Annotated in this window: 108 protein-coding genes and 8 pseudogenes (1 of these 116 cut by a window edge); 70 read left to right on the forward strand and 46 right to left on the reverse strand. The window is 45.2% G+C overall.

The window, feature by feature from the left end; translation table 11 throughout:
• The 3 genes in view from dhaK to ptsP are tightly spaced (at most 3 nt apart) and all read left to right on the forward strand, a layout consistent with a single transcriptional unit that may run on beyond the window.
• On the forward strand, positions 1 to 913 hold the 3' portion of the coding sequence (dhaK, locus tag ACSF8X_RS17975; protein WP_500851878.1) for a dihydroxyacetone kinase subunit DhaK. It extends 152 nt beyond the left edge of the window; 913 of the gene's 1,065 nt are visible here — the last part of the coding sequence; its start codon lies beyond the left edge, outside the window; it ends in the stop codon at positions 911 to 913.
• Between the two features lie 2 nt (positions 914 to 915).
• Complete coding sequence (gene dhaL / locus ACSF8X_RS17980; RefSeq protein ID WP_240478336.1) at positions 916 to 1,557, forward strand: dihydroxyacetone kinase subunit DhaL; 642 nt, start codon at positions 916 to 918, stop codon at positions 1,555 to 1,557.
• 3 nt (positions 1,558 to 1,560) lie between these two features.
• Positions 1,561 to 3,966, forward strand: coding sequence for a phosphoenolpyruvate--protein phosphotransferase (gene ptsP, locus ACSF8X_RS17985; RefSeq protein ID WP_500851879.1), 2,406 nt, complete (start codon positions 1,561 to 1,563; stop codon positions 3,964 to 3,966).
• Between the two features lie 88 nt (positions 3,967 to 4,054).
• Here ptsP and dhaR read toward each other — a convergent pair whose 3' ends face one another.
• On the reverse strand, positions 4,055 to 5,986 hold the full coding sequence (gene dhaR, locus ACSF8X_RS17990) for a dihydroxyacetone kinase operon transcriptional regulator DhaR (protein ID WP_500851880.1): 1,932 nt from the start codon (positions 5,984 to 5,986) through the stop codon (positions 4,055 to 4,057).
• 82 nt (positions 5,987 to 6,068) lie between these two features.
• Positions 6,069 to 7,004: a cation efflux transmembrane domain-containing protein gene (locus ACSF8X_RS17995; RefSeq protein WP_240478337.1), complete on the reverse strand. Its 936-nt coding sequence runs from the start codon at positions 7,002 to 7,004 to the stop codon at positions 6,069 to 6,071.
• A gap of 205 nt (positions 7,005 to 7,209) precedes the next feature.
• Here ACSF8X_RS17995 and ACSF8X_RS18000 point away from each other — a divergent pair, with 205 nt between their 5' ends.
• The 4 genes from ACSF8X_RS18000 (at position 7,210) to ACSF8X_RS18015 (ending at position 10,276) form a co-directional block, all read left to right on the forward strand.
• A complete protein-coding gene (locus ACSF8X_RS18000) occupies positions 7,210 to 7,893 on the forward strand; it encodes a Crp/Fnr family transcriptional regulator (protein WP_047879995.1) in 684 nt (227 codons plus the stop codon).
• 147 nt (positions 7,894 to 8,040) lie between these two features.
• On the forward strand, positions 8,041 to 9,108 hold the full coding sequence (locus ACSF8X_RS18005) for a PTS sugar transporter subunit IIC (RefSeq protein WP_500851881.1): 1,068 nt from the start codon (positions 8,041 to 8,043) through the stop codon (positions 9,106 to 9,108).
• 117 nt (positions 9,109 to 9,225) lie between these two features.
• Complete coding sequence (locus tag ACSF8X_RS18010) at positions 9,226 to 9,891, forward strand: hypothetical protein (protein ID WP_047879997.1); 666 nt, start codon at positions 9,226 to 9,228, stop codon at positions 9,889 to 9,891.
• A gap of 70 nt (positions 9,892 to 9,961) precedes the next feature.
• Entirely contained in the window at positions 9,962 to 10,276 is a 315-nt protein-coding gene (locus tag ACSF8X_RS18015) for a cupin domain-containing protein (protein WP_047879998.1), read from the forward strand.
• An 80-nt stretch (positions 10,277 to 10,356) separates the two neighbouring features.
• On the opposite strand, the gene ACSF8X_RS18020 is transcribed toward ACSF8X_RS18015, so the two are convergent.
• The gene (locus ACSF8X_RS18020) at positions 10,357 to 11,853 is read right to left on the reverse strand and encodes an FAD-dependent oxidoreductase (RefSeq protein ID WP_500851882.1); all 1,497 of its coding nucleotides are present in this window, start codon (positions 11,851 to 11,853) and stop codon (positions 10,357 to 10,359) included.
• A 243-nt stretch (positions 11,854 to 12,096) separates the two neighbouring features.
• On the opposite strand from ACSF8X_RS18020, the gene ACSF8X_RS18025 reads away from it, so the two are divergent.
• The 3 genes from ACSF8X_RS18025 to ACSF8X_RS18035 all read left to right on the forward strand — a co-directional run bounded on the left by ACSF8X_RS18025 (position 12,097) and on the right by ACSF8X_RS18035 (position 14,853).
• Positions 12,097 to 13,104, forward strand: coding sequence for a response regulator (locus tag ACSF8X_RS18025; protein ID WP_047879999.1), 1,008 nt, complete (start codon positions 12,097 to 12,099; stop codon positions 13,102 to 13,104).
• Positions 13,105 to 13,107: 3 nt separating this feature from the next.
• Positions 13,108 to 13,548: a PAS domain-containing protein gene (locus ACSF8X_RS18030; RefSeq protein WP_047880000.1), complete on the forward strand. Its 441-nt coding sequence runs from the start codon at positions 13,108 to 13,110 to the stop codon at positions 13,546 to 13,548.
• Positions 13,549 to 13,872: 324 nt separating this feature from the next.
• Entirely contained in the window at positions 13,873 to 14,853 is a 981-nt protein-coding gene (locus tag ACSF8X_RS18035; protein ID WP_047880001.1) for an outer membrane beta-barrel protein, read from the forward strand.
• Between the two features lie 86 nt (positions 14,854 to 14,939).
• Here the strand turns inward: ACSF8X_RS18035 and sstT are convergent, their stop codons facing one another.
• From sstT to ACSF8X_RS18070, 7 genes are all read right to left on the reverse strand, one after another.
• Positions 14,940 to 16,184, reverse strand: coding sequence for a serine/threonine transporter SstT (sstT, locus tag ACSF8X_RS18040; RefSeq protein WP_047880002.1), 1,245 nt, complete (start codon positions 16,182 to 16,184; stop codon positions 14,940 to 14,942).
• Positions 16,185 to 16,562: 378 nt separating this feature from the next.
• Complete coding sequence (locus tag ACSF8X_RS18045; protein WP_500851883.1) at positions 16,563 to 18,293, reverse strand: BatD family protein; 1,731 nt, start codon at positions 18,291 to 18,293, stop codon at positions 16,563 to 16,565.
• A 7-nt stretch (positions 18,294 to 18,300) separates the two neighbouring features.
• On the reverse strand, positions 18,301 to 20,511 hold the full coding sequence (locus ACSF8X_RS18050; protein ID WP_500851884.1) for a VWA domain-containing protein: 2,211 nt from the start codon (positions 20,509 to 20,511) through the stop codon (positions 18,301 to 18,303).
• Entirely contained in the window at positions 20,504 to 21,472 is a 969-nt protein-coding gene (locus tag ACSF8X_RS18055; RefSeq protein WP_047879274.1) for a vWA domain-containing protein, read from the reverse strand. The genes ACSF8X_RS18050 and ACSF8X_RS18055 overlap by 8 nt, the downstream gene beginning before the upstream one ends.
• Positions 21,465 to 21,974 carry a DUF4381 domain-containing protein gene (locus ACSF8X_RS18060; protein ID WP_047879275.1) on the reverse strand — a complete coding sequence of 170 codons (510 nt, stop codon included), beginning with the start codon at positions 21,972 to 21,974 and terminating at the stop codon, positions 21,465 to 21,467. Before ACSF8X_RS18060 ends, ACSF8X_RS18055 begins: the two co-directional genes overlap by 8 nt.
• Positions 21,967 to 22,959: a DUF58 domain-containing protein gene (locus ACSF8X_RS18065; protein WP_047879276.1), complete on the reverse strand. Its 993-nt coding sequence runs from the start codon at positions 22,957 to 22,959 to the stop codon at positions 21,967 to 21,969. Before ACSF8X_RS18065 ends, ACSF8X_RS18060 begins: the two co-directional genes overlap by 8 nt.
• A complete protein-coding gene (locus ACSF8X_RS18070; RefSeq protein WP_500851885.1) occupies positions 22,956 to 23,912 on the reverse strand; it encodes an AAA family ATPase in 957 nt (318 codons plus the stop codon). Before ACSF8X_RS18070 ends, ACSF8X_RS18065 begins: the two co-directional genes overlap by 4 nt.
• 691 nt (positions 23,913 to 24,603) lie before the next feature.
• Here ACSF8X_RS18070 and ACSF8X_RS18075 point away from each other — a divergent pair.
• The 5 genes from ACSF8X_RS18075 to ACSF8X_RS18095 all read left to right on the forward strand — a co-directional run bounded on the left by ACSF8X_RS18075 (position 24,604) and on the right by ACSF8X_RS18095 (position 29,374).
• Complete coding sequence (locus tag ACSF8X_RS18075; RefSeq protein WP_047879278.1) at positions 24,604 to 25,344, forward strand: SDR family oxidoreductase; 741 nt, start codon at positions 24,604 to 24,606, stop codon at positions 25,342 to 25,344.
• A 38-nt stretch (positions 25,345 to 25,382) separates the two neighbouring features.
• Positions 25,383 to 26,591, forward strand: a complete 1,209-nt coding sequence (locus tag ACSF8X_RS18080) for an acetyl-CoA C-acetyltransferase (protein ID WP_047879279.1) — start codon at positions 25,383 to 25,385, stop codon at positions 26,589 to 26,591.
• Between the two features lie 77 nt (positions 26,592 to 26,668).
• A complete protein-coding gene (locus ACSF8X_RS18085; protein WP_047879280.1) occupies positions 26,669 to 27,016 on the forward strand; it encodes a phasin family protein in 348 nt (115 codons plus the stop codon).
• A gap of 68 nt (positions 27,017 to 27,084) precedes the next feature.
• Positions 27,085 to 28,902: a class I poly(R)-hydroxyalkanoic acid synthase gene (gene phaC, locus ACSF8X_RS18090; RefSeq protein ID WP_047879333.1), complete on the forward strand. Its 1,818-nt coding sequence runs from the start codon at positions 27,085 to 27,087 to the stop codon at positions 28,900 to 28,902.
• A gap of 97 nt (positions 28,903 to 28,999) precedes the next feature.
• Positions 29,000 to 29,374: a VanZ family protein gene (locus tag ACSF8X_RS18095; RefSeq protein WP_500851886.1), complete on the forward strand. Its 375-nt coding sequence runs from the start codon at positions 29,000 to 29,002 to the stop codon at positions 29,372 to 29,374.
• Positions 29,375 to 29,414: 40 nt separating this feature from the next.
• On the opposite strand, the gene pflB is transcribed toward ACSF8X_RS18095, so the two are convergent.
• The 3 genes from pflB to ACSF8X_RS18110 all read right to left on the reverse strand — a co-directional run bounded on the left by pflB (position 29,415) and on the right by ACSF8X_RS18110 (position 33,201).
• A complete protein-coding gene (pflB, locus tag ACSF8X_RS18100; protein WP_500851887.1) occupies positions 29,415 to 31,712 on the reverse strand; it encodes a formate C-acetyltransferase in 2,298 nt (765 codons plus the stop codon).
• A gap of 342 nt (positions 31,713 to 32,054) precedes the next feature.
• Positions 32,055 to 32,630 (reverse strand): outer membrane beta-barrel protein, encoded by a 576-nt coding sequence (locus ACSF8X_RS18105; RefSeq protein WP_047879282.1) that lies wholly within the window; start codon positions 32,628 to 32,630, stop codon positions 32,055 to 32,057.
• A gap of 337 nt (positions 32,631 to 32,967) precedes the next feature.
• Positions 32,968 to 33,201 (reverse strand): hypothetical protein, encoded by a 234-nt coding sequence (locus ACSF8X_RS18110; protein WP_047879283.1) that lies wholly within the window; start codon positions 33,199 to 33,201, stop codon positions 32,968 to 32,970.
• A 428-nt stretch (positions 33,202 to 33,629) separates the two neighbouring features.
• Between ACSF8X_RS18110 and ACSF8X_RS18115 the strand changes: the two genes are divergently transcribed.
• Positions 33,630 to 34,166 (forward strand): M23 family metallopeptidase, encoded by a 537-nt coding sequence (locus ACSF8X_RS18115; RefSeq protein WP_500851888.1) that lies wholly within the window; start codon positions 33,630 to 33,632, stop codon positions 34,164 to 34,166.
• 82 nt (positions 34,167 to 34,248) lie between these two features.
• A complete protein-coding gene (locus ACSF8X_RS18120) occupies positions 34,249 to 34,731 on the forward strand; it encodes a hypothetical protein (RefSeq protein WP_500851889.1) in 483 nt (160 codons plus the stop codon).
• Between the two features lie 119 nt (positions 34,732 to 34,850).
• Here the strand turns inward: ACSF8X_RS18120 and ACSF8X_RS18125 are convergent, their stop codons facing one another.
• Both ACSF8X_RS18125 and ACSF8X_RS18130 read right to left on the reverse strand, forming a co-directional pair.
• A complete protein-coding gene (locus tag ACSF8X_RS18125; protein ID WP_500851890.1) occupies positions 34,851 to 36,029 on the reverse strand; it encodes a C45 family autoproteolytic acyltransferase/hydrolase in 1,179 nt (392 codons plus the stop codon).
• Between the two features lie 93 nt (positions 36,030 to 36,122).
• Positions 36,123 to 36,815, reverse strand: a complete 693-nt coding sequence (locus ACSF8X_RS18130) for a hypothetical protein (RefSeq protein ID WP_500851891.1) — start codon at positions 36,813 to 36,815, stop codon at positions 36,123 to 36,125.
• Positions 36,816 to 37,217: 402 nt separating this feature from the next.
• Between ACSF8X_RS18130 and ACSF8X_RS18135 the strand changes: the two genes are divergently transcribed.
• From ACSF8X_RS18135 to ACSF8X_RS18175, 9 genes and pseudogenes are all read left to right on the forward strand, one after another.
• Positions 37,218 to 37,598 carry a barstar family protein gene (locus ACSF8X_RS18135; protein WP_500851892.1) on the forward strand — a complete coding sequence of 127 codons (381 nt, stop codon included), beginning with the start codon at positions 37,218 to 37,220 and terminating at the stop codon, positions 37,596 to 37,598.
• A 928-nt stretch (positions 37,599 to 38,526) separates the two neighbouring features.
• Positions 38,527 to 38,723 (forward strand): annotated as a pseudogene (locus ACSF8X_RS18140) (hypothetical protein).
• 274 nt (positions 38,724 to 38,997) lie between these two features.
• Positions 38,998 to 39,534 carry a hypothetical protein gene (locus ACSF8X_RS18145; RefSeq protein ID WP_500851893.1) on the forward strand — a complete coding sequence of 179 codons (537 nt, stop codon included), beginning with the start codon at positions 38,998 to 39,000 and terminating at the stop codon, positions 39,532 to 39,534.
• Position 39,535: 1 nt separating this feature from the next.
• Positions 39,536 to 40,420, forward strand: a complete 885-nt coding sequence (locus ACSF8X_RS18150; protein ID WP_500851894.1) for a serine hydrolase domain-containing protein — start codon at positions 39,536 to 39,538, stop codon at positions 40,418 to 40,420.
• A gap of 469 nt (positions 40,421 to 40,889) precedes the next feature.
• Entirely contained in the window at positions 40,890 to 41,234 is a 345-nt protein-coding gene (locus ACSF8X_RS18155) for a hypothetical protein (RefSeq protein ID WP_500851895.1), read from the forward strand.
• Positions 41,235 to 41,450: 216 nt separating this feature from the next.
• Positions 41,451 to 41,711: a hypothetical protein gene (locus tag ACSF8X_RS18160; protein ID WP_500851896.1), complete on the forward strand. Its 261-nt coding sequence runs from the start codon at positions 41,451 to 41,453 to the stop codon at positions 41,709 to 41,711.
• Position 41,712: 1 nt separating this feature from the next.
• Positions 41,713 to 41,910: a hypothetical protein gene (locus ACSF8X_RS18165; protein ID WP_500851897.1), complete on the forward strand. Its 198-nt coding sequence runs from the start codon at positions 41,713 to 41,715 to the stop codon at positions 41,908 to 41,910.
• Between the two features lie 270 nt (positions 41,911 to 42,180).
• Positions 42,181 to 43,038 (forward strand): DUF6236 family protein, encoded by an 858-nt coding sequence (locus ACSF8X_RS18170; RefSeq protein ID WP_500851898.1) that lies wholly within the window; start codon positions 42,181 to 42,183, stop codon positions 43,036 to 43,038.
• A 662-nt stretch (positions 43,039 to 43,700) separates the two neighbouring features.
• Entirely contained in the window at positions 43,701 to 43,925 is a 225-nt protein-coding gene (locus tag ACSF8X_RS18175; protein WP_500851899.1) for a hypothetical protein, read from the forward strand.
• Between the two features lie 224 nt (positions 43,926 to 44,149).
• On the opposite strand, the gene ACSF8X_RS18180 is transcribed toward ACSF8X_RS18175, so the two are convergent.
• Positions 44,150 to 45,193, reverse strand: a complete 1,044-nt coding sequence (locus ACSF8X_RS18180; RefSeq protein WP_500851900.1) for a GMP reductase — start codon at positions 45,191 to 45,193, stop codon at positions 44,150 to 44,152.
• Between the two features lie 590 nt (positions 45,194 to 45,783).
• Here ACSF8X_RS18180 and ACSF8X_RS18185 point away from each other — a divergent pair.
• From ACSF8X_RS18185 to ACSF8X_RS18205, 5 genes are all read left to right on the forward strand, one after another.
• On the forward strand, positions 45,784 to 46,698 hold the full coding sequence (locus ACSF8X_RS18185; RefSeq protein WP_500852115.1) for an HlyD family secretion protein: 915 nt from the start codon (positions 45,784 to 45,786) through the stop codon (positions 46,696 to 46,698).
• A gap of 3 nt (positions 46,699 to 46,701) precedes the next feature.
• Positions 46,702 to 47,628 (forward strand): ABC transporter ATP-binding protein, encoded by a 927-nt coding sequence (locus ACSF8X_RS18190; protein WP_500851901.1) that lies wholly within the window; start codon positions 46,702 to 46,704, stop codon positions 47,626 to 47,628.
• Positions 47,625 to 48,722, forward strand: a complete 1,098-nt coding sequence (locus tag ACSF8X_RS18195) for an ABC transporter permease (RefSeq protein WP_500851902.1) — start codon at positions 47,625 to 47,627, stop codon at positions 48,720 to 48,722. The genes ACSF8X_RS18190 and ACSF8X_RS18195 overlap by 4 nt, the downstream gene beginning before the upstream one ends.
• Positions 48,723 to 49,100: 378 nt before the next feature.
• Entirely contained in the window at positions 49,101 to 50,660 is a 1,560-nt protein-coding gene (locus ACSF8X_RS18200; RefSeq protein ID WP_500851903.1) for a methyl-accepting chemotaxis protein, read from the forward strand.
• 292 nt (positions 50,661 to 50,952) lie between these two features.
• On the forward strand, positions 50,953 to 51,288 hold the full coding sequence (locus tag ACSF8X_RS18205; RefSeq protein WP_047879300.1) for a hypothetical protein: 336 nt from the start codon (positions 50,953 to 50,955) through the stop codon (positions 51,286 to 51,288).
• Positions 51,289 to 51,382: 94 nt separating this feature from the next.
• Here ACSF8X_RS18205 and ACSF8X_RS18210 read toward each other — a convergent pair whose 3' ends face one another.
• Positions 51,383 to 51,712, reverse strand: a complete 330-nt coding sequence (locus ACSF8X_RS18210; RefSeq protein WP_047879301.1) for a DMT family transporter — start codon at positions 51,710 to 51,712, stop codon at positions 51,383 to 51,385.
• Between the two features lie 211 nt (positions 51,713 to 51,923).
• Here ACSF8X_RS18210 and ACSF8X_RS18215 point away from each other — a divergent pair, with 211 nt between their 5' ends.
• From ACSF8X_RS18215 to ACSF8X_RS18225, 3 genes are all read left to right on the forward strand, one after another.
• Positions 51,924 to 52,871, forward strand: a complete 948-nt coding sequence (locus tag ACSF8X_RS18215) for a LysR family transcriptional regulator (RefSeq protein ID WP_500851904.1) — start codon at positions 51,924 to 51,926, stop codon at positions 52,869 to 52,871.
• Between the two features lie 221 nt (positions 52,872 to 53,092).
• Positions 53,093 to 54,298, forward strand: a complete 1,206-nt coding sequence (locus ACSF8X_RS18220) for a NupC/NupG family nucleoside CNT transporter (RefSeq protein WP_500851905.1) — start codon at positions 53,093 to 53,095, stop codon at positions 54,296 to 54,298.
• Between the two features lie 237 nt (positions 54,299 to 54,535).
• Positions 54,536 to 54,979 carry a hypothetical protein gene (locus tag ACSF8X_RS18225; protein ID WP_500851906.1) on the forward strand — a complete coding sequence of 148 codons (444 nt, stop codon included), beginning with the start codon at positions 54,536 to 54,538 and terminating at the stop codon, positions 54,977 to 54,979.
• A 53-nt stretch (positions 54,980 to 55,032) separates the two neighbouring features.
• Here ACSF8X_RS18225 and ACSF8X_RS18230 read toward each other — a convergent pair whose 3' ends face one another.
• The gene (locus ACSF8X_RS18230; protein WP_500851907.1) at positions 55,033 to 55,392 is read right to left on the reverse strand and encodes an HMA2 domain-containing protein; all 360 of its coding nucleotides are present in this window, start codon (positions 55,390 to 55,392) and stop codon (positions 55,033 to 55,035) included.
• A 137-nt stretch (positions 55,393 to 55,529) separates the two neighbouring features.
• On the opposite strand from ACSF8X_RS18230, the gene ACSF8X_RS18235 reads away from it, so the two are divergent.
• The 6 genes from ACSF8X_RS18235 to ACSF8X_RS18260 all read left to right on the forward strand — a co-directional run bounded on the left by ACSF8X_RS18235 (position 55,530) and on the right by ACSF8X_RS18260 (position 60,058).
• Complete coding sequence (locus ACSF8X_RS18235; RefSeq protein WP_500851908.1) at positions 55,530 to 55,862, forward strand: HMA2 domain-containing protein; 333 nt, start codon at positions 55,530 to 55,532, stop codon at positions 55,860 to 55,862.
• Positions 55,862 to 56,731, forward strand: coding sequence for a YtxH domain-containing protein (locus ACSF8X_RS18240; protein ID WP_500851909.1), 870 nt, complete (start codon positions 55,862 to 55,864; stop codon positions 56,729 to 56,731). Before ACSF8X_RS18235 ends, ACSF8X_RS18240 begins: the two co-directional genes overlap by 1 nt.
• A 5-nt stretch (positions 56,732 to 56,736) precedes the next feature.
• On the forward strand, positions 56,737 to 57,042 hold the full coding sequence (locus ACSF8X_RS18245) for a magnetosome protein MamC family protein (RefSeq protein ID WP_047879306.1): 306 nt from the start codon (positions 56,737 to 56,739) through the stop codon (positions 57,040 to 57,042).
• Positions 57,035 to 57,346 (forward strand): YtxH domain-containing protein, encoded by a 312-nt coding sequence (locus tag ACSF8X_RS18250; protein ID WP_500851910.1) that lies wholly within the window; start codon positions 57,035 to 57,037, stop codon positions 57,344 to 57,346. Before ACSF8X_RS18245 ends, ACSF8X_RS18250 begins: the two co-directional genes overlap by 8 nt.
• On the forward strand, positions 57,343 to 59,403 hold the full coding sequence (locus ACSF8X_RS18255; RefSeq protein WP_500851911.1) for a heavy metal translocating P-type ATPase: 2,061 nt from the start codon (positions 57,343 to 57,345) through the stop codon (positions 59,401 to 59,403). Before ACSF8X_RS18250 ends, ACSF8X_RS18255 begins: the two co-directional genes overlap by 4 nt.
• A 127-nt stretch (positions 59,404 to 59,530) precedes the next feature.
• The gene (locus ACSF8X_RS18260) at positions 59,531 to 60,058 is read left to right on the forward strand and encodes an NADPH-dependent FMN reductase (RefSeq protein ID WP_500852116.1); all 528 of its coding nucleotides are present in this window, start codon (positions 59,531 to 59,533) and stop codon (positions 60,056 to 60,058) included.
• Between the two features lie 109 nt (positions 60,059 to 60,167).
• Here the strand turns inward: ACSF8X_RS18260 and ACSF8X_RS18265 are convergent, their stop codons facing one another.
• The gene (locus ACSF8X_RS18265; RefSeq protein WP_500851912.1) at positions 60,168 to 61,538 is read right to left on the reverse strand and encodes an MATE family efflux transporter; all 1,371 of its coding nucleotides are present in this window, start codon (positions 61,536 to 61,538) and stop codon (positions 60,168 to 60,170) included.
• A 143-nt stretch (positions 61,539 to 61,681) separates the two neighbouring features.
• On the opposite strand from ACSF8X_RS18265, the gene ACSF8X_RS18270 reads away from it, so the two are divergent.
• From ACSF8X_RS18270 to ACSF8X_RS18320, 11 genes are all read left to right on the forward strand, one after another.
• Positions 61,682 to 62,566 (forward strand): LysR family transcriptional regulator, encoded by an 885-nt coding sequence (locus tag ACSF8X_RS18270; protein ID WP_047879311.1) that lies wholly within the window; start codon positions 61,682 to 61,684, stop codon positions 62,564 to 62,566.
• Positions 62,567 to 62,624: 58 nt separating this feature from the next.
• Entirely contained in the window at positions 62,625 to 64,589 is a 1,965-nt protein-coding gene (locus ACSF8X_RS18275; protein ID WP_500851913.1) for an alkaline phosphatase D family protein, read from the forward strand.
• Positions 64,590 to 64,632: 43 nt separating this feature from the next.
• Positions 64,633 to 65,238 carry a YceI family protein gene (locus ACSF8X_RS18280; RefSeq protein WP_500851914.1) on the forward strand — a complete coding sequence of 202 codons (606 nt, stop codon included), beginning with the start codon at positions 64,633 to 64,635 and terminating at the stop codon, positions 65,236 to 65,238.
• Between the two features lie 87 nt (positions 65,239 to 65,325).
• A complete protein-coding gene (locus ACSF8X_RS18285) occupies positions 65,326 to 65,541 on the forward strand; it encodes a DUF3820 family protein (RefSeq protein ID WP_500851915.1) in 216 nt (71 codons plus the stop codon).
• 880 nt (positions 65,542 to 66,421) lie between these two features.
• Positions 66,422 to 68,011 carry an AAA family ATPase gene (locus ACSF8X_RS18290; RefSeq protein ID WP_500851916.1) on the forward strand — a complete coding sequence of 530 codons (1,590 nt, stop codon included), beginning with the start codon at positions 66,422 to 66,424 and terminating at the stop codon, positions 68,009 to 68,011.
• 14 nt (positions 68,012 to 68,025) lie between these two features.
• Positions 68,026 to 71,469 carry an AAA domain-containing protein gene (locus ACSF8X_RS18295; RefSeq protein ID WP_500851917.1) on the forward strand — a complete coding sequence of 1,148 codons (3,444 nt, stop codon included), beginning with the start codon at positions 68,026 to 68,028 and terminating at the stop codon, positions 71,467 to 71,469.
• Positions 71,466 to 73,157, forward strand: coding sequence for a hypothetical protein (locus ACSF8X_RS18300; protein WP_500851918.1), 1,692 nt, complete (start codon positions 71,466 to 71,468; stop codon positions 73,155 to 73,157). Before ACSF8X_RS18295 ends, ACSF8X_RS18300 begins: the two co-directional genes overlap by 4 nt.
• Complete coding sequence (locus tag ACSF8X_RS18305) at positions 73,157 to 75,421, forward strand: hypothetical protein (RefSeq protein WP_500851919.1); 2,265 nt, start codon at positions 73,157 to 73,159, stop codon at positions 75,419 to 75,421. Before ACSF8X_RS18300 ends, ACSF8X_RS18305 begins: the two co-directional genes overlap by 1 nt.
• Positions 75,422 to 75,435: 14 nt before the next feature.
• Positions 75,436 to 75,642: a DUF2997 domain-containing protein gene (locus tag ACSF8X_RS18310; RefSeq protein ID WP_500851920.1), complete on the forward strand. Its 207-nt coding sequence runs from the start codon at positions 75,436 to 75,438 to the stop codon at positions 75,640 to 75,642.
• Between the two features lie 2 nt (positions 75,643 to 75,644).
• Positions 75,645 to 76,151 carry a hypothetical protein gene (locus ACSF8X_RS18315; protein ID WP_500851921.1) on the forward strand — a complete coding sequence of 169 codons (507 nt, stop codon included), beginning with the start codon at positions 75,645 to 75,647 and terminating at the stop codon, positions 76,149 to 76,151.
• A gap of 4 nt (positions 76,152 to 76,155) precedes the next feature.
• Positions 76,156 to 76,743, forward strand: coding sequence for a 4Fe-4S single cluster domain-containing protein (locus ACSF8X_RS18320; RefSeq protein ID WP_500851922.1), 588 nt, complete (start codon positions 76,156 to 76,158; stop codon positions 76,741 to 76,743).
• A 387-nt stretch (positions 76,744 to 77,130) separates the two neighbouring features.
• Here ACSF8X_RS18320 and ACSF8X_RS18325 read toward each other — a convergent pair whose 3' ends face one another.
• Complete coding sequence (locus tag ACSF8X_RS18325) at positions 77,131 to 77,640, reverse strand: hypothetical protein (RefSeq protein ID WP_500851923.1); 510 nt, start codon at positions 77,638 to 77,640, stop codon at positions 77,131 to 77,133.
• A 185-nt stretch (positions 77,641 to 77,825) separates the two neighbouring features.
• On the opposite strand from ACSF8X_RS18325, the gene ACSF8X_RS18330 reads away from it, so the two are divergent.
• The 3 genes and pseudogenes from ACSF8X_RS18330 to ACSF8X_RS18340 all read left to right on the forward strand — a co-directional run.
• On the forward strand, positions 77,826 to 77,894 hold the full coding sequence (locus ACSF8X_RS18330) for a hypothetical protein (RefSeq protein WP_500852117.1): 69 nt from the start codon (positions 77,826 to 77,828) through the stop codon (positions 77,892 to 77,894).
• A gap of 101 nt (positions 77,895 to 77,995) precedes the next feature.
• Complete coding sequence (locus ACSF8X_RS18335; protein WP_500851925.1) at positions 77,996 to 78,154, forward strand: hypothetical protein; 159 nt, start codon at positions 77,996 to 77,998, stop codon at positions 78,152 to 78,154.
• A gap of 57 nt (positions 78,155 to 78,211) precedes the next feature.
• Positions 78,212 to 78,739, forward strand: a pseudogene (locus ACSF8X_RS18340) (histidine phosphatase family protein); the annotation flags it as partial.
• A gap of 86 nt (positions 78,740 to 78,825) precedes the next feature.
• On the opposite strand, the gene ACSF8X_RS18345 reads toward ACSF8X_RS18340, so the two are convergent.
• Both ACSF8X_RS18345 and ACSF8X_RS18350 read right to left on the reverse strand, forming a co-directional pair.
• Complete coding sequence (locus tag ACSF8X_RS18345; protein WP_047879317.1) at positions 78,826 to 79,248, reverse strand: DUF3010 family protein; 423 nt, start codon at positions 79,246 to 79,248, stop codon at positions 78,826 to 78,828.
• Between the two features lie 103 nt (positions 79,249 to 79,351).
• Positions 79,352 to 79,864: a YgjP-like metallopeptidase domain-containing protein gene (locus tag ACSF8X_RS18350; RefSeq protein ID WP_500851926.1), complete on the reverse strand. Its 513-nt coding sequence runs from the start codon at positions 79,862 to 79,864 to the stop codon at positions 79,352 to 79,354.
• Between the two features lie 173 nt (positions 79,865 to 80,037).
• Between ACSF8X_RS18350 and ACSF8X_RS18355 the strand changes: the two genes are divergently transcribed.
• The 4 genes from ACSF8X_RS18355 to ACSF8X_RS18370 all read left to right on the forward strand — a co-directional run bounded on the left by ACSF8X_RS18355 (position 80,038) and on the right by ACSF8X_RS18370 (position 82,919).
• Positions 80,038 to 80,490 (forward strand): methyltransferase family protein, encoded by a 453-nt coding sequence (locus tag ACSF8X_RS18355; protein WP_500851927.1) that lies wholly within the window; start codon positions 80,038 to 80,040, stop codon positions 80,488 to 80,490.
• Positions 80,491 to 80,638: 148 nt separating this feature from the next.
• Positions 80,639 to 81,043, forward strand: a complete 405-nt coding sequence (locus ACSF8X_RS18360) for a SpoIIAA family protein (protein WP_047879320.1) — start codon at positions 80,639 to 80,641, stop codon at positions 81,041 to 81,043.
• Positions 81,044 to 81,209: 166 nt separating this feature from the next.
• The gene (locus ACSF8X_RS18365) at positions 81,210 to 81,875 is read left to right on the forward strand and encodes a hypothetical protein (RefSeq protein WP_500851928.1); all 666 of its coding nucleotides are present in this window, start codon (positions 81,210 to 81,212) and stop codon (positions 81,873 to 81,875) included.
• 153 nt (positions 81,876 to 82,028) lie between these two features.
• Entirely contained in the window at positions 82,029 to 82,919 is an 891-nt protein-coding gene (locus ACSF8X_RS18370) for a 6-carboxytetrahydropterin synthase (RefSeq protein ID WP_500851929.1), read from the forward strand.
• A 94-nt stretch (positions 82,920 to 83,013) separates the two neighbouring features.
• Here ACSF8X_RS18370 and ACSF8X_RS18375 read toward each other — a convergent pair whose 3' ends face one another.
• Entirely contained in the window at positions 83,014 to 84,531 is a 1,518-nt protein-coding gene (locus tag ACSF8X_RS18375; protein WP_500852118.1) for a phospholipase D family protein, read from the reverse strand.
• A gap of 416 nt (positions 84,532 to 84,947) precedes the next feature.
• On the opposite strand from ACSF8X_RS18375, the gene ACSF8X_RS18380 reads away from it, so the two are divergent.
• The 3 genes from ACSF8X_RS18380 to rsgA all read left to right on the forward strand — a co-directional run bounded on the left by ACSF8X_RS18380 (position 84,948) and on the right by rsgA (position 89,216).
• Entirely contained in the window at positions 84,948 to 86,441 is a 1,494-nt protein-coding gene (locus ACSF8X_RS18380; RefSeq protein ID WP_500851930.1) for a DEAD/DEAH box helicase, read from the forward strand.
• Positions 86,442 to 86,774: 333 nt separating this feature from the next.
• Entirely contained in the window at positions 86,775 to 88,007 is a 1,233-nt protein-coding gene (locus tag ACSF8X_RS18385; RefSeq protein WP_500851931.1) for a glycoside hydrolase family 5 protein, read from the forward strand.
• Between the two features lie 171 nt (positions 88,008 to 88,178).
• Positions 88,179 to 89,216: a ribosome small subunit-dependent GTPase A gene (gene rsgA, locus ACSF8X_RS18390; RefSeq protein ID WP_500851932.1), complete on the forward strand. Its 1,038-nt coding sequence runs from the start codon at positions 88,179 to 88,181 to the stop codon at positions 89,214 to 89,216.
• A 661-nt stretch (positions 89,217 to 89,877) separates the two neighbouring features.
• Here the strand turns inward: rsgA and ACSF8X_RS18395 are convergent.
• Positions 89,878 to 90,471: a LysE family translocator gene (locus ACSF8X_RS18395; RefSeq protein ID WP_500851933.1), complete on the reverse strand. Its 594-nt coding sequence runs from the start codon at positions 90,469 to 90,471 to the stop codon at positions 89,878 to 89,880.
• Positions 90,472 to 90,588: 117 nt separating this feature from the next.
• On the opposite strand from ACSF8X_RS18395, the gene ACSF8X_RS18400 reads away from it, so the two are divergent.
• Positions 90,589 to 91,032, forward strand: coding sequence for an Lrp/AsnC family transcriptional regulator (locus tag ACSF8X_RS18400; protein ID WP_047879325.1), 444 nt, complete (start codon positions 90,589 to 90,591; stop codon positions 91,030 to 91,032).
• 98 nt (positions 91,033 to 91,130) lie between these two features.
• On the opposite strand, the gene ACSF8X_RS18405 is transcribed toward ACSF8X_RS18400, so the two are convergent.
• A complete protein-coding gene (locus ACSF8X_RS18405) occupies positions 91,131 to 91,637 on the reverse strand; it encodes a P-loop nucleotide/nucleoside kinase family protein (protein ID WP_500851934.1) in 507 nt (168 codons plus the stop codon).
• A 359-nt stretch (positions 91,638 to 91,996) separates the two neighbouring features.
• On the reverse strand, positions 91,997 to 92,455 hold the full coding sequence (locus tag ACSF8X_RS18410) for a DUF2778 domain-containing protein (RefSeq protein ID WP_500851935.1): 459 nt from the start codon (positions 92,453 to 92,455) through the stop codon (positions 91,997 to 91,999).
• 450 nt (positions 92,456 to 92,905) lie between these two features.
• Between ACSF8X_RS18410 and ACSF8X_RS18415 the strand changes: the two genes are divergently transcribed.
• Both ACSF8X_RS18415 and ACSF8X_RS18420 read left to right on the forward strand, forming a co-directional pair.
• Positions 92,906 to 94,017, forward strand: a protein-coding gene (locus ACSF8X_RS18415; RefSeq protein WP_500851936.1) for an IS3 family transposase whose coding sequence is annotated in 2 segments (ribosomal slippage) — positions 92,906 to 93,158 and positions 93,158 to 94,017 — 1,113 coding nt in all. Because the reading frame shifts where the segments join, the coding sequence is not laid out codon by codon here.
• A gap of 15 nt (positions 94,018 to 94,032) precedes the next feature.
• Positions 94,033 to 94,434: pseudogene (locus tag ACSF8X_RS18420) on the forward strand (transposase); the annotation flags it as partial.
• Between the two features lie 37 nt (positions 94,435 to 94,471).
• Here ACSF8X_RS18420 and ACSF8X_RS18425 read toward each other — a convergent pair.
• A complete protein-coding gene (locus ACSF8X_RS18425; protein WP_500851937.1) occupies positions 94,472 to 95,080 on the reverse strand; it encodes an SLATT domain-containing protein in 609 nt (202 codons plus the stop codon).
• Between the two features lie 154 nt (positions 95,081 to 95,234).
• The gene (locus ACSF8X_RS18430) at positions 95,235 to 96,041 is read right to left on the reverse strand and encodes a DUF4238 domain-containing protein (RefSeq protein WP_500851938.1); all 807 of its coding nucleotides are present in this window, start codon (positions 96,039 to 96,041) and stop codon (positions 95,235 to 95,237) included.
• A 542-nt stretch (positions 96,042 to 96,583) separates the two neighbouring features.
• On the opposite strand from ACSF8X_RS18430, the pseudogene ACSF8X_RS18435 reads away from it, so the two are divergent.
• Positions 96,584 to 96,769: pseudogene (locus tag ACSF8X_RS18435) on the forward strand (IS110 family transposase); the annotation flags it as partial.
• Positions 96,770 to 97,032: 263 nt separating this feature from the next.
• Here the strand turns inward: ACSF8X_RS18435 and ACSF8X_RS18440 are convergent.
• Complete coding sequence (locus ACSF8X_RS18440) at positions 97,033 to 97,623, reverse strand: hypothetical protein (RefSeq protein WP_500851939.1); 591 nt, start codon at positions 97,621 to 97,623, stop codon at positions 97,033 to 97,035.
• A gap of 210 nt (positions 97,624 to 97,833) precedes the next feature.
• Between ACSF8X_RS18440 and ACSF8X_RS18445 the strand changes: the two are divergent.
• Positions 97,834 to 98,084 (forward strand): annotated as a pseudogene (locus ACSF8X_RS18445) (transposase); the annotation flags it as partial.
• Positions 98,085 to 98,099: 15 nt separating this feature from the next.
• Here ACSF8X_RS18445 and ACSF8X_RS18450 read toward each other — a convergent pair.
• Positions 98,100 to 98,849: a metallophosphoesterase family protein gene (locus tag ACSF8X_RS18450; protein ID WP_500851940.1), complete on the reverse strand. Its 750-nt coding sequence runs from the start codon at positions 98,847 to 98,849 to the stop codon at positions 98,100 to 98,102.
• A 101-nt stretch (positions 98,850 to 98,950) separates the two neighbouring features.
• Entirely contained in the window at positions 98,951 to 99,343 is a 393-nt protein-coding gene (locus ACSF8X_RS18455) for a DUF7668 domain-containing protein (RefSeq protein WP_500851941.1), read from the reverse strand.
• A gap of 333 nt (positions 99,344 to 99,676) precedes the next feature.
• Here ACSF8X_RS18455 and ACSF8X_RS18460 point away from each other — a divergent pair.
• Positions 99,677 to 100,003, forward strand: a pseudogene (locus ACSF8X_RS18460) (transposase); the annotation flags it as partial.
• Positions 100,004 to 100,025: 22 nt separating this feature from the next.
• Here the strand turns inward: ACSF8X_RS18460 and ACSF8X_RS18465 are convergent.
• Positions 100,026 to 100,328: a hypothetical protein gene (locus ACSF8X_RS18465; protein WP_277432920.1), complete on the reverse strand. Its 303-nt coding sequence runs from the start codon at positions 100,326 to 100,328 to the stop codon at positions 100,026 to 100,028.
• A gap of 90 nt (positions 100,329 to 100,418) precedes the next feature.
• Here ACSF8X_RS18465 and ACSF8X_RS18470 point away from each other — a divergent pair.
• Positions 100,419 to 100,653: pseudogene (locus tag ACSF8X_RS18470) on the forward strand (IS4 family transposase); the annotation flags it as partial.
• A 178-nt stretch (positions 100,654 to 100,831) separates the two neighbouring features.
• Here the strand turns inward: ACSF8X_RS18470 and ACSF8X_RS18475 are convergent.
• The gene (locus ACSF8X_RS18475) at positions 100,832 to 101,227 is read right to left on the reverse strand and encodes a hypothetical protein (protein WP_500851942.1); all 396 of its coding nucleotides are present in this window, start codon (positions 101,225 to 101,227) and stop codon (positions 100,832 to 100,834) included.
• A gap of 5 nt (positions 101,228 to 101,232) precedes the next feature.
• Entirely contained in the window at positions 101,233 to 101,784 is a 552-nt protein-coding gene (locus tag ACSF8X_RS18480) for a Panacea domain-containing protein (RefSeq protein ID WP_500851943.1), read from the reverse strand.
• Between the two features lie 404 nt (positions 101,785 to 102,188).
• Here ACSF8X_RS18480 and ACSF8X_RS18485 point away from each other — a divergent pair.
• Positions 102,189 to 102,434 (forward strand): annotated as a pseudogene (locus tag ACSF8X_RS18485) (transposase); the annotation flags it as partial.
• A gap of 45 nt (positions 102,435 to 102,479) precedes the next feature.
• Here ACSF8X_RS18485 and ACSF8X_RS18490 read toward each other — a convergent pair.
• From ACSF8X_RS18490 to ACSF8X_RS18510, 5 genes are all read right to left on the reverse strand, one after another.
• A complete protein-coding gene (locus ACSF8X_RS18490) occupies positions 102,480 to 102,743 on the reverse strand; it encodes a DUF1883 domain-containing protein (RefSeq protein WP_500851944.1) in 264 nt (87 codons plus the stop codon).
• A gap of 3 nt (positions 102,744 to 102,746) precedes the next feature.
• Positions 102,747 to 103,154, reverse strand: a complete 408-nt coding sequence (locus ACSF8X_RS18495; protein ID WP_500851945.1) for a hypothetical protein — start codon at positions 103,152 to 103,154, stop codon at positions 102,747 to 102,749.
• Between the two features lie 474 nt (positions 103,155 to 103,628).
• Positions 103,629 to 104,372: a DUF2076 domain-containing protein gene (locus ACSF8X_RS18500; RefSeq protein WP_500851946.1), complete on the reverse strand. Its 744-nt coding sequence runs from the start codon at positions 104,370 to 104,372 to the stop codon at positions 103,629 to 103,631.
• 179 nt (positions 104,373 to 104,551) lie between these two features.
• A complete protein-coding gene (locus ACSF8X_RS18505) occupies positions 104,552 to 105,115 on the reverse strand; it encodes a YceI family protein (RefSeq protein ID WP_500851947.1) in 564 nt (187 codons plus the stop codon).
• A complete protein-coding gene (locus ACSF8X_RS18510) occupies positions 105,112 to 105,660 on the reverse strand; it encodes a cytochrome b (RefSeq protein ID WP_047879148.1) in 549 nt (182 codons plus the stop codon). The genes ACSF8X_RS18505 and ACSF8X_RS18510 overlap by 4 nt, the downstream gene beginning before the upstream one ends.
• A 224-nt stretch (positions 105,661 to 105,884) precedes the next feature.
• On the opposite strand from ACSF8X_RS18510, the gene ACSF8X_RS18515 reads away from it, so the two are divergent.
• Entirely contained in the window at positions 105,885 to 106,376 is a 492-nt protein-coding gene (locus ACSF8X_RS18515) for a DUF6985 domain-containing protein (RefSeq protein WP_500851948.1), read from the forward strand.
• 615 nt (positions 106,377 to 106,991) lie between these two features.
• Here the strand turns inward: ACSF8X_RS18515 and ACSF8X_RS18520 are convergent.
• The 7 genes from ACSF8X_RS18520 to ACSF8X_RS18550 form a co-directional block, all read right to left on the reverse strand.
• Positions 106,992 to 107,255 (reverse strand): Lpp/OprI family alanine-zipper lipoprotein, encoded by a 264-nt coding sequence (locus ACSF8X_RS18520; RefSeq protein WP_047879145.1) that lies wholly within the window; start codon positions 107,253 to 107,255, stop codon positions 106,992 to 106,994.
• Positions 107,256 to 107,542: 287 nt separating this feature from the next.
• Positions 107,543 to 108,886, reverse strand: coding sequence for a TldD/PmbA family protein (locus tag ACSF8X_RS18525; protein ID WP_047879144.1), 1,344 nt, complete (start codon positions 108,884 to 108,886; stop codon positions 107,543 to 107,545).
• Positions 108,886 to 110,271, reverse strand: coding sequence for a TldD/PmbA family protein (locus ACSF8X_RS18530; RefSeq protein ID WP_500851949.1), 1,386 nt, complete (start codon positions 110,269 to 110,271; stop codon positions 108,886 to 108,888). The genes ACSF8X_RS18525 and ACSF8X_RS18530 overlap by 1 nt, the downstream gene beginning before the upstream one ends.
• 144 nt (positions 110,272 to 110,415) lie before the next feature.
• Positions 110,416 to 111,411 carry a CobW family GTP-binding protein gene (locus ACSF8X_RS18535; RefSeq protein ID WP_500851950.1) on the reverse strand — a complete coding sequence of 332 codons (996 nt, stop codon included), beginning with the start codon at positions 111,409 to 111,411 and terminating at the stop codon, positions 110,416 to 110,418.
• A 60-nt stretch (positions 111,412 to 111,471) separates the two neighbouring features.
• A complete protein-coding gene (locus ACSF8X_RS18540; protein WP_500851951.1) occupies positions 111,472 to 113,526 on the reverse strand; it encodes an acetoacetate--CoA ligase in 2,055 nt (684 codons plus the stop codon).
• Positions 113,527 to 113,563: 37 nt separating this feature from the next.
• Entirely contained in the window at positions 113,564 to 114,253 is a 690-nt protein-coding gene (gene maiA / locus ACSF8X_RS18545; protein ID WP_500852119.1) for a maleylacetoacetate isomerase, read from the reverse strand.
• A gap of 61 nt (positions 114,254 to 114,314) precedes the next feature.
• Positions 114,315 to 115,343, reverse strand: coding sequence for a fumarylacetoacetate hydrolase family protein (locus ACSF8X_RS18550; protein WP_500851952.1), 1,029 nt, complete (start codon positions 115,341 to 115,343; stop codon positions 114,315 to 114,317).

Raw genomic sequence — 115,343 nt, forward strand, 5'->3', positions numbered from 1 at the left:
CAGTGGCCATGAGCCGCTTCATGCGGGCTTTATCGGTGAGGGTATGCTGACGGGAGCTTGCCCGGGGGAAGTTTTCACTTCACCAACACCAGATCAAATGTATGAGTGCGGCCAGAAGGTTAACAGTGGCGAAGGGGTGTTGTTTGTTATTAAGAACTATACCGGTGACGTACTGAACTTTGAAACAGCCGTTGAGCTGTTACATGCTGATGGTATTCCTGTAGGAGCCGTACTTACCGATGATGATGTTGCGGTAAAAGACAGCTTGTACACAGCTGGTCGTCGAGGTGTGGCTGGCACGGTATTGGTTGAGAAAATGGTCGGCGCAGCGGCTGCGAAAGGGTACAGCCTAGAGCAATGTGAAGTATTGGCTCGCCGTATCAACGATAACTGCCGTTCATTTGGCGTGGCATTGCGGGCTTGTGTGGTGCCGGCGGCGGGGCAGCTATCTTTTGTGCTGGAAGATAATGAAGTTGAATTCGGTGTTGGTATTCATGGTGAGCCGGGTATTGAGCGCCGAGCATACGAGAATGTCGATTCGTTGGTTGATCAGATGTTTGCCGAGATCATGGAAAACACAGGCTATAGCCGCACCTTGCGTATATGGAACCGTGGGAATGGCGATTGGGATGAGGTTGAAACCCCGATTGCGGATTTTGGCAAAGACAAAGATTACGTGGTTTTGGTCAATGGGCTGGGGGCTACCCCCGCGTCTGAATTGTACGGTGTATATCGCCGTCTGGCACAAAATTGCGAGAAAGCGGGTATCCGTATTGTGCGCAATCTTGTCGGTAATTACTGTACATCCATCAATATGGAAGGTATTTCCATCACTTTGCTTCAGGCTGATGAAGAAATGATTGAGCTATACGATGCGCCAGTAAATACAGCTGCAATGACGTGGGGTAAGTAATAATGTCTATGCAAATTGAAAAGCAGCATATCGTGACATGGCTGAATCTGTGTGCTGATACTTTTGCGCGCAATCAGGATTTTCTGACTGATTTGGACCGCGATATCGGTGATGCTGACCACGGTTTAAATATGAATCGCGGTTTTAGCAAAGTGCGAGAGAACTTGCCGAAAGTTCAAGAGCAAAATATTTCGGCCATTTTGAAAAATACCGGTATGACGTTGCTATCGAGTATTGGTGGAGCCAGCGGCCCACTGTATGGCACCTTGTTTATTCGTACTGCGGCCTCTGTGGGGGCGCGTGAAGTCTTGAGCTTTGCTGAGTTTATCGATGATTTAAAGAGCGGCGTAGATGGTGTGGTATCTCGCGGCAAGGCGGAGCAGGGCGATAAGACCATGTGCGATGTCTGGCTGCCGGTGCTGCAACACGTAAAGACAGCTCTTGAGAAAGGGACTGATGGTGAGTATTTGCTCGATGAAATGGTTGAGAGTGCCGAGAAATGTGCCATATCCACTATCGAAATGCGGGCGAAAAAAGGTCGTGCTAGTTACCTTGGTGAGCGCAGTATCGGCCATCAGGATCCGGGCGCGACATCATCAATGTTGATGATTAAAGCACTGAAACAAGCAATGACAGGGTGCTAAATCATGGTTGGCATTGTAATTGTTTCGCACAGTCTTTTACTTGCCCAAGGGGTGGCCGAATTGGCCACCCAAATGACCCAAGGGCAAGCGAATATCGCTATTGCTGCAGGTATTGATGATCCTGATAACCCAATTGGTACCGATGCCATCGCGGTCATGGGGGCTATCGAAGAGGTTTGTGATGATGACGGCGTTGTGGTGCTGATGGATCTGGGCAGTGCGCTGCTCAGTACCGAGATGGCGCTGGAGCTGATTGCTCCTGAGCTTGCTGAAAAAGTGTCGCTGCTTGATGCTCCTATTGTGGAAGGCACGATGGCGGCATCAGTAGCAGCTGCTGCGGGACTGTCTCGTGAGGCGGTGATTGTCGAGGCACAAACGGCTTTGGATGTGAAAAAAGAACATCTGGGTAGCGGTAACCCCACAGATAATGAGAATAACTCGCTGGATGCCGAAGAGTCGGATCAACCCGTTTTGAGTTTTATGTGGCAGGTACAAAACCCACATGGTATTCATGCTCGTCCTGCAGCCGCGATTGTCCGCGCAATGGCCCGTTTTGATGCCGATACCGTGTTACTCAAAGGGGATCAGCAAGCCAGCGCCAAAAGCCTTAATAGTATTGCCAAACTTGGGGTTCGTTGCGGTGATGATATCTGTGTGCGTTCCCGTGGGCCCAAGGCACAAGAGGCCATTGATGCCTTTGCTGCTATGGCTGCCGATCATTTTGGTGAGGCTGATTTGGTCGATGCTTTTTCTTTTTTCCAAGCCGATGACAATGTTTCAAACAGCGATACTGATACCCACCTTGTACAAAGCGAGGCTCCGGAAGGGGCATTGGCGGGTATTCGGGTCAGTGATGGCGTGGCCATTGCACCGGCCGCTATTTTTACGCTAACGATGCCCGAGGTGCCGCAGCGGGAATTTGTTGGTGAGTCGAATGAAATGGCTTCTTTGCAGCGCGCCATTGGTGATGTTGTTCAAGAATTGCAGGTGCTGTCCATTGGTGAGCACGGTGCCATTTTTGATGCGCATGCATTGATGCTAGCAGACCCGGATATTCCGATGGCATTGCAGAAAGTGGTCGCGAAAGGCGAGATTGCCGAACGCGCATGGCTGTCTGTGATGGATGATTTGGCAGCCCAGTATGCCGCAGCTGATAGCCAATACATGCGAGAGCGTGAGGCGGATGTGCGTGATATTGCCCGTCGTGTGATGGTGGCGCTAACGGGGGATAAAGGCCCGGCGATGAGCTTGGCTGAACCGGTTGTATTACTGGCACGCGATTTGATGCCATCGGATGTCGCTGGGCTGGATAAATCGAAAGTGTTGGCTATTTGCCTGAGTGAGGGGGGAAAAACGTCACATAGCGCGATTTTAGCCCGTGCGATGGGGATCCCCGCATTGGTTAAGGCTAAGGGATGTTTGGAGCAAGTGAAAGCGGGCGATACTGTTATTCTTGATGGTTTTGAGGGGCTGCTATGGTTTGCGCCGGGAAAAGATGTTGAACAAGGTTTAGTGGATAAAAGTCAGCGATGGCGTAACGACATTGAAACCTGCGCCACTAAAGCTCTCGCTCCCGCTATTACACACGCAGGCAAAACAGTCAGCGTATTGGCTAATATTGGTGGACCTGATGATGTCGCTCTGGCTCAAGCGTGCGGAGCAGAGGGCGTCGGGTTGTTCCGGACAGAGTTTTTGTTCCAGCAACGGGATGTGTTGCCAAGTGAGGACGAGCAGTTCCAAGTCTATTGCCAAATTGCATCAGCATTTGGTGATAAGCCGGTAACGATTCGTAGCTTGGACGTTGGCGGGGATAAACCGTTAGCGGCTTATCCAATGCCCGCAGAAGACAATCCGTTTTTGGGTCAACGGGGGGTTCGCCTGTGTCTTGCCCATCCAGATCTCTTTGCGACACAATTGCGAGCTATTTTGCGCGCGCATCAGCAGCAGCCGAATATTCAATTAATGATCCCGATGGTCGCAACGGTTGATGAAGTCCGGCAGGTGAAAGCCTTGTTAGAGCAACAGCGTCAACAGCTTGAGCTTTGTGATTCGAGTTTGCCAGTTGGTATTATGATCGAAGTGCCGGCAGCGGTGTTGAATGCCGATGCGTTGGCACAAGAGGTGGATTTCTTCTCTATTGGTACCAATGACCTTACCCAGTATGTGATGGCTGCCGATAGGGGGAACAGTGCGGTTGCTGAACTGGTAGATTATTTCCAGCCTGCAGTTATGAGTGCGATAGCACGAACATGTGCGGCAGCCCACAAGGCGGGTATCAGCGTGAGTATGTGTGGTGAAATGGCCGGAGATGTTACGGCAACTGAAACCCTACTATCGATTGGTTTAGGTAAGTTCAGTGCCAGTGCAGCTTTGTTGCCAGCATTAAAAGAAGCCATTCGGCGTTGTTAGCCAATTGTCTTGTCTATCTATTTACCGAAAAGCCCTCATATGAGGGCTTTTATATTTTTCAGCTACTGCAATTTTTTGGGGAACGGCATTAGCGCATTTTGTCAGCTAACCCATACTTGTCGATTTTTCGCCAGAGCGTGGTGCGGCCTATCGCGAGTGCTTTTGCAATGTCGCACATTTTGCCATCGTATACTTTCCATGCATTGATAATTGCTTTTTTCTCCAATTCTTCGAGTGTTTGCATGGGAACACTATGCAATGGGCCGCTCTCAGAATTTTGCATGATATGGTCCGGAATATCTTTTAGCTGAACGTGGTTTGAGCTGCGATTGAGAAGTATGCGTTCCATCCTGCTCTTGAGTTCAGGATCGTTGCCGGGCCATTCAAAAGCGAGCAGGGTATCCATAACAACAGGATCAATATGAATCGTGACATGGTGGCGTTTTTCGTAATCGGTAACGATACGCTCAATATGCAGGGCAATATCATCCTTGCGCTCGCGCAGTGGTGGGATGGTAAGTTCGTGGTTTGCAATGGCGTAATAAAGTTGGCGGCTGAAAGAACCTTGTGCCACATAAGCGCTTAAATCGGATGACGTACTAGTAATTAATTGGAAATTAACAGGAATGAGCCGCTGGCTATCACTCCGGCTCATTAATCCTGTTTTTAGTATTTTAAGCAGGGCTGATTGGAGTTCTTGGCTGAGATACTCGACTTTTTCCAGTAACAAGGTACCCCCGTGGGCAAGCTCGAATTTGGAGGGGAGGCCGTTATCGGCATCATAGCCCAAAAGTTCGCGGTTCATATTTTCATCGTTTATCGCTCGGCAGTTAACGGTAATAAAAGGGCCGGTTTGAAATTCACATTCATTATGAATTGCCATTGCCAGTGACGCTTTTCCCACCCCTTCTTCGCCACAGAGCAGTATGGGGGATTTGGATTTGACCGCGCGCTTGGCGACGGTTATCAAGTGTTTCATCGGCTTAGAGCGAGCCGCCAGCGTGGCAAAGGTATATTTTGCACTTCCCCCAATTTGCTGCTGTGCAAGTTGCCGAATTTTGTTGATGGGATGAATAAATAAAAGGGTTGAGCCATCTTGCAACTGGCTTACAGACAAAATAGCTTCGATAAATTCGCTATTAATCTCAACGGTTGTTAGCTTGTGGCAGATATTTTCATTTTGCTCGAAGCTCGCCAAAATATTGGGCGCAAAGCGGATCGTATCGAAAATATTTTTATCTATAACATTGATGGCATTGAGCTGGAAAAGTACTTCGGCTTGCTGGCTTACCATGATGATACGCTGGTTGGCATCCCATGCAATTAGACCATCGTCCACATTGGCCATGGTAGCATTATGCATGGCGATCATCCGGTTCATATTCTCTTGTTCGAAATGTAATTGCAGTTGAAGTGAGATCTCTCTGGCACAAGACACCGCAATGACACAGTGTTCGCGACGGTATTCGGTGGCCATTTTTATCAATGCCATGGTACCCCGTAACTTGCCCAATGAATCAAAAATGGGGGCAGCACACACTCCGAACGGATGCAAATGTTGATTGAAGTGTTGCGCTGCGAAGACTTCTGCTGGCTGGTGGCTGTCAATGCACAAGCTAACAGCGTTCGTCCCTATTTTTCCTTCAGAAAGAAATCCACCATCGGTAATACCTAGGCTATCGAGCTTTTCGATGAGTGTTGAATGGCCGGTGCGTTTGACGATACAGCCATTATCATCGGTAACCAGCAAGGCAATCGGGTCGTGATGAAGTAAGTCAAAAGTGTCTTCAACGACAGTGACCGCACAATCGATAAGCGTTTGGTTACGCTTGATGAGTGAGCTGAGAGTATGACCTGAGGCGATATGTGGGGGAGACCAGTGAATAGCGCTACATTGATTGGCACAGCGTTGCCATGAGGCATAGTATGGGGAGGTTTCAAACTCAGGGGAAACCCAACGGTGTTTTTGGAAGAAATCCCAACGATGTTGGCCAGAAGCGATACAGTAGGTAGATGACATAGATACAAACGGGTAGAAACAATAGGCTATTCTATCGTGAGGCTATGGGACTCGGTGTGACCGTGATCCCATATGCCCTGTACTAATCCGTTATTGTGAATTCGACATCCAGGAAAGGATAATGGTTGTAGAGTTCATCATGGATTGCATGTTTCAATGCAACCAGTGTACAAGTCTCGGTGGAACCGAGTTTGCTGGCGGATAGCGAGGCGATAGCCAGAAAGCTGCTGCCTGTCTTGGAAATGAAGATATCTTCGGCGCTAATGGCGTACTTTCTTAAATGTACTTCAATTGTTTGCTCGATTCGTGAGTAATCATCCCCTTGTGATAATCGTCCGCCAGCCATTTCAATAAAGGCTTGTTTCACAATGCCTAGCGGTTGTTTGATCATCAGGCAGGCGAGGAGGAGCACCATAATGGCATCACCAATGTAGAGCAAAAAGGAAAAAGGACCATCTGCTGATACATAACCAATAATGATCAATATACATCCGGTTCCTGCCGACATAACACCATCGACTAGCGATGCGCTCTTGTCTGTTTTTAGCATGGCGCTTATCCCGCCTGTTTTTTCGGCTTGTCGGTGGTAGAAGAAAGCAAGACCAAAGCAAATAGTTACCATCGCGATGGAATAGAGCAGAATAGGGCCGGTATTCAGTTGTGGTAAGTCATCGCCTGCAAGGTAGCTGCCTATTTTGGAAAGGTTGCTGGTAATGGCGGTAATAATCACCCCGGTGATCAGTAACCCTTTCGCCATTGAATACAAAGACTCGGCGGCAAATAGGCCAAACGGGAAAGTACTGGTGCGGGTGGCCTTGACGGCAGTGATGTTAATGGCGGCCAGTGATGATAGGAACAGGATAAATGAAAAATTCCCGTCGAGAAGGAGGGCTTCCGAACCCGAAAGGTGAAATGCGGCCCAGCCAGACAGAGCCATAAAAAGGTTTGCGGCAGCACCGACTTTCAGTGATTTTTTTTCAACGGTGAGCAATGTGTTGTTTGGCTGTATCATGGTCATATCACTCCTTGATGCATATCGTTTTATTTTGCATTCATCGGAGTACAAAGTATACCCATGTGATTTTAGTCTAGGGGCTTATTTTCCACCTCGCCACTTTATTATTCCGCCTGTGTTTGTTTCTCAGCACAATATTGTTGTGCTTCCATAAGGTTAGGTCTAGGATCGGTCGTTGATCGTATTTATGAGTTAGTTACAAGCCCGCATGCAAATTAAACCTTACTCGACAGGTCGATTTTTCGCCCACTTGGATGCGCAGTCGGAAGATTTCAGTCGCGCGATTTTTCAATGCCGCAAGTTTACCCGCCATCTTCGAGCCGGTGACGATATTCTTACCCAAGGTCAGGAACTTGATTACTTGCATATAGTCCCAACGGGGCGCGTTTCCATGAATATTTCAGCGGTTAACGGCCGACGTTTCCAATTGGGCGAGGTTGAATGCGATTATCAGGTATTTGGCGAGATGGAATATTTCACAGGGACAGACTGCCAGTGGAGTGTGGTGGCTGAACAGCCGTTGGCTGTTGAGGCAATTTGCCTACAATCTCTGACTGAGTTGCTGACTCGGACTCCGGCATTTAGCTTGTTTTTTGCCAGCGCGTTAGCGGTGGATTACCAAGATTCATTGGATATTTATACTAACCGTTTACTGCATCCTATCACTTATAATATTGCCTATGATTTGCTGCGGCGATCCAAGGAAAAGTCCATGTTGGGGGCATTTGATAAAGCGGGTATGGAAGCTGAACGTTTTGGAACAACGAGCCGAGTCTACCGTAGGGCGGTGAAAGATTTGATCGATCGGGGTCTGATCACCAAACAAGGTAATGAAATTACGGTTGTTGACAGGGTAGGGCTTAAAGCCTTTGTTGAGCATTGTGATAACTAACCGATCAAGCCGATAATAGAATTTCATAAGTAAGGTATAGATCACACCTTTCCGGATAAAACGCTTGAAAAATGGGAGCGGGCTTTGAATCGTAGCTGTGGGATAGCTAGAATCTATGGCCTTTTGTAAATGGATGTGTCCGCAATTATGTCCCGAACCCCCGATCTCCCAGAATTCCACCCCGAGCAGTCGATTCTAGAGCGTAAAAATATCTCATTATCGTCAAGGGTCTATTTTGTCCACGCGATGAGTTTCATGGCGTTGGGGCTATTTTCCTCGTTGCTTATCGGTTCTATCCTTAACACCATCGGGATAAAGTTCGGGATCACGTTGTTTACCGAAACATTGTGGCCGCTTGCCAAGCAGATGACAGGCCCGGCTATCGCCGTAGCGACGGCTTATGCGTTACAGGCCCCGCCGTTAGTATTGTTTTCTGTTACCACAGTCGGTGCTGCGGGGGCAGCGCTTGGGGGACCGGTTGGGGCATTTGTTGCAGCCTTGATAGCGACCGAGTGCGGCAAGCTGGTCGCTAATGAAACTAAGGTCGATATTTTGGTGACCCCCGCAGTGACTATTGGCGTGGGTGTTTGGATCGGCACTTTTATTGGTCCCTATATTGGCGAGATGATGTATTCGCTGGGTGATCTGATTATGTCGGCAACCCGTTTGCAACCTTTGTTGATGGGGGTGACGGTTTCCGTTTTGATGGGGATGGCGCTGACTCTGCCTATTAGTAGTGCTGCTATTGCAATTATGCTCAGTTTGAACGGTTTGGCTGCCGGTGCTGCTACTGTTGGTTGCTGTGTTCAAATGGTCGGGTTCGCGGTGATGAGTTTTCGCGAAAACCGGTGGGCTGGCTTGGTTGCCCAAGGACTTGGCACATCGATGCTACAAATGCCCAACATCGTCAGAAATTATCGGATTTGGATTCCGACGATTCTCACCTCTGCGATTCTAGGGCCGATTGCAATCATGGTGTTTGAGTTGAAAAACACGCCGTTGGGTGCCGGAATGGGGACATCGGGGTTAGTTGGGCAGATTCAGTCGATAGTAGCTTTGGAAGAAGCAGGTTGGCACAACAGCGAAATATACACGGTTATTTTGCTGATGCACTTTGTCCTGCCGGCTTTATTAACATTATGTTTTTCAGAGTTATTGCGTAAAATTGGCTGGATAAAACCAGGTGATTTGGCCCTGAATTTGCCGGATAGGTAACTTGGTAACAAAACAGATCCTAGATCATATTCAGACTAGGCTTAACCTGATATAAACCTGACAAAGTCATGTTAGAGTTAAGGTTGTTCCGGACTCTTATAAACCAAATGGATAGCTATGGTATTTTCTAAACACTCTTTCTTGGCTGGGATGGTATTGGGTGGTGTAGTGGCATCAGGTGTGTGGATTATGCTTCCTGGCCCAACACAGGCTGAGTACGATGCGCTTCAGCAAACATTGACAAACGTTCAGGCAGAGAACAATGCCCTAGCGACACAATACCGCCAGTATGAAACGGATGCAGCTCAGCGTCACGAACTGTTATTGGCACAATTGGCCTTGCAATCAGATGCGATAGCCGCTCAGAAGGAAGCGTTTGAAAAGCAGATAGCAGCCCTGCAAACCGAACAGAAGACATTGGTCGTCACCAAGAAAAAGTTGGATACTCAAGTTGAAAAACTAACAACGACGGCGGTGCAGCAGAAAAAAGTGCTGGATAACTCAAAAGAGTTGTATCAACAGCAATTGCTTTTGCAAAAGCAGCTCGCGCTTTCAGAAGCGGATGTCAAGAAGGCCCAGCGAACAGCTGAAGAGTTCAAGCAGGCGTGTGATGAGTTTAAATCTGGTACAAGCTGGAATTGGGTCTCGCAGGCAGATTGTGACAAATATGAAGCCAAGCTAAATAAAGTCAAAGAGGCGAAAAGCAAGCAGGTTGATTTGCAAACAGAGCTTGAAGCCCTTAATAAGAAAATCGATATTGAGCTACCTAGGCCAACTAGCTGATACACAGTAATCATAATCATCGTAACAGGCGGGAGATCATATCCCGCCTTTTTTGTGGAGAAGAAATGCCATGGGCAACATACTTGCCGATCTTCCTCAGTGTTTACCGAATGAATGTTTTGAAGATATTGTCACTGCTGGCCATGTTCGCATCGAACGGATCATTTCCAAGGGCCATACAACTGCGGAGGGTGATTGGTACGATCAAGAAGAGCATGAGTGGGTGATGGTGGTGAGAGGACGAGCGCGGATCCTTTTTGAAGAGGGACGAGAAGTAACTCTGGCTGAAGGGGATTATATTAATATACCTGCCCACCAACGGCATCGGGTCAGTTGGACTGATCCCGAGGCGGAAACAATTTGGCTGGCGGTCTTTTACCGTTAACAGCTCTATTCGTGTCGCTATTATGCGTTGCACAGCTTGGCGGTTATTCATCCCGCCAAGCTCAGTGTTATACCAATCGATTATGATTCTGTGGGGAATGAGTAAGTGGCAGCGAGTGCTGTCGGATAGCCACGCAGAACAGCCAGCGCCTTTGCCTTTTCTTCAATGGCAAGTTCATCGAAGGATAATGCCACAGGGAACTGTTGCTCTCGTTCATTGCTATCAGCGCTATCCTCAATCCAGCCTTGAGCAACAAAATGGCGGATCAGCCCGTCGGCGGCAGAGAGTGCCGAGGAGCCCTTCACGATTTCGGTACGTGCATAGCCGTTACCGTCAAACGAAATATCCGCTGCACGGAGCGTGACGTCAGAGCCTGGAATTTGCTGGGCGCCAAATAGCGGCTCACCGCTTGGCATTGCACTTTGATAGGCCGGTACAAACTGCGACATATGCTCTATGGCACGTTGTGAGCGCATGTCTGCTTCTGTTTTCTGCCATCCGTGACGAAGTTTTTCGGTGAATGTCGTATCCAGCTCCGGTTGGGCGGAGAGCTTGCTACTGCTGACTAAACCGTTTTTAAACAGGGTTATGTCGTTTGTCATGCCGTGGAGTTGGAAGTAGCCATCCGGATAGGGGGTCAATTGTGCCATGCCTTGTGGAGTACTGCGCTCCCCGTGGAAAATCACTTCGGGCCAAACAGCGTTACAGTCGGGCCAGCGGGTAACATAAGCGGCTTTGAATTCGACCAGCCTCTGGCGCTGCAGATTGGCATAATTATCGATAGTACCCGTTTGGTAGCCGCAAGCATTGACGATGAAATCTACCGGCATTTCTTGGGTAATATGGTCTTGAGCCGTAGGATCATAATATTGGTAATGAATGTTCCAGCCACCATTGCCTGTCTGTTCTAAGTTTGTCACCTTGGTAGATGTAAACACTTCACTGCTTGCCAGTTGCTCAAGGGCGAGCGAAGCGGAGGCTGCCAATCGGAAAATACTCCAGCCGTATTCTTGGACGAGGATCAGCGGGAATTTGAATTTATCCAGATCGATATGTTTCGCAACAGGGATCATCCAATCATCCAGTGTTGCTGGGGCAGACGGTATTTCTCGACGGGCAAGGTTGCAGAGTGTCTCTTTGCTATAAAGAGTGAAGTACTGCTCTGGCTCCCCGATCATCTTGTTGGCAATATTTTCATTGACCATTTGTTGATAGGTATTGCGCAATAACTCAAGGCGAGGGAGCAGATCTGAAGGCTCGCCATGATCATGGCTTGGCACTGCGATAACCGTTGGTCGAACATTCACGGTATGCGGGAATACGCGCAAGCTATCAATAGACTGTTTCAGCAGCGTGACGCATTGTTCATTTGAAATTTCGCGGTATAGATTACCGCCGGCATGGAGATGGCAGATTGGCGGCCCGTTGACCAGTGATGTTCCTTCTTCGAACAGGGCTACATTGATCCCTTGTTCAGCAAGGCGAAGAGCGATCGTCGAGCCTGCGATCCCCCCGCCAATGACACCCACTTTCAATCGTGATGGCGTGGTTGTAATCGGTAAACCATGATTTTTCATAAAGACCAATTTGTTATTCAATTCCAGCATCGTTATACGCCGATTTTACTTGGGTTGGTTCATATTGGAAACGAAAAAGGGAATGCTTTTTATGCACTCAATAGCCAGATGCCTAAGGCGCAATGTGCTGCTGGGTGAATATGTTTCAGTGCGATATTTTGCAAGACCGCAGGAGAATCAACTGATATTATCTATACCTAAGCCTTTCACAGGCATAAAAAATATAACAAGAAGCGAGAGAAAATGTCAGCATCGATTTTGATTTGTGATGACTCGGCGTTAGCTAGGAAGCAGATGGCAAGGGCGCTGCCATCCTCACTGGATGCCACGGTAACGTTTGCGGCAAACGGTGTTGAAGCAATGGCGTTACTTGAGAAGCAGAAGTTTGATCTGATGTTTCTTGATTTGACCATGCCAGAAATGGATGGTTACGAAACCCTTGCAGCGATCCGCGAGCGACAGATTGCGATTAAAGTTATTGTCGTTTCAGGGGATATTCAACCACAGGCTCAGGCTCGGGTTAAATCCCTTGGTGCTCTGGAGTTTTTGAAAAAACCAGTCGACAAGGCGGAGCTGAAAACCTGGCTTAATACCTATTTGGTTAGCCCGTCGAGTTTTAGTCTCGACACGGTTATTCAGCGAGTGGTAACACCAACCCTACGCCGTCGGGATATTTATTTAGAAGTTGCGAACGTTGCCATTGGTCGTGCCGCTGACTCTTTGGCCCGTCATTTCAATGTGTTCGTAAACCTGCCACTGCCAAATGTTAATGTATTTGAAGTCAGCGAACTGCATATGACAATGCGCCATCTGGCGAGCAATGGATCGATGTCGGGAGTTTGTCAGGGTTTTAGCGGAGAAGGCATTGCCGGTGAAGCCTTGGTATTGCTCAGTGACTCGAGTGTTGCTGACTTGATGGGCTTGATGAAATACCCTGCTGTAGACGGTGTGGATATTGAGCTTGAATTGCTGATGGACGTCAGTAATATTTTGGTCGGTTCGTTCTTGAAAGGTTTGGGCCAGCAGGCTGAAGTAAAATTCTATCAAAGTCACCCAGTTGTGTTGGGTCAGCATAGCCCGATTGATCGTATGATAGATAAAACCGCAGGTAATTGGCGTCGTACGATGACATTCGAGGTAAGTTACGGTATCGAGGGGACTGGCATCAAGTGCGATATGCTGTTGATGTTCGTCGATGAGTCGCTGCCGTTGCTGGACAATAAATTAGCCTACTTGATGGATGAGGATTAAGTCATGCTGTCATTACCTGCTGAGTTTGAGCAGTTTCACTGGATGGTAGATATGGTCCAGCATGTGGATATGGGCCTGATCGTCCTTGACCGTGAATATACAATCCATGTTTGGAACGGGTTTATGACCCACCACAGTGGCAAGCAATCGCATGAAGTGTTGGGTAAGTGCTTCTTTGATGTATTTCCTGAGGTTCCAAGGCCTTGGTTTGAAGCGAAGTCTAAACCCGTTTTTAATCTCGGTTGCCGTAGCTTTCTGATTTGGCGTCAGCGGCCATACCTGTTTAAGTGTCGTAATGTCCGTCCTATTACCCAGCAGGCTCCGTTCATGTACCAGAACGTTACACTTAACCCGATGACATCACCTCGAGGGGATGTGGAATATATGTTCCTGTCGGTAGACGACGTAACCTCTGAAGCCATGCTGGAATTACACAAAGGTTAGTCTGTTTATGCCTTGCTGCATCTTGGCATAACAGGTTCGTATTTAAAAAAGCAGGAATAGCCGGTTATTCTTGCTTTTTATCATTCTCGATGCACATTTCCCTCTTGGTGGGCGTTGAATATCCCAAAGTCCCTCATATTTCCTATTCCGTTTGCCTTTTGTTATTGCCCATTGTTTTACTTTGAAAAAATAATTGTAATTATTTTGTATGACGTCTTAAATTTGTTCTAATACTTATGTGGGATGTTGTTATCATAAACTTGGTTTTAAAGTGGTAACGTACATTGTAAGTAGTGGCAAAAATAACAATAAGGGACGTAAATCATGACAAAATTACTCAAAGTGCTTCCATTGGCCTTGTTGGTGTCTGGTGCGGTGCAGGCTGCAACAGATAACCCGTGGTATGTTGGTGCTCGAGTCGGCGGAACAAGTTTCAGTAGCCTGGACGGGGTAATCGAGAATGTAGATGCGGAAAAAGATGACTGGGGGGGCGGTGCCTTTATTGGTTATAACTTTACCCCGTGGTTTGCCCTAGAAGGTGGCTATACGTATTTAGGCCAACTTGATTTCGCCAATGATGGCTATGAAGTTCAGGCATTGGATCTCGTTGGTAAGTTTACTTACGAGGTCTCAAAAGAGTTTGATATCTATGCCAAGTTGGGTGCTGCAGGGTTCGATGTTGATAATGGCGTGATCAATGAAGACGATACTGGGGTGTCTGGTACTGCTGGCGTCGGTCTTGAATACTACTTCAGCAACAATCTGTCAGCACGTCTTGAATATCAATACTACAACCAAGTTGGTGATACCCAGATCCCAGGCGAGACGGATGTACATTTCTATGGTGTCGGTCTGGTTTACCACTGGGGTGCTCCAGCGCCACTTCCTGTTGTTGAGCCGAAACCTGAACCTGTTGTTGAGCCAGAGCCTGTGCCACAAATTGTGAAGGTTCCTTCGGTTGGTGCAATTTTGCCATTTGCGTTTGATAGTGATGCGCTAAGTCAGGCTGATATTGAGATGCTCCAGCCAGTTGCGCAGCAGTTGGTGAATTACCCGCAGACTAGCCTGTATGTAGTGGGCCACTCTGATAGCCGAGGCCGTGAAGCCTATAACCAGAAGCTTTCTGAAGAGCGTGCGCAAGCTGTAGCTGGTTATGTATCTAACCAGTTTGGTATTGATAAGAGCCGTATCGTTGTACAAGGCAAGGGCGAGTTAGAGCCTGTTGCGCCGAATGATACAGAGGAAGGTCGCGCGAAAAACCGTCGTGTAGAAGTGTTTGTTCCGGGTTTTGAAGTCGAGCAATAAGTATTTCGTAATCTTCGATATATAAAAAAACAGGCCAATTGGCCTGTTTTTTTTATGCTGTTTTATTATGGATATTAATGTCGATCTTATGCCGCAGTATTTTGTTGGGCAGTTTGTGCTTTTGCTTCAGCGGCTTTGCATGCCGCAGCTGTAAAGATGACATCGGTTGAGCTGTTAAGCGCCGTTTCGGCTGAGTCTTGGATGACACCGATAATGAAGCCAACCGCAACAACTTGCATCGCCACATCGTTCGGCACACCAAAGAGGCTACAGGCGAGAGGGATCAGTAGTAGCGAACCACCAGCAACCCCCGATGCACCACAAGCAGAAACCGCAGCGACAATACTCAGGAGTATGGCTGTTGCAAGGTCGACCTCAATTCCGAGAGTGTGTACGGCTGCCAGTGACAGAATAGTGATCGTGATAGCCGCGCCACCCATATTGATGGTTGCCCCTAGCGGGATAGACACTGAATAGGTGTCTTCATGAAGATCCAGCTTTTTGCACAGTTCCATGTTTACCGGGATATTTGCTGCTGAACTACGGGTAAAGAAGGCGGTGATGCCACTCTCACGTAGGCAGCGAAGTACCAACGGGTATGGGTTCTCGCGCGTTTTGAAGAAAACGATCGCTGGGTTAACGACAAAGGCAAGAGTAAGCATACAGCCTAATAGTACAGCCAGTAAGTGACCGTAGCCGATCAGCGCATCGAAGCCAGTTTGGGCGAAGGTGTTGGCAACGAGGCCGAAAATACCAATTGGGGCCAGACGAATAATGAAACGGACGATGAGCGTGATACCGTTGGATACGTCATGGAATATCTGCTTGGTTGCATCGCTGGCTTGGTGAAGAGATAGGCCCAGCGCAATAGCCCACGCCAAAATCCCGATGAAATTACCGGTCATTAGTGCATTTACTGGGTTGTCGACAACGTTCAGCAGTAGTGTATTGATGACTTCGGCGATGCCTTCAGGCGGGGTAGCCCCTTCCGCGCTCGTTACCAGAGTTAGAGTGGTTGGGAAAAGGAAACTCATGGTTACTGCGGTCAATGACGCCATTAATGTACCGAATAGGTAAAGCACAATGATAGGCTTCATATTGGTATGTGCGCCTTTTTTCTGGTTGGCAATAGATGATGCAACCAGAATGAAGACCAGTATCGGTGCAACAGCTTTTAATGCACTGACGAACAGGTTACCAAGGAATCCAACTTTGACAGCGGCTTCACTTGAGAAGAGTGCAAGCAGAACACCAGCAATAATACCAAAGAGTATTTGGATTACGAGGCTGCCGTTCGCGACTCGGGCTAGAAAGGGTTGTGTTTGATTCATATTACATCCTGCAGATTTTAATAGTTATTGACCGTCTCCAACATCAGCCTGTCCACAGGTGGCAAGAGACGGTGCGGGAAGAGTGAAATCTTGCCCGCGTCACATTTTGTAACAGGAATTTTGGCATAATTCCATACCATATCAATATAAACTTTTGCGCAACCATCATTTAACATTCCATTTCTCTAGAGATGGAAACGTTTGGCTTATGCTGAGAGCACAAAAAATCAGATGTTAACAATGGTAAAAAACAAGGATGTGGGGTTGTTAAAAAGCCCACATGAGTGGGCTTTCAGAGTGAGATAAAATTCAGTGATAGCGCTAAATAGTTAAATACTTTTTAAGTATCACTGCATTTTTATACATTTACAGTTCTAATTACTCTGGTTCAATGGGGGTCAGTGCTGGTTTCTTATCTGTTTGACTCCGTAGTGGCTCTTTCTCAATGGTTTCCAGTAGAGACAGCAGTGTTTTTTGAGCATCTTTAACACTTTCATCTTTTTTGCCGTTCTCTGTACTTTGCTTGGCTGCATAGGAGCTCGCCATGATTGCCGAGATGAGTTTACGGACCTGTTGTTCCTGCGGATGATTGGGTTGAGCCTGTTGCCACTTTTTCATGTGGTATTGCAGCTGGATGTTATCGTTAGCTTTGATAGCCTGACGCATTCCTGCCAGTGGTGATGGAATAGCCTTATCAGTGCCGGGGATCAACACCGTGGTACTAGCGATCAAAGCAAGGCGTTTGTTACGTTCATTGATGAACAGCCAGATGGTCAATAACCATAATCCCGCGAAAATACCCGTTGCCCAAATCCATACCGGGTTGCTGGCGGTTTCTGCCGTTTGCGGAGTTGGCGTAGGCTGCGGGTTCGCTGTGGTGTTTGGAGCAAGATTGACAGGTGCTGCTGTATTGTTATCGATAGTTGATGGGTTATCGCCCGGCATAACGGTGAGCGAGAGTCCATCAACCTTGCTGGTTTGTTGTTTGTCGTTGGCCGTATCCCACCAATTAATAGCCAGTGATGGTAGTGTTAAGGTGCCATCTTGGCGTGGAATGATGACCTGTTTTAGGGTCATTGTTGTATAACCTTGATCCGAACCGTAGACAGGTTTTTCACTGTAAACCCGAACCGATGATGGATAGGTCAGGTTTAGGTTCGGTAGACGGCTCTGTTCGATATTTTTTACCCTGAGGGTAAGGATTCGAGTGATAGGTTCGCCGACTTTGACGCTATTGGTTGTTGGTTGCCATTGCTGGGAAAGTTGGAGATCTTCGGTAGGTAGCCAAACATCTTGGTAACCGGCTGGTTTGTTTTTTACATGTAGCACTTCTTGTTCGGCTGCTTTGTTAAACGGCAAACGCAGGGTCGAGCCAAATCCTCGGCTACCTTTGATGATAGTACCGGAGAACTCCGCCCCGTGCAGGGTAATATTGCCTGCGCTGGTTGGTGTAATTTGGTATTTGCGAATAACAACAAGATAACGCTTACCGTTAAGGACGGTTTCGACTTGGCGATCTTCCCCTAGTTGATGGACCTCTAATCCGTCACCGGATGGTGCCGTAAGCGAGGCTTGCCGTATTTGCTCTCCTAGTTGGACGCGTACCGTATATTCGGCGCTTTCACCAAGGTAAAGGCTTGATTTATCAAGGTCTGCCATCACTTTTATATCAGGTGTTGCTGTATTTGTTTGCCCGTCACTGGCTGTTTTAAGTGATGTAATTGTAATTGGATCTGTGCTTGAAGCGCCAATACGAAAGCTCGGAATCGTAAATTCGCCAATTTCTTTGGTGGCTAATGCCACCGTCCATTCTGTGCTGCGACTTACCGTTCCGTTGATGATTTGGGTGCCGCTACTTGCTGATGGCGTACCGATGTTGAAATGCTCTTTTAATACCGAGAGATCGAGAGCATTGGTATTAACGTTGTCATCGATAGATACCTGTAATTGAAATACCTCATGGACGCCAACGACATTCTTGCTGACGGTGGCAACCGCTTGAGCTGCATAAGTGGCCGAGGTGAAAAATAAGCCCATGAAAGTGGCTAAACACAGCATAGCGTGCTTGAGCTGGAGGGGCATAATGGATGCAAAATTTCGGGTATTCATTATCACATTACCATGAGTTATCAGTTTGATTTGGTGCTCGTCTTTCTCGGGCTTGCAGAATCATCTGCGCACGGATAAGGGCACTGGTATCATCTGGGATTTGTTCCAGTTTTTTGAGTACGGGATTGCTAGCTTGAATCGCCTCATTCCCAGTCTTTGAATCAGAAGCCGCCAATGCTGATGCGGTGTCATCCTCTTTGTTACCGGGGCGGCCATTGTCCTTGGTGACAGTGGCGGTGGTGTTATCGGACTTTTCGTCGCTTTGCTTAACCGCTCCCTGTTGCTGCTGGCCTTGCTGTGACTGACTACTGCTGTCTTGTCTCTGCTGGCCTTGCTGTGACTGAGTACTGCTGTCTTGTCTCTGCTGGCCTTGCTGTGACTGACTATTGTTGTCTTGTTGCTGGCCTTGCTGCGACTGACTGTTACTGTCTTGTTGCTGCTGGCCTTGCTGTGACTGACTATTGTTGTCTTGTTGCTGGCCTTGCTGCGACTGACTGTTGTTGTCTTGTTGCTGCTGGCCTTGCTGCGACTGACTATTGTTGTCTTGTTGCTGCTGGCCTTGCTGCGATTGACTATTGTTGTCTTGTTGCTGCTGGCCTTGCTGCGACTGACTATTGTCGTCTTGTTGCTGCTTACCTTGCTGCGACTGACTGTTACTGTCTTGTTGCTGCTGACCTTGCTGCGACTGACTGTTGCCGTCTTGTTGTTGTTGGCCTTGCTGCGACTGACTATTGTCGTCTTGTTGCTGCTTACCTTGCTGCGACTGACTGTTGCTGTCTTGTTGCTGCTGGCCTTGCTGCGACTGATTATTGCTGTCTTGTTGTTGCTGACCTTGCTGTGACTGACTGTTGCCGTCTTGTTGTTGCTGATCTTGTTTCTGTTTTTGTAAGGATTCGACGACCTTGAGGTTTTCTGATGCCCCCGGATAGTCCGGATTGTCGGCCAGCAAGTCCTGATAAGTCTTGGCGGCATTTTCCAATTGCCCGGCCTGCGCATAGGCATTGCCTAGATTAAAACGAGAATCATCATCTTTTAGTGGCTTCCATGTGTCGATGGCCTGCTGGTAATCTTTTGCCCGATAATAGGCACTACCTTTCCAGCGGGGATCATTGAAGTGTTTGGCGGCTTCGGCAAAGTTGCCTTGTTCAAACAATTGATGTCCTTGGGTATTACTGTTGTTGAACGCATCGGAGACTATGCTGGCATGGACAGGTTCTACAGGAATTAGCACGAGAGCTGCAGCAAGGACAATCCCTCGGCGAAATCCAAACAAAGCAAGAATAACAATGGGGATCATCAGCCAAAAGCCATTGTTGACCCGCTCTTCAAGTGTTTGTTGTTTGTCTTTGTTTGCCGCTTGTTCGGGTTTTGCGGTTGCTGCAATCAGCTTTTCAACATCATGGTTACTGGTGTCGGCTTGAACGAAGATACCGTTAGTTGCTTTGACCAAAGGGGTTATGGTGTTGATGTCCAATTTACTGATCACTGTGTTGCCAGTATCGTTTGTGAGTAGGTGGCCGTCAGGAAGTTGGATCGGTGCGCCTTGCGTTGAACCAACAGCAAGAACGGATAGGCGGTAAGGATTTGCTTTTAGCAAACTTAGGCTGGCCGCCGATTCGGATTCACTTAATCCGTCGGTGATCATGATGATATCACCTTGTTGAAAGCCTGCTTGCTTGAGCAGATCAATCGCTTCTTTGATGCCTGCCGCTGCATTACTGCCTGCAATTGGCATGATTTCTGGCGACAGGTGAGGGATCAAGTTCGCGAGAGTTTGAGCATCCTTAGTTAGAGGACTGATGGTGTAGCCATCACCGGCGTAGGCAACCAAACCTGTACTGCCTTCTTGCCAGCCTGGCAGTAAGTCCAAGGCTTTGTATCTGGCTTGCGAAAGTCGGTTTGGGGCCATATCGGTAGCATACATTGATTGGGACATATCCATCACCAATACTCGAGCACCAGAAAGGCTATAGGCCGGTACGGTGTCTTTTTGCCAACTTGGGCCAGCCAGAGCAATGCAGGCCAATACCCAGACTAGGCTAACGCCAGGAATCAGGGCTTTCTGGCTGGTGGATTGGCCGATCCCCAGTTTTTCTGCCAAGTGCGAGGCAATTAGACCTTGCTGGTGTGTTGTGTTGCGGCGTAGCCAAGGCACTATCAGTAATAGGGGGACGAGTGCCAGTAGCCACAGAGGATAAAGAAAAGTAAATTCACTCATGACGCTTTCTCAATATCATTACAACAACCGAGAACAGTAACGCAATTCCGAGGGGGTAGCGGAACAACTCTTGCCGTGGCCGCCATGTTTGTTGCGCGGTATTGACCGGTTCTAGTTGGTTAATAATGTCGTAGATTTTTTCCAATTCTTGCGGATTGCGTGCTCGGAAGTATTGGCCTCCTGTCATATCGGCAATACGTTTGAGCGTTCTTTCGTCTAGATCCTGTGATGGATTAACCGTTCGGGTTGAAAAGAAGGTTCTTTGTTCCATTTCTTCAGCGCCGACACCCACGGTATAGATAGTCGCTTTACTTTTGGCGGCCAGTCGGGCGGCTTCTAGAGGATCGATGACCCCGGCAGTATTGGCACCGTCGCTGAGCAAGATAATGACCCGCTGTGGTGCATCGCTTTCAATAAAGGTTTTGGTGGCGATGCCAAGCCCTTCACCGATTGCTGTACTTTGGCCGATGAGTCCCAGCACCGTTCGTCCTAACTGATCCTGTACCGTTTTTCGGTCAAATGTCAGCGGTGTTTGCAGGTAGGCATGGTTGGCAAATAGTACCAAACCGATACGGTCGCCTTCGCGTTCTGCGATGAACTTATCTAACACTGCTTTTACTGCGGTAAGGCGGTCGGTGTTGTTTCCGTTCCCGAGATCCATGTCTTTGATCGACATCGATCCTGATAGATCCACCGCCAGCATAATATCCCTGTGTTCAGGGTTTATATGAATAGGCTCTCCGTACCATATAGGACGGATCAAGGCTGTAATAAGGCATAGCCAAGCCATTCCCATAAAAATGCTAATCCAGCGGTTGCTGCGTTGTTGAATGCCAACCCCGGCCGGGAGCCTAGGCAGCCGAATGGCAGCGGATGGCCTATGGCGTGCCGGAGCGAACCGGTAGATTAACAGTGGCAGAGGTAGCAGGAGCAACGCCCATAGCCATGCAAATTCAAGCATTTTTGTCACCTTCGTGAATTTGTGGCGAGTGGGTCAATTTGGCATGTTTGATCCACAGCTCAGATAATTTGAAACAAACGCGGTATTCATCGGGAGTCAACGGCTTGCCTGAAAACAAACCTTGCTGCCAGAGTGGGGCTAATTCCACAAATCCACGTTTTTTACCTGTTAATTGACTATCAAGAAACTCAAGCCATGCCGCGCCCGCTAACCCTGCAACATATTGTCGGGGTAGGTAGCTCATGGCGACTTGGCGCAAAAGCAAGTTGAGCTCGTTGAAAGATGACGGGTTGGATAACGATTTCAGTCGTACCAACGCCTCTTGTCGGGCAAGGCGCTGCTGTTTGCGTTGTTTAAGTCTCACGTAAAGATAGGCAATTGCGACAATGAGCAAGGCGATGACGACCCACCAAGCCCATCCCAAAGGCCAATAGCTTGGGATATCAGGAAGATGGATATCAACAAGCATGTCCATTGGTTGTGAGGGTTGAGCGTTAGTCATTTGCCCCTCCAGTGATTAGCTGTTCCGAGAACGAAGTGTAGGAATGGCCGTTTAATTGCCCCAGTTGCGTGAGTAACGGAATGGCGGCAGAGATGGAATGTAACGGCACCGCCATTCGTTTGCAGAATGCATGGAGAAATTGCTGCTGGTCATCATATAGCTGGCTCAACCCGTGACGGGTTTTGCTGGCGGAAAAATCAATCCATGTTGACTGTTGGTCATCGGTGACGAAGGCGGTTCCTCGGTATGGGGTTTGGCCTGCTTCGAGAGGATCAGACAGGTGGACGAACTGAATGCGGTTATGCTGACGCAATTGGCTTAATCGGCGCCTGTCGTTTTCTGTTAACTGGTAAAAATCGCTGATAATGACGATTTCGCTGCCTTTGGGGCATAGGTGCGCAAGCCGTTTTAGTGCATCAGAAAAGCGCTGACTAGATGGCTGTCCAAGATTGGAAAGTTGTTGGGTTTGGGCATTAATTAGGGCATTGATAACATGAAGTGCACCTTGTTGTCGTGAACGAGGTTTACATTCTGTTATTTGCTGATCGGTGAAGATGACAGCGCCGATACGGTCTTGCTCAGCAACAGTTAGCCAACTCAATAAACTGGCAAAATGTGCTGCCTGAACAGATTTGAGCATCAAGGTAGAGCCAAATTGCATGCTGGTGCTCAAGTCGACGAGTAGCATCACTGGTTGCTCGCGCTCTTCGGTAAATAACTTGGTGTGGGTTTTACCGCTGCGAGCGGTAACCCGCCAGTCAATGGCGCGGATATCATCCCCGGGTTGGTAGGGACGAACTTCGGCGAAATCCATGCCCCGGCCTTTGTGACGGCTCTGGTGCTTGCCGCTCAGTTGTGACCAGATACTGTGCGCGGGCGCAAGCCAGCGCACAGTTTGGTTTTTGTACTGGATAAGTTCAGCAAGACACACATTAACACCATCACTGTGACGAGGCAGTGCAAGTGATGTGGCTTGATTTTTCATGCGCAAGCAACCTGTGCTAGTAGCTGTTCGATAATTTGATCCGAAGAAATACCTTCGGCCTGTGCTTCATAGCTTAATAGAAGACGGTGGCGAAGAGCCGGGTAGGCCATGGCTTGTACGTCTTCAGGAGTGACGTAGTCGCGCCCGTTGAGCCATGCATGGGCACGAGCACAGCGATCAAGAGCCAATGTTGCTCGAGGGCTTACCCCCATCTGCAACCATTCAACAAGTTTAGGGCTGTATTTTTCCGGGCGGCGAGTTGCCATGATCAAGCGAATGATATAATGCTCGACCTCCTCTGCCATGTGGATGTTCAGCACCTGTTGGCGGGCATTGAAAATATCCTCTTGGCTAACGTTCACGGTTTCAGCTTGCTCAATACCGCGCGCTTCACCGCGATTAAGGCGCAAAATGGCCAGTTCGTGCTCACCATCAGGATAGTCGACATTCAACTGAAGCAAGAAACGGTCAAGCTGCGCTTCGGGCAGTGGGTATGTCCCTTCTTGTTCGATAGGGTTTTGGGTTGCCATGACCAAGAACAAATCAGGTAATGGGTATGTTTTTCTTCCCGCGGTAATTTGTTTCTCGGCCATCGCCTCTAGCATAGCGGCTTGTACTTTTGCTGGGGCTCGGTTGATCTCATCGGCGAGAAGGAGCGAGTTGAAGATCGGCCCAGGCTGGAAGGTAAATTCACCGGTTTCAGGGCGATAGATGTCTGTGCCAGTCAGGTCGGCAGGCAAGAGATCCGGTGTAAATTGAATGCGATGAAAGTTACCTTCAATACAGTCTGACAAGACTTTTACGGCACGGGTTTTGGCAAGTCCTGGGGGACCTTCAACTAAAATGTGACCGTCAGCTAGAAGGGCTATCAGCAGTTGCTTGACAAGCTCGGGTTGACCAATGACCTGACTACTCAGGTATTCTTGAAGGCGTTGAAAAGTAGACGTCAACATAATGCAGTGTCCTGTCTTGTTACTCATAGTATGTAGATATGGTCATTGAGACTAGTTTCAATGTTTTAAGTTCCTTTTGCTGAAACTATGTCGAGTTAATTGCTTTTTTCTTAATCACCTTTGCTCTTGCTCGCTTGCTATCTGACGCTCATATACTTCTTTTTCCGTGACATCCTCTTCTGAATTGCGCCTGCCTCAAAAATGCCTGTTGTTATAGGAAATTGGGGTTCAGATGATGGCGCGTTGTGATTGTTTGTTGGTCATTTCATGGTGTGCATAATTGCGCGTTATTTGTGCACGCTTGGTAACAACGAATCATTAATGCCTTTGTTGTTTTCTTTATCATTTTGCGAAGTCGTTAAAAATTTGCTTTTGCGGGGCCGATCAAATGAAACAATGTTGACGCATTTGTTGATTAACCTCTTTGCAGTTCATTAATGTGATTCTATGCAGGTATATTGGTACGACCATTGATGCAGTGAGTTGATAATAGTATGCGTGTGTGTTCTTATAATATTTGTGAAGTGTAGCAGTCATAGAATTGCCTTATTCACTCAATAAGATGAAACACAGAAAAATATAATAATGCGAAAAAGCATTAAGTCTGGTTAGTGGCCTTTAAAAGTAAAGACGTTAAGGTGTTGTTATTTAAGCTGTATATCATCATCTTGATGGAATGGAGTCTTCTCGAATGGAAAAAAAAGCATTAGTGACAGGTGCGAAGGGCGGTATTGGCTCTGCAATTACCCAAGGATTGGTGGATGCAGGGTTCAAGGTTATAGCAACTTACTTTCCAAGTGGGGAAAGCAAGGCAAAAGAATGGTTTAAAGAAAATAATTATTCAGATGAACAGGTAAGGTTGTTCCCGTTAGATGTTACGGATGCAGCATATTGTGAAGAAGCGCTGGCAACATTGTTGCAAGAGGAAGGTAACATTGATGTTCTTGTCAATAATGCCGGAATTACGCGTGACACCACTTTCAAACGTATGACGAAAGAACAATGGCATGATGTTATAACAACTAATTTGAATAGCTTGTATAACGTTACCCATCCGTTGTTCTCTTCGATGTGTGAAAAAGGGAATGCTCGGATTATTAATATTTCTTCGGTTAATGGCCTAAAGGGACAGTTTGGCCAAGCTAATTACTCAGCCGCTAAAGCTGGCATGATTGGCTTTACCAAAGCTTTGGCTGCCGAAGGTGCGCGATTTGGCGTAACAGTTAACGCGATTGCCCCTGGCTATACTGGCACGCCAATGGTTGAGGCTATCAAACCAGAAGTACTTGATAGCATCAAGGCGGAAATCCCCATGAAACGCCTGGCAGCTCCCTCCGAAGTTGCTGCATCGGTTGCATTTCTTGCAAGTGATGCGGCTGCATATATCACTGGTGAAACACTGTCCGTTAACGGCGGATTGTATATGCACTAATTGATTGTTAACCCTGAAATGAAAGGATGCATTTAATCATGTCAAAAGTATTTATTGTTGCAGCTAAGCGTACTCCACTTGGCAGTTTTAATGGCGCGCTTAAATCGGTACCTGCTGCACAATTGGCTGCAGTTGCGATTAAGTCGGCGCTGGAACAAGCAAAAGTTGATCCATCACAGGTGGATGAAGTAATTCTGGGTAACGTTGTTGGTGCGGGGCAAGGTATGGGGCCTGGCCGTCAGGCTGCAATTGCTGCAGGTATTCCGGTGGAAGTGCCTGCTTATAGTTTGAATATGGTGTGTGGGTCGGGGATGAAAGCCGTAATGGATGCGGCTGCGCATATTAAAGCCGGTGATGCCGAATTGGTTGTTGCAGCCGGTGCTGAAAATATGTCCCAGATTCCATTCTGTGCATCCTCTGCAATTCGTGACGGGCAGAAGATGGGCAGCTTGAGCCTCGACGATTTGCTGATTACTGATGGCCTGACGGACGTATTCAACAATTACCACATGGGCGTAACGGCTGAGAATGTTGTGGCGAAGGTTGGGCTTAACCGTGAACAGCAAGACAACTTTGCTTTGGCAAGCCAGCAAAAAGCGGTTGCCGCGATTGAGCAAGGAAAATTTGTCGAAGAGATTGCGCCAGTTGAAGTAACTGCACGTCGTCAGACCAGTGTTGTCGATACCGATGAGTACCCCAAAGCCGATGCATCTATCGAGGGGCTAGCGAAACTGCGCCCAGCCTTTAAGAAAGAGGGGGGCTCTGTGACTGCAGGTAACGCATCGGGTATTAACGATGGTGGTAGTGCAATTATTGTGGCATCAGAAGAGGCCGTTAAAAAGTACGGCTTAACGCCACTGGCTGAGATTGAAAGTTATGCGCAGGCCGGTGTTGATCCTTCGATTATGGGGCTTGGTCCTGTGCCTGCCGTAACGAAGGCCTTGGCAAAAGCCAATCTTTCGATTGCGGAAATTGGACTGTTTGAATTTAACGAAGCGTTTGCCGGCCAGGCATTAGGTGTTTTACATGAACTGGCTGACGAGCTGGGTACTCAGGTCGAGGATTTGGCCGAGCGCTCAAATGTAAACGGTGGTGCGATTGCATTGGGGCACCCGCTGGGTGCATCGGGCAACCGTATCATTGTCAGCCTTCTTCATGAAATGCGTCGGCGTGGTACAGAACATGGCCTTGCCACCCTATGTGTTGGGGGCGGCATGGGTACTGCCGTTGTATTGAAAAGCGTGTAATAGAATAGACATTCTCTGGTGCCTAAAAAATGCGTTTAGGCACTTAAATTACTTTAATCGAAATGAAGGAAACCGCTATGTATACGGAAATGTTTAAGTCTTTTTCTGAGCAGACTGAAAAATCTCTAGCACCATATGTAAAGTTCAACAAGCTTTTCACTAAGAACGTTGAAGATCTTACCGAGCTTCAGCTTGCTGCGGTACGTGCTTATAGCGAACTTGGCCTATCTCAGCTTAAAGCTGTTAGCGAAGTGAAAGACGTTCAGTCTTTTGCTGCATTTAATGGTCAGCAGCTTGAGACGCTAACTAAGCTTTCTCAGCAGCTAATCGACGACAGCAATAAGTTTACGGCTATTGCTCAGTCGTTTAAAACTGAAGTAGAAGAGCTGGTTGCAGAGAACGTAAAACAAGCCACTCCTGCATAAGTGAAATGACCGTTCAGCCGTCCATTATTATGGACGGCTTTTTTAGTCCAAGTGTCGAGGTCATTACCATGAACCAGAACTTATTTACGGACTACTTTGCCAAGCTTCAGGAAATGAACCAAATGTGGTGGAAGGAGCTGGATTCAGGCAAGGCAGCCATTAATTCACCGCTGAACAAGGCCCTCAATGAACTTAGCATGGAAGATACCGCTAAGTTGTTGGAGAAGGCGGCCTCGCAGCCTGCTGTGTTGGCAAAAGTTCAGATGGACTGGTGGGAAAACCAGATGAAAATCTGGCAAAACGTCACCATGAAAAACGGTAATGAATCTGATCTGGTTATTCCAGAGAAAGATGACAAGCGCTTTATGGACCCTGCTTGGGAAAACGAAGCGTTTTATAATTATATAAAACAATCCTATTTGCTATTTAGCAACAAGATGAGAGAGACCATTGAATCTATTGATGGTTTGGATGAGAAGGCTAAAGAGCGATTGAGCTTTTTCTCTCGTCAGGCGATTAATGCTCTGTCGCCAACCAACTTTATTACAACCAACCCAGAACTTGCCAAACTTACCGTTGAAACGAATGGTGAGAATTTGATAAAGGGGATGGAACTACTTCAGCAAGATTTGCAGTCCAGTGCAGATGTGCTCAAGATTCGAATGACCAATGATGCGGCATTTGAATTGGGTAAAGATGTTGCCAATACCCCGGGTGATGTCGTTTACAAGAACCATTTGTTCGAGCTGATTCAATACCGCCCTCAGACAGAAAATGTGAATGCAACACCGTTGCTGATTGTGCCGCCGTTCATCAACAAGTACTACATTCTTGATCTTCGTGAGAAGAACTCGATGGTACGTTGGCTGGTTGAGCAAGGGCATACTGTCTTTATGATGTCTTGGCGAAATCCTGATGCCAGCATGTTCGATATCGACTTTGATAACTATGTTGTTGATGGTGTTGTTAAGGCTGTTGATGTTGTCGAAGACATCACTGGTGAGAAGTCGATCAACGCTGCGGGCTATTGTATTGGTGGCACTTTGTTGGCTACGGCATTGGCATATTACAGCGCCAAGCGTATGCGCAGTCGGATTAAATCGGCCACGTTCTTCACCACGCTGCTCGATTTTTCACAGCCTGGCGAGATTGGTGCGTATATCAATGATCCGATCATTTCTGCCATTGAGACACAAAACGAAGCCAAAGGTTACATGGATGGTCGCTCGTTAAGCGTAACGTTTAGCTTGCTACGTGAAAATAGCCTGTACTGGAACTACTACATCAACAATTATCTCAAGGGTAACAGCCCTATTGATTTTGATCTGTTGTATTGGAATGGTGATAGTACAAACGTTGCCGTGGCCTGCCACAGCACGTTATTGCGCCAGTTCTACCTTGAAAACAAGCTCGTAGATCCGAAAGGCTATAAAGTGGGGGGCGTCTATATTGATCTGTCTAAGATCAAGATACCAACTTACTTTATATCAACCCAAGAAGATCATATTGCGCTATGGCAGGGTACTTATCGTGGTGCGAAGAACCTTGGCGGTAAGTCAACGTTTGTTCTGGGTGAATCGGGGCATATTGCCGGTATTGTTAATCATCCGGCGAAAAATAAATATGGCTTCTGGACCAATGACAAAATGGCTGCCGATCCTGAAACTTGGCTCAAAGGGGCTAAGCGCGAGGAAGGATCATGGTGGGGTCACTGGAATAACTGGCTAGCCGGTTTTGAAGGTGCAGAGCCGATTGCAGCCCGTGTTGCTGGTAATGATAATTACCCTGTTCGTGCTGATGCACCGGGTGATTATGTGAAGCAAAAATTGCCGATTGAAGTCTCTAACGCTATCAAGGATCCGCTTGCTAGTTTGAGTGAAGCTTAATCTCTTATTTTGCGATAACATGAAGCGCAACTACTTTACGTAGTTGCGCTTTTTTTTGTTACGTTATTATGATTAATTTTTTATGATTGGAGAGGCTGTGAAATCTGTCATTCGTGTTATCGACCATTATTGGTGGCAATTAACGGTAGTTATTCTTATTGCTATTAGCGTGTTGTCGTTAACGCCTTTTGAGCATTTGCCACCGGCTCCTGGTAGCGATAAAACCCATCACTTTGTGGCTTATGCCGCAGTTGCTTTTCCTTTGATGTTGCGCCTGCCTAGGTATTGGTATTGTTACCTTTTAGGTTTAGCCGGATGGAGCGGGATTATCGAGCTTATCCAGCCTTATGTGAACCGCTATGGTGAGTGGTTGGATCTTGCCGCGAATGTTGCGGGATTGGTGATTGGTAGCCTGTTGGCTTTAGCTATACGTTATTACCGTAGAAATGAAATAAAAACAGGCTCGAAATAGCGAACCTGTTTGATTGTTTAGGCGTGAATGCTAACGGCTTTTATACTGTTTGTGTAAAAGTCCGAGAGATCACATCTTGTTGCTGTTCACGGGTTAGTGAGTTGAAACGTACCGCATAGCCAGAGACACGGATAGTCAGCTGCGGGTATTTTTCAGGGTGTTCAATGGCATCTAGCAGCATTTCACGGTTCATGACATTAACGTTGAGGTGCTGCCCACCTTCCACGCTGACCCCATTTTTACCTCCCTCGTGGTGGAAGTAACCATCCATCAGTGCCGCAAGGTTTTGTTTTTGGATATCAACATCTTTGCCTAATGCATTTGGCACGATAGAAAAGGTGTATGAAATGCCATCTTTAGCAAAAGCAAACGGCAGTTTGGCTACGGATGTTAGCGATGCGACAGCCCCTTTGGTATCGCGCCCGTGCATAGGGTTTGCCCCCGGACCAAATGGCATGCCAGCTCGGCGGCCATCTGGAGTATTGCCGGTTTTTTTGCCGTATACCACGTTAGATGTGATAGTTAAAATTGACTGTGTAGGTGTCGCGTTGCGGTACATGGTCATCTTCTGAATTTTCTTCATGAAGCGTTCCACCAAATCGCATGCGATGGTATCGACACGGTCATCATTGTTACCGAATTTTGGATAGTCACCTTCAATCTCAAAATCAACGGCAATGCCGTCCTCATCACGGATAGGGGTAACCTTGGCATATTTTATAGCCGCTAGAGAGTCGGCGACTACCGACAGGCCGGCAATACCACAGGCCATGGTACGGCGAACATCGCGATCCATCAGGGCCATAAGCGAGGCCTCATAACTGTAGCGGTCGTGAGAATAATGGATGATGTTCAACGCAGTGACATATTGAGTTGCCAGCCAATCAAGCATTTCGTCAAAACGCGGCATCAGGGTATCAAAGTCCAGTACGGTATCCATAACTTTGGCAAACTGCGGGCCCACTTGAACTTTTGATTTTTCGTCGATACCGCCATTGATGGTGTAGAGCAAAGCCTTAGCCAAGTTGGCGCGAGCACCAAAGAATTGCATGTCTTTGCCGACAATTTGCGGGCTGACGCAACATGCGATGGCATAATCGTCGTTGTTAAAATCAGGGCGCATCAAGTCGTCGTTTTCGTACTGTATCGACGAGGTTTCGATAGAGACTTTCGCCGCGTATTGCTTGAAGGCTGCCGGTAGTTGTTCTGACCACAGAATTGTCATATTGGGTTCAGGGGCCGGTCCCATGGTGTGCAGGGTATGCAGATAACGGAAGGTGGTTTTACTCACCAAGGTTCGACCATCTACGCCCATGCCCGCCATCGCTTCTGTTGCCCAGATCGGATCACCCGAGAAAAGGGAGTCGTAATCCGGGGTACGCAGGAAGCGAACCATCCGCAGCTTCATGATGAAGTGATCAATCATCTCCTGAGCATCGGATTCGTTGATAACACCGTTTGCGAGATCTCGCTCAATATAGATATCCAAGAACGTTGACGTGCGGCCGAGAGACATTGCAGCACCATTTTGCGATTTTACCGCGGCCAGATAACCGAAATAGGTAAACTGGATGGCTTCCTGAGCGGATTGTGCCGGTGATGACATATCAATGCCGTATTTCAGGCCCATTGTGCGGATATCTTCTAATGCCTGAACCTGATCGGCCAGCTCTTCACGCAAACGAAGCATTTTTTCGAGATCCTGACCTTGCTCTAGAAAGGCTTGAGTAGAGGTAATCTGCTCCAGTTTGTCTGCTTTGAGAAAATCGATACCGTAAAGAGCTAGACGGCGATAGTCACCGATAATGCGGCCGCGACCATAGGCATCAGGTAGACCGGTGATAATGCCTGATTTGCGACAGGCGATAATATCTTTGGTGTACAGATCGAAGCAGGCTTTGTTATGGGTTTTGCGGTATTCGGTGAAGATTTTTTCTACGCGAGGATCAAGTTCACTGCCATACACTTCACAGGAATTCTTCACCATACGGATACCACCGTTGGCAATGATGGCCCGCTTTAGAGGCTTGTCTGTTTGTAGGCCGACAATAGTTTCGAGTTCTTTATTAATATAACCAGCATCATGGGAGATGATGGTTGAAGGCAGATCGGTGTCGAAATCCAATGGGGCATGGGTACGGCTTTCTTCCTTGATACCCTCCAAGACTTTATTCCATAATGCCGTTGTAGCGTTGGTTGCATCAGCAAGGAAAGATTCGTCACCTTCATAAGGCGTGTAGTTCTTTTGGATAAAATCTCGGGTATTGACGTTTGTCTGCCATTCACCTGCGGTGAATCCTTGCCAAGCCTGAAGCATTACTGTGGTTGGAATGGTCATACCTATTTCCTCGAAATGATGGGTATATTGAAAACAACAGGCGTGATGAATAATAAAAGTCAGTTATCTTTTCTGGTGGTTTTAAGGTGTCAAAAGCCCTACCGAAAAGGTATTACATCTTGGAAATTAAATAGTTGCATCACGTCTTTAACTTGGTAGTGATATTATACAAACCCAAACTATGAGTAAAATGAATGGTTATCATAAAAACCATGCATTTATTGCATGTATTGCTGTGTTGTTTTTCAAGGTTTTGATTTTTAAGCTTTTGCTTTTTATTGAATTGTGGGAGAGAGGAAAATAGCTGCAGTTTTTACAGCTATTTTTAATAGTAAGGGGGGGTTAGAATGCGTAGCTCGCGCCAAATAGATATGACTCAGTTTCGAAATTGCCCGCGTTCATATACTGATATTCTATATTTAGGCCAAATCCTGAGTTGAAACGATACTGCCAGCCAAGAGCACCGAAAAAGCCATATTCAGTCGAGCTTTTTTCATGCTCATTGATTTCATAGCTTATACGAGTAGCGGCACCGCCGGCTTTTCCATATAAACTGCTGTTGGAAAACAATGGTACATTACCATACAGCGCTACGCGTCCAGCTAAATAGTGAAAGTTATCTACTTCGATAAGGTTTAGCCAATTGAGAACACCACCGCCACCTCCGGCCATGAATCCTGTTTCGACGCCGATGTATGGACTAAGCATGTAACGATAGTAAAGGTCACCACTAGTGCCCATACTCACATCTAGTTCATTGTGTTCACTATCAATTTTTTCTTCAAGCTCATAGTATTGGTTGCCAATACCACCAATATTGCCGCCGATAACATGCGTGGTATTTTCGTATGCACTGGCAGTGGCGCTAAAAATAAGTCCGCTAAGTATCAGGGCGGATTTTACTACCTTAATTTTCACTAAGATTAACCTGCAAATAATAACTACAATTTGATAACATTTCGCTTCGGTATGATGAAACCGCTATGTACCATTCAGCTATCTAAGAAAATAATGATAAATAAAGCATCATCATGCGGGTTTTTTAAGAAGCGATAAACCGCGGTGAATCTATGCGTGTGTAAGGATAATCACAAATTATTTATTAAATGAGGTGCATACTTTGTGATCTTGGATTGCTTTGGTGGTATTTTGCGCAGCGGCTATTGGCATTAACAACAGCCGAAAGAAAAGGACTAAACTATCTGTAAAGAAAAAGGGATTTAGTTTGCGGAGGTACGTTCAATACAGATTTCTCTTATAGTTCATGGCAGTGATCCTTTGCATAAGACCAATATTTTTTTTCTGCACCAGGATCTGTAGCCAGCAATAGTAACTTACTTCTTAGCTTGTTTAGTCTTGCCTGCTTTTCATCCTGAATTTCTTTGAGACGATCAAGATCCATATCATCTTCACCTTCACCGATATCTCGAACTCGTGCAAGTTCATTGCAGACTTGTCTGGCTAACTCATTAACAGCACTCTGCGGCATAGATTCATCCTCTAGTCTTAAATCCCTTTTAAATGACATTACCGTTGAATTAAAGCGAAGAACACGACCAAAATCACATTTTAACAACTTGGAAACATTTGTTTGGGGTTAATAATTTTGGTTGAAGATGATGCGCTTAAAAAAGCAACAAAAACAGCAGGGTATTAGTGTCTGATTGATAGATAAGTGGTTGAGTTTATAAAATAACCAAGAATTAATAACAGTGAAAAGTGGTAGATAAGGGAGACAGAAAATGCAGTATTGTTGAGCAATACAAAGAATATTGCTCGATGAATGATTTACTTTTCACCTAAATTCACCTTGCAAATGATTCTATTGCACCTTCTCGAAAAATTATGATTTCAGGCTTCTCTTAGGCATCCTGAAATCATCTAATAATATCTGTTAGAAAGCGAGGGGATGATTGAATGCAGTGGGGGAAATGGATCGCTATTGGTGTGGGAATTGTTGTGGGGGCCGGTTTACTTTTCCCTGCGACGACAATGATTCCGGTTCAAGATGCACAATGTAATGACTGGAATAAGAAGACGTTTTGGTATGAACCCTGGGGAACCTCGGGTACGCACAAAGGGATTGATATTTTTGCCAAGCACGGAACATCTGTGATTGCAGCAAGCGATGGCGTGGTGCTGTATGTTGGAGAGTTACCCAAAGGGGGGAATGTAGCGGCGGTGTTAGGTCCCAAATGGCGTGTTCATTATTATGCTCATATGGCGTCTGGGCTAGTATCAATAGGTGATTGGGTGTCAGCGGGGGAAACAATAGGGACAGTCGGTCAAACGGGCAATGCTAGAGGTAAGCCCGCTCATTTGCACTATTCGGTATTAAGCCTGGTGCCATACCCGTGGCTCATCTCCGAGCAGACTCAAGGATGGAAGAAAATGTTCTACCTTGATCCGGCTATAGCATTTGATCGTTGCCAAAACAGAGGTGGTGATTTCTGAAGCACCGATTCATAGCGGCACGGTTAGTGCTGTGAGCTATGTATAGGGGGGATTTGTACGTTTGGTTTCACTGAAAAGCGTTATGATATTCAATGAAGGAGAAAGGTTGTTGAGATATTGGGGATATATAGAACGAGAAGAGTACATTATCCTATTTGAAAAAGAATTTCCGGTTTGTGTCTGTCCCGGAGCTGATGAGTTCTTTTCAGTTTCGGAGCAGGATATTATTAGGCAAATCATTGAAGACAAAGTTCCCTTTGGTGATATAGAGATAACTTATGATGCGTTGTATGCCATTTGTGATGAACATGAAGTTGTAAGCTCCAAAGGTATGATATGGCTGCTGCCGGCGATTTGTCGATATATACTTCATCGTAAGCCTCATCACGGTTATTTTGTAGAGCTGATTCCACTGTATATAGAATTGGGATACTCTGATTATTGTTTCAATTTGAGTTTCTTAACAACTAACCAAAAAGAGTTGCTTTACAATTATTTGGAGTATTGTGCTGAAACCTACGGGATAAAAGTATCCATAGCACAAGATAAACTGACGATGATGTGAAATATATTACTTATTTTACTGATATTTATATTAGCCATTTTAATAAAGCCCACCGAAAATATGGGTGGGCTCTATGAGATACAATGTATTTTTTATAGATACGACGGATGTTGCTAGTGTTAGTAGTTTTTGATAGTGACTACCGGGTGGTTGGCATCAGTATAGATACTCATATCAACATTCTTGCCGTCAACTTTCCAGAACGTAGTTGTAACTGTACTTACCGCGCCGCCACGACCTTTGTATAGCGGCTTATGTTGCATTGTAGGTAGTACATCTTTGAACTCAGTTTCCATATCCATTGTAGCGAGTAGCGTTTCCCCGTGTTCCTTGCGTAGCAGCGTTTGACCACCGAAGTCCCCCTCAATGAAGTCATGGTGAACAAAGTTCGAATGATTGGAGTGAACCATAGAGTCAGCCGCTCCCCAACGCGTGCTATCTTTATAACCATTCTCTACGTTGGATACTTTGCCGTTGGCATCAAGAATTAAATAGGAAAAGTAGGTTGTTGGTGCACCTGCATCAAACACATCTTTAACTTGGTCTGGTGTTTTCGCGTTATATACATCCCATGACATCTTGTAGGAAGGTATTAGGCCCTTAGCGAGAATTGGCCCATTATCGTGCTGGCGTGCTGTGCCTTCATCAGACATGGTATTCATCAGCAGAGGATGCCCCCCGGCAGTGACTCCGCCGTAAGGGATGAGGCCAATCCAAGTTTGAATGAGCTTTGTGTTCCCTTCTAGGTCTGTATGGTTGATAACCATTAGGCCCTCTTCATTGATGCCCATGTAGTCGAAGTTTGCCAGCCCAATGGCTTTACCTTTACCGTTGGTTTTACCCATTACCGTGCATTTGGCCGGGGCTTCAGCTTTTTTCTCGCTTTCTTCTAAGAAACCAAGGCCACCAGAACGCTGAGATTCAAATACTGCTTCATCAGACATGCCAAGCGCGAGTAGGTAGTTTGGCTCAAGGTTGAGCGCATCAGATAAACCCGCGATGTACTCTGCCGAGTCTGGCGAGTGTATCTTCAGTTGGCCGTAAACGTCGTTCTTGTCGAAAGTCTCTTTTAGGTTATCAAGATCCATACCTTCTAGCATTACGCCAAGCATACTGTCAAAACGTTCGATACCAGCCATGATCTGCTGACGGCCAACGTTACCAACGTGCTTACCTAGCTCATAGGTTGACCCAGTAAATTTTACTTCTGCAATCTGGTCTGTATGTTGGATCAATTCAGCTTGTACACTAAACGCAGACGTTATTGCGATAGTTGCAGCAAGAAGTGTTTTTTTCATGGTCATATCTCCGTGCAGCTGGTGGGCTAGGCCACTAGCAGTAATTATTTAAACTGATAATTTATTAAGGGTTATTTTTTACTAAGCCTTGCGCTAGAAGTAGTAGAAGAACCCGAGTTCACCCTTGTTGTCTGAGACCGATTTACTGCCCTTGGCTTTTTGGTTTAGGTTTGTGTAATCAACTTGTACCCACCATTTTCCATCGTCAGAGATTGGCTGCCCGTAGCCGATTTTTGTCTCTAGCTTGCTACCAATGTTGGTTTCCATCCATTGAGGTTGGACAATCATGTATTGGCCCCAGTCACTGAGCGATAGCGAACCAAACAAGTTGGCTTGATAGCCATTGATGTCCATATTTCCAGTCTTGCCTGTAACATATGCGACGTTAGGGTAAATAGTGAATGACTCCCAAGGCGTATTGACTTTGGCAATACCGCCGATGGCGATTAGATCGCTGGTTTGTGTTGCACTCCAGTCCTTGATGTAATCAATTGAAAATCCGGCTTTATCCATTTTGTGAATACCAGTGTCTAGCACTTGAAAATAACGTAAACGACTAACGTTCTTTTTGGAGTATTCGGCTAAACCAAGAAATGTGTTTCCTTCGCTATATTGGCCTGCTATCCCTGCTGAAAATTTCCCATCACCTTTAGTATCGAGTGTTGTCATAGCAAAACTGTTCACTTGAGTAAGATCGCTAGGATCTGGGTTCTCTTCTGCGGCATCAGTCGCCATACATAGAGAGGGAAGTGTTAGTAATAATGCTATTAGTGATTTTTTCAGCATTTATGTGCACCCTTGTTTGTTTCGTTGATGTCATAGTAAGTTTGATATTGAACCTTTTCAAGTCAAAATGTTTAATATCAAAATTTTTTAAGGTCACATTCAGGTTATATAGTGGTAATTGGTCGTTGGTTACGATGCTTCTTACATTTAAGCATTTGAATTTATGCGGTATGTATGTGGGTGTGGTTTCTGTGTTTGTATGTGTGGGGACTGGAGGTTTATAGTATGTTTGATATCAATCCATACTAAGTGGGTTCAGAACAACATTATCGAAGAGATAGGATCAAGGCTTCGTCGTCGATGGCAGCTCGGCAGGGGAGTATTTGATTGGCGTTAATGAGGTTTAGTGATACCGATTTCTCATTTAATACAGGTGAAATATAAGCAGATGCGCATATATACATGCCTATCGTATTGACTTTAAATGGGTCAAAAAAGAAAATTTTTGGAAGGTGTTCTGGGCATTATGGTGAAAACGAGAATTCTGTTTATAGAGGGACTATGCGTATTGATTTAAGAACGATAGAGAGCAAAAGTCAACTTTATGAATTAATGGCTAATTGCTTAGGTTTTCCTGATTTTTATGGAAAAAACTGGGACGCATTTTGGGATTGCCTTTGTGATCCAGGTTTACGCGATTCAGATTTGCCTAAAGTCATAGAGTTTGTCGGTTCTAGTCATTTGAAGTCGACTCTCCCTGAGTGTTTCGAATCCTTAAAAAGTTGTTTTGATGACTTGAGACGAGAGTATCCAAACATAGATACCAGAGTAGAATGGAACTAATATGCCATAACGCGCGTATGAGCCTTTGGGGTGTCAAGGGGTAAAGCAACTCCCCTTGTTGGTACAGCCGCCAATATGATCGAACAACAAAGCTGTCTGCTTCGCTCTGTCGATTATCGTCGTTTACGACATATATTGAGGGGGCTTTTACTGCGGTCTCACCGCTGGTTGGTAGTTTTATGCTGGGCCAGGCTAGGCGTTCTCTAGCCATACATTGGTTAACTTGAACCGGCTTCCATCCCGATAATAGCAGGAGGCAAGTTGGCAAAGAATGTGAGTAGCTTTCTTCGAGATATTGTTTGTAGATCAGGGTGTTGCTTTTGTTATTCTCACTGTGGATACTAAAGGAATGTTTGGCTACATCAATGCCACAGATAGAATGTGACATGGCAGCCTCCGGCTGAGTATCTGCTGGGTGAAGGGGAGTCTATGTCGTTCGTCAGGTTTTAGGAGAAAAATGGATTACTTCAAACATACTCGATTCAGGTAGAGGCGACCATTCGAAGGAGTGGTCACTCGAATAAACCTATTCGGGAGTAAATTATGAAAATTGCAAAACGAGCTTTGCGCAGACACCATATTCAACGAGTTAAGAACAATAGAAAAACGTTCTGGGGTAATTCAGTAAATATTTCAAATCGAAGATTAGGTATTTGTGCATCGACGCCTTGCGTCTGTTCATGCTGGATGTGCGGTAATCAACGTAAATACTATGGTGCGAGTTTTAGTGACAAGAAGCGAAGCTTAATCATTGGTAGCTAATAAGTTCTAGCTGAATTGATATTCGTTTTTAAACAACCAAGCGCCCAATCGGGCGCTTTTTTACGCTCAGAACCAAAGCGTAAAATCATCACGCATAGAGCAGGGCCACGTAAAACGCATTTTTCCTATCCTGCAGTATCAAAAACCGTAGTTGCAGGTAAGTAATATGGCACTAAGCAAAACATCATTGAAACAGAAAATCATCAAAGAGCTGCAAGCCAAGGGCTTCGTGGTCGATGGCGAGTTCGCCTAAGCTGGCAACATGGCGAGGCCATCGCCAATGCGATCGTGGATGAGTTCCCCGAGAACGCCAAGGCCAATGTGACAAGTGGCAGTTCGGCAGGGGAGTATTCGATTATCTGAAAGGAGAGCATGGACTCTGAAAAGAGAGTTGCCATGTCTTTGTTCGTTTAATTTTGCAATTGATATATTCATTTTTCATATCGGTATTGATGAGGTCTCATTAATACCGACAAAGTATGTGTGAATAGGTATACTTTCGCTGCTATTGTATTGACTTTAAAGGGTTTTAAAAAGAAGCTTTTCGTGAGGTATTCTGGTGAAAGCGAGAATTCTGTTTAAAAACACGGTTAAATGGATATTCTGTCTTTTGAATCGTCGCATAAAAAGGATTTATATGAAACATTATTTTAAGCGTGTACCCAAGATATCAATGATACTAGTGAGTGTGTTTTTATTATCGATTCCCAGCGCATTTTCACAAACTAAGGCGGACAAAAATCCCTATACAGGTGTTTTTCAATCTGAAAACGACTCGACCATTAATTTTATTGTACTAGAACGAAATGGCAAAATAATAGCTCGTAATGTGTGGGGAGTTGAAGAGTTAGATCTTAATGAAGCACATAGTTTTACTCTTAAAGAGTGGGGGTTAACTGGTCAATTTTCAGGTGTTAAAGAGGCTAATTTTCAAAAGTATGTAGAAGAAATAAATGGTCAACAGCACCCGTTTAATCGTATCAATGTAGAGCCGTCGATTCCCTTTTTATATAATAGCAATCCTAATTTTACTGATTTTTCTGCCGTAGATCAGGAGAGTTGCTCTGAGGAATATAAGCTTCATTCTTTAGCTAAAAACAGCAAGCATCCTGAAAAAATTGAAAAATTAATCAAGCAAATAAAATCAGATAGATACGGTTGGGGGGCAAGATAGTTTGTTGATTTATAAAGACAATAAACTGTTAATAGAAGAGTATTTTAATGGCTGGGAGCGTAATGACCCACACCAACTTCAATCTGTGAGTAAAAGCATTACTTCATTATTACTCGGCAGTTTAATTACCGAGGGTAAATTAACGGATGTGAATACACCAATTATTAAATTTTCACCTCAATATGCTCATATATTAACGGCAGATAAATCAAAAATAACTTTAGCCAATTTTTTAAATATGTCGGCAGGCCTTGAATGGGATGAGTGGAGCGTTCCTTATACAGATCCTAAAAATACCCGTACGGCAGAAATGGGAAGTGATGATTCGGTCGCGTTTACACTAAAACGTAGCTTGACGAATAAACCAGGGGAGCACTTTTCTTATAGTGGTGGCTATGTTTCCGTTGTTGGTGGTGTTATAGATACAGCCACTAAGTTGCCGACTGTTGCAGATTATGCTCGTGATAGTGCATTAAGTGCTTTGTGTTTTAAAAATAGTTTTTGGTCAAAGCAGAATGATGGCAAAACCAATACTGCAGGTGGTGCAATGATGCGCCCATTAGATATGCTCAAAGTTGGCCAGTTGATGCTTAATGAAGGTATATGGCAAGGCAAGCAGGTTATTGATAAGCAGTGGGTTATAGACTCAATGAACCCCGAGACTAATCCTTATAACGATACTTACGGTTATTTTTGGTGGCATAATAGTTACTCTATTGGGGAGAAAAACTATTCAGCAGTTTTAGCTAGTGACTGGGGTGGGCAAGAGATAGCCATTATTAAAGAGCTAAACTTAGTGGTTGTTAAAACAGCCTCAAACTTCGCAGGGCAATCTCAACTTCCTATAATGATGAAACGCTTTATTCTACCTGCTTTTTTTGAATAATTGATGTTTATCTTAGCAGTTTAGTGCTTGCCATTTAACAAATCATTTAAACGGGAAATTAACAGTTGGCCATCGCTTCGCAATTTTAGCCAACTATTAATTTCCGCTACATGGACTCCCCGGGTTGTCAACAACAGCTGTCGATAAGGTTTGGGACTGCTCCTCTATTTTTTGTCTGTTTACAGGGCTAGACGAGGCGTCCCCCTAGCCATACATCGATTAACCTGAGCAGTCTTTCATCCCGACAATGGCAGGCGGTAAATTGGCAAAGAATGTGAGTACCTTTCCTCGATATATTGTTTTGCGGATCAAGGGGTTGCCATTGGTATCCTCGCCGTGGATACTGAAGGAATGATTTGGCTAAATAAATGCCATAGATTGAAAGTGACATGGTGGCCTCCGGCTTAGTATCTGCTGGGTGAAGGGGAGTCTATGTCATTTGTTATGAATAATTTGGTTAGGTGGTAAATTGGATAATATTGTAGCATTAATATTACTTGCTGCTCTGGGATGGATAACAATTCCAACGTTTTTCTTTTTTGCCCTGTTTTTTGTGGTTTGGTTGGTTTTGAAATCGCAAAATAATGAGTTGATTCAAGGACGCTATGTAATTTTGAAGGAGGTTGACTGTGTTAGAGGGCTGTGGTTTAACATGTCTAGTTTTATGGAAGAGAAAGCATTTCTGCAACTACAAAATGGTTGGCTAAAAAGTCTTTTAAAGTTTATCTACCCTCTGTACTTTTTTTTGGATCTAACATTTTTACTTGCAGTAGTAGCATTTTTACTAATGGCTAGTTGGTTATGTTTTTCGTGAAAAATTATACATAACGGCTACTTGGACTCCCTCGGTTGTCACCAACAGTTGTCGATAAGATAAGGTTTGGAACTGCTGCTCTACATTCGGTCTCTCTACAAGGCTAGATTTGCCGAATGACATTGGTCCTCGTTCTTCAACAATTAAGCGCCCACTCGGGCGCTTTTTTACGTCCGGAACTTAGACGTAAAATCACTACGCAAAGGAGTATGCTAGTTGGTCGACCAAGCGGGCAACTTCGAGCGCAAGACTGATAAGGATGAGCGTATCGAATGCCTTAATCAACGGGTTAAGGTGCTGGAAAACCTTATCGAAGAGATAGGATCAACCCGTGTGACCAAAGCGGCCTACATTGTCGAGCAGGCCAGAACCATCAAGATGAACGGCGGCAAGGGTGTGTGTACTGGTGCAACCATCTGCCCGTTCACGGGCAAGCCCCATGTCGACGTATCAAAAACCGTATTTGCAGGGAAGTAACATGGCACTAAGCAAAGCATCATTGAAACAGAAAATCATCAAAGAGCTGCAAGCCAAGGGTTTCGTAGTCGAGGGTGAGTTTGCCCAGGCCGGCAACATGGCAGAGGCTATTGCCAATGCGATCGCGGATGAGTTCACCGAGAACGCCAAGGCTAATGTGACAAGCGGCAGTTCGGCAGGGGAGCATCCGATTATTTGAAAGGAGATCATAAACTCTGAAAAAGAGACTGATCATGCTTTTGTTCTTTTAATTTTGAAATTGATATGGTCAATTTTTCATATCAGTATTAACGAGATCTCGTTAATACTAATTTCTTATTTAATACAGGTTAAAAGTGTATAAATTCGCATACTTATACGCTTATCGTATTGACGTTAAAGGGTTTTAAAAAGGAAATTTTCGGGAAGGTCTTCTGGTAAAAGCGAGAATTCTGTTTCAAAAAAACTATTATACGAGATGGTGACGAAGATGGAAAGAGGGATAATAATCACGCCAAATTATACCATTTTAAACAATGGTCATGGTCTTCAAATGAATGGTGGAGTCGAACCTACTAACCTAAGAAATTATTTACTTTTTTGGGATAAAATTGATTATCCAACCAATAACATGATTCACATTGGTGGTGGGGCTGATATTGATTTTTTAATTCAAGAGGGGTACGCCAAATCGACACATATTCTATTTCGTGAATTAAGAGGTGATCAAAATGGTTTATTGCCTCTTACAACTCAAATGGCTGCTTATGAAGAAAATAATAAAAAACAGCAAGAGGAGTGGAGTATTGCCCAGCCAACCGATACTTTGTTAATTCCAGAGCCATATGCTAAAACGCAAGGGTGTTTAGAGTTTGAATTATATAATGCAATTCAGATACCTACAGGCGATGTTCCGCTTAATGAGGTTGTTGATTTTAAACAGAAGAGGTTACCTGAACTGTTGGCTCTAAGAGACTCTATGGACTCAATAGTTGAACAAATCGTAGTGAGTCAAGATATTCCAAAGCGTAAAAATAGAGCAATAAGTAAGCTTCATCGTGATTTGAATGACTTTAATAGGGTGATGAAAGAGACTGGCTTTCAAAGAGTTAAGCGTTCACTTACTGCTGTAGCAACAGATCCTTGGTTTAGTGTCGCTGGTGCCGGTGCGTTGGTAAAAGATTACTTGCCTCAAAATTATCAACCTTATGTTCAGGGGCTAAATGTTGCAGCTCTTGGTGCATGTGCTTTGAGATTTGCTTATAAAGAACTAAAAGTAGGTAGATCAATACCAAATGAATATAAGCATTTTGCATATCTTTCTTCAATTCAAAGAGAACTCGTATAAAAAGGCAATCAAAGTGATTATGGATTCCCCCAGTTGTAAACAACAGCTGCCGATAATATAAGGTTTAGACTGTTGCTCTACAAGGCTAGATTTGCCGAATGACATTAGTCTTCGTTCTTCAACAATTAAGCGCCCACTCGGGCGCTTTTTTACGTCTAGACCTTAGATATAAAATTGTAATCATCACGCAAAGGGCAGGGTGACGTAAAACGCACTCCTCCTCCCCTCCTGCGGGCTGTGCGATCGCAAATTATTTCAGTTTTGATTTTCGCATTTTTCTATCGCTTTCTGCGCAGCCTAATGCCTGCCAAGCCACCGCGAATACTGGGCCAAGGGGTAAAGTAGGGGAGAGTAATACAGCCCTGAAATCGTGTATCAGGAATTTCAAACAATGATCTAAATTTCACTGTTTTTCAGTTTAATGATCTGCAGCTGTAGCGGTGAATCTAATTTAACTTATTGAATTTAAATGAAAGTTCGTGCTTTACGTGGCAATTTTCGGTGAGATGAAAGATCACGGGATGATCGCAATAGCAGTTAAACCAAATAAAAACAGTTGGTTAGAGATTTACCAAAACTGAAATTTAGTTTTTGGGGCAGTTGAATCGCTTGCAGAGAAATATCAAAATTATGTGCAGTCTAGCCATCACATAGAGGGAGCTATGAGACAGTCAATTAAGCCTGAGCAGTTGGAAGTATTGATGGGTGTGTATTCGCAAAGGGATCTACCAGAACGGACGAGGGAGGCCGTTAGGCTGCGGATAGTTCATGGCTATGCTTTCGAGTTAGCAGAGCTCCAGACAGGAGTGACCAGACAGAGGATTGCTGCAGCGGTGAGAAAGTTGGAAAAGGCCCACGAAGCGATTCGTTCGGTGTATGGTTTGTAGTTACTCTACGCTCTGCATTTTTGCATAAATCAACGCAATCTATTCAATAGGTTCAAAATGCTGAGAGTGTTCGGCACTCTGCCTGCTAATCAGCCAGGTACGCACATTGGGTGATGAAAGAGAAATTGTAAATTTTGGCTGTCGCCACTTTGTCGCCACTTTTTGATTTTAGGTACGAAAAAGGCCGCTCGAAAGCGGCCTCAAATTATTCGGAAATACCGAGTTTACTCTTTACCGAAAACGTTGTTTTCTTGCTCTTGAACTCGGATGAAAGTCGTGCGCTTAGTTAGCTCTTTAAGCTGCGCCGCGCCAACGTAGGTGCAGGTTGAGCGCACACCGCCCATGATATCTTGGATGGTGAAATCCACTGAACCACGGAAAGGCAATAGCACGGTTTTACCTTCAGCAGCACGGTAGGTGGCAACACCGCCAGAGTGCTTGTCCATCGCGCTTTGTGAAGACATTCCATAGAATTTCATGAACATCTTGCCGTCTTGTTCGATGATTTCACCGCCGCTTTCCTCGTGGCCAGCCAGCATACCGCCTAGCATAACGAAGTCTGCGCCGCCACCGAAGGCTTTGGATACGTCACCGGCACAGGCACAACCACCGTCACCGATAATACGACCGCCAAGGCCGTGAGCCGCATCAGCACACTCAATAATGGCTGAAAGTTGAGGGTAGCCGACACCTGTTTTAACACGGGTAGTACATACAGAACCCGGGCCAATACCCACTTTTACAATATCAGCACCGGCAAGGATCAGTTCTTCAACCATATCACCCGTTACGACGTTACCAGCGCTGATAACCTTGTCAGGGAAGGCCGCACGTACTTTTTGTACATACTCTACAAGGTGTTCGGAGTAGCCGTTGGCAATGTCGATGCAAATGAAGATAAGATCATCAGAAAGCGCCATGATGTCTTTGGTTTTCTGGAAGTCAGCATCAGATGTGCCGGTAGAAACCATTGCGTTGTTCAATACAGAAGCATCGTTGTTGGCAACGAAGTCTGCCCAGTCAGCGATAGTGTAATGTTTGTGGATAGCCGTCATTACACCATGCTTGGCTAGGGACTGAGCCATGCGGAAGCTACCTACAGAGTCCATGTTAGCGGCAATAATAGGTACGCCAGACCATTGACGGCCACTGTGTTTAAATGTAAACTCGCGGGTTAATTCAACTTGAGAGCGACTTTTAAGGGTAGAACGTTTCGGACGGAACAGTACATCTTTAAAGCCTAGTTTCAAGTCTTGTTCGATACGCATTGGGTTATTCCTTTTCTCGACCTAATTATCGAATAGTTGCTTTCTGGCTTTCAGCTATTGGCAGATAGCGGTTAGATCACCGGAAAGCAGGCACAAAAAAACCGGAGCGTTGGCAGACGCTCCGGTTTTCAGCATTATAGGCAGAGAAAGTTAATTAGCAAGACTGATAATGTAAATTTTTTTGTGTTATCTTCCCGAAGATTATAAATCCATTTTTCCTACCTGCCAAACAGGTTTCATATCTGAGTGATCTGTTCTTTGGGCAGAACAACTGCTCCCTTCCAATTAATATTATTCATTTCTTTGAGAATGTTTAAACAAGACATGTCTTAGCCTTGTTCAAAAATCAATATTTTGTTATTGACTTTAAATATTAAGCTTGTATTTCCACTTTTTGCCTGCCTCATTATTAAGTTATAAAAATCATTGCCTTATGTCTTTTATGCGGCTTCATTTATTTTTTTAATTTGTGATAGAGGAATGAAAATATGCTTTGTAAGCCATGGTAAGGTAATAAATAGAGGGAAGGCAGAAATGAAATAAAGGATAGGGTAATGCGAGTGAAATTCCTTACTTTAATTGTGCTTATAATGACGGTGAGCGGATGTAAATATGAGTCTCCTAGTCAAGCTTTGGGGGTTCTTGAACGTGACAGGGTGACTTATTCTGCGACGGCGAGCGAAATTATTCGTGAATTACCCGTAAAGGAAGGGAGTTTTGTTGAGCAAGGAGAGTTATTGGTCAGGCTGGATAGCAAAAATCAGCAAGCGGTTTTGGCTCATGCTATGGCTGATGAGGCAAAAGCTGCTGCCCATTTGTTGAAATTGACAAATGGTGAACGGCCCGAAGATATAGCAGCGGCCCAGGCGAAAGTTGCCCGAGCGCAAGCACAGCTTACAGAGGCTGAGAAAAATTACCGCCGTAAGGCAGAATTAGTTGCCAAAAAGCTGATCAGCCAATCAGAAAAAGACACGGCCTTGGCTGTTCGTGATTCAGCGCGAGCGCAGCTTGACTCCGATAGGGAAAAGTTTGACAAGTTGACCGCCGGTGCTCGCCTAGAAGATATTGAACAGGCAAAAGCAGAATTGCTGGCGGCCAAGGCCGATGTGGCGTTGCAGGAGCAAAAACTGGCAGAGCTGGATATTGTGGCAACCCGAGACGGTATTTTGGATAACTTGCCTTATAACCTAGGGGAGCGGGTTCCCGTTAATGGTATCGTTGCCGTTATGCAGGCTGGTGTTCGCCCGTATGCACGTGTTTATGTACCGGCTGAGCACCGGGGGAATATGGCCCCAGGGGTGAGTGTCACTGTGCATGTGGATGGGGTGGAAACGGCAATGGAGGGAACGGTGCGTTGGGTGGCGACTGAGCCATCGTTTACTCCTTATTATGCACTTACCGAGGACGAGCGGACGCGGTTGATGTATTTGGCGGAGGTCGATTTGCCCGAAAGTGCGGCTAATCTGCCATCAGGTATTCCATCACAGGTAGATTTGTTGGAGTAACCAATGACAGAGTACGCGATTCAGGCGAGCAAGGTAGTTAAAAAATTTGGTGATTTTAGCGCGATCAACAACATTACTCTCAATGTACCCAAAGGATCAATTTACGGTTTCCTTGGGCCGAACGGGTGTGGGAAATCAACCACAATTCGCGTGTTGACCGGGTTGCTTAGTCCTACTGAAGGGGAGGTTTCTGTACTTGGGCTTACCATTCCCGAGCAATCGGAACTGCTGCGCTTGAAAATTGGTTATATGACGCAGAAATTCTCACTTTACGACGATTTGAGCGTTTGTGAGAACCTTGAATTTATCGGCCAGATCTTCGGTATGGAAAAAGCGGTGCTGGTTAAAAGAGTTGATGAGCAGCTTGTCAGATATGGTTTGGACAAGCGTCGCCATCAGCGGGTATCAGGGATGAGTGGAGGACAGAAACAGCGTCTGTCGCTGGCGGCGGCAACAATGCACAATCCGGAATTGCTTTTCCTTGATGAGCCAACATCGGCAGTCGATCCTGAAAACAGGCGAGAGTTCTGGGAGCAGCTGTTTGATTTGTCTGCCCAAGGAACAACGATTTTGGTGACTACTCACTATATGGATGAAGCTGAACGTTGTCATCGGCTGGCTATCATGGAAGCAGGAGAGATCCGAGCCGATGGTTCGCCGGAACAGTTGATGGACGAGATGGGGGTACAGGTCATCGAGATCAAAGCTGAGCGGTTGCGTGAGTTAAAAGATAAGTTACTGTTGCTACCAGAGATCAGATCCGCAGCTCAACTTGGTATTCGCTTACGGGTATTGGTTAATCAAGACGTTCAGCAGCCGATGGTATGGCTGAGGGATAAATTCCCGCAACTGATTGATTGTGAAATGAATATCGCACGACCGAGTTTGGAGGATGTTTTTGTTTCGGTAACAGGAAAGGGACGGCAATGAAGAGTTTTTATCGAATGAAGGCAATTATGGTGAAGGAGATTCGCCAATTGTCTCGAGATCGAATTACTTTTGGTATGGTCGTTATGATCCCTTTGATTCAGTTGTTGCTATTTGGGTTTGCTATTAATACCGATGTGCGAAATATCCCGATTGCTGTTGTTGATCAAAGTGGTAGTGCTGCTGGTCGAATTGTTACTGAATCGGTGAGAGTGACACAGGTCGTTAATGTCAAACACCAGTTCAGTACCCCACAGGAAGCGGAGCAGGCAATAGCGGAAGGAGATGTCAGGGCGGCATTGATCCTTCCAAGTGATTTGACCCAGCGGGCCATGCAAGGGAGAGTTTTGGGGCAGTGGATTGTCGACGGTTCGGATACCATGATCAGTGCAGCCATTCTGGGGCTACAATTTATGCCACTGACCGACTTGGATTTTGAAGTACGACCTGTGGTGAAAAAAACCTTCGAGGTGGTGCTTTACTATAATCCGACCCAGCGTTCGGCGATCAATATTATCCCCGGCTTACTTGGCGTTATTCTTACCATGACGATGATATTGTTCACTAGTGCAGCGATAGTGAGAGAGCGTGAGCGAGGCAACCTAGAACTGTTAATTACTACGCCTATTCATTCAATGGAACTCATGGTGGCAAAAATCGTTCCTTATATTTTTGTCGGTTTAATTCAGGTTGTGATTATCCTTGGGTTGGGTTATTGGATATTTAATGTACCAATAAATGGAGCAATAAGTCAGATCCTTCTAGGTACCTTGTTATTTATTTCTGCCAGCCTGACTTTAGGGTTGGTTATTTCCACCATTGCCACGACACAATTGCAGGCGATGCAAATGACAGTATTTATTTTATTACCGTCAATATTGTTGTCGGGCTTTATGTTTCCCTATGAAGCGATGCCAGTAGTTGCACAATGGATTGCTGAGGTCTTGCCTGCGACGCATTTCATGCGGGTGATCCGAGGTATTGTGCTTCGGGGAGCAGATGTTATCGATTTGTGGAGAGATACGCTTTGGCTAGCGGGCTTTACGTTGATTGGTCTGCTAGTGGCAGCCAAACGTTTCAGAAAATCTCTGGATTGAACATGTCGTTTTGTCTGGCTAGCTGTTCACAATTGTATTGATTTTTAAGATTGAGTTATTTTAGAGGTGGTTATTTTGCGTGATGAAAAATGCTCGCAAAACAACTATCTGCTAGTATTTTGTTTAACTTTTGATCCTTTATTGTTTGTTTATTATTCGCAATTTGATTTGAGATAAAAATAAACTATCTAACCTCACTATTTGGAACATCTCTTTAGGTAAACACTAGTGATTTGTGTATTATTTTGCGTGAGGAATAAAAATACCAATAACTCAAATCGCCAATTTTACGGCGCGTCAAGGACGGTATTTTGGCGAAGGTGACGTCGTGTCTCAAAGGGTTAACAATTAGCTCACGAGATATAAAGGAATGGGTAAATGAAAAAAATAATATTAATTGTCGTTAGCATCATGTTTGCAATCGCGGCGATAACAAGTATCTCATCAACGTCTTATATCTCACATCAAGAGATAGATAAGATTATTTTAAAGAAATCAACGGCTCAGGCTGAATTACTCGCAAAGAATGTGGAATATATTCTTTCTAGTTCATCAGCGCCTATAGATGACTTACAAGCATTGCTTCTTTCACTTAAGTCACGCACAGATATTAGCTATGCAGTTGTTATAGATAAAAATATTAAAGCTGTAGCGCACAGTGATGTAGAGAAAATCAATAAAATTTATAATGACAGCTATACCATAGATAGCGCAGCTAGAGGTAAGGCGCAGCATTCAAAATGGTATGCAGATGTGCAGGATGTTTGGGTGTATGACATTATGGTGCCGGTCTATGTTGGCGGCCAGTTATATGGTGCATTTGATGTCGGTATCCCAATTACCGAAGTTAGCAAAGCGGCTAACGATATCATGTTTACACAGCTAATCGCTATTTTGTCTATTTTTGCCCTTTGTGGTTGTGTACTTATGCTCTTGCTTGGCCGCATGCTCAAACCATTGGTGAGTTTGCAGCTGGCCCTTGAGAATATTTCCAAAGGTGATGGTGATTTGACTATTCGCTTGCCGGTAAAAGGTGACGATGAAATTGCCCATATCTCGAAAGCGTTCAATGTTTTCATTAGCAAAATTAACGATATTGTCGCGCAAGTTGTAAATACTGGCCATGCATTGGGACAGTCTGCCTCAGAAGTGCGTAATCAATCCCAGCATGCGCTTTCTCGAGGTCATGAGCAGAGCGAGCAATCGTTACTGGTGGTTACCTCGATGAATGAGATGATTGCAACAATTAGCGAAATTTCTCAAAACGCTGCGGGTGCAGCTGAATCGGCTGAGCAGGCAAACTTGGAAACGCAAGAAGGTCGTCAGATCCTTCAGCATGCTACTAGCAAGATTGTTGCCCTTGCAGAGCAGATGAATGCGATGGCGGAAGTGATTACAGCGCTGGCAGGGAAAACCCAGTCGATTGGTTCGATTTTAGATGTTATCCGTGGGATATCGGAACAAACTAACTTGCTGGCGTTGAATGCGGCTATTGAAGCGGCTCGTGCTGGTGAGGCGGGTCGCGGCTTTGCAGTTGTTGCCGATGAGGTACGTAATCTGGCCACCAAGACAGCGCATTCAACAGAAGAGATCCAGACGATGATCGATCAGCTTCAGCATGAGGCACAAAATGCGGTGGATGCAATGGATAGCAGTAAGCAGTTGACGGCGGAAGGGGCTGAATCGACAGAAAAAGCCCAGCAGGCCTTGGAGCTGATTTCTGCTCAAGTGATGACTATTTTGGATATGAATACGCAAGTTGCGACGGCGACAGAAGAGCAGTCAAGCGTAGCCAATGAGATCAACTTGAATATGGATACCGTTGACCGTTCAGTGAAGGTCGGTCTGGAGGCAAGCCAAGAGCTAGAGCAAACTAGCCGTGAGTTGGCTGAGTTGGCGAAGGATCTTGATCAGCAAGTGGGCTCATTCCGAGTTTAATCAGCGCCTGCTTACTGTTTGTCTGTCACAGTGTTATTATGAGAAAAGACCGCCGAGAGCGGTCTTTTTTTATGCACCAGTGGATCGAGACAGTGAACTTACTGAGGTATGTTCTGTGTTGCCAATAAATATATGAAGCAAAGATGTGATTAGATATGTGGGTTAGCTGTGACATTACGGGCAAAAAGTGCACAACTATGTCAAAATTTTCTGATTTGAGCCTCAATATCTTTCAATATTTGATAATCTTTGCATAATCTAGCAGACTCAGTGAACTTCAGGTGCATTGGCCTTGTTTAGCAAAAGAAAAACAAAAAATGTATTTCCTCTCGACTTTTATGGTGAAGAGGGGAGTTGGCGCTTTATTATCCGGGCGGAGCATCCTCGCGAAGTGTTAGATGCAATGTACTGGCGTGCCTATATTTCTTGTCACCGGAAAGACTTTGATTTGTTGCACATGGCAACAGCAAAGTTTAATTATAAATATAACTATTCAGCCTCGGATGGATCTGAGCTTCATTATGCATCAGGCTCGGACGCACTGCGTGTTAATATGATGGGCCCAATAGTACCTATCTCGTCGATTTTAAAGAAGTTTTCTAAAGATAAAACACAAGACGACGAATAAATATCTGGTTAATTATTTTTGCCGAATATATCGTTTGATTAATAAAAAAGGTGCATGATGCACCTTTTTTATTTTGGGGAATATATAAGCGGAATTAATGGGCATGGGTATGACCGGCGAGATTAATTACGCCAATACCGATAGCGATAATGATCATTCCTAACCACACTTTCGGGTCGAGTTGCTGCTTATAAATAATGGCTGACATAGCGGCAACGCTGATGATTGCCATCCCTGCCCATAAGGCATGCACGATTCCGACCGGAAGGGTACGCATTGCTTGTCCTAGGCACAGGAAAGCGACCAGGTGACCAAGGATGACAATGCAGCTTGGGAGCCATTGAGTGAAGCCATTTGTGGCGCGAAGTGCTACATGTGAAGTTGCTTCAGCAAAGACGCCCAAGAAAAGGAAAATCCAACCCATTTTAATTCTCGTTGTTGATGTTCTCGTTAGGCTTATCAGTATAAATATTTCTTCTGAGATGATAATGCCTTTCCATTGCAAATAAATATTACACATGGGTAATAATTGGTGTTCAATAGCGTCAAGAGGTGACAATTATGAGCAGGACGATAGACTGGTCGGCTTATTTGAACGTAGCGCTCATGGATGAGATTGAACGAGCGAGAGAGTCATGATTCACGAGCAAGCCAGCCAAATGGTAATTTTTCATACATTGCTATCGGCGGGCAGTTTTACCGAGGCCGCAAAACGGCTCGGTGTCTCCACATCCCATGTCAGTAAGCAGTTGGGACAGCTTGAAGCCGCGCTGGGTGTGAAGCTTGTACAGCGTACTACGCGCTCGCTGACTCTCACCGAAGGCGGGCATCAATTTGCGGTCTATGCCAAGCAAGTTGTTGATGCTGTTCAAGGGGGATGTGACAAGATGGCGGAGCAGCGTGATGATGTCACGGGTGTTATAAGGATAGGGCTGTCCCAATCGTTTGGTAGCTTGCATATGATTCCGGCCATTGAAAATCTTCGTCGGCAATATCCCGATTTACAGGTTGAGCTGAGTCTGTTTGATCACCGTGCCGATATGTTGGCCGATAGGCTGGATCTGTGGATCACAAATTATGAACATTTGCCCGAGGGTTTTGTTGCCCAGCGCTTGGCAGACGTTCGCTTTGTGCTGGCGGCATCCCCAAAATATTTGGTCGAGCACAGGGCGCCACTGCATCCGTCGGATTTGCAGCAGCATAATTGTTTAACTTACCGTAGCCGCCAAAGGGACTACAGCGAATGGCTGTTTACCAAAGCAGGTGAGTCTTTGAATATAAAGGTGGCAGGTAATTATCGGGTGGATTTGGCCGAAGCGGTTCGGGATGCAGCGATAGCAGGATGGGGAATCGCGTATCTGGCATCTTATTTACTGCGAGATGAGTTTCGTGACGGGAAACTGATTCAATTATTGCCAGACTGGCAGCCAAGTCAGCGTATGCCATTTTATGCTGTCTATCCTTCTCGTCAGCATCTACCACGAAAGATCTCTGCAGTTCTGAATTTCTTCAAAACCTATATCGGTGATGAGCCATATTGGGATAAAGCCTTGCGCCCTTGGGTACAGTTTAGTGATGAATAAACAGTCAGACAGCCTATGCATATTGTGTGCTGTGACATAAACATTTTTTCCATTTGGCAATAATTGGAGTCAACAAGTATTTAGTGGCTTGATAAACAATACCTTGAGGGTATTGGTGTTGTTTGGGTATCTGAGCATAACAAATCAATAACAAAGAGTGGTTGCAGTGTGGTTACCGATTCATACAATGCGCTGCTCTATTTTATGAGTAAGGTTTTGTTATGACTTCTTTATTGGGTATTGCTGTGATTTTTATGCTGGCAGCATTGTTGTCGACAGATCGCCGCAATATTCCCCTCCGAACGGTAGCGGGTGCTTTTGCGTTGCAAATTCTATTTGCCCTTCTCGTGCTCTACATCCCGGCGGGTAAAGAAGCCTTGAATGCGGTTTCGGGGGCGGTTTCTGGTGTGATTGATTACGGCCAGCAAGGAATCGCCTTTTTGTTCGGCAACTTGGCAACCGGTAGTGTTGGTTTTGTTTTTGCAATCAATGTACTGGGTATCATTATTTTCTTCTCAGCTCTGATTTCGGGTTTGTACCATATCGGGCTGATGCCGAAAGTCATCAATGTGATTGGCGGTGGTTTGCAGCGTTTTCTTGGCACTGGTAGGGCTGAGTCTTTATCGGCAACGGCCAATATTTTTGTCGGTATGATTGAAGCGCCGTTAGTGGTGAAGCCTTACCTGAACAAAATGAGTGACTCCCAGTTTTTCGCTGTGATGACGTGCGGTCTGGCTTCTGTCGCCGGGGGAACCCTGGTAGGTTATGCCTCGCTGGGTGTCGATTTGAATTACCTGATTGCTGCTGCGTTTATGTCTGCACCCGCTGGTTTGCTGATGGCTAAAATCATGGTGCCGCCATCGAAGACAAGCCTAGATGCCGATGAGATTACATCGGTAGAGTTGCCACGAGCAACCAATGTTATTGAAGCTCTAGCCGACGGTGCAATCTCTGGCCTGCGTATTGCTGTGACGGTAGGGGCAACCTTGCTCGCGTTCATCAGTGTGATTGCCATGCTCAATGGTCTGTTGGGCAAACTTGGTGATTTGGTTGGCCTGACCTTGAGCTTTGAACTTATTTTGGGCTATCTGTTTGCCCCTGTCGCGTTCGTTATTGGTGTGCCGTGGAATGAAGCTATCGTTGCTGGTGGTTTGCTTGGCAATAAGATTGTCGTGAATGAGTTTGTTGCTTTCATTTCATTGATGGATGTAAAGAGCCAGCTCAGCGAGCATTCCATTGCCATTGTTACTTTTGCGTTGTGTGGATTTGCCAATATTTCAACAATGGCAATATTGATTGGCGGACTGGGGAGCTTGGTTCCTGAGCGTCGGGGCTATATTTCTCAAATGGGCATTCGAGCCATAATCGCAGGGGTGTTGGCCAATTTGATGAGTGCTGCGGTTGCCGGCGTTATTTTGTCACTATAGTTGTTTGAAGGGGGAGCACATGTGCTCCCTTTTTTATTTATGTGTTGTTTGTTCTGTCGCCATCTTGATGATTTCACTCTCTGTAATGCGTCCTTGTATCATCTGCTAATAATTCTTATTTACCTTGCTCTCTTGCTTTGTTAAATTGATAAGGCTCTAAGTTACTGGGCGCTAAGTTCAAAAAGTTCTAGGTTGATGAGGTTCAATTGTATTGAACTTGATATTTGAGGATGGGTTGTGGACGCAAAGAAAGCCCTAAAAAAGCTCAAGAAGAAATTGAAGCCAGAAAGCCATGTGAGTCATCAGGCTTTGGCGGGTCTCAAAAAGAAAGCCCCTGCAAATAGCTGGTTAGGCGAAGAGCTGAGAGGTGAAGTAAAGCAGATCTCTCAAGATACACTTCGTAGTGTGGCATCAGAACTCGCCACGCCGTTGAGCCCTTTATTTTCATGGTTCAATGATGGTTATTCTGGCTCGGGTTTATCTTTATCATCAATAACCACCTCCCCACATGCTCACAGAAGCGATTCCCAACCGGCAGCACCGACGATCAGTCGTATCACGCAGCAATCGTTAGCACTAGCTAAGTTGCCACTTAAATCGCCAGCGTGCAAACGTTGTCCGGCTTTATCTGGCGGGCTGTGTAAATGTGCAGTGAAGAAATTTGGATTAAAAGCAGCATGAACAAGCCGGTTTATCCGGCTTGTTGTGTCTCTGAATGATTGGCAATTTATGGTCTATAAGCTGAGTAACAATCGGCTGACCGATGGGCCAGCAAGTCGTTTCAATGCCATTACAGCCATTCCTCTTGCAAACGTTTTGGTTCCCTTTGCGACAGCATTCTCAATAAATGTTGGTTTGCTATTTTCGCGCAGCCAGTGATGGCTTTCTACGGTTTCGAGGATATCTTCAGCGCTAATTTGGGTGTTATCAAACGAAATAGCAACAGATCCTGCGTATTTTTTGTGCTTGATATCGTAAATTGCATCAATTTCTTTCAGCTGGCTAATAAGTTGCTCGACATCTTCATAGTGATCGCGAATATAGTCAGAGCGAATACGTAAGCGTTTGTGTGTTTGATGAATGTAAGTGTTCATGAAATTGCCAATACAGATGAAAACTATTACTATTCGCGACTTTAGCATTCATCTTGATACAGCGCAAAGAAAACTCGATTACTAATGTCACCTTTTTGATCTTGTGATAGGGTTTCGGCTCACAATAAAAAGATAAAATGATGAAAAAACATATAGATACCGCAATGAAGTTGCGCCGTATGGTAGGGATTGCCCACCATATTCCAGGAAGGGTCAGACTTAAATACAAATTAGGAATAATTGCCCACCTTGCCAGCTTCAATAAGCAGGATATTGAACAATATTTAGCTGACATCCCAGCATTGAAAAACTACAAGCTAAATAGTGCGACCGGCAGTATTGTTATCGAGTACGACGCGGCGATGATCAATCCTGCGGTAATCGAAGCACTGTTTTCGGATTCGGACAGCGACGCTGAGCAGGCCTGTATGGTGCTTGGGCGCTGTATCGATGCAAATGGAGTGTTGTAATGAGCGACAAACAAAACGAAAAAGATATGGAGTGGCCATATGGCAACCCGAGTGAGTGGGCAAGCCAGTTTGCTCAGGAGCAAGGCATCCCTCCACAGGGTATGCCGCCTCAGGGTATGCCACCTTATGGCCAGATGGATGGTCAGATGCATCCGGGGATGATCCCGCCGCATCTTCATCCTTATTACTTTCCACATCATCATCCTTATTTTCATGGTAACCCAGCGATGGCACATGCTGCGATGATGGGGATGCCTGCTTGTGGTATTCCGCCTCAGCCAGCGGCGGCGATGAATCATGGGATGCCTCCTCATGTCCATCCGCATATGTGGGCGGCTCATATGGCGATGATGGCTCAGGGAATGGTGCCTCCGGGTACACCGCAACAGCAGGGCGAGCAATCACAGCAAGCCCCAAACACGGATGACGCATTAGATCCGATGTTCGAGCAGGCTCAAGCCATGCTTGAAGGCGCATTGGGTGAAGATGCAGGTATGTTTAAGCAAATTTTAGGAACAATGGGTATGAACGATAAAGAGTTTTGGAAAGGTGCAGTAGTCGGTGCGGCGGCGGCGTTGGTATTGAGCAATGAAAATGTTCGTAAGGGCTTGATGGGCCTTGTGAGCAATGCAGGTAGCATGCTCAAGTCTGGCGGTGAGACCGTGAAAGAGACGGCTGTGCAAACGGCGTCTTCTGTAAAGCAGGGTGTATCTACAGGTGGTGAGATTTTCCGCGATACATACGGTGCCGGCAAGGAAGGCTTTAAAGAGTCGCTAGATCGCCATCGTACTCAGCCTGAGTTTGACCAAGATGAGACTGACGTAGAGGAAATGCGTCATGATCTATCTCAGCGTCCAACCGGCGAGTAAGAGCGATGAGTAATTCTTCCAATCAATTACACCCGGCAAGCAGAGCAATGCTGGTAGGGGCGATTGTGGGGGGAACGGCTTCTGCGGCCAGTCAGTGGCAATCACACAAGAAGGGCGATATTGATACCAACCAAATGGTAGCCAGTGTCGCTCGTGATTCTCTAAAAGCCGGATTAGTCAGTGGGGCGACCACTTATGTTGCCGATAAAATGGCAGGGCGCCCGATTCTCTCTATGCTCACCATACTCAGTGCTAGTGCTGCTGGCCTGTACCTTCTTGATAATATTACGGATAAAACAAACCATGAATAATAAATATCCATATTACGGTTACCCATACCATATGCCTCATCATGTAACCCCTCAGGTTCAGGGCCAAGTGCAGGAATCGGCGTATAAGAAAAAGAATACCAAAACACATTTTTTGATGGGGGCTGTAGCCGGTGCTGCCGTAGCCTATTTGCTGACCAATAAAACATTCCAGCAGGGTGTTGCAACAACGGGTGAAAAAGCGTGGTCGACGGTTCGCGGTGAGGTGGAAGAGCTGAAAGAACGTCTAGAAGATACCCAGGCTGAGCTTGAATATTACCGTAACCTGCATAAAGGTGAGGAATGATTGAGTTACAAGTCCGTCACCATTTTCCCGGGCGTATTCGTTTCAAGGCCATGTGCCTGAAACACTTTCCGGGTATTGGAGATTGGGTTAAGCAAAGCCTGATGGCGATACAGGGCATAACAGAAGTACGGGTTAACGAGCCTGCCTGTACTGTCGTGATCCAGTATGATACCGATGTGATAAGCCATAAGGCGATAAAGTCACGTTTGGCCGAGATGGATCTCGAAAGCGGTGAGCGGGCCGATAGCGAGCATATCTATACCCGTGGTGATGTAGCCCTGAATGTGATTGGCACCTTGGCTGCTGCAATGCTGCCCCAACGTTGGGCGGCATTGTCAACTGCGACCCTGATCGCCCCGACACTTTTTGCCGGATTGGATGATCTTCGTCAGCGAGAGGTGTCAGTTGAAGTCCTTGATGCTATTGCGATTGGTCTATCGGCGTGGCGGGGTGATTACCGTACCGCGATGATGACCCAGAGCTTGGTTAGTCTTGGCGAGTATATGGAGCACCAAACCAGCCGCAGTAGTGATCAACTGCTGGCTGAGCTGATGCAACCAAAAGACTGTGTTGTGTGGAAAGTAACGCAGAGCGGGCAGGAGCAGGTTTGTTCCAGCACGCTGCAAGTTGGCGATATCATTGCGTTGATGCCGGGTGATGCGATACCGATTGACGGTGTGGTGGAAAGCGGCACAGCATTGATCAACCAATCCGCACTGACAGGCGAAAGTGTGCCGGTGCGGCGTGAAGTTGGTGCATTCGTATACTCTGGCACGTCAGTGCATGATGGCGGTATCAAGGTTCGCGTAGAAAAAGTGGGTAGTGAGGCAACGACTGCCAAAATTGCCTCTTTGATCTATGAGTCGCTGAGTGAGAAGAGTGAAACCCAGCAGGTCACGCAGGAGATGGCAAAACGCAGGGTGAAAATCACCCTGGGCATCGGTGCCGCGGTGTTTGCTCTGACCCAAGATGTGAATCGTGTCGCATCTGTTTTCTTGGTTGACTACTCCTGTGCCTTGAAACTCAGCACCCCCGTAACATTCAAATCAATCATGTTCCGTGCCGCGCAACAGGGCATTTTGCTCAAGGGCGGTAGTGCCATTGAGAAACTGGTTAAAGTGGATACCTGCGTATTCGACAAAACCGGTACCCTGACGCATGGTGATATGGAAGTGACCGATGTGGTCACCTTCTGCAGTGAAAATACGGCAAGGGATGTACTGGCTATTGCGGCGTCTGTCGAAGAGCACAGCAGCCACCCATTGTCGCAAGCGGTTGTTTCTGCGGCAGCCAATAATGCCCTGCCTCATATTGATCACGGTGAGGTCGAATATGTGATTGCACACGGGTTGCGCAGCACATTGGATGGCCACTGTCTGGTGATGGGAAGCCGTCATTTCCTTGAGTCTCATGAGGGTGTTGATTTTGCGTGTGCCGAACAAAAAATTCGTGAATACGAAGAGAAAGGCCGCCATCTGATTTACATTTCCTATGACCATCGCCTGATTGGCATGATCGGTCTGCGGGATCACCTACGTGAAGACGTTATGGCAACGCTGGCTGAACTTCGTGCATCGGGGATCTCTGAACTGGTCATGATATCGGGTGATAGTGCCTTCAAAGCCAACATGCTTGGTGATGAGCTTAAGTTGGATCGGGTTTTTGCTGAGGCCACACCCGAGAGCAAGTCACAGATCATTGAGTCGTTGAAGCAGCAAGGCAAGACGGTGATGTTTGTTGGTGATGGGGTCAATGATGCCCCGGCATTGACAAAAGCGGATGTGGGTGTAGCTATGTGCAATGGTACAGAACTTGCCCGTCAGGCAGCCGATGTTGTTCTGTTACGCGATCAACTATACGGTGTCGCGCAAGCTCGTCAGCTGGCGAATATTGCGATGTCGATGGTAAACAGCAATATCAAGCTTGCTGAATACATTAACAGCGGCATTATGCTGGCGGCTGCGTTGGGCTGGTTGAATCCGGCAGCGAGTGCCATTCTCCACAATGGTACAACCTTGTCGATTCTTGCCCGTTCCCTTGCGGTTAGGCACGGATAACAAGTGTCAACGTATGACTGAAAAGAAGCCGAGAGTGATCTCGGCTTTTTTATGTGCGCTGTACCCACAGTGGCTTGATTATTGTAGGCTAATATGGATATATCCATCCAACTGTAGGGATACAATGATGAAAGTTATCGCTTTTGCAGCTTCAAGCAGTACAACATCAATTAACAAGCAGCTTGTTACTTATGCCGTATCGCATTTGCCAAATGCCGAGGTAGAAGTACTCGATCTGAACGATTTTGAATTGCCTTTGTTCAGTGAAGACAAAGAAAAAGTGCTGGGACAGCCTGAGTTGGCTAAAGCGTTCTTGAAGAAAATTCATGATGCGGATGCTGTTGTGATCTCTTTTGCCGAGCATAATGGGTCGTACTCGGTCGCTTATAAGAATTTATTTGACTGGTGTTCGCGTATTAACCCTAAAGTGTATTTGAACAAATCGGTTGTTTTGCTGGCAACGTCGCCGGGACCTGGTGGGGCAAAGAATGTGTTGGCGGCGGCTAGCGGGTCGATGCCATTTTTTGGCGCTGAAGTGAAGGCTACGGTATCGATACCGAACTTTTATGAGAATTTTGATCAAGAGCGTCAGGTTTTGAGTCATCCCGAATTCAACAGTGAAGTCATGTCGGCGGTCAGTTTGCTGGTTGTTTGAGGGAGCAAAAGATCAACGAGAAGCTCAGATCCTGCTCCCATCAGAAGGGGAAGAATACCCCTTACTTATGAAAAAAGCCGCATTGCGCGGCTTTTGTGTTTGAAGGGGATTAAACCGGGCTGGGTTCCAAAATTGTTTTGTGGACCGAGCGGCTTTTTGAGCGCAGATCTTTAAGAAATATCGGCAAGACCACGCTGGCCAGAACGATATTGGATAACGGAACCGATAGCCAAACCCCGTCTACACCTAGCCACTGCGGCAAGAAGTATAGGAAAGGTAACTGGATGAGCATGTTGCCAACGGAGATAGCCAGCGCTTTACCAGCTTGGTTGACTGACATAAAGTATACCGATGCCAGCGCAAGGAAACCGTCCAAGAACATGGCAAACAGATGCAGTCTCATACCATTGACCGTTTCATGAGCCAGCAGGGGATCGCCTTTGCTGAATAGAGCGACAAGTTGAACGGGGAACAGATTGAGGATAGCAACGGCAACAATACCGCTCAAGAGTACAATCTTAGCCGCCAGCTTGACGATGATGGTGATTTTCTGGCCCTCTCTCGCGCCATAGTAATAGCTCACAGGTGGCTGCATACCACTGGCGATACCTTCAGCAAGCAGGTAGTACATGGTCATCAGATAGCCGACAATGGCAAATGCGCCAACGTGAATCGCATTGCCGTAGGCCATGAAGAGTTTGTTGTGCAGTGCGACGACAAAGCTAAAGTAGGCATACATGAAAAGGCCAGAGCTTCCCAGCGAAATAACTTTGACTCCCAGCCTCGGTGAGAGAACGAAGCTGTTAATGCCCAGTCGCAGTGATGAAAAGCGGCTGAAGAAGTAGCCGAGTGCTGTGATTGTAATCGCGATCTGGGCGATGACAGTAGCCACTGCAGCACCTTTTAGTCCCATTCCAAAATGACCGATGAACAGATAATCAAGAATGATATTCAGTACGGCGCCTGCTGCCATCAGTAAGGTTGCCAGATTCGGGCTATCATCGTTGCGCACCAGCATCGGCATTGCCCCAGCGGCAATGGTGAATACTGCACCCCATGAAAAGACCTGAATATATTCCAGCCCCATTGTCAGTGGTTTGCCCGTTGCGCCTTGCATCGTAAGAAAGAGCGGCGCAAGATAGTGAAGAACAAGATAGAGTAACGCGCCAGCAGCGACCATCAAGGCCACCGCGGTTGACAGTGTGTGTTTGGCGAGGGATTCGTTGCCTTCGCCACGGTAAATAGAAATCAGGCTCCCGGCTCCCATACCGATGAGGATACCGATACCGGCAATGATGCCAATAGCCGGCCATGCCATATTGATCCCGGCAAGCCCTTCATAGCCAATGAAGTGACCGACAAAAATACCGTCGATCACTTGATATAGGCCGTTGACTAGCATGGCGACTACAGAGGGAATGGCATAACGCCAGAATGTGCGCCTGATGTCTTTTTTATTGTATTCGGTTTCGACTTGCATCGTGTTCTCAATATATTGTGTTATTGCCCCTAATTATCCTCTTTTTTTAGATTGGTTTAAGCTAGAATCTATCCGGTTTTCGGATAGGTTGGGTGTCTGGCCATTCGCTACAGAAGGTGAGTGAGCCCACGGTGAGGTGAAAAATGCATTGGACATTGGATCAGTTAGAGGCGTTTGTTTGTGCGGCCCAGCAAGGATCATTTTCGGCGGCGGCCCGTAAAATGGGCAAAGCCCAATCACGGGTAAGTACGGCGATCAGCAATTTGGAGTTAGATTTGGGGTTCGAGCTGTTTGACCGGACCTCGCGTCAGCCCGTATTGACGGCTGCTGGCGAGGATATGCTAGTGGAGGCAAGGGCTGTATTGGCCCAGTGCCAACGGATGCAGTCGAGGGCGATGACGGTGGCACAAGGAGAGGAAGCCACTATCGTTATCGCCATTGATGAAGCTGTACCCTTAATGGCATTTGAGATGATGTTCGTGACTTTGTCTGAACTTTATCCCAATTTGAAACTGACGATTTTTAATGGTTCGCAACAGGATATCGCCCAATGGGTAGCCAGCGGCAAGGCTGATTTCGGAGTGCTTTTCCATCAGCATACATTGCTTGAAGATCTTGAATTTACATCTGTCGGTAAATTTAAGTATTGCTTGATTGTGTCTCGTAAACACCCATTGGCCCAAATTCCTGCTCCGACAGTCAATGATTTGTCGCAGCATCGCCAGTTGGTGATCCGTGACCGAATGGGATTAGGGCAGGCCAAGCCGTTATCATCGAATTACTGGCATATTGATAGCTATTACATGATATCGGCAATGGCGACCCGGGGCATAGGTTGGGCGCTGGTACCAGAACATGTTGCCAAGGAAGAATGGTACGTGAATGATGTGGTTGAGTTATCGACAGAGGAAATTCCAGATCCCTTGATGGTCGAAATAGGGATCGTGAAGCGTCGTGACAAGGGATGCGGTAAAGTAATGCAGTGGATGTACGAGGAATTGGAAAAGATATTTGATGTCGCGCCTTGATAGGCACTTCGTACTCACTGAGCGTTTAAATAGGTCATAGAACAAGAGAAATAAAAAGATGACGAAAAATTTTAGCTGTAGCGGAGATAATGCCGAAGCAGCTCTTAAAGATACGTTGCCATTGGTGTTGGCCGGTCCGGTAATTCGCCGGGCAACGGCGGATTCGTTGACAATATGGCTGGCGGTAAGCAAACCTCTGAACGGATATTTCGAAGTCTGGGTAGAGAATGAAGGTTACGGTAAGCAGACGTTGCTCAAGGTCGATTTGGCGATGGGGCAGCATATTCAGGTTGGTCGCCATGCATGGATTTACCAGCTGACGGCCTCTCACTCTTGCCCGATAGACACGCCACTGAATTACGATGTTGTTACCCAGCAGGGCAGCCTTACGGCATTGATGCCGTATTTGTGTTATCCGGGGCAATCACACCTTAATATCGTGATTCGCACAAAGGCCGATTATGTGATGCACGGCTCGTGTCGCAATCCTCATTATCCGAGCAAAGACAGTTTGGTTGCCGCAGATAACAAGGTTGCCGGTCAGGCATATCACGAGCGACCGTCTTTGCTGATGATGAGCGGTGATCAGATTTATGCTGACCATGTTGCCGGGCCGATGCTGGATGCTATCCAGCAGGTTATTGACCTATTGGGGTTGTACGGCGAACAGTTTGATGATGCCCCCGTGGCAGATTCTGAAGCCCTGTATCAGCATGCCGATAATTTCTATTATCGAGACAAGCTGCTACCGCATTATATGGAAGGTGGCGAAGAGGTTATTGAGCAATTTCCGAAATTTGCCGCATGGCTTCGTCGTCGCTCGCCGGTTTTCAGCTCGCGAGAGTCGGGCAACCACCTGATCACGTTCGCTGAGTTTATGGCGATGTATATTATGGTTTGGTCGCCGTCGTTGTGGGAGATTGTCGATTCCGGACGCTTGGCGAAGCAGCACTTTCGTGTGGCAGGGAGGGCTATTGAACCCACCTGGCAGCAGCGTTGGGCCGAAGAGAAAATTGAAATCGACAATTTTGTCGCGGGCCTGCCACAGGTACAACGCCTGATGGCGCATATTCCTACCTACATGATTTTCGATGATCACGATATTACCGATGACTGGAACCTAACGGTGGGTTGGGAACGGGCTGCTTACGGCAATCCTTTTTCTCGCAGGATCATCGGTAACGGTTTGATTGCTTACTGGCTATGTCAGGGGTGGGGTAATGCCCCTGAGCATTTTGGCGATGAATTCCACCATAAAGCGTCGACATTTTTCAGTGATCCGCAATCAGCGACGCAAGATGATTTTATTGATTATCTCTACCGTTTCGAGCAGTGGCACTACACGATCCCGACCACGCCAAAAATGGTGGTGCTGGATACCCGAACCCGGCGCTGGCGTTCGGAATCCAAGATGAACAAGCCGTCAGGGCTGATGGATTGGGAAGCCCTGATGGAGTTCCAGCAGGAGTTGCTGCATGAGCCTGCCGTGATCATTGTTTCGGCGGCGCCTATGTTTGGGGTTAAGTTTATTGAAACCCTGCAAAAAATGATGACTTGGCTCGGTCAGCCGCTCTTGATTGATGCTGAGAACTGGATGGCCCATCCCGGTTCGGCCAATACATTGATCAGTATATTTACCCATACCAAAACACCGACGAACTTCGTCATTCTGTCGGGTGATGTGCATTACTCATTTGCGTATGACGTCAAGCTGCGAGTGCGTAAGTGCAAGCCGAATATCTTCCAGATAACCTCCAGCGGCATCAAAAATGAGTTTCCTAATGGATTGCTGCGCGTTTGCGATTTTATGGACCGGATTCTATACAGCCCGCGTTCGCCGCTTAACTGGCTGACTAAGCGTAAACGATTGAAGATTCTCAAGCGCGATCCGGATTTGCCGAATAATCATCGCTTGGTGAACCGTAGTGCAATTGGTGAGGTAAGACTCGATCCTGATGGGCGTCCAATGGAGATTGCGATCCTCACTGCTGAAGGAGATCGCGTATCGTTTCCAGCTGCATGACCTATAGTAAAAAGGATGTGTCTGTTTTTAGGGGGAAATGATAATGTCGGTAAGGAAAAATGGAATTATTACGGCTGCTTTAACCTCGCTGGTGGGGGGGATGATGCTGGCGAGCATGCCCGTGTGGGCTGGGTGGAAGTTGGATAATCAGCAGTCGAGTATCCATTTTGCGTCGGTTAAAAACGATTCGGTTTTCGAGCAACACGGGTTTCGTAATCTCAGCGGTTCGATTGAAGATAGCGGCAAGGTATCTTTGAGTATCGATCTAAATAGTGTAGATACTCAGATTCAAATTCGTGACGAGCGAATGAAAAAAGAATTGTTTGATACGAAGAGTTATCCCATCACCCAAGTATCTGCAGCCATTGATATGGCGATGCTGGAAAAAATAGCAGCAGGCAAAACATCGACCACTACGGTCGAGTTTGAGTTGGATTTGCATGGCAAAAAACAGCCGCTCAAGGCTGAAGTGCAGGTAACAGGGTTGGATAATGGCGGGCTATTGGTGACAACGGTAGAGCCGGTTGTGATTACCGCCGATGCGTTTGGGCTGGCCGATGGGGTGAACAAGCTTAAGGATATTGCCAAGCTTAATTCCATTTTGATGAGTGTTCCGGTGAGCGCCAATTTGGTGTTTGTCTCTGAATAACCGTGTTATTTTGAGCCGATAGATGAAAAACAGCCCCTATCAAAGGGGCTGTTTTTTGAGATGTTGTTATGACAACAGGTTAAGAATATGTTTGATAAAGAAAAAATCGTTAAATTGGCGAATACCAAGATGCCGTATGGCAAGTATGCAGGCAGGGTGATCATTGATTTGCCGGAAGAGTATTTGTTGTGGTTCGCCAAAAAAGGATTCCCAGAAGGTGAGTTGGGTATGCTGATGGCTTTGGCATTAGAGATGCAGATTGAAGGGCTGGAGAGTGTGATCAAGCCTTTAAAGCGAATTTGATTGTTTAGAAATACCTAAACTTTCAGTAGGTTTGAAGTACTTCCTTTCAGACGATGCTCCCATGGGGTGTTGCTATGTATAAAGTAGCAACAAGTGAAGGGAATGATTCTGATGTAAACAGAATTTATTAATAGTTGATATGCTTATATGGAAATCGTGGTTGTACAACAAGGCATGATTTTCATATGTTCCTTCCCACATTTATTTTAGATAATTGTATTATTTCCAGGTGTTTTTAAAATGAATTATCCAAGCTGTAAGCATTGATATTTGGAATGCTATCATGATGGTTCAAGTTTAGGTTATTTATAATTGACCGTATTTAGTTATCCCCAAAGGTATGTGGAGAGAAGTAAAAGTATGAAAAGATAGTTTGCCAGGATATTTATCTCCTGTAAGATTGATGTGTTTACTGAGTATCTGACAAAGCATATTGTTCATCATACTCATGAAGCTGTAAGTTATTAAATTGATTGTGTTAGTGATGAAAAACAATTTACAGTGATCAATCTTCCACTTTTTAAAAACAATACAGTTATAGTTAATTGGATTATCGTTATTTTGTTATGAAAAAAGAAGGGTATTGGTGTTCGACTATTGTTGAATATAAATTTCACGATAATCATGGGTTTAATGGTTGCTTAATTTGAAGGGGTATTATTAAGTTGATTGTTTTAATTTGCAATTTCTAGATGTCACCACTTAATGGGTGCTCAAATTACGTTCGTTTTTAAATTGGTTAAGCATTCCCGTCAAGTTAATATTTCATATATGAGCATATAATGCTGGGTAAGTATATGCTATCATTTTTTTGCTATATAAATGATGTCGGTTATGATGACACTTAAACTTCTAGTCGTTATTACCTATGGAATGAATAATGAATTTTGCTGATAAACTTACAATTAATATTCAATCATCAGCAGCACTAAATCAGGTTATTAGCCATGAAACCTTACGTATACGTGCTGCTTGTTCACGTTCGTCTGAAATACTAGGTCGTAAATTGTTTGTTTGGAGCAGTCCTGTGGGATTGCGTCAGTACAAGGATGGAATTTGGAACGATTGCGATGAAGGTGATCAGCCTCATGAGGTTTTAGAATGGTTACTGGAATACAGTCATGAAGATGGACGAGATGATTTCATTTTACTGCTGGAAGACTTCCATCATTTTCTGACCGCTGCTGACCATACGCTAATTAGTCGTTTGCGTGCGTTTGCCATTGCTGTTGCGACACGCGAAATAACCGGTTGTTCAGTTGTTCTTTCTCAGCCAATACCGTTATTGCCGTCAGAGTTGGAAAAAGACGTTCAGGTTTTGGAGATGCCATTACCGGATATTGAAGATCTTTGTAAAATCATGCTACAGGCCAAGCAACGTTACGATATTGATGATCGCGATTATCAGGAATCATCCAGCTTTCTTGAAGCCGCATTAGGTTTGTCGACCAGTGAAGCCCAAATTGCATTTTCCAAAGCAGCATGCAAATACAAACGGCTGACAGAATCTGAAATTCCTTTCATTGTAAAAGAAAAAGAGCAAGTCATCCGTAAATGTGGTCATCTCGAGTACTTTCACCCTAAAGCCACACTAGATGATATTGGTGGTTTAGATAACCTAAAGTCCTGGCTTCACCGTCGACGTCAGGCCTTTACCTCGGATGCTCGTGCTTTTGGACTTGAAACCCCGCGCGGCGTCTTGCTACTTGGTTTACCAGGTACAGGTAAAAGCCTCGCAGCCAAAGCTGTTGCAGATGCCTGGCAGTTGCCGCTGTTGAGGTTGGATATGGGAAAAATCTACGGCGGTATTGTTGGTCAGTCAGAAGCCAATATGCGTTCAGCCTTGCAAATGGCGGAAGCTCTTTCACCAAGCATTCTTTGGGTAGATGAAATCGAAAAAGGTCTTTCAGGCATGCAAAGCTCTGGCTCGACTGATGGTGGTACTACCGCTCGTGTACTCGGAAGTTTTTTGACTTGGATGCAGGAAAAGGAAAAACCAGTATTTGTGGTAGCTACTGCAAACCATATAGCTCAATTACCACCTGAGTTGCTGCGTAAAGGTCGGGTCGATGAAATCTTCTTCGTTGATCTTCCAGTGCAGCAAGACCGCAAGGAAATTCTCTCGATTCACCTTAAACGCAGGGATCGGCTGGACGACTTTTCTGAAGAGGAGCTTGATGAATTGGCAGCTAACAGCAAAGGTTTCACTGGTGCCGAGTTGGAAGAAGCGGTTAAGGAAGCCATGTTCCTTGCCTTTGATGAAGGTCATCAGCTGAACAAGGATGATATTCTTACCGCCATCCTGGCAACGGCACCGCTTTCCCAAACTATGGAAGAAATGATCAGTCGAACTCGTCAGTGGGCCAAAGGTAGAGCGGTTGCGGCCAGTTCATCAGAACCTGAAGCGCTGGAGAAAACGACCAATAAAAAGCCTCGACTGAAACAGGAAGGCGAAAACCCTTTTATCTGATTGAGCTGTAGCGAATGGATAATCCTTTTTTTACTGCCCTAGAGGGCGATGGTCTTACTGGACCAGAACTGGCATGTCAAACCAATCAGGTTTTAATGCCGTTCGTACACTACCTTAACAATAGTATCAAAGCACTGGAAAGCAAAGAAGTCACTTGTGAATGGAAGCCAGTTGTCAATCGGTGTTATCGATTAACTCCGAACAAACGGATTTACCAGATCACTCCCGTCAGTGAAATTGAAATTATCTCTGGCGAGGATGGCTGGTATGAAATTCTCTGCGAAGCGGATGAAAATCCGCTAGATGAGGACTTTGTCCCTGAGACCGATGATCCAGTTATTGTCGGCAAGGGAGCAAATCGTCAGCGATTTTCTCTTTCTGAAGAGCACTTTCAATCAGCCAATGGTCAGTACAAGCTTTATCTGCCTGAGCTTAGTGAAGTAGATGTCATTCAGTGGAGTGGTTACCAGCTGTTGATTCGCCCGCTGTCTGCTCCACTAGGTGAACTGGCTGAAGTGTATATTGATGGTCACGTTTGTCCGGTTAAATCAATTGATAGTAATCATATACGCTTGCAGGGTCAGGTTAGTGGCCAAAGCACGTTGTCGATTAATGGACAGAACACCAGATTCAAACTGATTTCTTCGCTGGATAAACAGCAGATCGAAAGTTATTCACCACTTAACAAAGGTAATGGCTGGCTGTTGTTTGCGAGCCAACAGCCAGAGCTTGAATCTCATCAGGTCAAAGATGTGACTACCGTATTGCTAGGGGAAATAACGCCTGACTACTTGACTTTGAATGGTAATTTATTGAGTCGAGATCAGTGGGGACTTGAGACAGACAAGGATGGCCTGACATTGGAAGCGAGAGATACACGACTTGCTTCCATCGATAACAAATCGGAGATGCTGTGCGCTCGGTATCCGGCTCTTTCGTTCAGTGTTAGCAAAGACAATATTGACGAGAAGTGGATTCAGTTAATTGAAAAGGATTCGGGTGATGATACCGGTAAGTCTGAACTGGATCATTTCTTCGGCGATAACATTAAGGTTCTGGATAACACGCAAAGAAAGCATGACAACGGTTTTCGGATTTTGAAAGCCCGCCCTGAAGAGCGACAGATTTTACTGGCGCGAAATATTCGCGGGAAAAAAAGCAGGCAGAGCGAATATCCATCGAATCAAGGGAAAATATGGGAAATTCGCGTAAGTGTTGATACTTCACAATTGAGAAAGCAAAAAGCTGCAATTAATGATTTGATGACACGCCCTGCTGGTGGTCATGCACCTTTGATTCACCTGTTACAGGACCGACAAAAAAAATGTTGGCAAGATATTCAGCCTGAGACAAATATTCAGTGGCAGGTGCTGACCAATTCTGATTTTGATGGTTGTGATCGTCAGCGCGAGTTTGTGACCAAGGCGTTAGCCACACCCGACTTTGCCATTTTGGATGGACCTCCGGGAACAGGCAAAACAACGACAATTATTGAACTGATTATTCAACTGGTTATGCAGGGAAAAAGAGTGCTGCTTTCGGCATCTACACATGCTGCAATCAATAATGTTCTGGAAAGAATTCAAGAAAATTCAACCTTGAGCAATCGCATATTTCCACTTCGCATTGGTGATGAAAGCAATGCCATAGGTGTTGAGGATTTTCATTTTGATAATGTTTATCAACAGCTTAGGAAAGATTCTAGCTGTGGAGATTTCAGTCAACAGCTTATGGTAGATGCTTCTAATTTAGTGTGTGGCACAACGATTGGTATCTTGCGGCTGTTTAACGAACGGGACGTGACCTTAGATCGTGGTGAACCGCCGTTTGATGTGATGATAATAGATGAATGCAGTAAAACTACCTTTCAGGAATTTCTGGTGCCGGCTCGCTTTGCCAAACGCTGGGTTCTGGTTGGGGATGTGCGTCAGCTATCGCCTTTTACTGACCGTGAGCAGATCGTCGCTAACCTAGACAATCTAATGTTGGTGCCACCAAAAGGTAAAAGACCAGCCCAAACGCTCTCTAAGTCTGTACAGCAAGCTTGTTATTTGTTGGAGGAGTTAAGAGGAAATCCCTCTCGAAGTGAGCTTCCTTATCTGCAGCCTATGTTGGTTCCTGTTACTACTGGTGTACTACAGGCTCTGGACGATGAGATTAGTGCGCGTCATAGCCAGAAAAACCTAAATAAAGGGCTTGACCATATTCTGCTGGTTCAACAGGGACGCGCAGTAAAGCTGACATCTTCTGGGTTAACGGATATGTCAAGACTGGCGCAAGAGCCTTGGCATCTATATGACAGTTCGCTCTGTTTTGTAGATGAAGCGTGTATGGCACAGATACAGAGAATAATTCCGGACGACATGTTGGTATTGCATCCAGATTGGCAGCGCACTGAAAATGCTTTTCATCATAGAGCCGCAGGGCGAACGGCAGTTAAGCCATTCAAGGTTAAGACAACAGATTACTCTGATACTAGTACGATAAATAAAGAGCTGTTGGACCGTTTTGACCAGAGCAAATGGTCTGAAGAAGTCTGCTGGCGTCTGGAGAGGGAATACTGGTTACGCCAGTCGGCGAACTACCAGAAGAAAACCGGTTATTTGTCTGACACGTTGGAACGTTTATTTCCCAAGTCGGTTAATGCTGATGGTCGAATTCATGTCCTGAAAAATATAGCTTTTCCTTCGATTCTTGAAGCATTGTCGGGGGATGGTTTGGTCAAGCGTAAGAAGGACGATCCTACTACGCTGAATCAGGGCTTTGACCGCCATGAAAAGGAACAAAGGCATTCGACGCTGAGCTATCAACACCGGATGCATCCGGATATTTCGGCCTTCCCTCGAAGGCAATTTTACCCTGAAGGGGTTTTAATGGATGGAAGTCAGTCCCGACCTGGCCGAGACTGGAATTATGGCCGTTACAAAACACGTAATACCTGGCTGGATGTTCAAGGAGATATTTATAGGAATGCAAATAAGAGTGAAGTAAAGGCGATTATTCAGGAGCTTATAACTTTCTGTGAATGGGCTGAAAATAAAAAGAAAAATGACAAAGGTGAAGCTTTTGATGTGGCTGTGCTGACTTTTTATAAAGGTCAGGAAAAAGCTCTTAGAGAGGCCATGCAAAAAGAATTGCCCGGAAATAACAACCGTTACGCCCGTTTTAGTTTTAAGGGTATATCTATTAAGTTGGCAACTGTTGATTACTTCCAGGGGCAAGAAGCCGATCTTGTCTTTTTATCAATGGTTAACACACATCGTGATGGTTTTATGGATTCTCCAAACAGACTGAATGTCTCAATCACACGTGCTCGTTATCAACTCGTTTTAGTCGGTCATCATGAGTATTTTAGTCAACGCTCCAGAACGGAAGAGCTTAAAAAATTGGCGCAATCTTGTCATGTGTCTCGTGTGGAAAATAGCTTTGGGAAAAAGGCTAGAAGGTACAAAAAATGATGAACGGTAATACTATGTCTTCGCAGAAAGAGCGGAAAAAAAGCAATAAGCCCTCTGGTAATAATAACTCGTTAGGTGGAGTTAACAAAAAAGAGAGGACCAGCCTGAATATTAAAATGAAACGGCAGGTTGAAGCTAAGCGTTACCCTATCATTGCGCAATTGACGTTTAAACAAAAAAGAACAGATCTTGTATCGCTGCTGAAAGCAACTCAACAGAATCCAGAGACAATGCCTCCTCGTTTGGTGGAGTACCTTAAACGGGAAAAGTTGTGGGATTCAGAAACTGTATCTCTGACCCCAAAAGGTAAAGAGGTTGTCGATACGGGGTATGTGGATGTGAGGGAGCGTGGGTTGTACCATATCTGGTATACCCATAATGACCCTTTGTTAGGTATATCCCCTTTGCTGATTCAGCGGGACACCGCCTTTTTTGAGCCAAATAGCAAGCCTTGGAAAAGCGGTGCTGATGCCCGCAACTCTGAGTTTGGTGTCAAGGTTACTACCACTGTGGACTTGTTGGATGAAACCTACGATGGTCAGAAGACCAATTTGTCTCAGCACTCGCTTACCCTGGTATCATTGCAACCGGAGGTCCTATGTTCGCCTGAAGCGTCGGTTTATTTGGATTTTGAATGGCAGCTTGGGTTTGAGCATTCAGAGGTTTTCCTTAAAGGTCAGTTGGAATCTCTTTCTTTTTCTAAGAAAAATAAAGAGCCAGAGCCTCGTAGCTTTAAACGTCAAATCAGTGGGTATCAAGAACATTTGAATAAGGTGTTGGAGGCGATTGCCAGCAGGCTTGATGGACTTTGGGATGAGAGTGTTCAACGGATAGTTGTGGCATTTGAAGAAATCCAAAAATATCCACAAGCTGTTCAGAATTTTGAAGTTAGGTCTCATGAGATATCACAGTTGTTAACGGATTTTGGGAGATTCAAACAAACTGAGGTTTGTCATTTACCGATTAAACCTAGAGATAGCATTGATGCAGAACAGTGGCAGTTAGCTTGGCTGAATGATTTCCACTCACAAGATTACCGACGCGATTCAGATGCCCATATTCAACAATCTTTGTGGCTTGATCATGAGTCCATGGCTGATTTCGATCTTCCTTTGAAAACTGGCCAAGAACTACTGGACTGTTTTGTAAGAGAAAGCCAACCGAAATCATATTGGCATGTGGCGGCAATGTTAGATTTATCACCATCTCGAAGTAAAAAGCAAAGGCTTCCAATTACCTTGATAAACTCAGAGGTACTCAATATCAGGGAGCTTATTGGGCAACTTACGGCGGGTGACTCAGTTCAATTTGTGATCTATTCCGACCGATATGTGCATACCAGCAAACAAAGCAGAAATCTTAATAGCATCGCCAACTATGTGGAAGGTGCAGAAGGTTTGTTGATGACACTGAATCCTCCTAGAGGAAAACGTGAAGCCGATTTACCTGAAAACTGGCAGCGTCGTATTTTGGATAAACAAAGCGATAACCATGGTCGTTATTGGGTGTTTATTGGGGCTTCCCATACATGGTGCTGGGAATGTACTAGTGGACTGGACTTTATTTGTGACCGCGATGGTGGTTTTATTGTTGATGGTACGCCTAGCTTTACACCCAAGGAAGAAATTGAGCTTCCACGTTATTTACAAAAAGCTATCAATGCAATGAAAACAGTGGAGATTATGTAATGGCAGTTATTAAAGCAAAACGTAAATACTTCAGTATGGATTATTCCAGCGAAGTATTACCGCCGCTGTTTAAAAAGCAAGATAGTGACAGCAATTTTGCTGAAGACTTGTTACAAATTGATAGTGAAAGAGTAAAAGAAGAGATCAATAAGTCTGCTCTCACATTGGTTATTGCAACTGATCAGATCAGAAGCCAACCCCTGATTCAGGCTTTACAGGCAAAAGCCGATAGTGGGGTTCGCATCTATCTTATGTTAGGTGATACAAATTTCAATCAGCCGGCTATTGATGCCTTATCTGGGCGTTGTCTGGTTCGTACTGGAGTCTCTCAAAAAGGGGCTTTGATATTGCGTGATCACTCTACGAATAACGCTCAGGGAGTGTTAGCTATGAATCATCAGTTATTCTCTGTAGCTGAGGAACAAAGCTGGGCAATCCAACTCGAACCACAACAAATTGAGGATAGCTTCCGCAGTTTCTGCAAACTGTTTTGGGAGCACAGCCAGGACGAATACTTACTGCAAAATCAGTTAAATAATAAGGCTACGCATCCTGATGGCAATATCGTTACCAATCATTCACATCAGCTGTGTGGCACTCTGAAAGAATGCTTAAACGATACGTTTGCAAGCCTTCAAGGGGTCAGTCATAACACATTTGGTATAAAAGAAAACGATCATTTACTATTGCTTGAGACTAATTCACCTGATGTTCAGGCTCGGCATGGCGTGGCTTTAAGTGATACCTTGCTCCCAACGTTATTGCTCTCTGAGCAAGGTGATTGGCTGCTTCCTGATGCTTCTGATTTTGGTTTTTCTAATTGGTGTTTGCGCTTATCTGAGCAGCAAAGTCAGCAGTTAGCGGCTGCTTACGAAAATGCAATTAATGATGCAGCTTGGCAATATAAGTCTAGAGCTATGCTTGAAGAGTTTGGAGATAAGCAAACTCTGCGTTTTGCTGATCAGCCTGATCTGATTCGGCTGGTTGAGCAACAACGCAAAAAGGAATTGGAGCCGGTCTTGACCCAATCTATTGATAGCTTCCTAAACGACGAACCTGAAAGATTGGCTCAATCCCAGATTGGTTGGCAGCGAGATTTTTTGGCACACCAAATCGATTTTGATGTCATGGTTCATCCGCCTTACTGTCCCAAAGCGGCCAAAACAGATGGGTTATATGCAGATTGGGACAAAGCCGAAGAGGATTGGCAAGAGCGCCTATCAGCATTGGAACATCAACAGCAACTTATTGATAAGCAACAGGCCGGAATTGCCGATAAGTTAAAGGGGTTACTGAAAGGCTTCTTGTTGGGGCAGGGTCAATCAGTAAAAAAACTGAATCAAGAACTGTTAGAACTGCAGCAGTGGTCAGTAAGTCGAGCAACACCTGCTGAACGAGATGAGTATCGTAAGCGTTTTGAAATGTTGATTAAGGGTGTTCACGCTCGTGGTCAAAGCACTACTACAGAAATGGATAAAGCAGAGCAGAATTATCAGTGGGAACAAAAACGACAGCAACTTGTGAAGCAGCACGATGATGCCGAGTCTTTCGTTAGCGCCAAGCAGAATAAACTTGAATTCCTGACTTCAAAAAAATCGCAAAGCCAGTCCGAGGCTGAAAATGCATTCATCCAGCGCTGGAAAGAAGCTGTTGAATCACTTTCTGATGAGCAACTTAAAAACCTAAAAATTCATGATATTCAGCCTGGACAGTTTCTTCCTGATGAGATGCCAGAAGACCAAGAGTTACAGGAGGTTATCCGCCTACAGGCAACGGATAACTTTATTACTGCCATTAAATCGGCCCTTCTTGTTATGGATTTTAACGCTGCTTGTGAATGGCGTCATTCACTAAAAGAAAAGGTCTTCAAAAAGTATTATGGCTCCATGAACCGTGTATTTGAGGATCACAAACAAGCTTTAGAGAAAATTGATCGAGATCTGAAAGCTGTACGTGATGATGTAGATAAAGTTCGGAGAGCGTTGGTAAGTGCTGAGCAGGCCTTAACAGATCATGGTTTACGATTTGAGTACAAGCCCAATAATGGAACTCACGCATTTGGGAAACAATTGGGTCTCAAGTCATCCGGAAATACTAAATCTCGATTTGATTGGCCAAAGGAAGACTTGCCAATCGAGGGCTTGGAACTGAAAGCTGATGGTAAGCTGCGGTGGTTAGTCATTAATGATACCGACCAGTTGGAGCAAGCGCGCAAAGACGCGGAACGTCTGAATGCCGTTATCTGTGTAAATGATCCAGCTTAATAGGGAGACTGGTTATGCCTGAACAAAAAATAGTAATCACTATTGATGAAGAAGGTAGTATCACTGCCAAAACCAGTGGTTTTAAAGGAGATAGCTGTCTGGAGGCACTGGATGAATTGCTGAACCTGGAAGGAGCTGTTACCAGCCTTAAGAAAACAGACGAATTCCATCAGCAACAAACGGTTCAGCTAGGCCTTACTCAGGAAATCAAAAGGAAGTAGACATGAGCGCAGTAATCAAAACCGCCACCCCTTTTGTGATTGAGTCGGTACTGGTAGCAGCACTGGAAGCGGTTGATGCTGAGCCGATTCTTGTAAATCAAGCATTGCTCTCTGAGTTTTCTCAGCGCAACAGGGTTATCGTGGGAGATATTCTTACCAATCGACAGGATTACAATGGACGGCAGTTTTTCCGTAAGGTAGAAGAGCGTTGGATTCTGATGCATGACCAGGACGAATATAACGGTAGATTGGTCTCAAAACTTGCTGATAAGCGTTATTTACCTGTCAGTCGTTTTCTAATTGAATTAGGAAAAAACTATGATGCTGCTTACCAGCAGCATCTTGATGAGTTGGCCGAGCTGGACCGTATTCGTCTTGAAGAAGAGCGTAAGGAGCGGATTGAGGCAACTCGCCGACAAGCCATCGCAAAAGCCAAGGCTCAAGGGTATTCGGTAAAGGAAAACAGAAAAGGTGGTCAGATCCAGCTGGTTCTGACGCGTACGGTGTAGTTCAATGGCTAAGGACTATGGTGAATACTTTAACATTGCTCATATTGAACCTCTGAGTCATATCTATGGTCCGGGAGAGCGCTTTGTCGTTTGGTTTCAGGGTTGCGCACTAGCTTGCGAAGGTTGTTGGAATCGTGACATGTGGTCCTTTAAAAGTAAGCAGCTTGTTCATAGAAAGCACTTGCTTGAGAATATCCTTCATTCGCCAAGTATCAAAGGGGTTTCCTTCTTAGGAGGGGAGCCTCTTCACCAATCTGACAATCTTTGGTGGCTGATTAGGCAAATTAGGGAGCGTTCACACTTAACCATTTTTTTATTTACTGGTTACGAGGAAGACGAATTAAGGCGGCAGAATCACATATCAAATATTCATCAGTTATGTGATATTGCGGCGATTGGACGCTATCGAGATGACAGAAGAAACATAAACCAACAATGGATAGGCTCCGATAATCAAATCATCATTTACCCTGATAATTCAAGAGAGTCAATTGAACCTCAGCGCATCAATCAAGTTGAAATCATTATTGATAGTGATGAGAGTGTACGAATTTTAGGTTTCCCTGATGATGAGTTAAAAGGTGAGTTTTAAATTCATTCAACACAATTCTTTATACTATACAATAAATGATGAACGTTTTTAGTTGTGTATTTCGGTGATGTGGTGATCCCTAAGTCCATCTTATATATATTCATCATAACTATTACGGTGTGTATCAGCTAGTTTAAGACAAACAGTATTGAATCTGGCTGGCTATTGTCTTTCTTGCACCATGGGGAAATTTGATTTGCTGATAAAGCGAGAAAGGGAAAGTAACGAAGATCAGTCTAATGTAAAAGGTAGAAATCAACTGGGTGGTGTATAGAATAAAAATAATTTTTATTGTGTGATGTGATTTTACTGGTAATGTTTTCGGTTAAATTTAAAAGTGCACGGGCTGTGAATATTAATTTTAGCCTTAAAACGCACTTTTCGTTGTCAGTTAACATGGCATGTCTTTAATTGATTTACTAGGTTCTGGTACAGGTCATCTTTTTTTATAACTTCAATTCGTTGCACTGAATCGTTTGAAATTAAGAAAAGATAACCAGTATTGTATGATTTAGAGAAAAAGTGATAGATATGTAGATCCCCACATAAAAAGTTATCAACAGGCAATGTTATACCAAATGCAGCTTGCTGCTCTTTTGCCAGAGAGATCAGCCAGTCAGGAAGTGTCAGCATTGTTTCTGGTTCAAATAGAGAGCGGAAAAAGAGAGGGGTTATACTTGTAAGGTTAATGGATGGTGCAAATACTCGTTCTGGGTCTATGTGCTCGTGCATTATAGTTCCATCATCATACCGTATAAGTAATGAGCTGAGACTATGAGCAATTGCATCGGGTTGTGAAAGTGTCAGTGCTATCTTAGGCGTCAATTTTAGCTCTATATCTGCTAAGGACGGAAAACTAGCCAGTAAGATAAAAATTGGAATGAAAATATAATGCATTATCGCAGCCCTAAGTCTAAAAAAGGTAAAATATATAATATGCCTGTGTAGTCTTAGGGTTTAATTTATAATGATTTTTTAGGTGGAAGGCGAAATTTTCAATTAAGTCTATGTGTGTTTCATTATTTAGCTAGAGCGAAATCACGCTGTTGATTCGAATTTATCAAGGTGAGTTGGGTATGCTGATGGCTTTGGCCTTGGAAATGCAGATTGAAGGCTTAGAATCGGTGATTCGCCCGCTAAGGCGTGATTGATTACGTAAATGTTAATGTAACACTGTGTTTTCCCTTTTATGCTGGGTAAATAATTGGTTAGTATCACTTTTCGTGTTTTACCGATTACTGAAGAGGCATGGATGCTCCCTCAGCCCCACCTTGTATATATTCAGGTTCACCAGAACCGTTTCAGTGTGTATTGGCCCGTTGAAGACAAACAGTATGGGTTTGAATCTGGCTCGCCGTTTTCATCCTCGTGCTTGGCCGAGGGCGCGCAACAGGTTTATGTCTGGCAGTAAGAGCCTATAACCCCAAGCCGCTATTGGCTAAGAGAGATATTCAATGAGGAGAAATTCATGGACGTAATTTTTGTACGACCCGGTGAGCCTGACTATTCGCTGGCTGACCAACGGGCGATGAGCCAACTGGAAAAGGACTATTCGCCATTAGCACGCGCAGCTGTTGATAAAGTGACGGCATTGTCAGAACAGCGCATTTTCCGTGGGGCGCAATTGATAGTGTCATCCCCTTATACCCGTGCGCTGCAAACGGCGGAAATACTAAATCGTCGTCTGGGGTTGGATTTGTATGTGGAGCATGATTTGCGAGAGTGGCGTGCTGATCTGGCTGGTGGGTATATTCCTCTTGAAGAGCGGGATAGACGTTGGAAGGAGTATCGCCATTTTCTGCAATTTGGTATGACGGCTGACAATCCAGCTTACGAAACAAGCGATATGCTAAGGGCTCGCGCCGAAGAGGTGCTGTCACGTTATCAGTATGCAGAGAAGATCATTGTTGTGTCGCATTTTAATGTGTTTGAAAGCCTTCAGGGCTACCAAGATAGGGAAGGGCTGCGCTGTGCGAATTATCGCTGTTTTGAGTTTGTACCGTCGTGGAGTTCGGACAGTGCAGAAATGAGTGAGATAAGAGGTAAGAAGCCAGAACGGTGCTGGCTTCTTGATAGATAAGCTTACTTGCTCAGGTACGCATAACCTGTCATGAAGGCCGCTTCCTGGAACTGACGTAGACCAGTTGCGCGGAATTCGATGCCTAGAGGGTTACGCTTAAGACGCTCTTTGATTTCTTGGTTGGTCATGAAATCAACTTCAACGCCATCGATCAGCTGTAGAGCCGCTTCCAGTTTGAAGCCAACTGCACTACCAGCAAATTTACCGCGTGTTTCACGGGTACGGATAACAACGCGATCAACGTTGTAGTCATTCAGCAGCTTCTGGAATGTCTGCTGGAATTTTTTCATTTCTTCGTTGTTCAGGGAATCCTGCATGATGAACTTCTGGGCGCGGCATTCAGGAATGTCGAACAGACCATTGCTTTTTGACAGAAGACAGATTACCGCTTCGTTACTACGTAGCTCAACAGCACAAATTTTCATGTAAACACCTACAAATTAAGTTAGCGGCTCATTGTAAGCAAAATGCTTACGGTTGTCAGAATAAAATTAGTGGGGTAACAACTTTTCATTGAGTAGCGGTGGGTTAGTTGTCTGTGTAAATCGGGCCGTCTAATTCAATTTGGGTGAGTAGCAGACGCATATCGAACTCGAGCTGGTGGTACTCTGGCTCCATATGGCAACAGAGTTGGTAAAATGCCTTGTTGTGTTCTTTCTCGCGGATGTGGGCCAATTCGTGAACGGCGATCATTTTTAACAATGGCAGTGGTGCGTGCTTGAATACAGTGGCGACGCGGATCTCTTTGCGAGCCTGAAGTTTGTTGCCGTGTTGGCGAGAGATAAACGTGTGCATACCCAGCGCATGGTTGACCACATGAATTTTGCTGTCATAAGCCACTTTGCTAATCGGTGGCGACTGGCGGAGGTATTCGTTTTTGATGTCCATGACATACTGGTAGAGCGCCTTTTCCGATTGAATATCATGGCCGTTAGGGTATTTTCTCAGTAAGTATTTCTTGAGGCTGTTTTTCTCGATCATGTTATTCACCTGATCGATAAGATGACTCGGGTAGCCTTGTAGGTATTTTAATGTTTGCATGGCTCTATTCTAAGAAATGGTTACGTGGCGTTAGCTGCACAGTGGTTGCACGATTCTAGCGATATGAGGTAACGGCTGCAAATATGCTCAAGCTAACAAGGGAACATCTTCAGCATACCGGAGCGGCTTGGGTATAATGATCTCCATATCAATGTATTAATGAGGACGCAGGGATGTATTTGAGACTACCGCCGCCATTGGTGATGTTGCTGACACTGGCTGGGATGTACGGGCTGGCATCGTATTGGCCCATTTACCAATGGCATTTTACCGGCCAATTGGCGGTGATATTGGTGTTGTGCTTGTTGGGGGCGGTTATTGGGTTGGCTGGAGTCGTGGCATTTGCCCAAGCCCAGACGACGATCGATCCTCGTTTTCCCAATAAAACATCTTCTTTGGTCACTTTTGGAATTTACCGCTATAGCCGTAATCCGATGTATTTGGGGTTGCTGTGCTGGTTGATTGCTGCCTGCCTTTATTTTTCAGCGTTGTCGCCTTTTCTTATGCTGGTGGTGTTTGTGTTCTATATGAACCACTTCCAAATAGCCCCAGAAGAGGCGGTGTTGCAGGCCATGTTTGGCGAGGATTACACGGCCTATTGTCAACAAGTACGCCGTTGGTGCTAGGCATGGTGGAATTTAATTTCCCCCATCTGGTAACTACTCAAATAGTCGCTCCCCGTTGTCTTGCCGGCTGATCTCGAGGGTACGGGTATACTACACTTGTATCTTGATGTTGGTTAGATACAGCTCTACGTAGATAGGAGTTAAGACCATGACAAATATACATGGCATTCACCTAGATATAAAACAGTTAGAGAACAATCAGGTATTTGTTGAGGTAAAAGCGATTGGTACTTTGACGCATCATGATTACGAGAAAATAACGCCTTTGTTGGATGAGGCTTTGCTCAATGTTAAAGAGCCTGTGGTGAATATGTATATCGACGGTACGGAGTTCGAAGGTTGGGAGCTCCGGGCTGCTTGGGACGATTTAAAATTGGGGCTGCAATACGGCAAGACATTTAACAAGGTCGCTATTTACGGTAATCAGCGCTGGCAAGAGATCATGAGTAAAGTCGGTGGGTGGTTTACCAGCGGCGAAGTTCGGTATTTTGAAGACCCTCTCGAAGCATTGAATTGGCTACGAAATGAGGATACCGGAGAGTCAGAGCCATAGGCGCTTTAAAGGGTATAGCCCCTTGTTAGATATGGATGAGCATTTTTGTATCTGCCATTTCGAGAAGTGGGCTATGGTCTTGATTTATTGAATCAACTACTATGTTGCCATGTAATTTGAGTCGTCGGGTTTGGATGTTCGGCGAAGTTCGCAGTAGGTGAGAAGCATGGCAAAAAAGCAGGTAGCAATCGGATTGATGTTGGCAGTTTTACCTTATCAGGCATGGTGTGGTGAGGCTGACGATGCTGTTGTTGAAGCAGTGGAAAATGGAAACCAGTACTTTGTCTCACTTCGCGCTGGCGGGAGTCTGATTGGTAATGATGACAGTGCTAAGTTAGTCGGTGGGCAGGTTGTGGATACGGACGATGGCGGCATTGGCGGTTTTGCCGGTGTAGATGCAGGGGTGTACCTCCATAATAGCCAGAATCGGGTGTATTACAGTTATGAATACCATAAAGCGACGACACAATTTGCTGGTAAAGATGCGTATGACACGGTGTCTAGTTTGCATCTGATCAACGCTGATTATTTGTTCCGTACTGAGAAATCGTTACAGCCTTTTGTCGGCCTGCATTTTGGTTATGCCTTTAGCAAAACCGAGTCTGATTTTCCCGGAGAGTTTGACGATAATGGTTTGGTGTTTGGTCTTCAAACCGGTATTGGCTGGCAGGTTATGAGAGATCTTTCCTTAGAGGTTGGTTTGCGTCATAGCGTGTTGCCTGCAGAGCGGGAGTCATGGCAAGCCGAAGATGCCAATGGCGCTCCGGTTGAGGTGCACTCTCAGTTAAAAGGGATAGCATCGGCTTATGCGGGAGTGACGTATCGATTTTAGTGGTTGGTATCGTTGTCGTTTGGCGTTAACTTGTCCCTTTAATTCAGTATCTTAAGATAGTTGATAGGGTCTTTTAGTATTCCTTGGCGGTTTACTCTTTGATGCAGCTGCGTATAATGCTTTGCCGAAGTGAGAATCAATAAGGACTTCACGTTGAAGCTATTTGTAAGAGACCTGACGGTTGTAGATGCGTCATATCTGTGCCCGACGCGTGGTATGGTAGGTGAAAGCTGGATCCTGGATGTAGTTATGTCCGGTGAACTCAATGAAATGAGTATGGTGCTTGATTTCAGTCGGGTAAAAAAACAGATCAAACACATCGTGGATGAATTTGTTGATCACCGTTTGATTATTCCTGCAAAGAACGCGGCTATCTCGATCGGGCAGAGTACGTCTGGATATCAGACCGTGGATTTGGATCGTGGTGATAAAAGTATTTATTTACATTGTCCAGAGCAGGCGTATTGCATTATTGATTCTGACGAAGTCACTATTGATTCGGTTACGCAGCATATTTGCAAAGTGTTGCAAGGCCAGTTACCTGAAAATGTTCAGGGCCTTGAAATTACACTTCGTCATGAAAAGATAGACGGCGCGTTTTACCACTACAGCCACGGCTTGAAAAAACATGACGGTAATTGTCAGCGCATTGCCCATGGTCACCGTTCGCCGGTAGAACTGTTTGTTGATGGGCAACGTGATGCTGAACTTGAAGCTAAATGGGCCGAGCGTTGGCAGGATATTTACCTTGGTAGCGAGGAAGATCGTTGCTCAGTGTCAGAGCTGACTCTTAGCGATGCCGCGAAAGGTGTCGTAACCGACAATGCGTATTTCGGTTTCCGCTATACCGCCCCTCAGGGCGAGTTTGAATTGGCAATTGCCCAATCTGAAACTGAAATCTTGCCAACAGATACAACAGTAGAGTTGTTGGCCAGTTATATTGCAGAGCAAGCAAGCTGCTGGGTCGACGCGGGCAAGTCAATTGACGTTGTTGCCTATGAGGGGGTCGGCAAAGGTGCCATGGCCTCTGTGGTGGCTCGCTAACTCGACCTTATTATTGAATACTCTCCAAGCCCCGTTCATACGGGGCTTATTTTTATCTGCTTTTTATCCGATTTAGCCTTTAATCGAGAGATGATTAGAGCTGGTTTTCAATGGGTAGGATGCTTGCCAACCAAGCCCCGAGTCGTAGCCAGACACTTGCATCGGGTTCATTGTCATAGGTAATGTTGGCAAAATCATTGTGCCACAGGATGTCACCTTGTTCATTGAGACTGAGGCGATAGGTGCTTTTTTGTAAGTTATCGTCCAGTTCGCTAAATGCGGCATCAATAAACTCCGGAGAGTGAACCAGCACACCCATTTCGGTATTGATAAACGCCGAGCGTGGGTCGAAATTGAATGAACCGACAAAAATTTCCTGGTCGTCGATAATGAAGGTCTTGGCATGGAGGCTGGTACGTGAACTGCCTAGCCATGAACGTTTCTTTTTGAGTTTTGGATCGACTTTGACTTCATACAGGGCGATACCGGCTTCGAGCAGCTGCGAGCGGTATTTTGCATACCAGCCATGAACAGCGAAAACATCATTTGAGGCGAGCGAGTTGGTGATAATGATGATGTTAAGACCATTTTGGGCGGCGGCAACCAAGGCATCTGTCCCTGACTGAGTTGGGACAAAGTAGGGGGAGACCAAAAAGAAGGACGACTCGGCTTTGGTGAGGATTTGATCCAAGGCGTGGAGCATTAAGTCCGTTTCGGCTGGGTTGTAGACTTTGCTGGGCAAGTCGTAGTGGACGGAGGCTCTGCCCCAGAAGAAGGTGAGGGTTTCTTCATTGAGTGCCTTGACCAGTGGTAGGTTCGTAAAACTTGCGACATAGTCCGAGTTTTTGAAATGTCGGTTGAGGCTCTCTTTCCAATGGGCGATATCGGTTTGTGATATTGAGCTAGGTTCATCGATGAGTGACTCAACAGGGGTAGCTGGTGAGCTGTTCCAATAAAGATCGAACTGTTCGCTGATATCAGGCACGGCCTTGCCTAGCAGCATGAGATCGAAGTCGCCGAAATCGACGCTGTTATTGGCAGCAAAGTATTCATCGCCGATATTGCGGCCACCAACGATGGCAAAGGCGCTATCGGCGATAAATGACTTGTTGTGCATCCGGCGGTTACTTTGGTCAAAATCTTTGACAAAGCCGAGCATTCGCATTGCTCTGTTTTCAAATGGATTAAATAGCCTTAGCTCGATATTTGGGTGGGATGACAGTGATGCCATCGCCTGATCGTTTCTGGACTGCATGTCATCGAGCAGGATACGGATCCGTACGCCACGCTCGGCGGCAAGGTAGAGGGCATAGGTCAGTAGCGAGCTGGTGGCATCATCGCGATAGATATAATACTGAAGGTCAATGGTTTTCTCTGCTTTGTGGATTAAGGCAAGGCGAGCAAGCAGGGCCTCCTGACCGTCATTGAGCGGGTAAAAACCAGTGCTGTCATTTGGAGCATGCTCCATATAGTCAACAGCAAGCCCACCGAGTGAGGTATTTGCATCCATAGGTACGGCATAGCTGGCTTCTTTTGTGAAATCTAGTGGTGATGAGCATGCGGTCAACAACACGGTTGCAAGGAGGCAAAGAAGCCATTTTCGTGGTGTGATGGCGGGATGCCTGCTATCGCAAGATGTTTTGCGCCATCGGTAAGTAGAAGGGGGCGTGATCATAGGGAAGACATATCCATTTGTTTGCGTTAAACATTCCGTTGGGTATTGCTATAGCACCGAATGACTCGGTGGCTTAAAAGTACACGGTTCATAGTATACCCGAGCTCTTTCAAGATGTTTGTATCAAAGAGACAGTATTGGTCATGCATTAAGGAACTGTTAGGCATGCCCCCCAAGTGATGGTGTAGGGCATAGGATCATGCGGAAAAGAGAGGAATCATGCGATGAATGTGAATTAAGTATTGATGCTAACGTCCAAAACATTCAGAATGACGAACTTTTCCGCTTTTTCATCTGTAAGTTGTCAGGTCAGGCGGATGAATACCATTAGATAAACAATTGAGAATCAAAGTATGGGTTTTACCTCGTTAGGTCTTTCTGCGCCAATCCTTAGAGCTATTCAGGAAAAGGGATACGACACACCGTCACCGATTCAGGCACAAGCGATTCCCGCAGTGCTCGAAGGCAAGGATGTTATGGCCGCAGCCCAAACAGGTACAGGTAAAACGGCAGGCTTTACGCTGCCTATTCTGGAGCGATTGAGCCAAGGTCCTCGTGTTAAGAGCAACCATGTTCGTGCATTGATCCTGACACCGACTCGTGAGTTGGCCGCGCAGATCAATGAAAACGTTGTGACTTATAGCCGCCATATGCGTTTACGTTCCAGTGTTGTGTTTGGTGGGGTTAAGATCAACCCTCAAATGCTCAATTTGCGTAAAGGAAGCGATATTCTGGTTGCAACACCAGGACGCTTGATGGATCTCTACCAACAAAATGCAGTTAAATTCTCACAGCTAGAAGTGCTGGTATTGGATGAAGCAGACCGTATGTTGGATATGGGCTTTATTCGTGATATCCGTAAAATTCTGGAATTGCTGCCGAAGCAGCGTCAAAACTTGCTGTTTTCAGCGACCTTCTCTGATGAGATCCGCGAATTGGCCAAAGGTTTGGTGAATAATCCGGTAGAAATTTCGGTGACACCTGCGAACTCGACAGCAAAAACGGTTGAGCAGTGCATTTATCCTGCAGATAAGAAAAAGAAACCTGCAATGCTGGCTGAGCTGATCAAGGCCGGTAATTGGTCTCAGGTATTGGTGTTCTGTAAAATGAAGTACGGTGCCAACCGTCTTGCCGATTACCTGAACAGTCAAGGGATCACTGCTGCTGCTATTCATGGCAACAAGAGCCAAGGTGCTCGTACTCGCGCATTGGCTGATTTCAAATCTGGGCAAATTCGTGTATTGGTAGCGACAGACATTGCGGCGCGCGGTATTGATATTCCTCAGCTTCCTCAAGTGGTTAACTTTGATTTGCCGCATGTATCGGAAGATTACGTTCACCGTATTGGTCGTACCGGCCGTGCGGGTGAAGTCGGTAAAGCGATTTCTCTGGTTAGCGAAGATGAAGCTGCGGATCTGTTTGCGATTGAGCGCTTGATCCAGCAACTACTGCCTCGTATTGATCTTGAAGGTTACAAGCCATCAAAGGCCTTGCCTGAGTCTAAGTTGGATACGCGTCCAATCAAGCCGAAAAAACCGAAGAAGCCGAAAAAACCTCGTGTTGCGGTAGAGGGTGAAGCGGGTGATGCTAAGCCAGCAGCAAACAAGCCACGTCGCAGTGGTGCTCAGCGCAGTCAGTCCGGTAACAAGAAGCCAGCAAATGGCGGCCAAAACCGTAATAAACCAGCGGGTCAAAAGTCAGCGGAAGGTGGCAACCGTAACACAGCGGGTCGTTCTAATGGTCGTACGTTTAAGACCACGAATGAGCAGAGCAAAGCCGGGGGAAAGCCTCGTCAGCATGCGCGCAAACCACGTCCAGCTAGTCAAGCAAAAGCTGCACAAGCTTAATTGATAAAAAAGCCGCTATTAATTAGCGGCTTTTTTGTAGCAATCTATATATTTCTATCGTATTGATATCAATTTATTTCATTACCTAATTTAATTTATGAGTTTGTTTTTTATTTCCAATTCAACTTGTGTTGTCTGATTAATTACGTTAAATCAAGTGATAACGTTTATTAAATAGATTCTAGAGTTAATTTTTCATCAGCCTTATTATTGATGTTGTTTTTATTCATGTGATCAATGGCTTGTTTTTATATATTTTATATCTGGTCATACCTGTGGTTGTTTATTTGTCTGCAATTATTCTTAGTGAATACAACAACAGAAAGGCTAGAGATGAATAATAAAATATTTCTTAAAGATTCAGAAAAAACGTTAACGCCAGTTGAGAAATATGGTTACTTATCAATTAATGATGATGGTTTGATTTATAGTGAATCAGCCAAGGAAGTGGTTCAGTTAAAAGGGTTGAGTTTTCATGGGTTAGGCTTTGGCCCTGAAGATCCTGCGGTTAACCCTGTTGGACCGAAAGAGTTCGCCAACCGAAAAGCCGTGATAAATCTGGCTCAGATGTTAAAAGCTGATATTGTGCGTGCGCCTGTTTATGTTGATGAGTGGGGGGGCTTTTTCCATACGGCAACTGGGGATGATGAGAAATACTCTAACCAATCCGTGAATAGGGATAATTTATATGGCCGTGTTGCCGCTATTATCAGCGGGGCCGTTGAAGCTGGTTTATATGTTGTGATTGATTGGCATATTCTTAATGTTACGATACCCGATGAGGCGGTTGGTAATTCGGGCGCTGAGGCATATCATAAAACAAAATATTGGCAGTCAAAATACAGCAGTTATGCTCCCGTTGATCCGGATTATCCTGATATTTATGAAGATACGGTACATTTCTTTGCAAACATGAGTCGTACCTATGGGGATCTGCCGAATGTCATTTTTGAATTGGCAAATGAACCCTCCAAGGCGACGTTAGTTGAATCGTATGAGGATTGGCATAATTACGTTGAACCTTGGGCGAAAGAGATGATTGAGGTTATTCGGGCGAATGATCCTGATCCGGATCATCCGAACTTAATTTCAGTCGGCACGCCAACATGGTCTCAGTATGTCGGTGTGGCCGCAGAAAGTTCGATTGAAGACGCTAATGTAATGTATAACGCACATATCTATGCCGGAAGTCATTTGTATCCAAGTGGGCCAAATGATAAGACCCTGTCAGAAGGTGAGCGGATACGCGACGAAATCATTATTGCACGTAAGGCCGGTAAGGCGGTCTTCATCTCTGAATGGGGCTCGACAACCGCAGATGGGGCAGCAACGCCTGATCGTGAGCAAGCAATGCTTTGGGATGAGTTCTTTAACCATGAGGGTGATGCCAATACCCCTACGATGTTGCTTAGCTCCTGCTATTGGAATATCTCCAGCAAAGATGAGGCCTCGTCAATTTTCAATCCGGATGTGGTTGATCCGATTGGTCCATGGGTATCCAGTAACTTGTCAGAGTCAGGTGAAATTATTCGAGACATTTTACTCAATCACACAGAAGAAGATTAAGGCCAGATTTACAATCTGAATAGTGTGTGAGAAAAGCCGACATTAAGTCGGCTTTTATTATGATGAGTGGGGCTATTGGCGAAAAGAGCAATGATGCTAGCTTGACTTGTCTATAGCTTCATAGTTCATACTTAAAGCCAAGTAATCATGCTGATGTTAGGTAAAGCATATATGATCGTTCCATCATTAATAGACTTGGGTATGCGCCCGTTTTTCCAGCAACAGTTGTCGTTGGAAGAGCTTGAGAGTAGTGCTCTTGGTCGTGTTATTGAGCTGCACAAATCCGAAGCTGTACTTTTAGCGGGCAGTGAGGTTTTGCGTTTTAAACTGACCCCGAATCTTGAGCCGATTTGTGTCGGGGACTGGGTGGTCTTTAATGATGAGCGGCTCATCCGCGTATTGGAAAGGCAATCCTTGTTTCAGCGTAAGGCCGCCGGCAGCGCCAATGAACGTCAGCTTATCGCAGCTAATATTGATACGGTTTTCATTGTGAGTTCGCTAAACGGTGATTTTAGTTTGAATCGTATCGAGCGCTATTTGGCGTTGGCGAAAGAAACGTATGTTGAACCCGTTATTATTCTTACTAAAGCCGACCTCTCTTCGGATGCAGATGCTATACGTGACCAAGTCCAACAGTTGGATTCGTTGTTGAGCGTGCATTGTGTGAATGCGCTCGACAGTGACGATATTGCGGTATTAAAACGCTATTGCCAGCGTGGTAAGACACTCGCGTTTATGGGCTCATCTGGGGTGGGTAAATCGACGTTGGTTAACGGTTTGTTGGGACGTGATGCAATGGAAACTGGCGGGATTCGTGAGCAAGACAGCAAGGGGCGTCATACGACCACTTACCGTGCTATTAAATGGTTACCAGAAGGCGGCTTGTTGATGGATACGCCGGGAATGCGAGAGCTTCAGCTTAGCGATGCTAAAGAGGGAATCAAACTGACCTTTGCCGAAATTGAATCTCTTGCGGAGCAATGTCGTTTTAGCGATTGTCAGCATATCAATGAACCCGGCTGTGCCGTCCTTCGTGCAGTGGACACAGGCGAACTTTCAACTCGGCGATTGGATAATTTCCAAAAGTTATTGCGTGAGGAAGCCCATAATAGCGCTACCTTGGCGCAAAAGCGGGCCAAAGATCGTGCCTTTCAGAAGATGGTTAATAGCGTGCAAGAGCAAGCGCGTAGTGTGAAAAAATACCAGTAGCGGATATTGCTTTCCCAAACCATAAGAGAACCGACGATGAGTCGGTTTTTTTGAATCTTGCGGAGAGGCAGGAATTTATGGCACGAGTAAAGTGAAAATACGAATTATGGTGTTAAGCATTTTTTTGTGTGTAATTTGGTGTGATTTATATTGCTATTTAAATGCAATGAAGTGCAGTAATAGTTATAAAATAGCGTCATGTCTCACAGAAATACTTTCTCTTGAAAAGAGCTTATAACCTATCAAATTTGGATATTGATTCGGCATAATCTGGGTATTGTGTTTTTTTGTTTTAAATGTTTCTGTTTTGTAGTGAAAAGGTCTTTCTATTGTTGGCATTTTGGGCGTGTTTTGAATCAGCTGCTGGTTCACATATAGATAAAGTTAAGTATATTGGTTTTAGTCCAGCAGCACAGTGAACTCAGAGCAAGTTGACTCTGTATTGTTCAAGGTCTTGAGTCGGTAAGTTGTTACCATGTATTTAGCGCTGGCGGAATTTTACAAGGAGTAAGTATTATGGCAAAGCGTGTACCTAATAAACGAATTAAACAAATGCTCGATGATGTGGCTAAAGCGAAGAAGTAATCGCCACTATTTTGAGAAAGGCCTCCTACATGGAGGCTTTTTTATATCCGTTTACTAGGAATGATGATCTTAACATTCAGCTGAATAGAATGGGGTAGAGTGAGGCGAGCAATAACACTGCCATCGTTATATTGAAATATTTTGATTTTGTTTGGTTTGCCAAAATAGATTGCATCTGTTTGCCTGCGTATGTCCATAGGGTCACAGAGGGGACATTGACAAGGGCGAATATAGCGGCAATTAAAAGAACGATATGAAAATCCCCATTGGCATTGAATAGGGATATGGTCGAAATTGCCATCGTCCAGCCTTTGGGGTTTACCCATTGGAATAGGACGGCAGAGTAGAAGCTCATCGGTTGGTACTTGCCTTCCCCGTGCAGACCCGCTGGGCTGGTGGCTATTTTCATTGCTAAATAGAGCAAATACCCGACACTGATAATATGCAGAGCAGTATAGAGCTGGGGGTAAGTGGCGAAAATACCTGAAAGCCCCGTGCCGACTATGCTTACCATAAAGCTAAATCCTGTGATGATGCCTAGCATATGCGGCAGCGTGCGTTTGAAACCGATATTGGCGCCTGAAGCCATTAACATAATATTGTTAGGGCCCGGTGTGACGGTGGTTGTAAAGGCAAAAATAGTGAGCGCCATAAGTTGTTGGTAATCCATGATGCTTTTTCTCTAGCAATGATGATTTGAGTGCATCTGGATATATTAATGCTCGATAAGATGAATTATATTCACAAATAACCTTATAATAATTTATTTGTGCAATAGAGTTGTGTGATGGATAGGTTTGACGAAAGAATATTGTGCGAGCTTAAGAGCAATGGAAAGTTGACCAATGTTGAGCTGGCAGATCGGGTTGGATTGTCCCCTTCGGCAACCTTACGCCGGGTTCAGGAGTTAGAGCGGCAGAATGTCTTAGTTGGCTATCGTGCCGTGCTCAACAAGCAGAAAATAGGTATCGGCTTTATCGCGTATGTTGCGGTTGGTTTGTCTAATCATAGCCGTAAGTCGCAGCAAGAGTTTGAAATTGCGATTTCGGCAGCCCAAGCTGTGGTAGAGTGCCATAACATCACCGGGACAAGTGAATATCTTTTGCGGGTTGAAACGCACGATCTGCCAGCCTACAAAAGGTTTCATGCCGAAATTCTAGGGGAGAGCCCCCATGTGAGTTCAATCACGACGATGGTGGTGATGGACAGCGTCAAAGACGAGCGTGGTTAATGGTTTTATCTGGTCGCTACTGCGCAACGATACGGAATACCAAGTCGCTGTTTAATCACCAAGCGTTGCGAATCACTCTTAACTGCTTGTATGCAATTTCACACGTCTAGCTTTTCAATTAGTTCTGCGAAAGCCATTTCAATACTTTTGCCTGCCGTGTCTATTTTGATTATATCGGTTTTCCAAGCTTCGTAATGGCGGTTCTGCACTTGTTTCCAGTCAGGTAATTTTAGGTTTGTTACTTCACTTCTACGAGTGATGGCTCTTTGTTCGTGTTCACTGCTATCTGAGCAACTAATTTCAATATTGATGAATTTAGCCCTCACACTTTCTGCGACTTCCTGCCACTCACGTCGCGTAAGCTCGATAGGATTACAAGAGTCTGAGATACAGCTAATCCCAAGCTCTAAGTTGTCTCTGATTATACGGTAGCTTAAACGATATCCTTCACCTTCAACTTTGAAGTTACAAAGATCTCGAAGCCCTTGCTCAACTGTATCAATGCGAACATACGTAGCACCCGCTTTAGCCGCTAACAGTTTAGCAAGAGTCGATTTGCCTGAAGCCGGGAGACCCGAAAATATGTATAAAATAGGATAGTTCAATTGACCTCCATTTCTTGCATTTAACTATGACATAAGGTGCGCCACGATAAACTTACCAAGCGCACCAGACTCCATACCAAAACCGCCGAGTGTAACGCGTCACCTTGATGTTTTTGTTAGCAATTTCTGACTCAATGTAACAACTAGCATACAAACAAGCGCAACTATAAATGAAAAGCCAAAAACTAGATACATTTCAAGATCAGCGAGATCCTCTCCATTGCTAGTTTCAAAATATTGCACTAAAAAAATTGCGTTTTGTTCAGAGATACTTGGAAATAATGTTGGATACCGTAACCATAGAAAAGAAGTAATAATCGTTGCTACAATAACCAGTATCGATTTAATAAACATAGTTTTCATTTAACAATTACCCGCCCATATGTTTCCAGCTCAAGCCCGGGAACCTTTATCGTAGATGTGTTTTTTAACATACTACGAATTGTTGCAAAATCTTTAGGATTATCGACGACTATGCACCCTTGACTGATACCTAGAGGCCCCTTCGGATGTAAGCGAAACTGCCCTCTTTTTACTTTTATACAAAGCAACTCGTCATCCATCTTGCTATCCGCTGCATACAGTGCAAACCATTGGTCTTTACCCGAAAAAAAGTCTCGCAATGGACCAAGTAGACCACCTGATTGTCTATCAAATATATAATATGTGCCAGCCGGAATTGGTCCACTACTAGATTTACATTGTGAGGTTTTCTTATTTTTATCAGCACCAAATCCAGAAAATGCAGGGAATGATGAAGAACCTGTGGTCAAGGAGCTCAATTCTTTGCCGTTAAGAACAAATGTAAACTCAAGCATAATTACTCCATAATTTAGCGAAAATTAAGGAGAATATATTTATTAAGCTCAAAACAAACTTATAAAAATAAATTTATTCGTACTACATCTAATAATTAAATACTAATAGACATATCACTTTCATGTCATTTGGATTGCTAACAGTGTATTAAACAGCATGCTCGCTTTCCCCAGCCTAATACACGCTCAATTGCGCAAGATTTTCTTATCAGCATCCTTTTAATTCAATAGGTTGCATAAAACAATTGTTGCTTAATGGCTGTTTTTCGCTTGCGCAAAGCGAGCATTCGGTATTAATGAGACTTTGTTAATACCAAGTGGAAGTGTTAATTTACTTTATATCAATGCGTTATATCTATATCTTATTGAATCATGTGTAATCATCCCGTAATCTAGGGGCATTCCCAAATAGAGTTCTCCGACTTAAACTAGATAAAACGGAGAACGCTGATGAAAAAATCACGATATACAGAATCTCAGATCGTAAAGATCCTGAAGGAAGTTGAAACTGGTAGGTTGGTCAAAGAGGTTTGCCGCGAGTACGGTATTTCCGATGCTACCTATTACAATTGGAAATCAAAATATGGAGGTATGGAAGCCTCTGATGTGAAGCGACTAAAAGAGCTTGAAGACGAAAATCGTCGCCTCAAACAGATGTTTGCTGAGCTCAGTTTGGATCACAAAATTCTCAAGGATATTGTCGAAAAAAAGCTGTAAAACCAGCCATTCGACGAGAGTTAGTTGATTACGCGAGGTACTCTCACAGCGTCAGTCTCCGTAGAGCTTGTCGGATTGTTGGTATTAGTGATTCAGTTTACCGTTATCAACCTGACAAGCATCGCAATGATTCAGTCATTGCTGCGCTGCAGGATGCTGTTGAACGTTATCCTGCTTATGGTTTTAGTCAGCTGTTCAAAGTACTAAAACGCTGGGGATATCGCTGGAATCACAAGCGAGTACACCGTGTCTGTTGTGAGCTCAAACTGAATAAACGCCATCGTGGTAAGAAGCGTTTACCGACTCGCTACCCTGAGCCTCTCTGTGTGCCAGCAAGCATTAATCAATGTTGGTCGATGGACTTTATGAGTGATTCACTTATGTGCGGAAGACGCTTTAGAACCTTCAATGTTATCGATGACTTTAATCGAGAAGTGTTGGCGATTGAGATTGACCTGAATTTACCCGCTCCTCGAGTGGTAAGAGTATTAGATCGGGTTGTTGCCTGGCGGGGTTACCCAAACAAGATACGGATGGATAACGGGCCTGAATTTATATCAACTACGTTAGCTGAATGGGCAGAGCAACATCAAATCCAACTAGAGTTCATCAATCCTGGCAGACCAACGCAGAACTCATATGTTGAACGCTTCAATCGAACTTACCGCGACGAAATACTCAATATGTATGTCTTTAAAACCCTGAATGAAGTACGAGAGCTGACCGAAAAATGGCTCATTGAATACAATGATGAACGACCACACAGTGCGTTAAATGATCTGACTCCATGGGAATACCTGGCTAAGTCAGAACACTTGGAAAACTCTAATTTAGGGTGCCACTAAAAATGGGATGATTACACATGCCCTGAGTATCAAAACAAAAATCGTCTTCTGCAGAGCGTTCCCGGCATCGGAAAAGTCGCAGCTGCATCCATCATTAGCCGTTCCTGAACTTGGGTTTATTACCAACAAACAAGCCGCTGCACTCATTGGCGTTGCCCCCATCAATCGAGAAAGTGGACGCTATAAAGGCAAGCGAGTCATTCAGGGGGGACGAGCACAAGTACGCATCGTGCTCTACATGGCTATGATGTCTGCGATGCAGTGTAACCCTGTTTTTAAAGCTACTTACCAGCGACTTTTAGATGCAGGAAAACCGAAAAAGTCGCCATTATTGCGTGTGTAAGGAAAATGGTTGTGATCTTAAATTCGATGCTTCGAGATGGCGTCATATGGAACGAAAACATAGCCAGAAATTAGCTATTGACGCCATAGTCGTTTGTTAAGTTTCTTTGAGTTAACCAAAACTGACCAAATGCCACGACCAAAGAACCAACAAAGTGATTGAAAAAATATAATGGGAAAAACCAAGCACTCGATACCAATATATTTTCAGCTTATAGTTAAATAACATATCAAACTTGGATGGTTTTTTCCCATGTTCAATGAGGTAGTCCAATCTTGCAATCAGATAATCATGTGAAACATGGTTTTCATGCCTGTTAAGGCAAATATAGTACCTATTCACGAAGTCTAAATATTCATGTTCGGTAGATTGATATTGGTGCGTCACACGATAGTGGAGTTTCCGCGAAAGTTCTGCCAACTCCAAGCCACATTGATGAATATTCGAAGATCTAGCAGAGAAATCCCCCATACCAAGTAATAATGAATATGTAAGTACAACTACTGCAAAAAATAGACTAGCCATATCAATTTGGTTCTTCGTCACTGCGTCATCAACAAGATCAAACGTAGCAAACAATGCAAGAACTATCTGTCCGACGGCTAGAAACGCTAGTGTCCATTGAGAGCACCAACTGTGTAGCCGTAAACGCTTACTAGCTTCATACCTAGCTTTGGATGTAACCAATACTCTTTTATGTAAATATTCGTATGATTTCATTTATATTTATTGTGTACCTTACTTTAAAAAGAAACTTAACGCCTGCATAACACGTTTGCTACGATACAGACTTAACTGAATTTTACTGCCTTAATCACCAAAACTAAAGGCAAACTGATAATGCCGAGTGTAGCAAATCGTGTTGATGCATTTGTTAGACGCGAGGTAAATCCATCAGCCTTTCTTTAGAAGAAGCAATTATTTTTTTACTTGCTCGAGATACAATCATTTTATCAATATCTAATAAATTATTAACATTAACATTAGTAATAGCCAACTCTTTAGTTAACGGATAGAAAACGTCTCCTTGAAAACTAAAATCAGCCCCAAAAGAATCAATCATTACTGGGTTATCAGAACATATAAATTCTTGTGTTTCATTCAACTTAATAATTTTTAGTCCCTTAAGTTGTTCCTCATTAAATTTAAAAGTTATCAATGGTAAAAGTAAAAACTGTATATACTTCTGATAAGATTGTTCTTTACGTTTTTTTTGAATATATTTAATATCTTTCCTTTCAAATGGCATTAATTCAAAATTAGTTAGTAGTGCTTTATCATACAGATCAACTAGACTATTCGACATTTCTTCTGCATGTTTAATATTTGCAGGATTTCGCCAGTACTGCACTGACATCATTAAGATAATTACTTTAGAAAAAAGATCGAACTTAGCAATTTCAGAAAGAGCCTCTGTCGGTAATTTTTTTAGTCCTCGGATTACTTTTGAAAAGTGTCCTTCGAGTTCACTATATGAATCTTCTATAAACACTGATTTATCTCCAAAACTAATTACCGTATGGAGGTGTTCTTTATAAAAAATTTGAGGGGCTTTCTTTGCACTTTTTCCTATTTTTTTGTATTCCACATCATATAAATAAATATCTTCATTTTCATCAGAAAAACCCTTTATATAAAATTCTGGTATAAAATGATGATTCTTTGAGATTTTGTTTTTCATAAAAAGCCTACTAAAATATACAGTTAAATATATCTAAACAAAGAAGCGTCTAACAGTGTATTAAACAGCATGCTCGCTTTCCCCAGCCTAATACACGTTTAATTGTGCATGATTTTCTTATCAGTATCCTTTTAAGTCAATAGCTTGTATAAAATCATCGTTGCTTAATGGCTGTTTTTCGCTTGGGTAAAGCAAGCATTCGGTATTAATGAGACCTCGTTAATACCAAGAGGAAGTGTTGATTTGTATTTATATCAATGCCTTATATATATGTGTTGTGGTGGGCGAGCATTTTGGGTCTCTTTATTAGCAGGTTAATGCTGGTCATTTTTAGCGACTTCGTTATAACTGTGTATGCACGCAGTTAATGTTTTGCTCGTCATCGCTAGGCTTTTCAAGAGTTGAGCCGGGCAGGGGATTGGTTTTATTCGAAATAAAAAGCCGGACAGTGTCATGCCCGGTTTTGTTATGAGTGGATTTTCGTTGCTCAGTCGTTAGTGCTTAGTGGAAGTACACCAGCATTTCGACCGCATCCCCTTGCTGTGGTTCACGGTGCTCGGGCCGCCATTACCAACATCGGCAATAAGACCGATCGCATCAGCCTCTGGTGCAAAGGGCTTGTCGAGAGGCGGGGCCTAAAACGGGCGATTGTGGCACTAGCGGCCAAGAACGCCCATTTTATCTGGTCGCTACTGCGCAACGATACGGAATACCAAGTCGCTGTTTAACCACCAAGCGTAACAAAGGGCAACACACCTTCGCCGGGTCAATGCAATAGCCAATGATGAAATAGGGTTAAGACCACTTGCGGGAAACCTGATAATGCGGTGGGCACGTCAGATGCCTTCTAACGAATGAGGAACCGCAACCGCGTAGTGTCATCAGGGTCATGGCAAATAAGCCAATAAACAGACTGAATGTAAAGCGGTAGTCCCAAACCTTATCTTATCGGCAGCTTTTGTTGACAACCGGGGGAGTCCATGTAGCCATGTTATGTGTATGTTTCGATAGCTGTTAACTGCGAATATGACAGAACTAAACGTTCAAAGAAAGACTCACTTACATCCGACAAGCCTTCTGTAAATATTTCAACATATGACACATCGAAAATATCGTATAAGAAGCTGTCTTCCAATTCTGCAACATGAATTGGAGAAAAAGGTCTGAGAGCAACAAGCATTTTATCAAGTTCATCATCATCAATTAAATTGTATTGATCGCCTGTAATATCGACAGCAAGTCCTTCAATTTCTATCCAATAATGCGAGATCGAGCGATTATCTGGTCGAACGCCTCCAATTCCTTTAATTTCAACCTTGGGGTAAAGTTGAAGAAAATGGTAGACAAGAATCATTGATGTGAGTTTACAACTCATGATTGGAAAACTTGATGCCACCAAAGCGGTATTTTCAGGATCACAAGCCTGAATTAGTTTTCTAAATCTAATCGCTTCTCTCAAAACTTCACTTTTATTTATTTCCACCGTTCTTCCTTTACACATAACGAATGACATGGACTCCTCCTCATCCAGATTTTGCCGTGCTTGGTGAGTCTGAGTAAGAAAACGTTCGGAGGCTGCCATTTCACTTTCTATCTATGATATTGATTTAGCCAAACATTCCTTCAGTATCCACGGCGAGGATGCCAATGGCAACACCCTGATTCACAAAACAATATCTCGAGCAAAAGTACTCACATTCTTTGCCAACTTACCGCCTGCTATTGTTGCGCACCCATGCGAACAACAAAGCTGCTTACCTGAGTAGAGCCTGTAACTAACTGGCGTTGAAGCAGTGGACGCTATAAAGGCAGCGAGTCATTCAGGGGGGACGAGCACAAGTACGCACCGTGCTCTACATGGCTATGATGTCTGCGATGCAGTGTAACCCTGTTTTTAAAGCTACTTACCAGCGACTTTTAGATGTAGGAAAACCGAAAAAAGTTGCCATTATTGCGTGTGTAAGGAAAATGGTTGTGATCTTAAATTCGATGCTTCGAGATGGCGTCATGTGGAACGAAAACATAGCCGAAATTAGCTATTGACGCCATAGTCGTTTGTTATAAGCACCGACCGGTTGATAGAAAGTGAACCCAATCTTCTCTTCCCCTTTTTGAGGCTGCATGTACAGCCTTGCATACATCATATGTCACCTTATGAAAAGCGATATCCCACTCGTTATTGAAGGTTTTCTGCAATGTCACATAAGAAGCCTTTGAAGAATAGTTTTGCATAGAATGCACATTAGGTTCATCATCCGTATATGCTTGCAAGCCAACACTACCGGGATTGATGACGATTTGTCCCGTCGATAGCTCTACGCATCTTGGTGTATGAGTATGCCCACAAATAATAACTGGAGAAGATATTCCATTTAATTTTTCAATGATTTCACCATCAGGCCGAACTGTTGGTCTCCCTGTACTAATGTCTTCCAACAAGTACTCTAGGTCATCACTAGGCGTTCCATGACATGCATAAATATCAGTTGTGATTTGCAGGTCAAATGGTAGTTGCTTCATCCAACTTATTGGCTCCTGTCCGAGTTCACTTAGAATAAATTGCATCGTAGGATTAGATGCTATTTCATTCTCCATAGCCTCGCATATCTGCCTATCTTGATTGCCCGATATAGTGATAACACTTAATGATTGTAAATAATCATAGGTCTGTCTGGGTGCTATTGGACCATACAAAATATCGCCTAGATTAATGAAATCAGTAAATCCTTTATCTCTAGCATCTTTAACCACTGCCTGAAGCGCAAAAATATTACTATGAATATCTGACAATATGGCGAATTTTTCCACTACGCACTCCTTGTGCTTATAATGCAGCCATAAACAGCGAGCGCATTTTTTGCGAGTCCAGCGCCCGATGGGCGCGATGTTTAATGGACTTGTTATGTGCTTTACATGACATGACAATCATCGAGAATTACTAGCAATACACCGTTGGATTTTATGAAGTCGAACATTAGAGTAAAATCGCTTACCACTCCATTCATGGGTAAATCGTATTCAACACCCCAACCAGATCCATCATTGTACTCGAAGACATCTTTTCTAATTATGCCCTCAACATTGTCTGGAGATGAGATCTCTGGCTGCTGACCATCATCAAAATGATCAAACGTTATTTCCTTAATATCTTCTGGTGTCCAATGATGTCTCGAAGCGTCAATTGGCTTATCTAGGATTGAAAAGGCTTCTACAATTTTACCTTCTGCGCATAGCCTTACCCAAGAATGAACAAAGCTAATTAGATCATCCTTGCTTGACTCTATTTTTGGCTTCTCGAACATCTCAATTCCTTGATCATATAACGAATGACATGACTCCCCCTCATCAAGACTCTGCCACACTTGGTGAGTCTGAGTAAAAAAACGTTCGGAGGCCACCATGTCACCTTCTATCTAGCCAAACATTCCTTCAGTATCCACCGTGAGGATGCCAATGGCAACACCCTGATCCACAAAACAATATCTCGAGCAAAAGTACTTACATTCTTTGCCAACTTACCGCCTGTCATTGTCGGAATGGAAGCCTGCGGCAGTTCGCATGACTGGGGGCAGGAATTAACCAAGCTCGGCCATACCGCCAAGATCATCGCCCAAAAGTATGGGTGTCTTGTTTATATTATCAACGTTCCTGAGCTTGGGCTTATTACTAACAAACAAGCCGCTGCACTCATTGGCGTTGCCCCCATCAATCGAGAAAGTGGACGCTATAAAGGCAAGCGAGTCATTCAGGGGGGACGAGCACAAGTACGCACCGTGCTCTACATGGCTATGATGTCTGCGATGCAGTGTAACCCTGTTTTTAAAGCTACTTACCAGCGACTTTTAGATGCTGGGAAACCGAAAAAAGTCGCCATTATTGCGTGTGTAAGGAAAATGGTTGTGATCTTAAATTCGATGATTCGAGATGGCGTCATGTGGAACGAAAACATAGCCAGAAATTAGCTATTGACGCCATAGTCGTTTGTTATGTGTTATCTGTATTTGCATACTTAGTAAAAATACGTGAGCTATCTTCAGTTAACCTAACACCCTCTACAACATGCAGCTTACCTTCATGACTTAGGGGATACATTTCCAACTCCCCGCTACCAAACTCAGATTCATAAAGTAAGCTAAGAGCAAAATCACGCAAAGCTTCTCTTGTTGAAAAATCCAAATAGATATCACCATTATCTATATCAACAGACGCTCTAAGTTGATGACTATCATCAGCCAAAACTTCGACGGAAGGTATGCTACTAGCCTCTTGATCTACATTGTATTTCATTTACTTTATATCCCCCTAGCACATAACGCCGGGCACTTAGGAATCCCCACAAAATTCCCTTGTTGTTCAATAAGTAGACACGCATCCTGCCTTCTGATCGGCCTTCTCGCCTTCATGGTCTATTGGTGGTTTGGTATTGCTGCTGAACATGCCGGTTGGCACCGCCACTTCCAGGCTAATACGATAAAAAAAGAGGCGAGTTTTATCCTTTGTCAGACTCGGAAAAGAGGTCTTTCGACGACTTGAATATCACATCACAAACTCAACATTACGTTGGGCACAACAAGAGCTAATTATGATGGCAAGAAGCAGTTATCATGCGTGAATTTTGTGGGGATCCTCCAGCGCCGGGCATAAGGTGCACCAACGCCGAACTCACCAAGCACAACTGACTTAATACCAAAACCGCCGAGTGTAACGTGTCACCTTGATGCCTTTGTTAGGTGCTCGTTTTGTTAAAAGAAAAGCGACTAGCAAGAATCCAGTCGCTTTTATTAAGAAAGTTAGGTTATTGCAGGGCTATAGACTGTTCGATAATGGTTTTTGATTCTCTCTGCCGCAGCTCGAGAAGCCATAAAACCAGACGCCATTGTATCAACCAGCCAGCATGGAGCTTGTGTATTTAAAGTGGTTGAATCATCTTCAAGAATGGCTAACAACTCATCCTTAGTTAGTAATTTAGCCTCACGATATAATACGAAGGATTCTTTAACTATTTTTGCATACCCACATTTAGCAGGATTTAGTACACAAGTTGAATCAATAAACCTTTTACCATCAGTGCTTGAAATATTGGCGATAACATATTTGTCTGCAGCTTCATGTGTCATAACAAACCATGTGTGATCACCATTTCCACCACTATTCCATTGAAAACTTAGTCCACGTTTTACTTGCATACCAACTAGTGTAAATTTTTATGATATTGAATTTCATTAGATTGAATAGCTGCTTCCTCAGTATCCATCCCTATTGACTGAAAAATCTCTTCCGTACGAATCGGCAGATGAGAGCCTTCAGGGTAGGTCCACTCAGGACAGATATCCTTTCTGTGAGAATAAATGACGATTTCATCATCATCTAAGGCACCAATTTGCTCATACACACTTTCAGCAAAAGATACTTCTTCTTCAGACAAAAAATCAAAATCAGGTGTTTCATCTTTAATGCTGAACTCTTTTACAGGATAACCTTTAGGGCTATGCTTCGGTTCACATTGATTAAAGACACTCGTATATTCATCATCAGAGTAATTGTCGATTAAATTTTTCGCGTTACTTAAAATCGGACCGCGATTAAGAGAAAAATAATCATCGTAACTTATCGGGTAGCCAGTCTCAGTTAAAGACATCCGATCTGTAAAATACAATAATTTCATCATCTTAACATCAGATATGTTACCGCCGTTTTTTTCAACGAACAACTTCATCATCTGAATCACTTTTTGCTTTCTCATTTTTTCACCTGTTGAGACAGACAGTTACAAGTACATTTTACAACAAAAAACACGTCATGAGTATAAAACTGTACAAAAAAACAGTTGTGATATGATTACCTTAGAGCACCTAACGAATGACATGGACTCCCCCTCATCAAGACTCTGCCACACTTGGTGAGTCTGAGTAAGAAAACGTTCGGAGGCCACCATGTCACTTTCTATTTATGGCATTGATTTAGCCAAACATTCCTTCAGTATCCACTGCGAGGATGCCAATGGTAACACCCTGATCCACAAAACAATATCTTGAGCAAAAGTACTTACATTCTTTGCCAACTTGTCGCCTGCCATTGTTGCGCACCAATGCGAACAACAAAGCTGTTTACACCTGAGCCGAGCCTGCAACTAACTGGCGTTGAAGCAGTGGACGCTATAAAGGCAAGCGAGTCATTCAGGGGGGAGGCTCACAAGTACGCACCGTGCTCTACATGGCTATGATGTCTGCGATGCAGTGTAACCCTGTTTTTAAAGCTACTTACCAGCGACTTTTAGATGCTGGGAAACCGAAAAAAGTCGCCATTATTGCGTGTGTAAGGAAAATGGTTGTGATCTTAAATTCGATGATTCGAGATGGCGTCATGTGGAACGAAAACATAGCCAGAAATTAGCTATTGACGCCATAGTCGTTTGTTATGCGAATTTTAACCTCTGTCTTAAACTACTCTTACAGCAGAACGCACTGACCCGCCGTAGCCACCTAAATCAATAACTACATGCCAGTGACCTGTACGAGGGATCGGCAATTGACTAACAGATGTTGTCATATGACCACCAAAATACTGATACCTGCGACCATTTTTGTAGTTTTGAAAATTAGAACTGTCTAACAAAAGTACATTAGCCGCATTGCCTTCAAGGGTTACCTCTACGGTTTGTCCTTGTTGACAATGTTTAAGATCATAGTGAGTAAAATTCATATATTAATCCTTACTATCAAGAGGTTGAGAGTGACTAGATAAAGGCATGAGTTCGCCTTCAGAATCTAAGCGGTTACGGACGCTTTCAGCAATATTTGATCCCGCTCTATGTTGCTTTAGCCAAAGCATCATTAAAAATGAACCTATTAATAACGAAACTATCAAGATAGTAACAAACACCATATAAGCTCTATCAGATGGAAAGTGCACTGTTGCTAAAGTTACTGCAAATGAAATAGCCACTGAAAGAAGAAATATTGAAAAATTGAGATATAAAGATACTGGTGAGCCAGATTCCAACATTTTCAGTTCATCTTCAGATATTTCATAAATTGTTAGCTCTTGAATACGAGCTCGTCGTATAGCGGGCGAGAAATTCCCACTATCATTTGGCATCCTTTTAGTTTGCATGTTATCTCCATTATTTCGTACATTGCTTTGTCTGTTCGCATAACAGTGCATTAAACAGCATGCTCGCTTTCCCCAGCCTAATACACGCTTAATTGCGCATGATTTTCTTATCAGTATCCTTTTAAGTCAATAGGTTGCATAAAATCATTGTTGCTTAGTGGCTGTTTTTCGCTTGGGTAAAGCAAGCATTCGGTATTAATGAGACCTCGTTAATACCAAGTGGAAGTGTTGATTTGTTTTTATATCAATGCTTTATCTCTATCTATTGTAGGAAAAGCGAGCATTTTTGGTCTCTTTATTAGCAGGTCAATGCTGGCCATTTTTAGCGATATCATTATAACTGTATATACATTCAGTTAATGGTTTGTACGTCGTCGCGAGGCTTTCAAGAGTTGAGCTGGGCAGGGGATTGGTTTTGGGTGAAATAAAAAAAGGGTACCGATAAGGTACCCTCTATGTTGTTAGTCGAGATGATTAAACGTCTTCGTCGCCAAAACCGCCGAAGTCGTCACCACCGAAGCTATCGCCACCGCCAAAGAAGCTGTCGTCACCGCCGAAGCCCGAATTGTTGGCAAAGCTATCATCGAAACCGTCGCTGCCAAAGCCTGCATCACCAAAACCACCTGTACCGCTGGTGTAGTCAGAAGCAAAGCTCGAAGAGTCATCTAGGAAGCCGCCAGAGGCATTGTCAGCGGTGTCTGTAGATGCCAGTGCATCATCAGTTGCTGGCGCTGTATCGGCTTGAGCGGTATCTGTCGCCGCATCTGCGGGTGCATCTGTTGCCGCATCGGCCACGGTCGCTTCTGGGGCTGCGTGGTCATCACCAAACAGAGCGTTGCTGATCATGTTACCGGCCACCATACCTACTGCGACACTGGCAGCAGTTTGCATGAAGCTACCGAATGCGCTTGGTTGCTGAGTTGGCTGTGGTGGCATTGGAGCCGGACGGTTGCCACCCATCATGCGGCTGAAGGCACCACGCTCAGATTCTGATTTGTAGTGCTCAACGCTTTGCTCAAGGTATTCGTTTTTCTGCTTAAGTTCTTTAAGGGCCAGTTCTTGTACCAGCACGGCTTGAGTTAGCTTGTATACCGCATCGTCTTGCGCTGCGATTTCATTCTTGATCAGTTGCTCAGCATCAGCATCTTTTGATTTGTTTGGGCTTTGCTTCAGTTTGTTAGCAACGTTCTGGATCAGTTCTTTTTCTTGTGGAGTCATGATTTACCTTCTCGTGAAATAGCAGCACATGATTTCTGCATTGTTCTTATGACAAACATCCTAGCCGAGGGTTCATGTTTCAATCTATTACATTGAGTAACGAATTGATCCGTTCGCTTTATTTTTGAGCAAAAATGAAAAATCCGGCCTTGGCCGGATTCAAAAGTAAGCGATTTTGCCTATTGGCGTATGCCTTCAACGTGTAATTCGATATCGGCATAGCTTGAGGAGCCCATGACTTTTATATCATAGTCGGCGAATTCAATACGGGCTGTGCCGGTAAATCCTGCCCGGTATCCTCCCCAAGGATCTTTCCCTTCACCAATAAACTGTGCATCAATGATGAGTGGTTTGGTTTTGCCATGTAAGGTCAGGTCGCCGTATATTAGCATTTCGCCGTTTTCTTTGGGTTCTACTTTGGTTGAGGTGAATGTCGCCGTTCCATATTTCTTGGTGTCTAGGAAATCATCGCTACGCAGATGCTTGTCTCGTTCGGCATGGTTACTGTCTAGGCTCATGGTTTCCACGTTGACCTTGACGCTGGAGTCAGCAATGTTTTTGGGATCGTAGCTGAAATTACCGCTAAAGGTGTTGAAGCGGCCTTTGATAAAACTGTAGCCAAGGTGTTCGACTTTGAAGTTGATAGAGGCGTGTGCACCTTCTGTATCGATTATATAGTCTGCGCTGTGGGCGGCAAATGAGGCCGTAGCCAGTAGGGAAAGGGCGATGAGGCTTTTTTTCATGACTTTACTCCTAACATTTTTTTTAATGTATTGTCCTTGTTTATAAAATGGTGCTTTAGGGCTGCGAGGGCATGCACGGCCGCTAAGATGATTAATGTCCAGGCTAGGTAGAAATGAATTTCACCGGCGATGTCAGCTTGGTGAGTAAATAGTTCACCGAGGGCGGGTACTGCAAACCAGCCGAAAACGTCGATGGAACGGCCGTCGGCAGTTGATATGAGGTATCCTGAAGTAAAAATGCAGATCATTAGGATATAGATCAAACCGTGAGCGATTTTGGCGGCTTGCTTTTCCCAGCGTTTGCCTTCTATTGCTGGGTGAGGGGTGATGATTTTCCAAAATAGCCGGAATAGGGTGATCCCTGCCAAGCATAGGCCAACAGATTTGTGCCAATACGGTGCGGGTTTATACCACTGTGAGTAGTAGTTTAAATCGACCATCCATAGGCCAAGGATAAACAGGCCTAACACGCTAAGGGCTGTCAGCCAGTGCAGGATAATGGAGAGAGGGTCATATATTTTGGGTGATGTGTTTTTTGTGAACATGTGTTCATCGCTATGTCGTCATGCATAATTGTATTGTAGGGGACTCCCCCTAAAAGATAACGCAGGCTGTTAGAACATCTTCATCGAATAATTTGAACAGTTATGATTAAAAATCACCAGTACTTGCTTGTAAGATTTTATTTCATCAAATGATGACTGATAGTTGCATTAATCTTTACCCAGTGTCTTTGTTCTAATATAGTTCTCATTTTTACGGGGTTATTATGAAAGCTATCAATATCATTAAATGGAGTGAAGACTCAGATCTTCACGTAGGTAAAACAGAACTGAATGGTTGGCATGAATTTAAGGCGTATGGAAATATTGATTTCTGCACGCGCGAAAATCTTGCCATTGTTGATAGCATGGTGGCATGGTTTGCCGAGAATGAAGAACGTCTCTATTCATTGGTTTGTAATTATGTGAATGAGAACTACGAAGAGCTCCTTGAGGAATCTGAGTTCATGGATGTCTTTGACGAAGAGAGCCCAACATGGGATACCAATGTGGGTGAAGTAAGCGAAGAAGATATGAACTCAGGGGATATTTTCAAATTGATGCAAATTTCCAAGTTCGTATTGCATAACCCAGAAAAGAATGTTGTGGGTGTTAGTTTTGAATGTGCTTGGGATGAAGAGCATGGCTTTGGCTTGGTTATTCAGGGTGACGAGGTAATCTTGCAAGGCGGTGAACAAGAAGCCTACCATTCAGCCTAAATGCGCTCATACTCAAGCTACTGTGGTAGCTTGAGTATATTGTTTTAGTTCATATTGATAATATCTCTCACATCACCTCTGAGCCATCTGCCCTTGTATGGGGTGCCATTCTTCAAGTATTTTCATGGCATACGCTGAAATCGCTATCCATCCTCTCTCTGGAGGTCATTGGGCTATATAAGAATCAGTCGTAATTATTACTTAGGTAGTAAAAATCAACGTATATACTTACACCAATCGCAGTAAAGAACAGATTACTGACTTACTTATGATGATGGATATTAGCTAGTAATAAGCGGTTGGGTATATGCATGACAAAGACAATCCATAGCCTTACGCTCAATCATATGGTGTTTATTGCTTTTCTTATGATAGCGGGCTGGGGCCGTATTTTCGGTATGGTTTTGTTTCCGGTACAGGTCTTGGTTGAGCTTGTCTTGGTTCTATGCCTGTGTTACCAAGTGTTTAAGTCTCCGCAATTTGAGCGCGGCCAACTAATAGCTTGGGTGGGGTGTATTACAAGTGGGCTGGCTGTTTTTTTGTATTTAGTATGATCAAAAAAGCGGATCAATAATGACCCGCTTTTTTCAAATAATCTCGCTCAAGAAAACGTTATTATTTGCGGTATGAAGTTGCAACGTTGTCGATGCGCTGGTTTGCACGCATAGCTTCTTGGTATGCTGCATCAGCTGCTGCGCTTGTTTCGTTAACAGCACCAGCGATGTTGTCTTGTTGAACTTGCATTGCAGCAACTTGATCAGTCAGTGCGTCAACTTTGTTAGTTAGTTGGCTTAGTTGCTCTGCTTCTTGAGAGTTTGAACAACCCATTAGAGATGCACTAAGAACTAGACCTGCGAAAAGCATTGCTGAACGTTTCATATAATTTCTCCTTTGTGTATATAAACAGATGCATGGCAGTCTGTTTTGGTTGTCAGTCTAAATCTTACAAGGCGAATTGGGAAGAGGAGAAGGGTTCAATTGAGTCAATTTACTGCAAATTTCTTACTTTTTGGTACTTTATTCTTGTCCTGCCTCTAATTTTCCGTGTTGGAGTAGTTATATATGTAGGCATTTTGTGATTTATGTTGCCTGTTTTGATATGCAAAAAGCGCAGGTAACATTGTACCTGCGCTTAGGTGCGTCGCGATTATTTAGCGATACGTTGCTTATTTGCCAGCAATACTCAGTCGGCTGAATCGGATGGTTGGGGCAAAGAAATCACGCGAGTGATCGTGGTGAAGTGTTGTGCCCATCGCATCGATCTCTTTTACCAGTTGATAGAAATTACCCGCAACGGTAATACCACGGACGGGTTGAATGCGTTTACCATCACGGCACAAGAAGCCACTAGCCCCAAACGAGAAATCACCGCTAATGGCATCCGCGCCGGAATGGACACCTTGCAGCTCGACGAGCTCTAGGTATTCCCCTGCTGTGAGTTCAGCATTTGAGCTATGGCCCGGTGCAATCACGGTATGGCGCGAACCAACACCCAATCCACTTTTGGCCGAGCGAGAGGCGTTGGCGGTATTGGCAATGCCAAAGTAAGCCGCAGTGTGACTGTTATGAAGTAGGCTCTGGAGCTGACCTTCACCAATCAAGACGGTATCGCGCGTTGCGTAGCCTTCGCTGTCAAACGCTTTGATTGCAGAGCCGCCTTGTACATAAGCGGTGTCAGTGATAGTTAGCAGTGGGCTGGCAACGCACTGTTGTAGCTTGTCTCGCCACGGGTTGACGCCTTTCATTGCTGACTGCCCAGAGAAACACATTCCGAATGCGCCAAACAGGCTGCTGAGATTACTCAGATCAAAAATGACACTGTACTGTCCCGTGGCAATCGGCTGACCTTCAAGCAGTGCTGCAGCCATTTCATAGCCATAGTTGATGCAATAGTCAGGATCGAGCTCATTGAAATGGCGTCCGGCTGAAATACCACCAAACATTGATTGCTTGCCATCATCTTCGTATAAGGTGAAGGCGTAGCATGAGGTTGAGCGCTCTTGATGCGAGCACAAGCTACCTAAGCTGTTGGCAAGAAAAACCTCGCTCTCAGATTCGGCAAAGCCGTTGTAAGGGGCAGATTTGGCATGCGGTTTTGATACAACACCTTGCTCCAACGAGAGTGCCAGTGCAATTTTGTCATCAACGCTCGTGGTATCAGGCTGATTAATCTCAGGGTATTCGGTCGTCAGCGTGCTGTTCTCACAGCGAATAGCTTGATGTGAATCTTGCTTAGTGAATTTGGCATTGGTCAATGCATGCTCAACCATTAAGTCTAAGCTGCTAGGATCGAGAGACTCAGAATAGCTGGTTGCGATCCGTTCATCTTTGACAACGCGTACACCGATAACCTGACCGGATGTTACTTTGTATTCATCAAGCTCACCGGCGTTAGCTTTTAGCGAGAAATTTTGGCTGCGGCTTGCGATGACATCTGCTTGCGCGCCTGCGGCCGAGACACGCTCAAGCACTTGCGCGATGGCGTTTTTTAAATGTTGTGAATCGGCCATTAGTTTCCACCTCCAACGAGAATGTTGTCTACTTTGAGCGCCGGCTGGCCAACGGTGGTCGGCACCGAGCCGCTGACGGAGCCACACATGCCCGCCGCAAGGGCGAAATCAGTACCGACCATCGAGATTTCTTTTAGGACTTTAGGACCGGTGCTGATAAGGGTGGCGGTTTTAAGTGGGGTTGTGATTTTGCCATTTTCAATCAAGTAGGCTTCCTGTACGGCAAAGTTGAATTCACCGGTACCAGGCTGGACAGAGCCGCCGCCCATCTTCTTGGCGAAAATCCCTTTTTCAACACTGGCAATCATCTCATCAAGGCTGCTGTCGCCGGGCTCAATGAAGGTATTGCGCATACGTGAGGTAGGAGCAAATTTGTATGATTCACGTCGGCCAGAGCCGGTACGTGCAAACCCTGTTTTCAGGCCGCCCATATGGTCAACCATAAAGCTGGTGAGTTTACCGTCTTTGATCAGCTGGGTCCGTTGTGTCTCCATTCCCTCGTCGTCAATGTTGATCGAGCCCCATTCGTTGGCCATTGTACCGTCGTCAACGGCACTGACGGCTGGGTGGGCAATCATCTCGCCCATTTTGTCATGGAATACCGAGGCTTTTTTAGCTACAGAGGTAGTTTCAAGCAGGTGTCCGCAGGCTTCGTGGAAGATAACGCCGCCAAATCCGTTGCCGATCACAACCGGCATTTCTCCTGACGGGCAGTTGCTAGCATATAGTTTGGTCATCGCCTGCTTGGCAACGGTACTGCCGAGTTCTTTCGGATCAAGCCGGGTATTGAACTCCCAACCGCACAGAGCGCCAGGTGCTTCGAAGCCTGTCGCTTGTTCGGTGCCGTCTTGGGCAATAGTGGTTGCAGCGATACGCGTGTAATGGCGGGTATCGCCGATGTGCAAGCCGGTTGAATTGAATATCTCAATTTGCTGTTCGCGCTGGAGGATCCGGCCGATGAATTGATTGATTTTCTCATGCTCAGCCCTTGCCGCTGTGTCACAGGACCGTAGGAAGGCGATTTTGTCATCGAGCCGAGGGTGTTGGCTTAGTGCTTGTTGGCATGGGTGAAGGTTATTGTGGCGAGCTAGGTTCAGCGCACCAGCCTGAATGATTTGATCGCGTTTGTCTTTGGCGGCCAGTAGGCTGGTGACTCGCTTGAGTTCTTCTTGGTCGGTGCTATTGGTATAGCCATAAAGAACTTTATGGCCAAAGAACAAACGGATACCGATACCAAAATCGATACCTGAATTAATTTTGTCGATATCGCTAGAGATGAGTTCTAGTGAGCTGGATTGATGGTGCTCAACAAAGAGCTCGGCAAAGTCAGCGCCCAGAAATAGGGCGTGATCGATAACTGCCTGAGCGGTTGCAGGGTTCAGCATAGTTGCTCCTTGCGTAACAAAAGCCGGAGGATGTTATCCGGCTCAATGGGACACTGTAAACGTGTAACAAGTGCCAATGTCTTACAGGCACTCGGATTGTCCAAAGGGACAAAGCAGAATGCGATTCTCACATTTATGTTACAACTATTTATCGGTTTGTACACCTGCGATAGTGCTAAGGATGGATTCAAGCTCATCGTATGGCAGGCGATCTTTGTCAATAACTTCAATTCGAGACTCAAAACCTTCGAGTGTCAGCTCGTTAACTGTGACGACACGATTGACCACGTTGAAGGCGAAACAGCCGCGTTCGGTATTTACCACCGCTTTGACGCGTTCGGCCGAGAGGTTAGAGAAAAGAGTAAACAGTTTGGAAAAATCAAAGTTGAGCTCGGCGTCAAAAAACCACCCGCAGCTATGGTATCCCTGACCGCTGTTTTCTTTGCGGACGAATTGTTGGCCGGGGGCTAACTCGAAACCCGGTAGCGGGGTTGCTTGTTCTTCGCCGTGATGATGGTGGTGGTGACTATGTTTGGCATGGCGGCCGCTACGTTCGATATCGAGCCAGTCGAGTTCCAATTTACCTTGCTCTACCTGTCCGATAAGGGCTTTTTGGGGTTCTAGCTGTTCAACATAGGTTTCAAAGGCAAAGATATCGTAATCAACACATTGATCGACTTTGTTGGCGACAACCACATCGGCAAGTTCAATTTGATCTTGGAAGTTTTGGTTTTCGGTATAAAGCGTATCGGAGAAATGACGAGGATCCACCAAGGTAATAGTCGCTTTGAGATCAACATATTGGCTGTACGCCTCGGAGGTCATCTTGGCAATGATTTCTTTGGGGTGGCCAAGGCCTGTCGGCTCAAGCAGCAGACGATCGGGTTTTTGTGCCAAAAGTGCATTGATTCCCACTGACATCGGCAAGCCTGCAACGCAGCACATGCATCCGCCCGGTACTTCTTTAACGATGGCTCCTTGTTGGTCAAGCATGGCGCCATCAACCCCGACATTGCCAAATTCATTGATCAAAATGGCCCATTTTTCGTTTTCCGGCTTGCGGGCCAGCAACGAGAGGATGGAGGTCGTTTTACCGGCACCAAGAAAGCCGGTGATGATATTGGTTGGTATACGTTTCATAAATTCGGTTATTTAGCTGATCTTTGTCGTTATCATACCATTTTAGGACGGCTTCTGCTTTTACTCTGTGCGCGTGGCAAGTAGCTCAGGTCGATTTTTGAACGCCTCCAGCGCGTGCGGGTTGGCGATGGCTCCGAGATTATTAACGGGTTGATTATGAACTATATTCTTTACGGCCAATTCCACCAATTTGCCTGATTTAGTACGGGGTATATCAGGAACTTCCAATATGATCTCAGGGGTATGTCTGGGTGAGCAACCTGTGCGAATGCGTTCTTGGATCTGGAGCTTTAGCTGGTCGGTAAGGGTATAACCATCGGCCAGTTGCACGAACAACACCACCCGAATGTCGTTGTCTGTTTTCTGGCCGATCACTAGGCTGTCCTGAATGGCCTCGAGTGGATTAACCTGTCGGTAAATCTCAGCCGTGCCCAGCCTGATCCCGCCGGGGTTAAGAACCGTATCCGAACGCCCGAAAAATGTCATGCCGCCAGTAGGGCTGAGGGCGACATAGTCACCATGGTGCCAGACTCCCGGATATTCAGACCAATATGCCTTGTGATATCGGCTGCCGTCATTGTCCCCCAGAAAACCCACGGGCTGGTTGGGAAAGCTGTTTGTGCACACCAATTCACCTTGTTGCTCCTGTAGCGGAATGCCGTCACTGTCATAAACTTGCACATCCATTGCCAGAGCTCGCCCTTGGCACTCTCCACGGTATACAGGGCTAATTGGATTGCTTATAGCAAAGCAACCGCAGATATCAGTTCCGCCAGAAATCGAGGCGAGTTGGATATCATGGCGGATTGATTGGTAGACGTAGTCGAATTGCTCGGGAGAGAGCACCGAACCCGTCGAGCAGAGCGTGCTCAGGTGCGGGAGCGAGTATGTATCGATTGGCTTGAATGACCGCTTTTCCAGTGTTTCGAGATATTTGGCGGAAGTACCAAACAGCGTGATGTTTTCGTTCTCGGCAATATCCCACAGTATATTGGCTGAAGGGGAAAACGGTGAACCATCATAAAGTACGATGGAGGCCCCTGAGGCCAGAGCCGATACCAGCCAGTTCCACATCATCCAGCCACAGGTCGTAAAGTAGAAAACCGTGTCACCTGCTTTTACGTCACAGTGTAACTTATGTTCTTTGAGGTGGTTGAGCAAGGTTCCGCCAACGCTGTGAACGATGCATTTGGGTTTGCCGGTTGTTCCTGACGAGTAGAGGATATACAGGGGATGGTTAAACGGGACAGGTTCGAACACGATGGTGCTTGGTGGGTGATCTGCCAGTATTTGCTGCCATGTTGTGTGCTGGTAAGGTGATTGTCTTGGCTTATCGGGTGGCGTGTCGTTGTTTCCTGAGCCGATATAGGTGATACGGACGATATCTTGCAAGCTGGGAAGCTGTTTGCAAATTGCCGAAACCTTATCGCCGTAATGATGCCGTTTGTTGTTATAGATGTAGCCATCGGCATAGAAGAGGAGTTTTGGCCGGGTTTGACCGAAGCGCTCGATGACGCTGTCACTGCCGAAATCCGGCGATGTTGAGGTCCAAATTGCCCCGATTGCCGATGTGGCAAGCATTGCGATAACCGTTTCGGGAATATTGGGCAGGTAGCCAGCAACGACGTCGCCTTGTCTGATCCCTTTATTTTTCAAATATTGTACTAGCTGTGAGGTCTGGCGGTATAACTGCTGCCAGCTGAGGTGCCGGCGCTGATCGTGCGAGCCTTCGCTATGAAAGATGATCGCATCAGCAGCCGCTTGTTCGCGCCAATGGGCGAGCAAATTCTCGGCATAGTTGAGGCGGCAATGCGGAAACCACTGGGTATCTTTGGCCGGTGTCAGGCTTTGGGGGGGACAGAATGAGGCTGGGGGAGAGTAATCGCCCTGTATTTTGCAAAAGTCCCACAGCATTGCCCAGAAGGTTTCGCTGTTTTTAATACTCCACTGATGTAGCTGATTGTAGTCATGGAACACGGTGTTTTGTTTGTTGCTGATAGTGGCCATGAATTGATAAAGCAGGCTGTTTTCTACCTGAGCTCTGTCGGGCATCCACATGATGGTTGGTGGCGATGTAATGGCTGCCTGCTTAGATGGGTTAGTGTGTGTGGGCATAGCGGTGAGATCCTTCTGTGGTAACGGCGAGTGCGCATCAGTACGACCGCTGGTGGTCGGGATGAGCCTTGCAAAAGGCGGGGAGGGTTGAGCACAGGGTGTCAATACGGGTTATCCGTTCATACGGTGTGATGTCAAAATTGAATCGCTTCGCATTGTAGATTTGGGGGATGAGGCAAATATCAGCGATAGTCGGGGTTTCACCGACGCAAAACGGTCCCGGATACCGTAAGACGAGTTGCTCAATGGTGTTGAACCCCGTTTTAAGCCAATGGTGATACCACTCTTGTTTAAAGTTTTCGCGCTCCAGTGAGTCAGCGGTGTTCGTGGATTTCTTTTCTTGTTGGCTTAAGTACTGGAGTACCCGTAAGTTATTAAGGGGGTGGATGTCGCACGCAATAGTCAGGGCTATTTCTCGACACTGCGCTTTTTTCAATGGAGTGAGAGGAAGAAGATTCGGCTGTGGATAGATTTCATCTAGGTACTCGATAATAGCCAGAGATTGCCCTAACAACGCATCGGGGGTGCAGGGGGAGGAGGATGTATTGTCAGAGGCTAATAGTAGGGCGGGCACCAAGCCACTGGGATTGCGCTGTATGTAGTCTGTTTGTTGCTGTGCATTATCCAGTAGCGAGATTGCGTGCCGCTTGTAATCGATCCCTTTAAGGTTAAGGGCGATGCGTACCCGGTAGGATGCGGATGAGCGGTAATAGTCAAACAGAGTCAGCATGTGATCAATTTCTCCCCTCATAGTGAAAGCGCGAAAGTTCATCCAGCTCCGTGTGGATTCAATGATGGCCGGGCTGATGGCGGTTAAGATCACCCTGCGCGTATTCGTGCTGGTATTTCACCACTTGCTGTTCGATCGCGCCGAAAATAGAGTGGCCGTCCTGATCGAACATTTCGATACGAACCGTATCGCCAAATTGCATAAACGGTGTTTGCGGTTGGCCTTGCTCTAGGGTTTCAATCATCCTCCGCTCAGCAATACAGCATGATCCTTTGCTTCGGTCTTTGTTGGATACCGTACCCGAACCAATGATGCTTCCCGCACTGATTGGACGCGACTTTGCAATATGCTGAATAAGCTCGGCAAAGTTGAAGGTCATATCGATCCCTGCATCGGGTTCACCGAACAGTTGATCGTTATGGTGGACAGTCAAGGGCCGGTGTAGCTTGAAGTCGTGCCAGTTTTCGCCCAATTCGTCGGGTGTGACGGCAACGGGCGAGAAGGACGAAGCGGGTTTTGACTGGAAAAAGCCAAAGCCTTTGCCTAATTCAGCCGGGATCAGGTTACGCAGTGAAACGTCGTTGACCAGCATAATGAGTTTGATGTGACCGTGGACTTCTTCGGTGCGGGTACCCATTGCAATATCGTCTGTGATTATCGCAATCTCACCTTCAAAGTCGATCCCCCAGCTGGCGTCAGGAATGGAGATGGGATCCGTCGGGCACAAAAATGCATCTGACATGCCCTGGTAAATGAGAGGATCGGTCCAGAAGCTTTCTGGCATATCAGCGCCGCGTGCCTTGCGGACGAGTTCGACATGGTTGATGTAGGCACTACCATCTGCCCATTGATATGCCCGAGGAAGAGGGCTGGCACAGTGGGCGGGGTTGAATGCGAATGTGTGTTCGGCAATGCCGTCATTGAGGTTGCGGTAGAGATGGGCTAGATCTGCTTCTACCTGCACCCAGTTATCTAGCGCGAACTGTAATGTCGGCGCGATATCATGGGCGTGTGCTGCCTGAGTTAGATCATGGGAGACGACAATCAATTGGCCATCTCGCCCATGGTTAAGAGATGCGAGTTTCAC

This window comes from Photobacterium panuliri, from assembly GCF_059920555.1.

Excerpts from the sequence above, each read along its gene's own strand:
- ACSF8X_RS18130 (WP_500851891.1), bottom strand. The coding sequence starts at position 36,815 with ATGCTGAAAAAATCACTAATAGCATTATTACTAACACTTCCCTCTCTA.
- ACSF8X_RS18030 (WP_047880000.1), top strand. The coding sequence starts at position 13,108 with ATGCTGTCATTACCTGCTGAGTTTGAGCAGTTTCACTGGATGGTAGAT.
- ACSF8X_RS18335 (WP_500851925.1), top strand. The coding sequence starts at position 77,996 with ATGCTCCCTCAGCCCCACCTTGTATATATTCAGGTTCACCAGAACCGT.
- ACSF8X_RS18495 (WP_500851945.1), bottom strand. The coding sequence starts at position 103,154 with ATGCAAACTAAAAGGATGCCAAATGATAGTGGGAATTTCTCGCCCGCT.
- ACSF8X_RS18440 (WP_500851939.1), bottom strand. The coding sequence starts at position 97,623 with ATGGCAGCCTCCGAACGTTTTCTTACTCAGACTCACCAAGCACGGCAA.
- ACSF8X_RS18320 (WP_500851922.1), top strand. The coding sequence starts at position 76,156 with ATGGCTAAGGACTATGGTGAATACTTTAACATTGCTCATATTGAACCT.
- ACSF8X_RS18520 (WP_047879145.1), bottom strand. The coding sequence starts at position 107,255 with ATGAAACGTTCAGCAATGCTTTTCGCAGGTCTAGTTCTTAGTGCATCT.
- rsgA (WP_500851932.1), top strand. The coding sequence starts at position 88,179 with ATGATCGTTCCATCATTAATAGACTTGGGTATGCGCCCGTTTTTCCAG.
- ACSF8X_RS18505 (WP_500851947.1), bottom strand. The coding sequence starts at position 105,115 with ATGAAAAAAAGCCTCATCGCCCTTTCCCTACTGGCTACGGCCTCATTT.
- ACSF8X_RS18190 (WP_500851901.1), top strand. The coding sequence starts at position 46,702 with ATGACAGAGTACGCGATTCAGGCGAGCAAGGTAGTTAAAAAATTTGGT.
- ACSF8X_RS18120 (WP_500851889.1), top strand. The coding sequence starts at position 34,249 with ATGATATTCAATGAAGGAGAAAGGTTGTTGAGATATTGGGGATATATA.
- dhaR (WP_500851880.1), bottom strand. The coding sequence starts at position 5,986 with ATGTCATCTACCTACTGTATCGCTTCTGGCCAACATCGTTGGGATTTC.
- ACSF8X_RS18365 (WP_500851928.1), top strand. The coding sequence starts at position 81,210 with ATGGCAAAAAAGCAGGTAGCAATCGGATTGATGTTGGCAGTTTTACCT.
- ACSF8X_RS18145 (WP_500851893.1), top strand. The coding sequence starts at position 38,998 with ATGAAACATTATTTTAAGCGTGTACCCAAGATATCAATGATACTAGTG.
- ACSF8X_RS18350 (WP_500851926.1), bottom strand. The coding sequence starts at position 79,864 with ATGCAAACATTAAAATACCTACAAGGCTACCCGAGTCATCTTATCGAT.
- ACSF8X_RS18055 (WP_047879274.1), bottom strand. The coding sequence starts at position 21,472 with ATGCTTGAATTTGCATGGCTATGGGCGTTGCTCCTGCTACCTCTGCCA.
- ACSF8X_RS18210 (WP_047879301.1), bottom strand. The coding sequence starts at position 51,712 with ATGGGTTGGATTTTCCTTTTCTTGGGCGTCTTTGCTGAAGCAACTTCA.
- pflB (WP_500851887.1), bottom strand. The coding sequence starts at position 31,712 with ATGACCATTCCAACCACAGTAATGCTTCAGGCTTGGCAAGGATTCACC.
- ACSF8X_RS18475 (WP_500851942.1), bottom strand. The coding sequence starts at position 101,227 with ATGCAAGTAAAACGTGGACTAAGTTTTCAATGGAATAGTGGTGGAAAT.
- ACSF8X_RS18395 (WP_500851933.1), bottom strand. The coding sequence starts at position 90,471 with ATGGATTACCAACAACTTATGGCGCTCACTATTTTTGCCTTTACAACC.
- ACSF8X_RS18325 (WP_500851923.1), bottom strand. The coding sequence starts at position 77,640 with ATGCATTATATTTTCATTCCAATTTTTATCTTACTGGCTAGTTTTCCG.
- ACSF8X_RS18200 (WP_500851903.1), top strand. The coding sequence starts at position 49,101 with ATGAAAAAAATAATATTAATTGTCGTTAGCATCATGTTTGCAATCGCG.
- ACSF8X_RS18295 (WP_500851917.1), top strand. The coding sequence starts at position 68,026 with ATGGATAATCCTTTTTTTACTGCCCTAGAGGGCGATGGTCTTACTGGA.
- ACSF8X_RS18245 (WP_047879306.1), top strand. The coding sequence starts at position 56,737 with ATGAGTAATTCTTCCAATCAATTACACCCGGCAAGCAGAGCAATGCTG.
- ACSF8X_RS18240 (WP_500851909.1), top strand. The coding sequence starts at position 55,862 with ATGAGCGACAAACAAAACGAAAAAGATATGGAGTGGCCATATGGCAAC.
- ACSF8X_RS18005 (WP_500851881.1), top strand. The coding sequence starts at position 8,041 with ATGTCCCGAACCCCCGATCTCCCAGAATTCCACCCCGAGCAGTCGATT.
- ACSF8X_RS18010 (WP_047879997.1), top strand. The coding sequence starts at position 9,226 with ATGGTATTTTCTAAACACTCTTTCTTGGCTGGGATGGTATTGGGTGGT.
- ACSF8X_RS18510 (WP_047879148.1), bottom strand. The coding sequence starts at position 105,660 with ATGTTCACAAAAAACACATCACCCAAAATATATGACCCTCTCTCCATT.
- ACSF8X_RS18380 (WP_500851930.1), top strand. The coding sequence starts at position 84,948 with ATGGGTTTTACCTCGTTAGGTCTTTCTGCGCCAATCCTTAGAGCTATT.
- ACSF8X_RS18290 (WP_500851916.1), top strand. The coding sequence starts at position 66,422 with ATGAATTTTGCTGATAAACTTACAATTAATATTCAATCATCAGCAGCA.
- ACSF8X_RS18285 (WP_500851915.1), top strand. The coding sequence starts at position 65,326 with ATGTTTGATAAAGAAAAAATCGTTAAATTGGCGAATACCAAGATGCCG.
- ACSF8X_RS18500 (WP_500851946.1), bottom strand. The coding sequence starts at position 104,372 with ATGACTCCACAAGAAAAAGAACTGATCCAGAACGTTGCTAACAAACTG.
- ACSF8X_RS18180 (WP_500851900.1), bottom strand. The coding sequence starts at position 45,193 with ATGCGTATCGAACAAGACTTGAAACTAGGCTTTAAAGATGTACTGTTC.
- ACSF8X_RS18110 (WP_047879283.1), bottom strand. The coding sequence starts at position 33,201 with ATGCCGCAGAGTGCTGTTAATGAGTTAGCCAGACAAGTCTGCAATGAA.
- ACSF8X_RS18480 (WP_500851943.1), bottom strand. The coding sequence starts at position 101,784 with ATGAGAAAGCAAAAAGTGATTCAGATGATGAAGTTGTTCGTTGAAAAA.
- sstT (WP_047880002.1), bottom strand. The coding sequence starts at position 16,184 with ATGAATCAAACACAACCCTTTCTAGCCCGAGTCGCGAACGGCAGCCTC.
- ACSF8X_RS17995 (WP_240478337.1), bottom strand. The coding sequence starts at position 7,004 with ATGACCATGATACAGCCAAACAACACATTGCTCACCGTTGAAAAAAAA.
- ACSF8X_RS18035 (WP_047880001.1), top strand. The coding sequence starts at position 13,873 with ATGACAAAATTACTCAAAGTGCTTCCATTGGCCTTGTTGGTGTCTGGT.
- ACSF8X_RS18000 (WP_047879995.1), top strand. The coding sequence starts at position 7,210 with ATGCAAATTAAACCTTACTCGACAGGTCGATTTTTCGCCCACTTGGAT.
- ACSF8X_RS18050 (WP_500851884.1), bottom strand. The coding sequence starts at position 20,511 with ATGAGTGAATTTACTTTTCTTTATCCTCTGTGGCTACTGGCACTCGTC.
- ACSF8X_RS18185 (WP_500852115.1), top strand. The coding sequence starts at position 45,784 with ATGACGGTGAGCGGATGTAAATATGAGTCTCCTAGTCAAGCTTTGGGG.
- ACSF8X_RS18465 (WP_277432920.1), bottom strand. The coding sequence starts at position 100,328 with ATGAAATACAATGTAGATCAAGAGGCTAGTAGCATACCTTCCGTCGAA.
- ACSF8X_RS18230 (WP_500851907.1), bottom strand. The coding sequence starts at position 55,392 with ATGAACACTTACATTCATCAAACACACAAACGCTTACGTATTCGCTCT.
- ACSF8X_RS18455 (WP_500851941.1), bottom strand. The coding sequence starts at position 99,343 with ATGTTCGAGAAGCCAAAAATAGAGTCAAGCAAGGATGATCTAATTAGC.
- ptsP (WP_500851879.1), top strand. The coding sequence starts at position 1,561 with ATGGTTGGCATTGTAATTGTTTCGCACAGTCTTTTACTTGCCCAAGGG.
- ACSF8X_RS18280 (WP_500851914.1), top strand. The coding sequence starts at position 64,633 with ATGTCGGTAAGGAAAAATGGAATTATTACGGCTGCTTTAACCTCGCTG.
- ACSF8X_RS18525 (WP_047879144.1), bottom strand. The coding sequence starts at position 108,886 with ATGGCCGATTCACAACATTTAAAAAACGCCATCGCGCAAGTGCTTGAG.
- ACSF8X_RS18175 (WP_500851899.1), top strand. The coding sequence starts at position 43,701 with ATGAGACAGTCAATTAAGCCTGAGCAGTTGGAAGTATTGATGGGTGTG.
- ACSF8X_RS18400 (WP_047879325.1), top strand. The coding sequence starts at position 90,589 with ATGGATAGGTTTGACGAAAGAATATTGTGCGAGCTTAAGAGCAATGGA.
- ACSF8X_RS18360 (WP_047879320.1), top strand. The coding sequence starts at position 80,639 with ATGACAAATATACATGGCATTCACCTAGATATAAAACAGTTAGAGAAC.
- ACSF8X_RS18025 (WP_047879999.1), top strand. The coding sequence starts at position 12,097 with ATGTCAGCATCGATTTTGATTTGTGATGACTCGGCGTTAGCTAGGAAG.
- ACSF8X_RS18315 (WP_500851921.1), top strand. The coding sequence starts at position 75,645 with ATGAGCGCAGTAATCAAAACCGCCACCCCTTTTGTGATTGAGTCGGTA.
- ACSF8X_RS18045 (WP_500851883.1), bottom strand. The coding sequence starts at position 18,293 with ATGAATACCCGAAATTTTGCATCCATTATGCCCCTCCAGCTCAAGCAC.
- ACSF8X_RS18490 (WP_500851944.1), bottom strand. The coding sequence starts at position 102,743 with ATGAATTTTACTCACTATGATCTTAAACATTGTCAACAAGGACAAACC.
- ACSF8X_RS18255 (WP_500851911.1), top strand. The coding sequence starts at position 57,343 with ATGATTGAGTTACAAGTCCGTCACCATTTTCCCGGGCGTATTCGTTTC.
- ACSF8X_RS18540 (WP_500851951.1), bottom strand. The coding sequence starts at position 113,526 with ATGCCCACACACACTAACCCATCTAAGCAGGCAGCCATTACATCGCCA.
- ACSF8X_RS18305 (WP_500851919.1), top strand. The coding sequence starts at position 73,157 with ATGGCAGTTATTAAAGCAAAACGTAAATACTTCAGTATGGATTATTCC.
- dhaL (WP_240478336.1), top strand. The coding sequence starts at position 916 with ATGTCTATGCAAATTGAAAAGCAGCATATCGTGACATGGCTGAATCTG.
- ACSF8X_RS18345 (WP_047879317.1), bottom strand. The coding sequence starts at position 79,248 with ATGAAAATTTGTGCTGTTGAGCTACGTAGTAACGAAGCGGTAATCTGT.
- ACSF8X_RS18355 (WP_500851927.1), top strand. The coding sequence starts at position 80,038 with ATGTATTTGAGACTACCGCCGCCATTGGTGATGTTGCTGACACTGGCT.
- ACSF8X_RS18385 (WP_500851931.1), top strand. The coding sequence starts at position 86,775 with ATGAATAATAAAATATTTCTTAAAGATTCAGAAAAAACGTTAACGCCA.
- ACSF8X_RS18020 (WP_500851882.1), bottom strand. The coding sequence starts at position 11,853 with ATGAAAAATCATGGTTTACCGATTACAACCACGCCATCACGATTGAAA.
- ACSF8X_RS18170 (WP_500851898.1), top strand. The coding sequence starts at position 42,181 with ATGGAAAGAGGGATAATAATCACGCCAAATTATACCATTTTAAACAAT.
- ACSF8X_RS18425 (WP_500851937.1), bottom strand. The coding sequence starts at position 95,080 with ATGAAATCATACGAATATTTACATAAAAGAGTATTGGTTACATCCAAA.
- ACSF8X_RS18535 (WP_500851950.1), bottom strand. The coding sequence starts at position 111,411 with ATGAAACGTATACCAACCAATATCATCACCGGCTTTCTTGGTGCCGGT.
- ACSF8X_RS18410 (WP_500851935.1), bottom strand. The coding sequence starts at position 92,455 with ATGCTTGAGTTTACATTTGTTCTTAACGGCAAAGAATTGAGCTCCTTG.
- ACSF8X_RS18250 (WP_500851910.1), top strand. The coding sequence starts at position 57,035 with ATGAATAATAAATATCCATATTACGGTTACCCATACCATATGCCTCAT.
- ACSF8X_RS18070 (WP_500851885.1), bottom strand. The coding sequence starts at position 23,912 with ATGTTGACGTCTACTTTTCAACGCCTTCAAGAATACCTGAGTAGTCAG.
- ACSF8X_RS18065 (WP_047879276.1), bottom strand. The coding sequence starts at position 22,959 with ATGAAAAATCAAGCCACATCACTTGCACTGCCTCGTCACAGTGATGGT.
- ACSF8X_RS18195 (WP_500851902.1), top strand. The coding sequence starts at position 47,625 with ATGAAGAGTTTTTATCGAATGAAGGCAATTATGGTGAAGGAGATTCGC.
- ACSF8X_RS18135 (WP_500851892.1), top strand. The coding sequence starts at position 37,218 with ATGCCTATCGTATTGACTTTAAATGGGTCAAAAAAGAAAATTTTTGGA.
- ACSF8X_RS18430 (WP_500851938.1), bottom strand. The coding sequence starts at position 96,041 with ATGAAAAACAAAATCTCAAAGAATCATCATTTTATACCAGAATTTTAT.
- ACSF8X_RS18165 (WP_500851897.1), top strand. The coding sequence starts at position 41,713 with ATGGCACTAAGCAAAGCATCATTGAAACAGAAAATCATCAAAGAGCTG.
- ACSF8X_RS18275 (WP_500851913.1), top strand. The coding sequence starts at position 62,625 with ATGACGAAAAATTTTAGCTGTAGCGGAGATAATGCCGAAGCAGCTCTT.
- ACSF8X_RS18215 (WP_500851904.1), top strand. The coding sequence starts at position 51,924 with ATGATTCACGAGCAAGCCAGCCAAATGGTAATTTTTCATACATTGCTA.
- ACSF8X_RS18265 (WP_500851912.1), bottom strand. The coding sequence starts at position 61,538 with ATGCAAGTCGAAACCGAATACAATAAAAAAGACATCAGGCGCACATTC.
- ACSF8X_RS18080 (WP_047879279.1), top strand. The coding sequence starts at position 25,383 with ATGTCAAAAGTATTTATTGTTGCAGCTAAGCGTACTCCACTTGGCAGT.
- ACSF8X_RS18220 (WP_500851905.1), top strand. The coding sequence starts at position 53,093 with ATGACTTCTTTATTGGGTATTGCTGTGATTTTTATGCTGGCAGCATTG.
- ACSF8X_RS18515 (WP_500851948.1), top strand. The coding sequence starts at position 105,885 with ATGAAAGCTATCAATATCATTAAATGGAGTGAAGACTCAGATCTTCAC.
- ACSF8X_RS18310 (WP_500851920.1), top strand. The coding sequence starts at position 75,436 with ATGCCTGAACAAAAAATAGTAATCACTATTGATGAAGAAGGTAGTATC.
- ACSF8X_RS18015 (WP_047879998.1), top strand. The coding sequence starts at position 9,962 with ATGGGCAACATACTTGCCGATCTTCCTCAGTGTTTACCGAATGAATGT.
- ACSF8X_RS18530 (WP_500851949.1), bottom strand. The coding sequence starts at position 110,271 with ATGCTGAACCCTGCAACCGCTCAGGCAGTTATCGATCACGCCCTATTT.
- ACSF8X_RS18300 (WP_500851918.1), top strand. The coding sequence starts at position 71,466 with ATGATGAACGGTAATACTATGTCTTCGCAGAAAGAGCGGAAAAAAAGC.
- ACSF8X_RS18270 (WP_047879311.1), top strand. The coding sequence starts at position 61,682 with ATGCATTGGACATTGGATCAGTTAGAGGCGTTTGTTTGTGCGGCCCAG.
- ACSF8X_RS18075 (WP_047879278.1), top strand. The coding sequence starts at position 24,604 with ATGGAAAAAAAAGCATTAGTGACAGGTGCGAAGGGCGGTATTGGCTCT.
- ACSF8X_RS18260 (WP_500852116.1), top strand. The coding sequence starts at position 59,531 with ATGAAAGTTATCGCTTTTGCAGCTTCAAGCAGTACAACATCAATTAAC.
- ACSF8X_RS18060 (WP_047879275.1), bottom strand. The coding sequence starts at position 21,974 with ATGACTAACGCTCAACCCTCACAACCAATGGACATGCTTGTTGATATC.
- ACSF8X_RS18085 (WP_047879280.1), top strand. The coding sequence starts at position 26,669 with ATGTATACGGAAATGTTTAAGTCTTTTTCTGAGCAGACTGAAAAATCT.
- phaC (WP_047879333.1), top strand. The coding sequence starts at position 27,085 with ATGAACCAGAACTTATTTACGGACTACTTTGCCAAGCTTCAGGAAATG.
- ACSF8X_RS18115 (WP_500851888.1), top strand. The coding sequence starts at position 33,630 with ATGCAGTGGGGGAAATGGATCGCTATTGGTGTGGGAATTGTTGTGGGG.
- ACSF8X_RS18235 (WP_500851908.1), top strand. The coding sequence starts at position 55,530 with ATGATGAAAAAACATATAGATACCGCAATGAAGTTGCGCCGTATGGTA.
- ACSF8X_RS18125 (WP_500851890.1), bottom strand. The coding sequence starts at position 36,029 with ATGAAAAAAACACTTCTTGCTGCAACTATCGCAATAACGTCTGCGTTT.